This is a genomic window from Spirosoma harenae (assembly GCF_054776975.1).
The window spans coordinates 239,600-354,942 of record NZ_BAAHBD010000031.1; the positions used below are offsets into that span (position 1 = coordinate 239,600).

At 47.3% G+C, this 115,343-nt stretch carries 90 protein-coding genes, 1 tRNA gene and 1 pseudogene (1 of these 92 cut by a window edge); 31 read left to right on the plus strand and 61 right to left on the minus strand.

The window, feature by feature from the left end:
- Positions 1 to 55: 55 nt before the first annotated feature.
- Positions 56 to 1,225: an alginate lyase family protein gene (locus tag ACYVE4_RS28705; RefSeq protein WP_461043853.1), complete on the minus strand. Its 1,170-nt coding sequence runs from the start codon at positions 1,223 to 1,225 to the stop codon at positions 56 to 58.
- 353 nt (positions 1,226 to 1,578) lie between these two features.
- Here ACYVE4_RS28705 and ACYVE4_RS28710 point away from each other — a divergent pair, with 353 nt between their 5' ends.
- The 6 genes from ACYVE4_RS28710 to ACYVE4_RS28735 all read left to right on the plus strand — a co-directional run bounded on the left by ACYVE4_RS28710 (position 1,579) and on the right by ACYVE4_RS28735 (position 11,211).
- Entirely contained in the window at positions 1,579 to 4,734 is a 3,156-nt protein-coding gene (locus tag ACYVE4_RS28710; RefSeq protein WP_461043854.1) for a SusC/RagA family TonB-linked outer membrane protein, read from the plus strand.
- 7 nt (positions 4,735 to 4,741) lie between these two features.
- The gene (locus tag ACYVE4_RS28715; protein ID WP_461043855.1) at positions 4,742 to 6,487 is read left to right on the plus strand and encodes a RagB/SusD family nutrient uptake outer membrane protein; all 1,746 of its coding nucleotides are present in this window, start codon (positions 4,742 to 4,744) and stop codon (positions 6,485 to 6,487) included.
- 18 nt (positions 6,488 to 6,505) lie between these two features.
- Positions 6,506 to 6,901: a hypothetical protein gene (locus tag ACYVE4_RS28720; protein ID WP_461043856.1), complete on the plus strand. Its 396-nt coding sequence runs from the start codon at positions 6,506 to 6,508 to the stop codon at positions 6,899 to 6,901.
- A gap of 21 nt (positions 6,902 to 6,922) precedes the next feature.
- Positions 6,923 to 7,918, plus strand: coding sequence for a DUF4466 family protein (locus ACYVE4_RS28725; RefSeq protein WP_461043857.1), 996 nt, complete (start codon positions 6,923 to 6,925; stop codon positions 7,916 to 7,918).
- Positions 7,919 to 8,002: 84 nt separating this feature from the next.
- The gene (locus ACYVE4_RS28730; protein ID WP_461043858.1) at positions 8,003 to 9,211 is read left to right on the plus strand and encodes an alginate lyase family protein; all 1,209 of its coding nucleotides are present in this window, start codon (positions 8,003 to 8,005) and stop codon (positions 9,209 to 9,211) included.
- Between the two features lie 56 nt (positions 9,212 to 9,267).
- Positions 9,268 to 11,211: a heparinase II/III domain-containing protein gene (locus ACYVE4_RS28735; RefSeq protein WP_461043859.1), complete on the plus strand. Its 1,944-nt coding sequence runs from the start codon at positions 9,268 to 9,270 to the stop codon at positions 11,209 to 11,211.
- A 122-nt stretch (positions 11,212 to 11,333) separates the two neighbouring features.
- Here ACYVE4_RS28735 and ACYVE4_RS28740 read toward each other — a convergent pair whose 3' ends face one another.
- Positions 11,334 to 12,071: an SDR family oxidoreductase gene (locus tag ACYVE4_RS28740; RefSeq protein ID WP_461043860.1), complete on the minus strand. Its 738-nt coding sequence runs from the start codon at positions 12,069 to 12,071 to the stop codon at positions 11,334 to 11,336.
- 61 nt (positions 12,072 to 12,132) lie between these two features.
- Positions 12,133 to 12,735 carry a TetR/AcrR family transcriptional regulator gene (locus ACYVE4_RS28745; protein ID WP_461043861.1) on the minus strand — a complete coding sequence of 201 codons (603 nt, stop codon included), beginning with the start codon at positions 12,733 to 12,735 and terminating at the stop codon, positions 12,133 to 12,135.
- A 62-nt stretch (positions 12,736 to 12,797) separates the two neighbouring features.
- On the opposite strand from ACYVE4_RS28745, the gene fabF reads away from it, so the two are divergent.
- Complete coding sequence (gene fabF / locus ACYVE4_RS28750) at positions 12,798 to 14,042, plus strand: beta-ketoacyl-ACP synthase II (protein ID WP_461043862.1); 1,245 nt, start codon at positions 12,798 to 12,800, stop codon at positions 14,040 to 14,042.
- 113 nt (positions 14,043 to 14,155) lie between these two features.
- Positions 14,156 to 14,719, plus strand: a complete 564-nt coding sequence (locus ACYVE4_RS28755) for a dihydrofolate reductase family protein (RefSeq protein ID WP_461043863.1) — start codon at positions 14,156 to 14,158, stop codon at positions 14,717 to 14,719.
- 127 nt (positions 14,720 to 14,846) lie between these two features.
- Here the strand turns inward: ACYVE4_RS28755 and ACYVE4_RS28760 are convergent, their stop codons facing one another.
- Both ACYVE4_RS28760 and ACYVE4_RS28765 read right to left on the minus strand, forming a co-directional pair.
- Positions 14,847 to 15,593 (minus strand): SDR family NAD(P)-dependent oxidoreductase, encoded by a 747-nt coding sequence (locus ACYVE4_RS28760; protein WP_461043864.1) that lies wholly within the window; start codon positions 15,591 to 15,593, stop codon positions 14,847 to 14,849.
- A gap of 84 nt (positions 15,594 to 15,677) precedes the next feature.
- Entirely contained in the window at positions 15,678 to 16,619 is a 942-nt protein-coding gene (locus tag ACYVE4_RS28765) for a helix-turn-helix domain-containing protein (RefSeq protein ID WP_461043865.1), read from the minus strand.
- A gap of 128 nt (positions 16,620 to 16,747) precedes the next feature.
- On the opposite strand from ACYVE4_RS28765, the gene ACYVE4_RS28770 reads away from it, so the two are divergent.
- Positions 16,748 to 17,041 (plus strand): hypothetical protein, encoded by a 294-nt coding sequence (locus ACYVE4_RS28770; RefSeq protein WP_461043866.1) that lies wholly within the window; start codon positions 16,748 to 16,750, stop codon positions 17,039 to 17,041.
- 114 nt (positions 17,042 to 17,155) lie between these two features.
- Here the strand turns inward: ACYVE4_RS28770 and ACYVE4_RS28775 are convergent, their stop codons facing one another.
- Positions 17,156 to 18,163: an SDR family oxidoreductase gene (locus ACYVE4_RS28775; RefSeq protein WP_461043867.1), complete on the minus strand. Its 1,008-nt coding sequence runs from the start codon at positions 18,161 to 18,163 to the stop codon at positions 17,156 to 17,158.
- A 203-nt stretch (positions 18,164 to 18,366) separates the two neighbouring features.
- On the opposite strand from ACYVE4_RS28775, the gene ACYVE4_RS28780 reads away from it, so the two are divergent.
- The 3 genes from ACYVE4_RS28780 to ACYVE4_RS28790 all read left to right on the plus strand — a co-directional run bounded on the left by ACYVE4_RS28780 (position 18,367) and on the right by ACYVE4_RS28790 (position 22,374).
- Positions 18,367 to 19,149 carry a 2Fe-2S iron-sulfur cluster-binding protein gene (locus ACYVE4_RS28780; RefSeq protein ID WP_461043868.1) on the plus strand — a complete coding sequence of 261 codons (783 nt, stop codon included), beginning with the start codon at positions 18,367 to 18,369 and terminating at the stop codon, positions 19,147 to 19,149.
- 77 nt (positions 19,150 to 19,226) lie between these two features.
- Positions 19,227 to 20,234: an FAD binding domain-containing protein gene (locus ACYVE4_RS28785; RefSeq protein WP_461043869.1), complete on the plus strand. Its 1,008-nt coding sequence runs from the start codon at positions 19,227 to 19,229 to the stop codon at positions 20,232 to 20,234.
- Positions 20,235 to 20,247: 13 nt separating this feature from the next.
- A complete protein-coding gene (locus ACYVE4_RS28790) occupies positions 20,248 to 22,374 on the plus strand; it encodes a xanthine dehydrogenase family protein molybdopterin-binding subunit (RefSeq protein ID WP_461043870.1) in 2,127 nt (708 codons plus the stop codon).
- A gap of 23 nt (positions 22,375 to 22,397) precedes the next feature.
- Here ACYVE4_RS28790 and ACYVE4_RS28795 read toward each other — a convergent pair whose 3' ends face one another.
- The 4 genes from ACYVE4_RS28795 to ACYVE4_RS28810 all read right to left on the minus strand — a co-directional run bounded on the left by ACYVE4_RS28795 (position 22,398) and on the right by ACYVE4_RS28810 (position 24,146).
- Positions 22,398 to 22,679: a hypothetical protein gene (locus ACYVE4_RS28795; RefSeq protein WP_461043871.1), complete on the minus strand. Its 282-nt coding sequence runs from the start codon at positions 22,677 to 22,679 to the stop codon at positions 22,398 to 22,400.
- 75 nt (positions 22,680 to 22,754) lie between these two features.
- The gene (locus ACYVE4_RS28800) at positions 22,755 to 23,003 is read right to left on the minus strand and encodes a hypothetical protein (protein WP_461043872.1); all 249 of its coding nucleotides are present in this window, start codon (positions 23,001 to 23,003) and stop codon (positions 22,755 to 22,757) included.
- 20 nt (positions 23,004 to 23,023) lie between these two features.
- Positions 23,024 to 23,191, minus strand: coding sequence for a hypothetical protein (locus ACYVE4_RS28805; RefSeq protein ID WP_461043873.1), 168 nt, complete (start codon positions 23,189 to 23,191; stop codon positions 23,024 to 23,026).
- 172 nt (positions 23,192 to 23,363) lie between these two features.
- Positions 23,364 to 24,146, minus strand: coding sequence for a hypothetical protein (locus tag ACYVE4_RS28810; protein WP_461043874.1), 783 nt, complete (start codon positions 24,144 to 24,146; stop codon positions 23,364 to 23,366).
- Positions 24,147 to 24,376: 230 nt separating this feature from the next.
- Between ACYVE4_RS28810 and ACYVE4_RS28815 the strand changes: the two genes are divergently transcribed.
- Both ACYVE4_RS28815 and ACYVE4_RS28820 read left to right on the plus strand, forming a co-directional pair.
- Positions 24,377 to 24,694, plus strand: a complete 318-nt coding sequence (locus ACYVE4_RS28815; protein ID WP_461043875.1) for a hypothetical protein — start codon at positions 24,377 to 24,379, stop codon at positions 24,692 to 24,694.
- A 297-nt stretch (positions 24,695 to 24,991) separates the two neighbouring features.
- Entirely contained in the window at positions 24,992 to 26,944 is a 1,953-nt protein-coding gene (locus ACYVE4_RS28820; protein WP_461043876.1) for a KUP/HAK/KT family potassium transporter, read from the plus strand.
- A gap of 389 nt (positions 26,945 to 27,333) precedes the next feature.
- Here the strand turns inward: ACYVE4_RS28820 and ACYVE4_RS28825 are convergent, their stop codons facing one another.
- From ACYVE4_RS28825 to ACYVE4_RS28835, 3 genes are all read right to left on the minus strand, one after another.
- Positions 27,334 to 31,320: a hybrid sensor histidine kinase/response regulator transcription factor gene (locus tag ACYVE4_RS28825; protein WP_461043877.1), complete on the minus strand. Its 3,987-nt coding sequence runs from the start codon at positions 31,318 to 31,320 to the stop codon at positions 27,334 to 27,336.
- Between the two features lie 133 nt (positions 31,321 to 31,453).
- Positions 31,454 to 32,734, minus strand: coding sequence for a serine hydrolase domain-containing protein (locus ACYVE4_RS28830; protein WP_461043878.1), 1,281 nt, complete (start codon positions 32,732 to 32,734; stop codon positions 31,454 to 31,456).
- A gap of 7 nt (positions 32,735 to 32,741) precedes the next feature.
- Positions 32,742 to 33,608, minus strand: a complete 867-nt coding sequence (locus tag ACYVE4_RS28835; protein WP_461043879.1) for a LysR family transcriptional regulator — start codon at positions 33,606 to 33,608, stop codon at positions 32,742 to 32,744.
- A 124-nt stretch (positions 33,609 to 33,732) separates the two neighbouring features.
- Between ACYVE4_RS28835 and ACYVE4_RS28840 the strand changes: the two genes are divergently transcribed.
- Both ACYVE4_RS28840 and ACYVE4_RS28845 read left to right on the plus strand, forming a co-directional pair.
- A complete protein-coding gene (locus ACYVE4_RS28840) occupies positions 33,733 to 34,140 on the plus strand; it encodes an EthD family reductase (protein WP_461043880.1) in 408 nt (135 codons plus the stop codon).
- A gap of 182 nt (positions 34,141 to 34,322) precedes the next feature.
- Positions 34,323 to 34,877 carry an alpha/beta hydrolase gene (locus ACYVE4_RS28845; protein WP_461043881.1) on the plus strand — a complete coding sequence of 185 codons (555 nt, stop codon included), beginning with the start codon at positions 34,323 to 34,325 and terminating at the stop codon, positions 34,875 to 34,877.
- A 140-nt stretch (positions 34,878 to 35,017) separates the two neighbouring features.
- Here the strand turns inward: ACYVE4_RS28845 and ACYVE4_RS28850 are convergent, their stop codons facing one another.
- The gene (locus ACYVE4_RS28850) at positions 35,018 to 36,754 is read right to left on the minus strand and encodes a PQQ-dependent sugar dehydrogenase (RefSeq protein ID WP_461043882.1); all 1,737 of its coding nucleotides are present in this window, start codon (positions 36,752 to 36,754) and stop codon (positions 35,018 to 35,020) included.
- Positions 36,755 to 36,867: 113 nt separating this feature from the next.
- On the minus strand, positions 36,868 to 40,419 hold the full coding sequence (locus ACYVE4_RS28855) for a carboxypeptidase-like regulatory domain-containing protein (protein ID WP_461043883.1): 3,552 nt from the start codon (positions 40,417 to 40,419) through the stop codon (positions 36,868 to 36,870).
- Between the two features lie 246 nt (positions 40,420 to 40,665).
- Between ACYVE4_RS28855 and ACYVE4_RS28860 the strand changes: the two genes are divergently transcribed.
- Positions 40,666 to 41,559, plus strand: a complete 894-nt coding sequence (locus tag ACYVE4_RS28860) for a WG repeat-containing protein (RefSeq protein WP_461043884.1) — start codon at positions 40,666 to 40,668, stop codon at positions 41,557 to 41,559.
- Positions 41,560 to 41,708: 149 nt separating this feature from the next.
- Complete coding sequence (locus ACYVE4_RS28865) at positions 41,709 to 42,491, plus strand: hypothetical protein (RefSeq protein WP_461043885.1); 783 nt, start codon at positions 41,709 to 41,711, stop codon at positions 42,489 to 42,491.
- Between the two features lie 32 nt (positions 42,492 to 42,523).
- On the opposite strand, the gene ACYVE4_RS28870 is transcribed toward ACYVE4_RS28865, so the two are convergent.
- Both ACYVE4_RS28870 and ACYVE4_RS28875 read right to left on the minus strand, forming a co-directional pair.
- Positions 42,524 to 42,868, minus strand: coding sequence for a hypothetical protein (locus ACYVE4_RS28870; RefSeq protein ID WP_461043886.1), 345 nt, complete (start codon positions 42,866 to 42,868; stop codon positions 42,524 to 42,526).
- Positions 42,869 to 43,108: 240 nt separating this feature from the next.
- Positions 43,109 to 43,441 carry a hypothetical protein gene (locus ACYVE4_RS28875; protein ID WP_461043887.1) on the minus strand — a complete coding sequence of 111 codons (333 nt, stop codon included), beginning with the start codon at positions 43,439 to 43,441 and terminating at the stop codon, positions 43,109 to 43,111.
- Between the two features lie 222 nt (positions 43,442 to 43,663).
- Here ACYVE4_RS28875 and ACYVE4_RS28880 point away from each other — a divergent pair, with 222 nt between their 5' ends.
- On the plus strand, positions 43,664 to 45,022 hold the full coding sequence (locus ACYVE4_RS28880) for a PrsW family glutamic-type intramembrane protease (protein WP_461043888.1): 1,359 nt from the start codon (positions 43,664 to 43,666) through the stop codon (positions 45,020 to 45,022).
- Positions 45,023 to 45,035: 13 nt separating this feature from the next.
- Here the strand turns inward: ACYVE4_RS28880 and ACYVE4_RS28885 are convergent, their stop codons facing one another.
- The 9 genes from ACYVE4_RS28885 to ACYVE4_RS28925 form a co-directional block, all read right to left on the minus strand.
- A complete protein-coding gene (locus tag ACYVE4_RS28885) occupies positions 45,036 to 46,817 on the minus strand; it encodes a sensor histidine kinase (RefSeq protein ID WP_461043889.1) in 1,782 nt (593 codons plus the stop codon).
- Positions 46,818 to 46,819: 2 nt separating this feature from the next.
- Positions 46,820 to 47,947, minus strand: coding sequence for a sensor protein KdpD (locus tag ACYVE4_RS28890; RefSeq protein WP_461043890.1), 1,128 nt, complete (start codon positions 47,945 to 47,947; stop codon positions 46,820 to 46,822).
- A gap of 48 nt (positions 47,948 to 47,995) precedes the next feature.
- Complete coding sequence (locus tag ACYVE4_RS28895; RefSeq protein WP_461043891.1) at positions 47,996 to 49,144, minus strand: porin; 1,149 nt, start codon at positions 49,142 to 49,144, stop codon at positions 47,996 to 47,998.
- A gap of 76 nt (positions 49,145 to 49,220) precedes the next feature.
- Entirely contained in the window at positions 49,221 to 49,784 is a 564-nt protein-coding gene (locus ACYVE4_RS28900) for a K(+)-transporting ATPase subunit C (RefSeq protein WP_461043892.1), read from the minus strand.
- Positions 49,785 to 49,835: 51 nt separating this feature from the next.
- Positions 49,836 to 51,890 (minus strand): potassium-transporting ATPase subunit KdpB, encoded by a 2,055-nt coding sequence (gene kdpB / locus ACYVE4_RS28905; RefSeq protein WP_461043893.1) that lies wholly within the window; start codon positions 51,888 to 51,890, stop codon positions 49,836 to 49,838.
- Positions 51,891 to 51,938: 48 nt separating this feature from the next.
- Positions 51,939 to 53,654 (minus strand): potassium-transporting ATPase subunit KdpA, encoded by a 1,716-nt coding sequence (gene kdpA, locus ACYVE4_RS28910; RefSeq protein ID WP_461043894.1) that lies wholly within the window; start codon positions 53,652 to 53,654, stop codon positions 51,939 to 51,941.
- Between the two features lie 20 nt (positions 53,655 to 53,674).
- Positions 53,675 to 53,755: a potassium-transporting ATPase subunit F gene (locus ACYVE4_RS28915; protein WP_080054258.1), complete on the minus strand. Its 81-nt coding sequence runs from the start codon at positions 53,753 to 53,755 to the stop codon at positions 53,675 to 53,677.
- Positions 53,756 to 54,062: 307 nt separating this feature from the next.
- Positions 54,063 to 55,463 (minus strand): sigma-54-dependent transcriptional regulator, encoded by a 1,401-nt coding sequence (locus tag ACYVE4_RS28920; protein ID WP_461043895.1) that lies wholly within the window; start codon positions 55,461 to 55,463, stop codon positions 54,063 to 54,065.
- A 120-nt stretch (positions 55,464 to 55,583) separates the two neighbouring features.
- Positions 55,584 to 56,396, minus strand: coding sequence for a LytTR family transcriptional regulator DNA-binding domain-containing protein (locus ACYVE4_RS28925; protein WP_461043896.1), 813 nt, complete (start codon positions 56,394 to 56,396; stop codon positions 55,584 to 55,586).
- 178 nt (positions 56,397 to 56,574) lie between these two features.
- On the opposite strand from ACYVE4_RS28925, the gene ACYVE4_RS28930 reads away from it, so the two are divergent.
- Positions 56,575 to 57,021 carry a response regulator gene (locus ACYVE4_RS28930; RefSeq protein WP_461043897.1) on the plus strand — a complete coding sequence of 149 codons (447 nt, stop codon included), beginning with the start codon at positions 56,575 to 56,577 and terminating at the stop codon, positions 57,019 to 57,021.
- Positions 57,022 to 57,045: 24 nt separating this feature from the next.
- Here ACYVE4_RS28930 and ACYVE4_RS28935 read toward each other — a convergent pair whose 3' ends face one another.
- The 5 genes from ACYVE4_RS28935 to ACYVE4_RS28955 form a co-directional block, all read right to left on the minus strand.
- Positions 57,046 to 58,248 carry an efflux RND transporter periplasmic adaptor subunit gene (locus ACYVE4_RS28935; RefSeq protein WP_461043898.1) on the minus strand — a complete coding sequence of 401 codons (1,203 nt, stop codon included), beginning with the start codon at positions 58,246 to 58,248 and terminating at the stop codon, positions 57,046 to 57,048.
- On the minus strand, positions 58,196 to 61,459 hold the full coding sequence (locus ACYVE4_RS28940) for an efflux RND transporter permease subunit (RefSeq protein WP_461043899.1): 3,264 nt from the start codon (positions 61,457 to 61,459) through the stop codon (positions 58,196 to 58,198). Before ACYVE4_RS28940 ends, ACYVE4_RS28935 begins: the two co-directional genes overlap by 53 nt.
- Positions 61,460 to 61,469: 10 nt before the next feature.
- A complete protein-coding gene (locus ACYVE4_RS28945) occupies positions 61,470 to 62,888 on the minus strand; it encodes a TolC family protein (RefSeq protein ID WP_461043900.1) in 1,419 nt (472 codons plus the stop codon).
- An 84-nt stretch (positions 62,889 to 62,972) separates the two neighbouring features.
- Positions 62,973 to 64,361 (minus strand): HAMP domain-containing sensor histidine kinase, encoded by a 1,389-nt coding sequence (locus tag ACYVE4_RS28950; RefSeq protein WP_461043901.1) that lies wholly within the window; start codon positions 64,359 to 64,361, stop codon positions 62,973 to 62,975.
- A 2-nt stretch (positions 64,362 to 64,363) separates the two neighbouring features.
- Positions 64,364 to 65,038: a response regulator transcription factor gene (locus tag ACYVE4_RS28955; RefSeq protein WP_461043902.1), complete on the minus strand. Its 675-nt coding sequence runs from the start codon at positions 65,036 to 65,038 to the stop codon at positions 64,364 to 64,366.
- A 328-nt stretch (positions 65,039 to 65,366) separates the two neighbouring features.
- On the opposite strand from ACYVE4_RS28955, the gene ACYVE4_RS28960 reads away from it, so the two are divergent.
- Positions 65,367 to 66,044, plus strand: coding sequence for a DedA family protein (locus ACYVE4_RS28960; protein ID WP_461043903.1), 678 nt, complete (start codon positions 65,367 to 65,369; stop codon positions 66,042 to 66,044).
- Here ACYVE4_RS28960 and ACYVE4_RS28965 read toward each other — a convergent pair.
- The 6 genes from ACYVE4_RS28965 to ACYVE4_RS28990 all read right to left on the minus strand — a co-directional run bounded on the left by ACYVE4_RS28965 (position 66,024) and on the right by ACYVE4_RS28990 (position 76,839).
- Positions 66,024 to 68,018 (minus strand): FAD-dependent oxidoreductase, encoded by a 1,995-nt coding sequence (locus ACYVE4_RS28965; protein ID WP_461043904.1) that lies wholly within the window; start codon positions 68,016 to 68,018, stop codon positions 66,024 to 66,026. The two genes, ACYVE4_RS28960 and ACYVE4_RS28965, sit on opposite strands and share 21 nt — an antisense overlap.
- Before the next feature lie 23 nt (positions 68,019 to 68,041).
- Positions 68,042 to 69,802 carry an FAD-dependent oxidoreductase gene (locus ACYVE4_RS28970; RefSeq protein WP_461043905.1) on the minus strand — a complete coding sequence of 587 codons (1,761 nt, stop codon included), beginning with the start codon at positions 69,800 to 69,802 and terminating at the stop codon, positions 68,042 to 68,044.
- A 93-nt stretch (positions 69,803 to 69,895) separates the two neighbouring features.
- Complete coding sequence (locus tag ACYVE4_RS28975; protein ID WP_461043906.1) at positions 69,896 to 71,563, minus strand: RagB/SusD family nutrient uptake outer membrane protein; 1,668 nt, start codon at positions 71,561 to 71,563, stop codon at positions 69,896 to 69,898.
- 141 nt (positions 71,564 to 71,704) lie between these two features.
- A complete protein-coding gene (locus tag ACYVE4_RS28980; RefSeq protein WP_461043907.1) occupies positions 71,705 to 75,094 on the minus strand; it encodes a SusC/RagA family TonB-linked outer membrane protein in 3,390 nt (1,129 codons plus the stop codon).
- A 28-nt stretch (positions 75,095 to 75,122) separates the two neighbouring features.
- A complete protein-coding gene (locus ACYVE4_RS28985) occupies positions 75,123 to 76,121 on the minus strand; it encodes a FecR family protein (protein ID WP_461043908.1) in 999 nt (332 codons plus the stop codon).
- A gap of 52 nt (positions 76,122 to 76,173) precedes the next feature.
- Positions 76,174 to 76,839: an RNA polymerase sigma-70 factor gene (locus ACYVE4_RS28990; RefSeq protein ID WP_461043909.1), complete on the minus strand. Its 666-nt coding sequence runs from the start codon at positions 76,837 to 76,839 to the stop codon at positions 76,174 to 76,176.
- Between the two features lie 264 nt (positions 76,840 to 77,103).
- Between ACYVE4_RS28990 and ACYVE4_RS28995 the strand changes: the two genes are divergently transcribed.
- The 3 genes and pseudogenes from ACYVE4_RS28995 to ACYVE4_RS29005 all read left to right on the plus strand — a co-directional run bounded on the left by ACYVE4_RS28995 (position 77,104) and on the right by ACYVE4_RS29005 (position 80,787).
- Positions 77,104 to 78,087, plus strand: a complete 984-nt coding sequence (locus ACYVE4_RS28995; protein ID WP_461043910.1) for a glycoside hydrolase family 43 protein — start codon at positions 77,104 to 77,106, stop codon at positions 78,085 to 78,087.
- A gap of 292 nt (positions 78,088 to 78,379) precedes the next feature.
- A pseudogene (locus ACYVE4_RS29000) lies at positions 78,380 to 78,720 on the plus strand (transposase); the annotation flags it as partial.
- 540 nt (positions 78,721 to 79,260) lie between these two features.
- Entirely contained in the window at positions 79,261 to 80,787 is a 1,527-nt protein-coding gene (locus ACYVE4_RS29005; RefSeq protein ID WP_461043911.1) for a hypothetical protein, read from the plus strand.
- Positions 80,788 to 81,425: 638 nt separating this feature from the next.
- On the opposite strand, the gene ACYVE4_RS29010 is transcribed toward ACYVE4_RS29005, so the two are convergent.
- The 3 genes from ACYVE4_RS29010 to ACYVE4_RS29020 all read right to left on the minus strand — a co-directional run bounded on the left by ACYVE4_RS29010 (position 81,426) and on the right by ACYVE4_RS29020 (position 84,959).
- A complete protein-coding gene (locus ACYVE4_RS29010) occupies positions 81,426 to 83,153 on the minus strand; it encodes an autotransporter outer membrane beta-barrel domain-containing protein (RefSeq protein ID WP_461043912.1) in 1,728 nt (575 codons plus the stop codon).
- Positions 83,154 to 83,517: 364 nt separating this feature from the next.
- Positions 83,518 to 83,601, minus strand: a tRNA-Leu gene (locus ACYVE4_RS29015).
- 119 nt (positions 83,602 to 83,720) lie between these two features.
- On the minus strand, positions 83,721 to 84,959 hold the full coding sequence (locus ACYVE4_RS29020) for an ABC transporter permease (RefSeq protein ID WP_461043913.1): 1,239 nt from the start codon (positions 84,957 to 84,959) through the stop codon (positions 83,721 to 83,723).
- A gap of 148 nt (positions 84,960 to 85,107) precedes the next feature.
- Between ACYVE4_RS29020 and ACYVE4_RS29025 the strand changes: the two genes are divergently transcribed.
- Positions 85,108 to 86,370 (plus strand): asparagine synthetase B, encoded by a 1,263-nt coding sequence (locus ACYVE4_RS29025; RefSeq protein ID WP_461043914.1) that lies wholly within the window; start codon positions 85,108 to 85,110, stop codon positions 86,368 to 86,370.
- Position 86,371: 1 nt separating this feature from the next.
- Positions 86,372 to 86,827 (plus strand): hypothetical protein, encoded by a 456-nt coding sequence (locus ACYVE4_RS29030; protein WP_461043915.1) that lies wholly within the window; start codon positions 86,372 to 86,374, stop codon positions 86,825 to 86,827.
- Here ACYVE4_RS29030 and ACYVE4_RS29035 read toward each other — a convergent pair.
- Entirely contained in the window at positions 86,820 to 87,839 is a 1,020-nt protein-coding gene (locus ACYVE4_RS29035; RefSeq protein ID WP_461043916.1) for a DNA/RNA non-specific endonuclease, read from the minus strand. The genes ACYVE4_RS29030 and ACYVE4_RS29035 overlap by 8 nt on opposite strands.
- A 104-nt stretch (positions 87,840 to 87,943) precedes the next feature.
- Between ACYVE4_RS29035 and ACYVE4_RS29040 the strand changes: the two genes are divergently transcribed.
- A complete protein-coding gene (locus tag ACYVE4_RS29040; protein WP_461043917.1) occupies positions 87,944 to 89,182 on the plus strand; it encodes a BaiN/RdsA family NAD(P)/FAD-dependent oxidoreductase in 1,239 nt (412 codons plus the stop codon).
- 66 nt (positions 89,183 to 89,248) lie between these two features.
- Here ACYVE4_RS29040 and ACYVE4_RS29045 read toward each other — a convergent pair whose 3' ends face one another.
- From ACYVE4_RS29045 to corA, 10 genes are all read right to left on the minus strand, one after another.
- Positions 89,249 to 90,178 (minus strand): bifunctional riboflavin kinase/FAD synthetase, encoded by a 930-nt coding sequence (locus ACYVE4_RS29045; protein WP_461044013.1) that lies wholly within the window; start codon positions 90,176 to 90,178, stop codon positions 89,249 to 89,251.
- 69 nt (positions 90,179 to 90,247) lie between these two features.
- A complete protein-coding gene (gene truB, locus ACYVE4_RS29050) occupies positions 90,248 to 90,952 on the minus strand; it encodes a tRNA pseudouridine(55) synthase TruB (RefSeq protein WP_461044014.1) in 705 nt (234 codons plus the stop codon).
- A gap of 8 nt (positions 90,953 to 90,960) precedes the next feature.
- A complete protein-coding gene (locus tag ACYVE4_RS29055; RefSeq protein WP_461043918.1) occupies positions 90,961 to 91,806 on the minus strand; it encodes an undecaprenyl-diphosphate phosphatase in 846 nt (281 codons plus the stop codon).
- Positions 91,807 to 91,918: 112 nt separating this feature from the next.
- The gene (locus ACYVE4_RS29060) at positions 91,919 to 92,248 is read right to left on the minus strand and encodes a DUF3098 domain-containing protein (protein ID WP_461043919.1); all 330 of its coding nucleotides are present in this window, start codon (positions 92,246 to 92,248) and stop codon (positions 91,919 to 91,921) included.
- Between the two features lie 93 nt (positions 92,249 to 92,341).
- A complete protein-coding gene (locus ACYVE4_RS29065; protein WP_461043920.1) occupies positions 92,342 to 93,223 on the minus strand; it encodes a cell division protein FtsX in 882 nt (293 codons plus the stop codon).
- Between the two features lie 207 nt (positions 93,224 to 93,430).
- Positions 93,431 to 93,709 (minus strand): hypothetical protein, encoded by a 279-nt coding sequence (locus ACYVE4_RS29070; protein ID WP_461043921.1) that lies wholly within the window; start codon positions 93,707 to 93,709, stop codon positions 93,431 to 93,433.
- A gap of 158 nt (positions 93,710 to 93,867) precedes the next feature.
- Entirely contained in the window at positions 93,868 to 94,638 is a 771-nt protein-coding gene (gene truA / locus ACYVE4_RS29075; protein ID WP_461043922.1) for a tRNA pseudouridine(38-40) synthase TruA, read from the minus strand.
- A 118-nt stretch (positions 94,639 to 94,756) separates the two neighbouring features.
- Positions 94,757 to 96,121 carry a DUF6600 domain-containing protein gene (locus tag ACYVE4_RS29080; RefSeq protein ID WP_461043923.1) on the minus strand — a complete coding sequence of 455 codons (1,365 nt, stop codon included), beginning with the start codon at positions 96,119 to 96,121 and terminating at the stop codon, positions 94,757 to 94,759.
- Positions 96,122 to 96,281: 160 nt separating this feature from the next.
- Positions 96,282 to 97,106 carry a mechanosensitive ion channel family protein gene (locus ACYVE4_RS29085; RefSeq protein WP_461043924.1) on the minus strand — a complete coding sequence of 275 codons (825 nt, stop codon included), beginning with the start codon at positions 97,104 to 97,106 and terminating at the stop codon, positions 96,282 to 96,284.
- Positions 97,107 to 97,196: 90 nt separating this feature from the next.
- Entirely contained in the window at positions 97,197 to 98,147 is a 951-nt protein-coding gene (gene corA, locus ACYVE4_RS29090) for a magnesium/cobalt transporter CorA (RefSeq protein WP_461043925.1), read from the minus strand.
- A 237-nt stretch (positions 98,148 to 98,384) separates the two neighbouring features.
- Between corA and ACYVE4_RS29095 the strand changes: the two genes are divergently transcribed.
- On the plus strand, positions 98,385 to 99,683 hold the full coding sequence (locus tag ACYVE4_RS29095) for a hypothetical protein (RefSeq protein WP_461043926.1): 1,299 nt from the start codon (positions 98,385 to 98,387) through the stop codon (positions 99,681 to 99,683).
- A 120-nt stretch (positions 99,684 to 99,803) separates the two neighbouring features.
- Entirely contained in the window at positions 99,804 to 101,144 is a 1,341-nt protein-coding gene (locus ACYVE4_RS29100) for an isochorismate synthase (RefSeq protein WP_461043927.1), read from the plus strand.
- Positions 101,145 to 101,202: 58 nt separating this feature from the next.
- Here the strand turns inward: ACYVE4_RS29100 and ACYVE4_RS29105 are convergent, their stop codons facing one another.
- Complete coding sequence (locus ACYVE4_RS29105; protein WP_461043928.1) at positions 101,203 to 101,382, minus strand: hypothetical protein; 180 nt, start codon at positions 101,380 to 101,382, stop codon at positions 101,203 to 101,205.
- Between the two features lie 6 nt (positions 101,383 to 101,388).
- Positions 101,389 to 101,643, minus strand: coding sequence for an adhesin (locus ACYVE4_RS29110; protein ID WP_461043929.1), 255 nt, complete (start codon positions 101,641 to 101,643; stop codon positions 101,389 to 101,391).
- A 181-nt stretch (positions 101,644 to 101,824) separates the two neighbouring features.
- On the opposite strand from ACYVE4_RS29110, the gene ACYVE4_RS29115 reads away from it, so the two are divergent.
- On the plus strand, positions 101,825 to 102,910 hold the full coding sequence (locus ACYVE4_RS29115) for a glycoside hydrolase family 130 protein (protein ID WP_461043930.1): 1,086 nt from the start codon (positions 101,825 to 101,827) through the stop codon (positions 102,908 to 102,910).
- 148 nt (positions 102,911 to 103,058) lie between these two features.
- On the opposite strand, the gene ACYVE4_RS29120 is transcribed toward ACYVE4_RS29115, so the two are convergent.
- The 8 genes from ACYVE4_RS29120 to ACYVE4_RS29155 form a co-directional block, all read right to left on the minus strand.
- Positions 103,059 to 104,756, minus strand: coding sequence for an IPT/TIG domain-containing protein (locus ACYVE4_RS29120; RefSeq protein ID WP_461043931.1), 1,698 nt, complete (start codon positions 104,754 to 104,756; stop codon positions 103,059 to 103,061).
- Between the two features lie 61 nt (positions 104,757 to 104,817).
- Complete coding sequence (locus tag ACYVE4_RS29125; protein WP_461043932.1) at positions 104,818 to 107,718, minus strand: TonB-dependent receptor; 2,901 nt, start codon at positions 107,716 to 107,718, stop codon at positions 104,818 to 104,820.
- 273 nt (positions 107,719 to 107,991) lie between these two features.
- Positions 107,992 to 109,944 (minus strand): peptidoglycan DD-metalloendopeptidase family protein, encoded by a 1,953-nt coding sequence (locus ACYVE4_RS29130; protein WP_461043933.1) that lies wholly within the window; start codon positions 109,942 to 109,944, stop codon positions 107,992 to 107,994.
- A gap of 72 nt (positions 109,945 to 110,016) precedes the next feature.
- Entirely contained in the window at positions 110,017 to 110,760 is a 744-nt protein-coding gene (locus ACYVE4_RS29135; protein WP_461043934.1) for a T9SS type A sorting domain-containing protein, read from the minus strand.
- Between the two features lie 320 nt (positions 110,761 to 111,080).
- Entirely contained in the window at positions 111,081 to 112,577 is a 1,497-nt protein-coding gene (locus tag ACYVE4_RS29140) for a tetratricopeptide repeat protein (RefSeq protein WP_461043935.1), read from the minus strand.
- Between the two features lie 15 nt (positions 112,578 to 112,592).
- Positions 112,593 to 113,348: a zinc ribbon domain-containing protein gene (locus tag ACYVE4_RS29145; protein WP_461043936.1), complete on the minus strand. Its 756-nt coding sequence runs from the start codon at positions 113,346 to 113,348 to the stop codon at positions 112,593 to 112,595.
- A gap of 130 nt (positions 113,349 to 113,478) precedes the next feature.
- Positions 113,479 to 114,579 (minus strand): Nif3-like dinuclear metal center hexameric protein, encoded by a 1,101-nt coding sequence (locus tag ACYVE4_RS29150; protein WP_461043937.1) that lies wholly within the window; start codon positions 114,577 to 114,579, stop codon positions 113,479 to 113,481.
- 68 nt (positions 114,580 to 114,647) lie between these two features.
- Entirely contained in the window at positions 114,648 to 115,052 is a 405-nt protein-coding gene (locus ACYVE4_RS29155; RefSeq protein ID WP_461043938.1) for a sugar 3,4-ketoisomerase, read from the minus strand.
- A 133-nt stretch (positions 115,053 to 115,185) separates the two neighbouring features.
- On the opposite strand from ACYVE4_RS29155, the gene ACYVE4_RS29160 reads away from it, so the two are divergent.
- A protein-coding gene (locus ACYVE4_RS29160; protein WP_461044015.1) for an AAA domain-containing protein crosses the window boundary here: on the plus strand, positions 115,186 to 115,343 show its start. It continues 1,744 nt past the right edge of the window; only the first 158 of its 1,902 coding nucleotides appear in the window; its start codon is at positions 115,186 to 115,188; its stop codon lies beyond the right edge, outside the window.

The following is a 115,343-nucleotide window of genomic DNA, read 5'->3' on the forward strand; positions in this document are numbered from 1 at the left end:
CGAAAACTGTCCTCCAAGAGCTTTTTATCTATTCTGAAAATCAGTCAAATAATAATTACTTAGTCAGCCAGATTAGTGGATTGCGAATGGGCAAATTGCGGAGTACTTCTTCTACCTGTGGGTCATGGTCCAGGCGTTTCCAGGTTTCAAGCCAGGCTTCTTGCCCGAATGCAACCGCACCAAATATCAGAAACGGCTGAGCAACGGGCCAGTCGTCCCAATACATAACATCTGGCTTCAGCGGCCACTTTGTTTTATCCTGCACATACGGATACAAATACGCAATACCCCGTTGAATGCTACGTCCATCAGCGGTCTGATACGTCCAGAGATTGTCGGTAGGTGTTGTTAAAATCTGGCAAATCATGGTCATGGCATCGAGATTAAATAAAGAATAGCCATACGGTTTTGTCCGACGTAATTCCTGCGGGAAACTACCATCAGCCGCCATCTGATCGAGAAGCAAAATGGTTTTATAGCGATTTCGGCAGACGTTCATCAATGAATCATTATTAGTCAATCGGGAAAAAGCAGCTACCTGCATCACCCAACAAGTGCCGTGATTATTCTTCGCATTCATTTCATCTTTCCCGTACGGGTGATTCGTCAGCCAAATGAGGTAATCGGCAAACCAGCGACGAATAGCCATAACGGATTGCGGATTCGCGCTCTTCGACTTTTCCATGATCCGTAGCGCCTGGGCCACTTCCATCAAATGAATGGTATCAATAATTCCAATACCGCGACCCGTCGCCCGGCCTTTAATAGCCTGTGCATATAAGAGTGAGGGATTCATACGCGTAGACGAATCGACAAACCAGGCGTTAAGATGTCGGAATGCCTGCCGAACATAGGTTTCATCACGGCTAATTATATAGGCAGACGATAAGGCACCAACGATCCGGCTGAATCGAATCATGGCCTGCCGATGCGCCACAAAATTGTCGGGGTTAGTCATACCGTCGCGTTGGATGTACGGTCCATCCTTATTTGTCGTATCGGGCCACCAGTAATCCCCTTCGGAGAAAAAATCATGCTTTCCTCCTGCACTTCGGGGTGAGGTTTGTGCCGTTACCGTAATAGGCTCTTGACGCATTGCCCAGCGCGCTTCGGCTAGAATATGCGGCTTTAGCGCAATCAGGATACCAGTTCGCTCTACCGACTGCGCCTGTGCCAGTAAACTTCGACAGATTAACAAGGCGAAAATGAATAGGCGGAAGTCCATACAGGTCGAGCAGATAAATGTAGATGGGCGAACGATTGAGCTTATAACATGATCGACAGTAAATATACGAGCAGCGAGACGAGCAGCATGATTGACCCGACTTCCGCTACGATCACTTTAAGCCTATCTTTTTGCACCTTTTTGATCGGATGATTTTATAGATGCAAGTTTAGCATCGCCGATTTTCTTCTGGATTATGGAAATTGATCAAAAAGGAGGACAAATCGTTCGATAGGGTTAACCATCGTTCAAAGAGGTGGACAGAGCGTTCGATTTAGATTATTCCCACATTTTTTGTTCATATGGCAATTAATATTGCTTCATCAAGCAATTATTAAGCACGCTCTATTGCTATGTGTACAACTTTATCTTCCCATTTTTTACGAGTGGTAATGTACGGCTGGCTGCCCTTGCTCCTGCTCGGTGGCGAGGTGTCTGGTCAGGCAACACCACCGCCCGCTCAGGCTCCGCCCGGTGGTCAACAGAGCCGCCAAACCTACCGATTCAATGGCCGGGTTCTCGATGAAAAAGGTACTGGGTTGCCCGGTGCAACAGTCGTCCTGAAAGGCGATGCCAAGTCTGGAACTACGTCGGATGCCGATGGTAAATTCACGATCAATGTCCCAACAGGCGGTGGCACGCTGGTTGTATCAGCGATTGGTTATCTAGGTCAGGAAGTCGCTATTACCAGCCAGACATCCCTCGATGTTACGATGGCTCCCGATGTAAAAACCCTGAATGAAGTGGTTGTCGTTGGGTACGGTACACAGAAAAAAGAGAACCTGACGGGGGCTGTTGCGGCTATCACCATCGACGATAAAATTTCGAGTCGGGCCATTTCGAACGTATCGTCAGGATTATCGGGTTTGATTCCGGGATTATCAGTTCAGCAATCGACGGGCCAGGCGGGTCGTAGTGGGGCTGCGCTGATTATTCGGGGGCTGGGAACGGTTAATAATGCCGGGCCGCTGATTGTTGTGGATGGGATGCCGGACGTGGATATCAATCGGATCGACATGAACGACGTGGCTAGTATTTCGGTCCTGAAAGATGCGGCTTCGGCATCGGTATATGGATCGCGGGCATCTAACGGCGTTGTGCTAATTACCACCAAAAACGGATCGCAGAATAAGAAAGCCCAGATCAATTACACGGGCACGTTCGGGCTTTCGCAACCGACTAATTTCTACAATTACTTTGCCGATTACCCTCGCTCGCTAACCATGCACCTACGTGCATCAGGCGCAGGTGCTTCGTCAACGACCTATCGCTACGGAACAGTCGAAGATTGGCTTTCGAAAGGGCTCATCGATCCTATTAATTACCCGAATACTGATTGGTGGAAAACGATTTTGCGCGATCACGGTCGCGTTCAAACGCATAATTTATCAGCGTCGGGCGGTACGGATAAAATGAATTTCTACCTCTCAGCCGGTATCTATGATGAGTTAGGGGTTTTGATTAATCACGATTACAAACGCTTCAACACGCGCTTCAATCTGGACTATAAAATCCGCGATAACATCAAGGTCGGCGTTCGGATGGATGGTCAATGGTCGAAACAGAAATACGCCAATTCAGAAGGGTTCATTACCTATAACGGAACGGCAGGTTATGACATTCGCTATGCCATTGCGGGTATTCTCCCCTACAATCCGGCAACAGGTCAGTATGGCGGAATTATGGCTTACGGCGAAGATGCGTTTGCCCGTAACATGCTTTCGCAGATGGAAGTCAACCATAACTTCCTGGATCGTCAAGAGCTAAACGGAAATTTGTATGGTGAATGGACACCTATTTCGGGACTAACTATTCGGGGTGACTATGGCCTTCGGTATTATAACCAGTTTATCAAAAGCTATTCTGACCCAACAGACGAGTGGAATTTCCAGACCAATTCGTTAGCACGTACGCTGGTTGCGGCCAGTGCGGGCATTAGTAACAGTACAAATCAGGGTTATAAAACGCTCCTTCAAGGCCGAGTTACCTACAATAAGACGTTGTTTGGCAACCATCAGTTGAGTTTGTTGGCTGCCATCACGGAAGAATATTGGTTCAACCGCAACCTTTCAGCCAGCCGCCAGGATCGAATCAATCCATTATTAAGCGAAATCGACGCGGCCCTGACCACCACACAAGCGGCTGGCGGCAATTCCGATGCGGAAGGACTTCGGTCGGGAATTGGACGGATCAATTACGTAATTAATGACAAGTATTTGTTCGAAGTAAATGCTCGCTACGATGGCTCCAGCAAGTTTTTGCCCGGTTTCCAGTACGGCTTTTTCCCTTCGGCATCGGCTGGCTGGCGCTTCTCTGAAGAATCTTTTTTCAAACGCTTCTCGTCAGCTATTTCGTCAGGTAAACTTCGGGCTTCGATTGGTAAACTGGGAAATAACTCAGGCGTAGGACGCTACGAACAACGCGACATCTTCAACCTGACTAACTACATCTTAAATGGCAAGATTGTCAAAGGATTTAGTTCGGCGAAGATCATCAACGAAGACTTTTCCTGGGAAGAAACAAATGTGACCAATATCGGTCTGGATTTGGGTTTCTTCGGTGGACGACTGACTTCGGAACTTGATTTTTATCAGAAACTTACGACAGGCATGATCCGGCCATCGTCGCTGTCGACGTTCTTATCGGGCTACAATGCCCCTCGTGTCAACATCGGGAAACTACAGAATCGCGGAGTTGAATTAAACGTAACGTATCGGGCTAAAGTCCGGGATGCGAACGTCGGAGCTACGTTGAATTTTGCCTATAACAACAACAAACTATTAGAATGGAACGAGTTCCTGAGCAAGGGTTACACGTACCTAAATCTGCCGTATCACTTTGCTTATAGTCGGGTTTCGACGGGCATTGCGCAGACGTGGGAAGATATTGCCAATGCACCGTTTCAGGGCCAGTATTTTTCCCCCGGCGACATTCTCTACAAAGACCTGAATGGGGATGGACAAATTACGGATGAAGATCGGAAAGCGGAACCTCAATTCAACCGCGATCAACCGCTGGGTACATACGGCTTGAATTTGTTTGCGAACTGGCGCGGCTTCGACGTGAGTATTTTGTGGCAGGCGGCTAGCGGTCGTAAAGATTATTGGCTGGAACCGTTCAACCAGGTTAACGTACCGTCTACACGCAATGCCTTCCAGGATTATCACTGGAATGATACCTGGAATTTAGACAATCGGGGCGCTTCTCTCCCACGACTCGTTACGGGTTCTGGCGGTAATAATCAGGCCGAATCGACTTTCTGGCTCGACGATTTCAGCTACTTGCGTCTCAAAAATATTCAGGCCGGGTACAACATTCCCAGCAAATACACGAGCCGTATCGGCATGAGTCGGGCGCGGATTTATGTCACGGCTGAAAACCTGCTCACATTCACCCAATATCGCGGGGTCGACCCAGAAAAAAGTACAAGTGTAGCTGGCGTTGACAACAACGACGATCCATTCCCACTGCTGAAATCGTACTCGTTCGGCCTTAACCTCAGCTTCTGATCGATTTATGAAACGACTGACTATATCATCTCTTCTGCTGGGTGTACTTTTCTTCGCGGCAGCCTGCACCGAAGACCTGCTCGATCAGGTACCCACAACCCAGCTTTCGTCGGACTTATTCTGGAAAACAACCGACGATGCCATATTCGCTGTTAACGGCGTTTATGATGCCAATCGAACCACGTTCGACCGCGATTATTACTTCGACGGAGCCGGTGAATTTGTGCACACCCGTGGCACCAGCAATAACCAGGGTTCATTCAGCCCCGGCGCTATTGGCTCGGCAACAAATGGCACTACCGGTGGCAATTTCGGATTTCTATGGGGCGATTGCTACCGAGCCATCAACCGCGCCAATTACGTATTGGGCAACATCAATACATTACGGACCAATCTCAAATCGCCAACCGATCTGGCGTTGATGAATCGGCTAGTTGGCGAAGTTCGGTTCATTCGTGCGCTCAATTATTTCCGGCTGATCGATCTATGGGGTGATGTCCCCTATTTTACCAATAAGCTGGACGGAAACACAGAAGCTTATGGATTGACTCGTACGCCTAAAGCGGTTGTGAAAGATTCGATTCTGGCCGATCTGAGTTTTGCAGCTAACGTCCTGCCTGAAAGTTACACGGGCGATAATCTGGGCCGAGCTACGAAACTGGCAGCCTGGGCATTTAGTGGTAAGGTCAATTTGTTCTGGGCCTGCTGGATGAAAACGGCCGGAAACGGAGCCGATGCCCTAAAACACTACACAGCCGCAGCTGCCGATTTCAAGAAGGTAATCGATAAAAATATTCCGCTTTTTCGCGGTGGAGAACCCGGCCCGATCGATAATCCGAACTACTGGCACCTATTCCAGTATTTCAACGAATATGATCCGGAAATTCTTTTCTCGGTACAGTTTGGCGGACCTCTGCTAAGTCAGGGGGAAGAGCTAATGCGCGATTTTGGTACGCGAAATACAGGCAACGCCCAATGTTGGGTAGCCCCTACCTATAGGCTGGCCAATCGATACCAACTCGTCAGCACCGGCGATTTTGCTCCCCCATTAGTGCTTTCGAGAACCACCACACTGCTCAACAGTGCAACGAATCCAAGATCATACCTTGGGCGCGACTATCGGATGCGGGCGACGATGCTGTGGGACGAACAAAAAATGCTCCGACTCTCGACCGATGGCCTGACCGTACAGGATAGTATTCCATTCCGGTTCGGTAGCCGCGATGGGGTCACCTACATTAATTACGATGGTGCTCCGGCTGGTTATATTTTTCGCAAATGGGTACGTCAAACAGGGGGAATTGGTCGCAGTGATGGCCCACAGGACATTTACCTGATGCGTTTGCCCGACGTTTGGCTGATGTATGCCGAAGCGGTCAACGAAGTAAATGGTGGTCCTACGTCCGAGTTGTTTACACTGCTGAATCGTATCCGTCGTCGGGGAAATCTACCTGCTCTTGTAGAAGCTAAGTTTTCGACGAAAGCTGATTTCTTCAAAGCCATCGAGCAGGAACGCATTGTGGAACTGGTGGGCGAAGGGCATCGATTTTTTGATATTCGACGCTGGCACAAAGCCGAAGAAATCTGGCCTGCTCCCGGCGGACAAGTCCTCTACGATTCCCAAGGAACACGGATTCGCGACGAGTTTGTAAATGCGCCGGATCGGAATTACCAGCGCTATTACATCTTCCAGATCCCAACCAGCGAGATCGAAGTAAACTCCAAGATCACCCAAAATGAGCCTTGGTTATAAACCGAATCCATTACGACTATGCAATTAACAACACTATATAAATTTTTCGGGATACTGGCTCTGGTTGGGCTGCTTTCCTGTGGCAAAGAACCTATTGACGAATCAGGATTGCTCATTACGAACCGTACGCAATGCTATATGACGTTTTTTGATCTGCTGGGCACTGACCACCGAACGGTATTGGTAAGCGGTCAAACAGTGATTGATACGACTGCTCTCACGGTTACAGCTGTTGCCAAATTTGGCACGAATATGCAACGGGTAAAACCTTATTGCAGCGTCGTGACAGACGCGATTGTTGAGCCTACAATGGGCATCTGGACCGATTATTCTCAAGCCCAGAAATATACGGTCGTATCGGGCAATCGGCAGGTACGCAAAACCTACACCGTTACGGTCACTCTTCAGAAATAACCTCTATCGAACGCATTGATTATGAAAAAGACAATCTATTCAGTCCTATCGGTTTGGGGAGTTATATTATTGGTAATGAGCTGCCAGACAAAAGATGTAGCGCCGGAATCGCTTCGGAACGATTTGCTCAAAAAGACAACTGGCCCAGCTGTTGTCGGTGACCGGATCGAGTTTGCGTACGCCATCGGCACGACAGAAGGTGAGCTGCAAAATGTGCGCGCTGAAGCTACGATTGCTGGTACCACAGGTACTGGTTTCAGTAGATTTTCCTGGTACACCAATCGCAACACGGGCGTCGATCAGCCGGTTCAAACGGCAACGGATACCGTAACAAATGGAGCGATTTCCAGCGCGAAAATCATTGATGTGGCTACCAACAAAGCCGTAACACTGCGTTACTATTATTATCCGGGTGAAGATGCCAAAGGCAAAGATGTTTCGTTCCGGTTTAGTGGTACGTCTTCGGCGGGAAAAGAGGTTACTTTTCAATCGCCTGCTTACCGCATTAGTCGGATGGATATGAAGCGCTCGCTGGCACTGGTCGATGGCGCAAAAGCGTATGTATCGATTGCCGATATGGCGGTGTACACAAAAGCGGAAGTAGAACAGAATAATCTGGCGAATAAAATCGACTTTGTTTACATCTATCGGGCCACGCTCGGCACGGGCAATTATGCCTTCGGTCACGCCTTGGTAGCTCCCTCAAATGCTGATTACTTGAAAGATATAACACTCCCAACCGGACTGGCAAAACCCCGAACAGCCATCGACAAACGCATTGACGTGAAAGATGCGCAACTGCGCGGTACATCTGGATTCGATGTATACATTGATGATATCGATCTGCAACAAACCACGTTTCCCAATGCAGCCGATTACGCGTACGGCTTTGCCGCCGATCAGGGTGCATTTGTCAAAACCGCTGATGGCGCGTACGCTGCTTATGTCTACGTAAACTCCGTGAACAATACAGGTAAGTCAATGACAATCAGTATCAAGCGCCTGAAATTAAATTAATTGTAGGTAGGTTACGGCAACTTCCTGAGAGGTATATCTTTCAGGAAGTTCTACTTTTTATCCTTTGAACATACGAGCCACGTTATGAAGACGCTTTACCTCTTCGGATGCCTACTGCTTATGCTTGCAGGAACTGTGATAAACGCACAACCCATCGCGGAACCATCTACCTTTCTTAAAAGTCCTGCGTTTCTAAAATCCAATAAAGAGAAAATCAGGAAGGGCGATCCGGAACTAGTAAATGCGCAAAAAAAACTACTCGCTCTGGCCGATCAGGCCCTTACTAGAGAAGCGCATTCAGTGGTTTTGAAAAGTAAAACCCCTCCCAGTGGCGACAAACACGACTACATGAGCGTAGGCCCATACTGGTGGCCCGATTCGACCAAACCAAACGGATTACCGTACATTCGGAAAGATGGACAGGTCAACCCCGAACGGTTCACGATTCAGGACGCTGAGTATTTAAAATCGCTCTGTAATGATGTAGAACTGCTTTCCATCGCTTATTACTATTCCGATGATGAGAAATACGCCCGTCGAGCAGCGGATTTAGTACGGATCTGGTTCCTGAATCCAGATACGAAAATGAATCCCAATCTGAATTATGGGCAAGCCATTCCGGGCATTACCGACGGCCGGGGTATTGGGCTGATTGACACGCGGGATCTGGCAAAATTGACCGATGCCGTTCAATTACTTCAACACTCAAAAGCCTGGCCTTCAGCAGACCATACGGCATTACAAAACTGGTTTCGACAGTTTTTAGACTGGATGCTGCACAGCCCGATCGGTAAAGATGAGGAAGACGAACACAATAATCACGGCACCTATTACGACGTTCAGACCATTGCCTTTGCCCTCTTTCTCGATGATAAAAATCTGGCCAGACAAATCATTGAACAAAAGACAAAAAAACGCATTCAGAGCCAGTTGAAAGAGGATGGTAGTCAACCACATGAATTGGCGCGTACGCTTTCCTGGGGGTATTCGGTTATGAACCTGAAAGGATTTTTCATCCTCGCCCAATTAGCCCAATCTGCGCAGATTGACTTATGGCGTTACGAAACGGCGGATGGCAAAAGTATCAAAAAAGCGTTTCTCTGGATGTTACCGTATGCTGAGGGCAAGAAAACCTGGGAACACAAGCAAATTAAAGCCATCCATACCGAAGAATTCTGGCCTCTCGCAACCGTCGCAACCGCTAGCTACAAACCAACTGAATTACCTGTATCCGCGAAACAGTATTCCCATACAGGCAATAGCCTTTTCCTATTGACTCATTCGCTATTTTAGCCTGTTTCTGTCATCCTTCTTTTGTCAGGATGACAGAAAATTACCCTTTTGCTATCATGAAAATCTTCCTCTCTCTACTATTCGTCTGCATAAGCAACGTTTTTGCGCAAAGCCAAAATTTGCTGAGTGGAAAATTCTCCGAAACTCAACTTAAAAGCGCCTTGATTCCGCAAGCGCAGTGGGCACCTTTCCCAAAACGCGACGATCGTGCTGGTTGGGCAAAAGCCGATCAGGCCATAATGCAGGGGTACCTGAAAAAAGCGGAATCGTATTTGACGTATCAATGGCCGGGTGTACCTGCAACGAAATCGCTGCTGATCGAACGAACTGGTGATCGAGATCAATATCAGGCGATTAGCTTCCAGAAACGGGAAGTATTAGGCACGTTGCTCCTGGCGGAAATCTACGAAAACAAGGGGCGATTTATTGATCAGATCATCGACGGCGTTTGGTCTATTTGTGAAGAATCGTTCTGGGGTGCTTCCGCACATTTACCAAAAGGGAAAGCTTACATGGGTCTGATGGATGTGTCGCAACCATTTGTGGATTTATTCGCAGCCGAAACGGCGACTTATCTGGCCTGGGTAGATTATTATGTAGGGGACAAGCTGGATGCGGTTTCGCCACAGATTCGGAAGCGGATTTATAACGAAACCAGTTACCGGGTTTTTCAGCCACTGATGACCAAACCACATGGTTGGATGACCAAAACCTCCGCTGGTCGGCCACCGAACAACTGGAACCCCTGGATTTGCTCCAATTGGCTGAATGCGGTTTTACTGCTCGAAAAAGACGACGATAAGCGAACGGCATCGGTGGCTAAACTCCTACACGTACTAGACGAATTTCTGAACCCCTACCCCCAGGATGGCGGTTGCGACGAAGGACCAAGCTATTGGGGTGCCGCTGCCGCGTCGCTTTACGACAATATTGCCATGCTAAACACGGCCAGCAATAATGCCTTTCAGTACGTATATGCCGACGAGAAATTCCGTAACATGGGTCGGTTCATTTACCGCGCTCAAATCAGCGAGAAATATTTCCTGAATTTCGCCGATGCCGATCCACAACCCGGTATGGCCGCAACGATGATCTATCGCTATGGAAAAGCCATCAACGATCCCGATATGATGAAATTTGGAGCGTTTTATCGTAAACCAGAAGACGGCACTATCGGTCATTTTCATTATTTCCGAAACTTCTATTCACTGTTTATGCAGGATGAATTTCAGAAAGCTGAACAGGGACTACCCTTGCCCAAAAATGTCTGGCTCCCTGATCTACAAGTGTTTGCCGCCCGCGATCAGGCTGGAACGACCAAAGGATTTTACGTAGCTGCCAAAGGAGGTCATAACGACGAAAGTCATAACCACAACGACATAGGCAATTACGTTGTATACTACGATGGACAACCTCTATTAATTGACGTGGGTCGCGGAACTTATACAGCTAAAACGTTCAGCAACAAGCGATACGAAATCTGGTATAACTGCTCGGATTACCACAATTTGCCCACCATCAATGGCAACAATCAGCCGCCGGGCATGTCGTTCAAAGCGACAAACGTATCCTATAAAACCGACGATGCTATAACCACATTTGGCGTCGATATTTCGCAAGCTTACCCAAAAGAAACGGGCGTAAAAAGTTGGCAACGCACCATCCGGCTCAATCGTGGAAAAAACGTTCAAATAGATGATGCGTTTGCACTTCAGCAAGCCACAGAACTGACGCAGCACCTGATGACCTGTTATCCTGCTGAAATCGGAAAGCCCGGCGAACTGATCATTCACTATAACCCAAAAGGCGGAACAGCGCAGGATTTCGTTGTTACCTACAATCCCAAACAAATACAGCCTTCAGTTGAGAAAGTGGAATTAAAAACTCCGGAAGATCAGGGTATTAAGACAAAATGGGGTGATACAATTTACCGAATCAATTTCAAGGTACTAACCCCTAAAACGTCGGATAAGCAAACGTTTGTGATTGCGCAGAAGTAAAAAGCTCAATAACATTCCCCGTGTCTGTGTCCTCACAGACACCTATGCGTCAGCAAAGATTGACCTACCAGAAAGGTGTCTGTGAGGACACAGACACGGGAGAAATTTCTTCAAGTTAAGAATCACCCATTCATAGCCGCCAAAGCTTCGGCAGGTGACGAAAGTGACAAGGCATATAATTGAGCGGTACGACCGACGTGAATTTCGTACTCGTTGTTTTCGAGGGCGTTGATCAAATCGGTGGCTACAACAGAAGGAGCAATACCATTTTGCCCACCTATTTCCTGCGAGAAATCCGTATTAACCAGCGGGGGCATTAATTCAAAAACCTTTGTATTCGAACTGCGTTCCAGCGCAATGCGCAGCGATTGTGTGTAGGAATGTAAAGCAGCTTTACTGGCTCCGTAAGTCGCTAGACGGTGGTTTGGGGCAAAGGCCACAATCGATGAAACGTTTACAATAGCAGCTTCTGGCTGCGTATTCAATAGAGGAATCAGTTTTTCAGTCAGGCGAATTATAGAGAGGTAATTGGTGAGCATTTCTTCACCTGCTTTTTCATACCCATTTTCCTGCCCCGTCAGGCTATAGTAAAAGGCCTTTCCGGCGTTGTTGACCACAATAGTTAGTTCCGGGAAATCAGTATACACCCTTTCTATCAATTGATTAACTTCGGTTTCGTTCGTTACGTCGCATTGAATTGGCGTTACATTGTGAAGCTGGGCAGCTGCTTTCTGCAACCGATTTTCATCCCGGCCAGTAATAATTACGTGATTGCCTTTCTGATCAAATAATTTGGCGATTTCCAGGCCAATGCCAGCACTTCCACCTGTGATCAATACTGTATTCTGAGTCGTTTTCATCGTTATTCAATTGATTATTTCCATTTTAAATACCGATTGGTATTTTTTAGTTCAAAATTTTTCAACTTTTCAATTGCGAGATGAGCATTTCGACCGTTTTCAGAATTTTCGTCAAACTGGCTGGATTGTTGGTTGCTTTGGCAATCATGATTCCTCCTTCAATTAATGCGATTATCGACAGCGCCGTTTGCTCAGGCAAAGCATCGGCTTTAAATTCGCCAGCGTCAATACCACCCCGGATCAACTCGATCAATCGCTTTTTCCAGGTTTGAATCGCTTTAGCCGCTCGATCTTTTAATAAATTATTTGTGTCATCAGCATCAATCGCTGTATTCAAAATAGGGCAACCACCTTCAGGAAAGGGTATCCCGCTAAAACTATGGTAAATTTTTGCATACACCATAAGCTTTTGCTCAAACGTCGTTTCCTGAGCAAGTCGTTGGTGAACAGCCTGGTTAATTTTCGAAAGATTGTAATCAAAGCATGCCAGCGCAACTTCTTCCTTGCTTCCAAAATTCCCATAGATACTCCCTTTTGTTAAGCCAGTTGCTTCTGTCAAATCAGACAACGACGTTCCAGAATAACCCTTTTTATTGAATATCCCCGCCGTTGATTCGATAATGAACTGGCGTGTCCGTTCCGCTTTTGACAAATTATTTTCCATATTACAAATATACCAATTGGTATTTATTTTCCTAGCTTTGCAAAAAAATTCTTACACATACCATGTTACACCGAGTTGTGATTACCGGTATTGGCGCATTAACCCCGATTGGCAACAACATTCCTACATTCTGGCAGAGTGTAGTGTCAGGTCGCAGTGGAGCCGCCATCATTACGCATTTCGACGCATCGCTATTTCGTACGCAATTTGCGGCTGAACTGAAAAAGTACGACGCATCGGCTTATTTAAGTCATGCCGATATCAAACGAACCGATTTATTTACACAATATGCGCTGATTGCGGCTGATCAGGCCATCAAGGATTCGGGATTCGATCTAACCCGGATGGACCCGTTCGATGTCGGCGTTATCTGGGGGTCGGGGCAGGGTGGTATGGATACCTTTGAACAACAGGTGACTGAGTACGTACAGGGACACGGTCAGCCCCGATTCAGCCCTTTTTTCGTACCTAAGCTCATCGCCAATATGGCGTCGGGGATGATTTCGATCCGGCATGGCTACATGGGCATCAACTACACCACCGTTTCAGCCTGCGCCACCTCGAACACGGCCATTATGGATGCGTTTACGTACATCCGATTAGGGAAAGCTAAAATCATTGTAACGGGCGGTTCCGAAGCGCCCATTACTCCCGCTTCATTCGGCGGTTTCAGTGCGTTGAAAGCCATGTCAACTCGTAACAATGATCCGACGGCTGCTTCACGACCGTTTGATACGCAACGGGATGGATTTGTCATGGGCGAAGGTGCTGGTGCGCTGATACTTGAAGAATACGATCACGCCGTTCAACGAGGAGCAACCATTTACGGCGAAATCACCGGCGCAGCCATGACTGCCGATGCGTATCACATGACCGCTACGCATCCCGACGGCATCGGTGCGGCCAAAGCTATGCAACTGGCCCTGAATGAAGCCCAGCTAAACCTTGACGATCTGGACTACCTGAATCCGCACGCAACCTCTACCCCGGTCGGCGATTTATCCGAAATCAACGCCATATCCCGGCTTGCTGGCGCCGATAATGTACGTCTGCGCATCAGTGCAACTAAGTCAATTACGGGTCATTTGATGGGTGCCGCTGGTGCTATTGAAGCAATTATCTGCCTACTCGCTATGCGCGACAATGTCATTCCGCCTACAATCAATACGACCGAACTAGATCCGGCAATCCCCAAAAACGTTGATATTGTATTGGGTGAAGCAATCTCTGCCAACGTTCGAACCGCTATGAGCAATACCTTTGGTTTTGGTGGTCATAACGGAATTGTCATTTTTCAGAAAGTGTAACCATTTGGGATTAACCCAAATGGTACTGTAAAAGAGAATATAGCCGTTTTGTGCGGCATTCTGCAACATTCTTTTTTACTTTCTGCTTCTAAACAGCAACCCAATCAACTAGCATGAGAAAATTAAAATTGCAGGTACAGATTTCACTGGATGGATTTATTGGTGGCCCAAACGGCGAAATGGATTGGCTTACTATGAACTGGAGCGAAGATGTGATGAATTATGTGGGTAGTATTACTGAACCCGTTGATACGATTCTGCTGGGTCGGAAACTGGCGCAAGGCTTTATTCCAGCCTGGCAATCGCGGGCTGAAGATTCAGCAACAGCCGAACCCGGTGCCGAAAAAATGAATGATACACCCAAAGTCGTTTTTTCGAAGACACTTGAGAGTATTGAAGGTAAAAATGCTTCGGTGAACAATGGCAATCTGGTCGAAGAAGTTAATACCCTTAAACACCTCGACGGTGGCGATATCATTGCCTATGGTGGTGCTGAATTTGTTTCGTCGCTGATCAAAAGCAATCTGATTGATGACTATTATCTTTTCGTCAACCCAGTGGCTTTAGGAAACGGGTTAGCCATTTTTGGCAATGTCGACAGTAAAATGAACTTGAAACTGGTCGAAGCGAAGCCATTTGATTGTGGTATCGTCCTTATGCATTACCAACCCGTTTAAAATAGAAAACAAGTAAATTAGTCCTTTTCCTGACGCCAGGAAGGATCTCAACCTACCCTTACTTGAGCGTCGGAGAACCTTGAGATCCTTCCTGGCGTCAGGATGAATTATACAGATCAAAAATTGCTTACAGATTCATGCCCCCCGTCAGTTCAATACGCTGACCATTAATCCATTTCGCTTCGTCGGTACATAAAAACGCAACGACTCCGCCAATGTCATCCGGCAAGCCGACGCGTCCTAGAGCTGTTATCTGCGCAACAAAAGTTCGCATTTCTGGTGTGTCGGTCATAGCTCCTCCTCCAAAAACAGCGCCGGGTGCAACCACATTGGCCGTAATCCCGCGCGAGCCTAACTCCAGTGCCAGATAGCGCGTAAATATTTCCACAGCACCCTTCATCATAGCATAAGCCGAAACACCCGAGAACGAATAACGCGTTACGGCCGACGAAATATTGATAATTCGACCACCATCAGCCAGTAGGGGTAATAACTTCTGAGTCAGAAAATAAACACCTTTCAAATGGATGTTCAGCATCTGATCAAACTGTGCTTCGGTCGTTTGGCTAATTGGCTCATTAAGACCCGTTCCGGCATTGTTAATCAGGAAATCGAAGCGGTCAGTGCCAAAGGTTTGTGCTAATGTTTTTGTTATAGTCTCAAAAAAATCGTCAAAGGTGGTAAGGTCAGCGGTATTCAGTTGAAGCGCTACAGCTTTCTGACCCAACGCTTCGATCTCAGCGACAGTAGTTTGTGCTTCCTGTTGCTGACTATGGTAGGTTAGCAAAACATCGATTCCTTTCTGGGCCAGGCTCAGCGCCATATTCTTACCTATTCCGCGACTTCCTCCGGTAACTAAAGCTATTTTAGCCATTTTCTTCTGGTTTAATTGACGTGGCAAAGGTCCGTCAACTAACCAGTTTGGTAGTTGTAGAAGTCAATCCGGTTTTTGTAGCAATCAAACCAATAACTTGCTCCGGTAAGCGCCGGGAGCAAAGGCTGTTTGCTGCTTGAAGGATTTGGAGAAATGGGCTACATCGGTAAAGCCAAGGCTATCCGCAATCTCTGTCAGGGTCCAGCTGGGCTGTCTGAGCAATACTTCTGCTTCCTGAATGATCCGACTGCCGATCAGCTCGGTTGTAGTACGCCCGGTTGTTTCTTTCAATACTTTGTTGAGGTGGTTTACATGCACTGCCAGTTGGTCGGCATATTCCTTGGCCGTGCGCAGGCTCAGTTGCTGAGCTGGTTTTTCAATAGGAAATTGCCGCTCCAATAATTCAATAAATAAGGACGACACTCGCGCCGAAGCTCCATGGATTGGATGAAGTGCTTTTGCGGGTTGCAGTTTCTGCCCGAAATGAATCAGTTCCAGTACGTAGGTACGTAACAGATCATACTTGTACACGTACTCTGAAGCCAGCTCTTCCTGCATCTTCAGAAATAGAGCTTGCACTCGAGTCGCTTCGTTGTCAGATAGTTGAAAAATCGGGTAACCTCCTGCTCTGAAGATTGGCAACTCATCGAGAACAACTCCGCTTTTGGCTGGCACGAGAAAATCGGCTGTAAAAGCACAGAAAGCACCGGCCTGATTCAAATCTTTCGGTAACCAGTGATACGGTATTTTAGGCGTAGAGAAAATCAGGGCGTTCGGTTCGATATCAATCACTTTGTCAGCATATTCAACCCGACTCCGACCGTATAACAAACTTATCTTGTAATTCACCCGACACGGAAAAGCCGTTAGCGGTTGCGAACCAACGAACTTCTGAATGCCCTCCGAATGGTAAACTCTAAACTGGTTGATTTCCGGCTGATTGACGTTCAGTGATAATGCATTACGTTCAGTATCCATGTCAATTAGCTCCTGAAGCTGGCAATCGTCCAGCAAACTATGGCTCATAAGTTTCTTTCGTTTCAGGTATTAAAAGCCTGACCGAGCAGACCTTGTGAGAGTAACAAGGTAGCCATACATTTAGTGTCAATCCTGATGGCAGGGCAACAACATGATGCCATACGGGTTAGAAGCGTATGGAGGAAGAACAGAAAAATCGGCACTGGCAGACCATCGAAATACCGGCAAAGGACTTCAATAGCCGACTTATATTATTTAGTGAAAATCAGGAACAAACAGGCGCCCTATTCTCCCGATTAGCGTTGATTCATCAGGTAGCCAAATCCTTTGCAACAGAGAGCATTATCGAATCGGGCAATACCTCCGCTAATCTGGACATAGAAGAGCTTACGAACCCGCCTTTGTATGGCTATACCCTGGACGACGACCCGGTCGTTATTCAGTTTAGTTATTTCCCCACACTCCCCTAGAGTGGACTTAGTTTGTAAACGCACAAAGCCCCTTTCAGGACTGTTCTGAAAGGGGCTTTACCTCCCCTCTCCCGTTTTGGGAGAGGGGCCGGGGGTGAGGGTAACGCCAAATCCTTAAGGTTGTCCTTTCCCGCCAGACGATCCGTACACTTGGCCTGTTGCGAAACTACCATCGTTGGCAGCCAACTGCACGTAAATAGACGCTAATTCAGCAGGTTGTCCAGGACGGCCCAGTGCAGTATCTCCCCCAAACGTTTTTAGCTTTTCTGCCGTAGCTCCACCACTAGGCTGCAAGGGTGTCCAGATAGGGCCGGGCGCTACACCATTCACCCGTATACCTTTGGGGCCAAGCTGTTTAGCCAGCGACTTCACGAAATTCATCGTTGCTGCTTTCGTTTGTGCATAATCGTACAGATTAGGCGACGGATCATAGGCCTGTTCCGATGTAGTGCCAATAATGGCTGAACCGGGTGGCATATGAGGCAAAGCGGCTTTAATAATCCAGAATGGCGCGTAAATATTCGTCTTCATCGTTGCGTCGAAGTCTTCCGAGGTGACATCCAGAATCGAATCGCGCGTTTGCTGACGGGCGGCATTACTCACCAGAATATCTAACCCACCTAAACCTTTTACCGCTTCATCGACTAACCGCTTACAGAACGCTTCGTCCCGAATATCGCCGGGAATGGCAATTGCTTTTCGACCTTCTTTTTTAATCAGGTCGATAACCTCTTTAGCATCAGGCTCTTCAGCCGGCAAATAGTTGATTGCTACGTCGGCTCCCTCACGCGCGTACGCAATAGCCGCAGCACGACCCATTCCAGAATCTCCCCCGGTAATTAATGCTTTACGTCCCTGCAAACGCCCTGAACCTTTGTAACTAGTTTCGCCATGATCCGGTCGGGGATTCATTTTACTGGCCAGACCAGGAAATGGCTGCATGGGTGTGTTAAAAGGCGGCTTGGGGTATTTCGTCGTCGGGTCGACAAGAACGGCAGGGGCAGCTGTACCTGAGTTCTCGGGGTTCGAAGCAGCAAACGTAGGGGTTGTTACGATCGAAGCGGCCAAACCGCTTCCTATTCCGCCAATTACCTGGCGTCGACTTACTGGAATCTCGTTCATGATAATGTATTCTAACGTTGAGTATAGTTTAACGAAATCTACAGTTCACCTGTAGACTATTTCCGTTAACTGAGAGTTCAATTAGTAGGTTAGATTTTTAGAGAATTTAAATGCCTTAGTTAGGTAATAACTTTTACCCAACATTAAACCTGATTCACTAGTTAATCAGCAGATTACAGCCCAGTGACTAAACCAGTCTAATCATGGACGAAAACGAATCACCAGAACTGACGGAGGACGAAAAGCGGCTATTCGCCGATCTGATGCCTGAAGACATTAGTGAGATTATGGATACAGGTGTCAATCGACGCCATTTTCTGAAACTGATGACGCTGGCAGGAGGTGGAATTCTAGCGGCACAATCAGCAGTGGCGGAGCAGTTGCTTACCCGACCATTTAGCGAAACAATTCCTGCGGAAGCCATTCCAGCCAGCCTCGACAATGCTGTTACTGTCGCCTTTAAGGTGAACGGTGCCGCCCGCAAACTTACTGTTGATTCGCGCATGACATTACTGGATGCCTTACGCGAACGGCTTGATCTGACTGGTTCAAAAAAAGGCTGCGACCACGGCCAATGTGGAGCTTGCACAGTGATTGTCAATGGGCATCGGGTGCTATCATGTCTGACATTAGCTGCGAGTTGCGAAAGCAAAACGGTACAGACAATTGAAGGCATCGCACAGGGAAATCAACTACACCCTCTACAGGAAGCTTTTCTGAAACACGACGGATTCCAGTGCGGTTTCTGCACACCTGGACAAATATGCTCGGCGGTGGCCCTACTCGATGAAGCAAAGAAAGGACACGCGAGTTATGTTACCGAAAACGTTCGTCAGCCAGCAGGTCCATCGAAGCTTTCGGCCGAAGAAATCCGGGAGCGAATGTCGGGAAATATCTGTCGTTGTGGGGCATATCCCAATATTGTAGCCGCTATTCAGGAAGTACAAGGTGGCAAACCCATTGAACAGGTTTTCCGCTCAGTTTAATAGTTGACCTCACCCCTAGCCCCTCTCCTGTTTTAGGAGAGGGGCTAGGGGTGAGGTCAACCAACTATGTCATACGAATGAGACCGTTTACCTACACCCGAGCCAAAGACGCGACGTCAGCCATCAAATTGCTGACGGAGAACGTTAATGCCAAATTCCTTGCTGGCGGCACCAATCTCCTCGATCTGATGAAGGAAGACGTAGAACGCCCGAACACCCTGATCGATATTTCGGAGCTTGGCCTGACCGAGATCAAATCCATTTCAAACGGCGCCAGCCAGGGCGGCATTTCGATTGGCGGACTCGGCAAGAATACCGATGCGGCTAACCACCCACTGATACGTCAGAATTATCCATTACTGACTCAGGCGATTCTGGCAGGCGCGTCGGGGCAAATTCGGAACATGGCCACGAATGGCGGTAACCTGTTACAACGTACGCGCTGCCCGTACTTTTATGAAGTAGCTATGCCGTGTAACAAACGCGCACCAGGAACAGGTTGTGGAGCCAGGGAAGGTATTAACCGAATGCACGCCATCTTTGGCTGGTCGGAACAATGCGTAGCCGTCTATCCATCTGATATGGCAGTTGCATTGTCGGCTCTGGATGCCATTATAAAGGTTCGAAGTTCAAATGGGCAGGAACGCAGTATTCCGATTGCTGATTTTCACCGACTACCGGGCGATCAACCTGAAAAAGATACCAATCTGAATCACGGCGAACTCATTACGGCCATTGAACTGCCGAAGAATCGATTTGCTGATAAGTCGTATTACCTGAAGGTTCGCGACCGGGCTTCGTATGCCTTCGCGCTAGTGTCGGTTGCAGCCGCGCTGGAAACCGAAGGATCCAAAATCAAACAGGCTCGCATTGCGCTGGGAGGAGTGGCACACAAGCCCTGGCGAGCAGTAAAAGCCGAGCAATGGCTGGTCGGTAAAGAAGCAACGGATGCCAATTTCAAACTGGCAGCAAACGCCGAAATGGCCGATGCAAAACCATTGGCTCACAATGCATTTAAAGTAGAATTAGGTAATCGAAGCATCGTTTTGGCTCTGCAGATGGCGATGAACGGCGGCAAAGCATAACGTAATAAATCCCATGAAGGATACCAATAAATTAATCGGTACCCCCATCACGCGCATCGACGGCATTGCTAAAGTGACGGGCAAAGCACCTTATTCGATGGACCATCCGGTTAAGAATCCGGCGTATGCGATTCTTTTCAAAAGCACGATAGCGGCCGGAACAATTCGCGATATTGACAGCGCAGCAGCCGAAAAAGCCCCTGGGATACTGGCCGTTATCACCCATAAGAATGCACCGAAGCTGAACGTAAAAGGCGGATTGCGCGGAGGTGCGTTATTACAAAGTCCGGAAATTGAGTTTTTCGGACAGAATATTGGTATTGTGGTAGCGGAAACGTTTGAACAGGCTCGGTATGCCGCGCGGCTGATCAACGTTACGTACGACAAAAAAGAAAGCAAAGTCGATTTCAATAAGATTGCCGATCAGGCTCGGTTGCCGAAGGATAAAGAAAAAGCCGACGCTAAACGAGGTGATGTTCAAACTGCGCTCAGTCAGGCTACGTACAAAGTTGAAGAAGTGTATGAAACGCCCATTGAGCATCACCACCCCATGGAGCCACACGCGGCCATTGCCGAATGGGATGGCGATAAGGTAACCCTCTACAGCAGTGCGCAGATCGTTAATGGTGCCCAAAGCGCTGCGGCCGCCACGTTAAATTTAAAACCCGAACAGGTCCATATCGTTTCGCCATATGTAGGGGGCGGTTTTGGTTCGAAAGGTGGGCAATGGGCCAATCTGGCGCTGACGGCTGTAGCGGCCAAGCACGTGAACCGCCCGGTTAAGCTCGCCCTGACTCGTCAGCAGATGGTCAACTCGGTGGGTATGCGGCAGCATAATCGGCAAAAAGTAAGTCTGGCGGCAACGGCAGATGGAAAACTAACAGCGCTGGCACACGAGATTACGACTCATTGTGCTATCAATGATGAATTCGTTGAACCTTGTGGCGACTGCTCGAAAATCATGTACGACACGCCCAATTCGCTCATTACCTACCGGGTAGTGCCCATGAACCTGATTCTGCCGACCTACACACGCGGCCCCGGAAAATCGACCGGTAGCTTTGCCCTCGAATCGGCCATGGATGAGCTAGCCTATAAGCTAAAAATGGACCCGATTGAGTTTCGGATCAAAAACGAACCCGAACGAGATCCATCTAATGGCAAACCCTGGTCGTCGCGGACAACGGTGCAGTGTCTCCGGGAAGGGGCCAAAGCGTTTGGCTGGGAAAACCGAAAAATTGAACCTCGCCAAATTGAACGAGGTAATTATTGGATAGGCTATGGCGTTTCGGCTGGTACCTATCCTGCACACCAACGCCCAACCTCAGCCTCAGTGAAGCTAAAACGAACTGGCGACGCCGTTACGGCCACAGTCGAACTGGCGGCTGCAGATCTGGGCACGGGTACATACACTATTCTGACACAAACTGCTGCAGAGGCCCTGGGGCTATCGGTCCAAAACGTGAAGGTAAAAATTGGCGATTCAGATCTGCCACCGGCGGCTGGTGCAGTAGGTTCGGTAGGAGCCGCCAGTTATGCCAATGCCGTGCACGATGCCTGTGAGAAAATCACGCAGGAATTACTAACCAAATCAGGTAAACAATTTTTTGTGCGTCCAACGGCTGCACAACTCATGCGAACTGAGAAACTGACTGATTACCAAACCCGAGTTGATAGTAAGCCACCGCAAAACGCAGAGGAATATTCAGCGCATAGCTTCAACGCAAACTTTGCGGAAGTTGCGGTGAACAAATCGACGGGAATGATCCGTGTCAACCGATTTTTGGCCGTGACGGGTGCGGGACAGATTCTAAACCCCAAAACCGCTCGTTCGCAAATTATCGGTGGCAATGTCTGGGGTATTGGTATGGCCTTAACTGAAGAATCCGTAGTGGATACTCGTTATGGCAATTTCATTACTCGCTCCTTCGCCGATTATCACGTACCAGCCAATCTAGACATTGGTAATCTGGACGCTATTTTTATTACTGAGAAGGATGAACACGTCAACACGTTAGGCGTTAAAGGCATCGGCGAAGTGGGTATTGTGGCCGTAGCAGCCGCGGTGGCCAACGCTGTCTTCAACGCTACTGGCAAGCGAGTTCGCGACTTACCGATTACGCCGGATAAAGTTTTGTAACATCCGAATCAACAGCTAAACACTTACTCCGCTATCTCTTTTCGGATGATACGCAACTTGGTAGCGGACTTTGCCGATGCCGATAATCGCATAAATCGCTTGGCACACTGTCGGCAACGGTACGCCTGAATGCCCGCAACCCGTTTCTGCCAGCCTCGACGGGCAGTACGGCGAACTTCAACGGATTTACAATGAGGGCACTGGTGCACGAACGTCACATTGTAATAGAGTTCATAGCCTGTAAAGAGAATCAGTAGGGTAGCCGGAACCAGTAATGGTGAATAATTAACAAGCCAATAGAACATAAAGCGATCGAAATAGTCACGGTCAATATTTACCAAAATTCATTCCAAACTGATAACGTAACAACTCCCCTGCTTTCAAACACTATCTGCCAGATTCTCTTCAGAAACCTGGCTTTGAACGGCAGTCAATTGATGAGTCAAATCGTCGCGCATCATAAATTGATTAAAGACGATGATCAGCAAATTGGTAAACATCAGCAATAGAAAGGCAATAAAGGCCCAGAAGTATTGGTCCAGCATTAATAGACACAGCAAAGCTACCAGCAAAACGATGGCTTTTATACATAGAAACGGGAAAAGATAATACGTGAGTTTCTGATACATGCCTATCGTGGTAAAATACCTCAGCTGCAAAGCCAGATCAGAAAGGTGTAGCCAACTTTACAGACCTGAACAAACAGAAAAAACGAGAAGGCCAGAACTATTGTCCAGGGACCAGGAATGAGAGCACGAAAAAACGATAAGGCAAATGGTCGGCTGTTCGCCGAGACGAGAGAGAGAATGCGGGTCATGATTATAAAGTTCAAGTGAATACACAAACGTAATCTACGTAAAATTACCTAGCAAACACAGTAAGTAATTACGACCATGTTTTAATTACAATTTAACTAGATCGACCTTTTAAAAAACTTTTCTATACGAATGAAGCAACCAGTTAATGCTTAGATTACGAGTTTACCTTAACTACCAATAAATAACTCTGTAATTCGGAGCCCTTATAACAAACGGTCGTCTGTTTTTTCGTTTACAGGCGTGGATGAGATCCTTACAAGCTCTTCGTGGCATATCGGTTGGGTCTATTTCTCCAGCTTGGTCCATAGACTCCTCCAGCAAACGCAGGATGGCCAGCGATCCCTGAAAATCACCTAAACTGCGTAGGGCATCGGCTTTCGACAAACGCTCATTCACGGTAACTCCCGGATTCAATTCAACAATTCGCTCCAGATTTTCCCGCCAGAAAGCATTGCCTATTTCACATCGTTTCGGCAAACGAATCCGTCTTGTAACGTACTTCCGGCTCCTCAACCGATAGGTAATACCTCCCTCTTTATCATATTCCCGAAAAAACCTGTTGCTCCACCAGCGTATTCGATTTCGGATAAAAAGTTCTTCTTCTGCTGTCAGCGGAAAAGGCCGTGTGCGTATCAGTTGACAGTACTCCTCGAAGCCAAGTCCATACACATCACGGGGATTTCTACGACCCAGATCATCTTGTTCTTCTTCAGGAAAATCGGGATATTCAGATCGATAGTCATAGCTGGATTTGTTGAGCGGAATTAAATCCTCACTCCGCTGAAAGCATTCACATAGCGGACACTGAACGAATCGCAAGGAGCCCATACTCCGTGTATAACCGTCTGAATAAATATCGACAACTCCTCCGCGATGATAAAACGACGTTACTGATAGATGAAAAACAATTTCCCCGCAATGAGAACACCTATAAGCATCGATTGAATAGGTCATAAACTAATGATGAATCTATACGCTAATTTTGACTAATACTGACCTAAGGCTTTCTGTTAGGGTGTAAAAATGGCAATTTCAAGATATAATTGGTTCTTTCGAACAAATTGACCATCTGATTCGCAAAGCAACGGATTAGTAAAATGAACGTTTACGAATAAGGCTAAGACTACTTAAAAGAATAAAGGCGACACCAGTACGGAAATCCCCCAAATGTCTATCTTTGCGCCATGAACTCTCGCTGGCGCTTATGGCTTTTGCACGTGCTGACACTGTGCATTTTCATTTCAGCCACTGAAGTGAATACCCGGGAAATCGTCAATGCTTGTGGCGATTATTGCGAGGCTTATTTACCCATCAAGTTTGTTGCCAACTCCGTTCAATCGGCAACGGTATCGGCAGAGCGATCGATAGAACAGAGCCGTCAGGCTAAACCGCTTATCAAGCAGGTCTGCTACCGAGCCCTCCTACTTTACAAAGCCAGTAACCGAGCTATTTTCGGCCGTAGCAGGCGAATTTATCTCCGCTGTTGTCAGTGGCTTAATTAGACACATCCCCGTGCTTTTCCAGGCGCACCTTACAGGCGGTTCCGGACCTTCCTGCTGGCTACATCCATAGCCCGAAACAGCTATATGCTCATCTTTCGGGTCATGTAACTCGGCTTTTACTTCTTGGGTGAAAAGCCAGGACTGAGGTGTATGCGGTTCTCCAATTGCTTCTTAAGTACCAACGCGCTTTGAGCGTTCAAATCCCCAAAATCGTTACCTACCACATTATCAAGTTCACCGGAGCCAAAGAATATAGTCTATACTACTGGCATCCGTCTGGCTTAATTAATCTCGATTATGAATAATAAGCACCATCTCGATACTGTATCAGCTGCCGGATTATTAGTAGCCATGGGTATTATCTATGGCGATATTGGCACCTCACCTCTATACACCTTACGAGCTATTATTGGACCCGTGAATCAGATCAGGGCAGAGGTTGTTCGGGGAGCAATTTCCTGCGTATTCTGGACACTCACTCTTCAAACCTCGGTTAAATATGTCCTTTTGATCTTACGGGCTGATAACCGGGGCGAAGGAGGCATTTTCGCGCTGTACGCCTTGATTCGTCGTCACGCCCGCTGGCTTACCTTGCCTGCAATTATTGGTGGAGCTGCACTACTGGCTGATGGAATCATTACGCCACCGATCTCGGTATCCTCCGCTGTGGAAGGCTTACGGCTGCTTAACCCCTCAATTACGCATGAGCTAATTATTCAGATTGTCATTGGTATTCTGACGGTCCTGTTTCTGATTCAAAGTTTTGGAACCAGCGTAGTAGGTACCGCTTTTGGCCCTATCATGCTGGTCTGGTTCATCATGCTGGGTGTACTAGGCGGGTTGCAAATTGCGAAGGCTCCGGCTATTCTGGCGGCTCTAAATCCCTATCATGCCTGGTGGCTATTGGCTAAGTATCCCGGTGGATTCTGGCTGCTGGGGTCGGTTTTTCTCTGTACTACTGGAGCAGAAGCGTTGTATTCCGACATGGGGCACTGCGGCCGGGCGAACATTCGGGTGAGCTGGGTGTTTGTAAAAACCTGTTTGTTGCTGAATTATTTTGGCCAGGGAGCCTGGTTATTGAGTCAGGAAGGTCAAACCTTACAAGAGCGGATTCCATTCTATGAACTGATGCCACCCTGGTTTCTGACAATAGGCATTAGCATTGCGACCGCAGCCACCGTTATTGCCAGTCAGGCGTTGATCACTGGCTCCTTTACGCTTATCAGTGAAGCGATCCGGCTAAACTTCTGGCCTAAGGTGCAACTTCGCTATCCCAGTGCTCAAAAGGGACAACTTTACGTGCCGAGCATAAATCTGTTGCTTTGGGCCGGCTGCGTTGGCGTGGTGCTTTACTTTCGAGAATCGGCCAATATGGAGGCTGCCTATGGACTGGCCATTACCTTAACGATGCTCATGACAACCCTGTTGATGTCTTATTACCTGTATACCCACAAGTATCAGGCCTGGGGCATTGTCTTGTTTCTGACGGTTTATCTGGGCCTGGAAGGTAGTTTTCTAGTAGCGAATCTGGTCAAGTTTCCTCATGGTGGTTGGGTGTCGGTCCTGATCGGGTCCACGATTGCGGGCGTTATGTACATTTGGTTACAAGCCTTTCGCATTAAACTTAGGCTGACCGAATACGTTCGGATCGACAATTACATTCACGCCATCAAAGAACTCAGCCGGGATATTAGTATTCCCAAGTACGCTACCCACCTGGTGTTCATGAGCAATGCGGCTCGTCAGTCGGAAATTGAATCGAAGATTATTTACTCGATCTTTCAAAAGCGCCCAAAACGAGCCGATATCTATTGGTTTGTACACGTCGATATCACTGACGATCCCTACACGATGGAGTACAAAGTCAACACCATCGCTCCTGATGATGCGTATAAGGTGACCTTCCGGCTAGGTTTCCGCGTGGAGCAACGGATTAATCTGTTCTTCCGCAAAGTAATTGAAGATATGGTTCGTAACAAGGAGGTAGACATCACGAGTCGGTATGAATCGCTCAATCGTCAGAATGTGATCGGTGATTTTCGGTTCGTTGTTCTGGAGAAGTTTCTTTCGTTTGAGAATGAACTGCCTCAGCTTGAGCGACTCATTATGAACATTTACTTCACCATCAAGTCGTTTACCACACCCGAAGCGCGCTGGTTTGGCCTTGACAGCAGCTCCGTCAAAATTGAAAAAGTACCGTTAGTGATTCGTCCTGTGGAAAACGTTCAGTTAAAACGGGTAACTAGCTAACGATGGATAAATAAACGGTGATAGCCCATTCGTTGAGACAGGATTGATAGCATTTGAGACGGAATTGACAGCCCGCTTCGTGACGAGTTCTGATCTTTGGTGGGCTGAACGCACTAGGTTGTCAATGGATTTGATGGCTACACACCCATGGTTCGCTTTTTTACCCAGTGAAAAACAAACCAAATTCAATGTTATGACTGACAAGACTACATCAATGAATACACTTTTGGAAAATTACGTCTTCATGGTTGCCTCTCACTACATTGATCAGGTGGATACCGAGTTGCAAACAAGGTTGATCAATCTATTGCTCGAGGTAGGTCGGGAACCTCGCCAGGACGACCTTGCCAGTCCGGAGGTTATCCTTGGATGCAAGTAAAGCTTGTATTCTAATTTGTTTGTTGGTACTGGGTAACGAACTCGGACGGGCTGAGCTGGTAAAGTTTACGAAAACACTGGGCGAAATAGGATGGAGTTGAAAAACCGACCAAATAAGCTGTTTCGGTTATGGTTTGGCCCTGTCGTAAGTACTCCGTTGACCGTTTCAATCGGTAGTTTTGAATCAATTCATTCACCGGCAAACCCGATATCGCTTCCAGTTTACGATACAGACTCGCCCGACTCATACCGATTGCCCGAGACAGTTGGTTGATCCCAAAGTCAGAATCCTCCAGGTGTTCACTGAGAAGGCTATAAAACTGGGTTAGAAAGGGATCTGACTGGGACAACTCGTGATCCGATATAACCTTATTTGGCTGGGCTAAACTTTGCCGTACCCATTCGCGCAATCGTCGTCGACTATCCAGCAAATTCCGAATTCGAAGCTGAAGCTCGGCCAGATGGAAGGGCTTTGTAATGTAATCATCGGCTCCAAGTCTCAACCCGTTCACCCGACTATCCAACGTACTTTTTGCTGTCAACAAAATAACAGGTATATGGCTGGTGTGTGGATCGGCCTTCAGCTTTCCACAGAGTGTATAACCATCCATAACAGGCATCAGAACGTCGCTAAGAACCAGATCGGGCATGCGCTCAATAGCGATTTGGAGCCCTTGCGCACCGTCGAATGCCCGAACAACCTGATACCAGGCCGGTAAACTTTGGCTAATAAACTCAGCCAAGTCGTTATTATCTTCCACCAATAAAATGAGTGCTGATTCGCCATTTGCTGGAAACGTATCAGGTAGTTGGCTCACCTGTTTGTTATCAATGACCTCCGAGGCAACTTGCTCGCGGAAGGCGGGTTGATACGGAAGCCGTACAGTAAAGGTCGTACCTAAACCAGGCGTGCTACTGACCGAAACGGTACCAGCCTGTATTTCAACGAGTTCTTTAACCAGGGCCAACCCAATGCCGGTTCCTTCCTGCGAACGGGTTGGCGAATCGTCTGCCTGATAGAAGCGATTAAAAATGAATGATAATTGCTCAGGGGCAATGCCTATTCCGCTATCTGCGACAATAATCTCGATGAAACCGTCAGCCGTTTGCTGTACCATAACACTCACCCGATCATTAGGTCGACTAAACTTTAGGGCATTGGACACCAGATTATAAATGATACGTTCCAGCTTAGCCCGGTCGAATAGAAAATCGCCGGTGAGCCCCGGTTGATAGCTTAGCGCAATACGCAGCTGATCAGCTTCCTCCCCAAACGACTGGACAATCTCGCCCACAAATTCGCTTAAATCACCAATCGACTGCTGAACAGGCATGGCGTTCGCTTCCAGCTTCGACAGATCGAGCAGTTGATTAATGAGTTCTAAAAGCTGATACGCATTCCGTTCAATAACGCCTAGCCGTCGCTGGTCATCGGGTTCTGCGTATTTGTGTTTTAACTGCTGAGCAGGCGTTAAAATCAGCGTCAATGGGGTCCTGAATTCGTGCGTTACGTTCGAGAAAAAACGTGTTTTCATTTCATCAACTATCCGTAGCTGCTGCGTCTCACGTTCCTGAAAAGCCAGATTTTGTTGCTGGAGCGTAAGTTCCTGTTGTAAGTGTAATCGGTTGGTGTACGAACGTAGTAATACATAGGCTATGCCAAAAACGAGGAATCCGTATATAGTATATGCCCACCAGGTTGCCCAGTAAGGCGGGGATATATGTACCGACAAGGTACGTATGTGTGGGCTCCATTGGCCTGACGTATTAGAGGCATTGAGCTCAAGGACGTAATAACCCGGACTTAGATTCGTGTAAATGGCTTGCGGCTGATTTGTCTCAACCCATTGGTCAGTAAGTCCCTCTAAACGATACCGAAATCGATTTTTCTCAGGTTTATTATACTGGGCAACAGCAAATTGAACCGTTAAGAAATTCTGGTTATAAGGCAGCTTTAACTCTTGTAATACCTGCACCGGCAGATAAGGCACAGCAGCTGTATCGGCCGGGCTGTTCAGCGATAATGGCTTATTATTGATCTGAATCTGCGTGATTTCAACGGAAGGTAAGAATGTATCATCCTGAATCTGGCCTGGTGAAAAAGCCGAGATGCCTTCCAGCCCTCCCATATAAATTTGCTCGTCAGCAGTGTCAATTCTGGGAAGGTATAAAAAATGAAAGCGGTTAAACTCGTCGGCCAGCAACCCGTCTTCGTGAGTGTAGGTGCGCATCTGAAAGGTTTTTCGATGCATACGTACCAGCCCCTTGTTGGTTCCTATCCAGAGATACCCCCGTTGATCAGGAATAGCTGAGTAAATCACATTGTTGGGAAGCCCATCGGTTTCGGTAATACGCCGACTTTGGCCGGTGCGTTTGTCAAATGCACAGAGTCCTCCACCAAACGTACCTATCCATAATCGATTGGAATCGGCCGGATCGGCTGACAAACAAAATAACGTATTACTACTAATCGAAGCCGGATCGGTGGCCAGATGAGTAAACCGCCGATGCTCGCCCGTCTGTCGGTCAATCCGAATCAAGCCATTGCCTAAACTAGCTACCCAGAGTGCCTGGCCATCAACGACCAAGTGTAATTGAACACCTGAACCTGGAATGCGCAACTTATGCGCAAATGGAATCCATTTCCTCGTCTCTGGCTGATAATGCCAGGCTAACGAGTCATGAGATACCCATACCTGCCCGGCTGGATCGGTAGCCATTGGATAGGGGCTTGATCCTTTAGCGGGTGCTGGAATAGTTGTTACCTGACCACTTACTACGTTTAACTGTAGAAAGGGTTCACGAGCTACGTTAAACCAAAGTGTATGCTGTTGATCGATGGTGTACCTGAAGTCATAACTAGTGAGATTAGCATCAAAGGAAGCAGGTATTGGTTGCTGAACATGTAACCAACGCCGAAGCAAATCGACATGGAAGGAAGCCTGATAAGGAGCTGTCTGAAAAGGGTTTGCTTTTAAATCATACGTTCGGATACCGCCCCCATTCGTCCCTACCCAAAGTACATCCGACCGATCCACCCACAAACTTCGTCCCTGCTCTGTATGAGCGCTCATGGCAGGAGCGTTAAGTAGCTGAAGTCCTTCCTTAGTGGTATATTGATACAATCGGCCTTCCCGCAGAAAATAGATTACGCCTTTGCTATCGGTCGTGAACTGCATTTGATTCCATATGTACTGCAAGGGAGGAAGCGGATACCGTTGCGTTTGGCCGGTGAGCGGATTGAGCCGAACCAAATGCTGGCGGGTTCCAATCAGAAACTGCCCATCCGGAGTTCGGTAGAGTCCGTTTAAATCATCGTGAGGCACCGGAAAGGTAGGTGCCACAAAGCGATGCTGGCTTTCGTTGAAATACGTAAGCCCTAGTCGGGTAGCGACCCAACTGCGGCCCTGGTTATCTTCGGCAATACCAATTCCCTCATCATCAGGCAACGAATTGGGTTGATCTTTCTGATGGCGAAAAAGCTGACATCGGCCAGTGCGTATATCATACAAACCTACTCCCTGATTAACAAAAGCAAGCCATAGTCGATCCTGCCGGTCTAGCCAGACAGTCCCAGGTTGTTGGAATAGTTTCTTGTAAGCAGGTAATTGGGAGACATTGGTAAATGTTTCGGTGCGTGGGTCGAATCGATCCAGATCCCCTCGTTCACTCACAATCCAGATCATACCTTGATGGTCCAATACCAACCTGATCAATCCGGGGTAGGAAAGTGATGGCTTTCCATTAGGGGCCGGCCTGAAAATCCGGAATGTCCGTCCATCATAGCGGCAAAGCCCATCTCGGGAAGCGATCCACATAAACCCCTGGCGATCCTGAACGATGCCCGTTATATAAGCCTGGGGCAACCCTTGCCGATCATTAATGATCCTGGGTGTGGGTAAAACTGAAGGCTGGGCTAGTGAAAAATTATCAATCAGGTTGATAGACCAACTTACTAGTATTAGAAGAAAATACCGTGTCAGGTTATACAGGCCCATACCAGGTCTGATTATGTTGAGTAAAAGAAGAGAAAAGTTAACGGGCTTTAGCCAGTCATTTAGCTAACGTATGGAAATACACTGCAAAAGTTGTGCTAGAAAAGAAATGATTTATATTGCCACTGCTCTTAGCTCACCGGCTCCATAGCACTTCATATTTGTGAACAATATCCCTGATTTTCCCAAAGTCGCTGTGGGGAAGATTACAAAAAGCTAAGGCGCCCATGCCGGTTTTGGGATTGAAATAAACAAAGGAATAGACCCCAATTGAGCCACCATTGTGCATCCGGTAACCGGGGGCCGATATCGCCCAAAACACTCCTACATTGTATTGATCATTGAATATATAGTCGTTGCGACTTTCGAAGCAGGAATCAGCCAGTTGGGGGGTCAACAAGATTTGATACGATTGAGCACGCAACAAAGTCCCTTTTCCAGCATAACCCGCCGTCAGTTCCAGTAAATACTTGGTCAAATCGTCAACATTCGTTTTTAAGCCGCCCACCGGATAATCTGTCATTTCATAGCGAGGATGTTCCAGCACTTTTGTAGGCTTCTTTTTATCATCAACCGTGTAAAGCGTGGTAGCATGCCTAGGGTTCACCTCTTTGTAATGCCAGGCTGTATTACTCATTTTCAACGGCTTAAGGATATGCCGCCTGGTATATTCATCAAACGGAAGGCCAGATTTTAGTTCAACAATGCGGGCGGCCACCAGAGACCCTAAGTTGCTGTAGTGAAACCGGCTACCTGGCGGATACTTGGCGAAGTTATCTTTTGAGTACCAGTTTTCGGTGGGTTGGGTAAACTTGCGGATGTGTTGATCAATAGAAATGGGTTTCCCTAGCTGATAGTAAGCGATCTCCTTTTTCAGGAAGGCGGGCGTCGATTCGTTGACCCGAAAGCTATCAGTCAACACAATGGTTGACTCGCCTACATCTTCAGGGTCGAATTCCTGGGTCAGGGTGGAGGTATGCGTTACCAGGTGTCGGACCGTAATGGCCTTATCGGGATAGAAGGGATTAATTATTTTATAGGGTAAAATAGTATTGATTGGCTCGTCCAGGTCTAGTTTTCCTTCCTCAACCAATTTCATAATTGAAAGCCCGATCAGTGTTTTTGAGATGGAAGCAACCGGGTTGATGGTTTGTGGTGTAAAGGGTACTTTATTTTTCAGATCAGCATAGCCAAAACCCTGACTAAATAAGACAGTTTGATGTTGCAAAATCGTTACGGCGAATCCAGGAATTAGCGTCTGACCGAGGAGTGTTTGTAGTTCCTGCTTTAGTGAATCTGCGTAGACACTATGGTTGGTAGTCGATTGGTATCGTAATGACTTTTGGCTGGTCTTGCACGAAATCATACTTACCAACAACAAACAACCATACGCTAATAGGCGGACTACACTATTCATAAAAACGTTAAATTTTAGTCAGCAATTCATAGAACTTTTTCACTGCTTTCTTTTCGTAAGCTTCTTTGAGAGAAATAATCATAATCGTTCGTCTCATATTTTTTCCGTCAATAGGAATACCTACTACATCAGGATCGTTTATACTGGTATCGCTCAATATAGTATGCCAATGTCCTGTTTTTACAATTTCAAATAAAGTAGGTATATCATTTATTTCCATACAAATATTCGGGTCCAGATTTTTTTGGCTGAACGCTTCTTCAAAAAACTGGATAGTACTATATCCACTGAACGGTAAAGCCAAAGGCAGATCGGCCACTTCAGTAAGTGATATAGTGTGTTTATGAGCCAACGATGACTTTTTAGCCGTTACCAATACCATGCTTGAGCTTAACAGGGTTTGATATTTCAGATGTGGTTCGTTGGCTTTTTCGTGGAATGTCAACACAAAGTCAAAATGATGCAGATTAAGTTTTTCGAGCAGGTCTTTTGTGGTACCAAATACAACCTGGATTTTGATATTCGGATATTGCGCTGCAAACTGTATCAATGTTTTGACAAAAAGAATTCGCATGGAGTAAATTACACCGATGGTAATTTTTCCCGTATTCAGATTTTTTAAATCCTGCAAAAGCAATAATCCTTCATTGGCCCTATTTATACTCTGTAAAGCATATTCACTAAACAGTTTTCCAGCTTCAGTCAGTATAATTCGTTTTCCAATACGGTTGAATAAAGGCACATTTAATTCATCTTCCAATTGCTTGATTTGCTGCGATAGCGTACTCTGACTAATATGCAAAACCCTGGCCGCTTCCGTAAAATTTAATAACTCTTTGGCCTTCAAAAAATAATTAAGCTGTCTTAATTCCATCTTTCTAAATCGATTTTTTCGATTGTTTTCATCGAAAAATAGCGTTTTGCAAATAAAAACCCTGTTGAGATATTTGTGAAATAAGGTTTCTTATTAATCCTTTTATCTCTTAAATAAATTAATCATGAAAGTTAAACTGATTCTACCGCTTTTTCTTTTTATCGCTTGTTCCGCTACGTTTGGTCAAGGAAAGTCCAACATGGCTGTTATTGAAAAAGGCTTAATTAAAGTATCCATTATGTATCCGTATGCCGAAGGTAAAACCTTTAATATGGAATACTATGAAACGAAACACATGCCTATGGTAGCCGGGTATTTAGGGTCAAATTTGGTTAAATACACCATCGAAAAAGGACTTGCCAGTGGGATTCCTAACCAACCATTGCCGTTTATGGCTATCGGCATATTTTACGTAAAAAATTTAAACGAATACCAGGCGGCTATTGCACCCAATAGAGACGCCATTCGTGCAGATTTTGCCAATTATACCAATATCACCCCTGTCATTTTGGTGAGTGAGGTAGTCAAATAAATACGTTCTACTATCTCAGGAAGTACAAATCGATTGTAGGATAGACTCGTAGCACAACCATTCATTTCGTTACGCGATAGGCAGCAAGTCGCAAACCACCTGTTTTATTGGCGCGAATGCCCATGAGCTTCTAAATAAGGCCGCTTTATCTTTGTTCAACACAACTTGACTAACCAAATACGATGAGTGATATCAAGAAACAGGTGTTATTTATTCAGGGAGGAGGCAGCAGTGAAGATTATGAGGCCGATCAACTCCTGGTTACTTCGTTGCATAAAAGCTTAGGTGAAGCGTATCGTATGCATTATCCACGCTTGTCAACCGAGTCCACTCCGGATTTAGGCAGGCTGAAACAGATTGGCCATGAACTGTCGCGGATCAAAGGAGCATTTATTCTGGTCGGGCACTCGTTAGGCGCTTCCATGCTGTTGAAATACCTTTCTGAAAACGCAATCAGGAAAAAGCCTACCGCCCTTTTCCTGATTGCGACACCGTTTTGGAGCGGTGATGAAGATTGGAAAGAAGGATTTAAGCTGTCAGAGAACTTTGCGGATAAATTACCTAAGGAGGTACCCATTTTTTTCTATCACAGTCAGGATGATCAGGAGGTGCCGTTTGCCCACCTCGCCATGTATAGACAACAACTTCCCTGGGCAACCTTCCGCGAACTGACCAGCGGAGGCCATCAACTGAATAATGACCTCACGATTGTCGCCAATGATATTACATCCGTATGAATAGCCTAAGCCAATAAACCGATGGCCCAAAATGGCCATAGCTTGCGGATTGTTGAGAAGATAATCAATGCCAGCTCAACACCCTAATGCAGGGCAAAACCCGAAGTAAATCAGGGTTACTATTTATTCGCCAACCCGATCTAGTGAACACTTTTTATTGGACCATCTACTGCCGTTTTGATCCGCCTGATCTTACCATCGCTTTTGGTCATGATGTACATATTCCTGGTAAACCAATTGTACGTGATGCGAAGATCAACGCGCTTTGAGCCAGACAATTCCACCAGATCTGTGGCTTTCCCATTCTGTACGATGGTCAGTTCATGGACGGAATGATCGGTCAGATTTTTATCGATATTGGCAAAGAAAACGCGACCTCTGGCAATGTCTCCGAAAACGTATTTGTGCTTCAGTGCCTCAATTGGGCCCTCATACACATAGCCTCCGCTGATCGCATTGCCGTCGATATGATCGTATTGTAGAAACGGTCGGATAAACTTGTCGGATTTCGTGTCGGGCGCGGGATACACATTCTTTAAATCCGTCGACGAGATACCATAATTTCCCTCCCGTACATTCCAGCCATAATCGCCACCCGTCTGGATCACGTTCACTTCCTCGAAATTAGATTCGCCTACATCGGTACAGAACAACCGGCCACTGTGCCAGGCCAATCGGTGCGGATTGCGGAAACCATACGCATAAATTTCCCTATACACCGACGCGTCGTTCGTGGCCACAAATGGGTTGTCAGCTGGAATTCCATACTGCCCATTTTTGCTATTACGGCCCAAAGGATCAATTCGGATAAGGGTACCCAGCAGAGAGGTAAGCTTGTGGCAGAGTTCGGGATGCTTATTGATCGTCGATCCACCGTCGCCGATACCGATATATAGCTTGTCATAATCAGCCTCGCCTTTTACAGCCTCTGGATTAAATCCAATATCCTGCACACCGTGCGCCGAACTCGGCATATTCACGCGCAGTAGTTCTCTTCGTTTACCGCTAAATACTTTATTGCTCACATCATCCATATGCCATTCCGAAACCACCCATTGCAAAGCCACATTCACCGAATCGCTGTAGGCATAATCCGCACGTTTGCCCTTGAATGACTCGGTATGGGTACTGTAAATAAGCCCGTTAGCCAGATAGTCGGGGTGAAACGCAAAACTGCCCAAACCGGTACCTAAACCCGGCTCGTTAATGAAGTTCTCAATCAAGGGCCGAACGTCCAGAAAAAGTTTAACATCTGTATTCACGATGCGGTAGATCAGTCCACGTTGGTCACTCACATACTGCGACCCATCGTTTGAAGGATGAGGGCGCATGGTAGCGATCCGGGTTCGGGGCATCTTATCACTGGAGGGTGGGATGGTCACAAAATCGTCCAGTTCGATGTTGAGGGTTGATTTTGCCACCGGCTTTGTTAATCGCGCGATGTCTCCACCCGCATTGGCTCTGACTTCCAGCGGTTGACTATTATGTTTTTGGGTTTCGTCGGCGATGTAGGCCACAATAGATTTAAGCTCACCCTCCTTCAGAAAATCGAAAGGCGGCATAATCATCTTGTACCGTTTCGACAGGCTTACCGTCCGTACATTTCCCGACTCAATCGCTTTGAGCGGATTCTTTACAAACGCGATTAGCTCTTTCTCAGACAGCAAACGGGTGATTCCGCCAAGTCTCGGTCCAATGCCATCCTGCTCCAGGGCGTGACAGGATACACAGTGCGTCTTAAAAAGCGATTTGCCCAGAGAATCGGCAGTTGTTGGCTGTATTCGGGTAGAAATCGACAAGCTATGTTTTGTGGAGGTATTGAACCACAGGAATGCTAAGAGAGGAATGCCGCAGAGATAGCGCAACGAATAGGCCATACAGAAAGAGTCAAGGCTTTAAAAAGCGTAGAGAAACCAGCAACTACCATCCTGAATCGACATCCACACGTTTCAGCAGGCAATTCTGTTTTCCGGGAGAATAAACCATTCCATTATTGAACCCGAATCAACTGAACGCCCAGCACCGGACGACCATCCGCCGTAATGCCTTGTACCACCACGCGAACTGTCCGCACTACGTCCGACAGTGGAAAACGGAGCTGGCTGTGCCCCTGACTATCCGTCTGCATCAGTGGTTTCCAGTACAATACATCCCGTTGATCGACGGGGCCTGAAATGGTGTTGGTAGTTGCCTCACCATCGTAGCGGGGCACATAAAATTCGCGCTGAACAGATGGATAACCAATAAATTGAATCGGGGTCATACCCTCCTTAGTTCTCGGATCTCCCTGCATAGAACGGTTCCGTTTGGTGTAAAAAGCAATAACGCCATTTCCTCCCCGAACCCCATATATACCAGTCGTACCCCCATTTTTCAGCAATTCGATTCGTTCGATATCGCTTGAATTAAATTGCATCAAAGCATTCCCATCCGGGTCCTGAACGGGAACGCCATCCATCAAATACAGTGGCTGCATACCACTTTTAAAACTACTTACCCCCCGTACAAATACCTTATAGCTACGCGCTTGCATAGCCCCTTCTCGTGTAATCGTCACGCCCGCTAATCGCCCTTGCATCATTTCGTATAGATTCGGGTACACTGGCGATTTGTTATCGAAGACAAGAACAGCATCAGCCTCATTGTGCAGACTACGCTGTTTTATATCGTCGGGTCTATCTTCATATTTACGCGCCTGAACCGTCACTTCGTTCAGCACTTTCGCCGTTTTGTCGCGGTAAAAATCGGCGCTGGCTTCCTGCCGAGTTCGGGCTGCTTCCAGCTGAGACCGCAACATCGACCAATCTGGAACAGCAGGTTGTTGACCAGATTCCCACAACTTGCCCGGCCCTTCCTGAACCATGTGAGCTTCTTTACCGGGAATATCTTTTAACTTATGATCAGTGAGTTTTGTCATTAACTGAATGGTATCGGAAATAGCCAGTCCTGCCAGCCGAAAGCGCCCCTGTTCGTCAGCCCCGGCCGATTTGACGAACGATTGTCCAGCAGCTGTCGACGCCACCACGATCTGCGCGCCAGGGATTGGTTCATTTTTCGCAGTCAAAATACGGCCCCTCAACGATACGCCCCCGAGCGAATCCGTTACAGGTGTGCCACTCACGCGTCGCCAGCCCTGCGTCATCAGCAGGTCGTCCAGGGCTTTGCGGGTTTCGGCCGAGTGATTCAGGACGTACTGGTTAGGATTTTCGATACGCCCTCGAAGCTCTCCTGTTAGCAACAAGTGTGCTTGTAGCGTAGCGTCGGCGGTATCAGCAGGCACTTTGTCAGCATCAGTAATCGACGTCGATAAAGCCGCTAACGCTGGCGATCCTTTATCAATCAGGTTGAGGCTCAAAATAGCCCGCTCGCGAGGCTGATAGCGGGGTTTGTTGAATGCCATTAACACGCGTACTGGCGCAATGAAATCGGATACAAAAACCAATCGCTCGGCTTGAGGCTTGGCGCTGGCATCGTACAGCGTGATTTGCGCCAGCCCCGGCAACCAGTTCATCATGGGCAAGCTTATTTTCGCTACCCCATTTTGCAGGAGAATTTTCCGACCATCCACCACACGGCCGTGTTGTTGAATCAGCATATACACGGAGTCGATAGCGGCCCGGTTAGAACTCAGTATGGTTAATGCCAGACGGGTTGTATCGCTGACCGCATCGGCTGAAAGGGTCAGCCCCTCCGTTTCGGGTTTGGGTAGAGGAACCCGTTGCGGCTGGGATTTATACGGTACCTCGGCGTAATACGTCCGCTGCGCCTTCGGCTCCATCGATACGCTGGTCATCCCCTGCTGATTAGTCTTGAAACGGCCAATTTCAGCGCCCAGGTCATCAACAATACGTCCTGCAATAGACAAACCACGACCATTGGGTTGGACAATTTTTACGCCCAGACGCGCTGGTAATCCCGAAATCCAGCGCCCACCTTCCGGCAAAATCTGAACGTCCAGTTGCTGTGAGGCAGAATCACTACGCATGGCTATATCGTTTCGAAACAAATTATAGATCGTCACCGATCGCTCGAAAGCAGGACGTCGCTGCGCGTCATCTTCATCGGTATAGGCGCGTAGGCGATACGTGCCCGTCAGGAGCGTATCCGACAGGCGAAAATTCCCTTCGCCCCGTCCGTCAACAATCCGTACCCATTGGTGCTGCACCAGTTTCCCCGCTGATGTAAGCAAGTCGACATGCATGGCCGTTTCTCCACGGGCCCGCAGGTAACTAGCTGCGTCGAGTAAATATGTACTCATCCAGAGCCGATCGCCAGTGGCGTAAAAGGGTTTATCGATATGCACAAACAAGCTGGGCGACAGCACGTTGAACCGTTCAGTAAAAGCCTTATTGATGCGTTCCATACGGGCGTCAGATGGTGCCAGTTTCCCCTGGAGAGCCAATGGGCCGTTCGAAATCACCTCTTTCTCAGACCCTTCGGGTTTCCAGTCGGCGGGCAGCATGGTCGATAGCCGGTCATTCCCCATTGAGCCTTTCACTTGCATCCCTTCAGGCATCGTAATCACCCCGTCGACGGTCATTTGCATCTGACCCCTAGGCAGTTTCATTTCTGTATAGGCATACCGGGCATCGGGATAGGGTGAGAAATTCGAGCTTGCATGTATATAGAATATGATCAGGTTCATGGGCGAAACCAATCGGCGCTCGGTCGATAATCGACCGGGTTGTATGGCCGTAGCCACCTTAATGGGAATCAGGCGCTTGTAATCATGAATCGCAGCGGTAAGCGTAGTTGACCGACGATCGACAGGGAGCGTTTTTGTGACATCTTCCTGATACACCTGAAAGCCAGCCTGCTCAAACGTATTGTCAATCAGGCTAGCCATCAAATGCCGGATTGAGCCTCTGTAAGCTATCAGCTGGTTTCGTCTGAATCGATTAGCCTGCCGTTCGTTCTCAGGTTTTAACTCTTCAAAACGGGCCGTACCCGCCGAGTACACTTCTTCTGACGCAGTTGCATCGAAATGCTTCAAATCATAAACTAACCGATACCCTATCGCCTGATTATCAATAATCAATGGCTCATTCGCCGTTGCATATAGATGGTCTTTTTCTTCTTTAAAGTTGAGCACTTCGCTGTTCACCAGTACACACTGTCCACCAAACGGCTCACCGAAGAATTGCTTTTTAAACTGTCGTAAATTCCGTTCCCAGCTCTTGGGATTCCCCCGGACGGTTACAGCATCCAGCATTTGTTCAACCGCTTTCAGCTGAAAATTGGCTTTTTGCGGAGACGGACTATCAAATCGGATTTTTTGCGAAGCAGGCTGATAGCCAACAAATGAAGCGGCTATTTCGACCGTACCCAGTGGAATTCCCGCCAGAGTATACGCTCCTTTTTCGTCGGTGACGGCTCCTTTGGTGCTGCCATTCACGTAGACATTGGCAAACGGCATGGGTTTTCCTGTTGAGGCATCTGTCACATAGCCGGTCAATACGGCAGTTGTTTGTCCATGAGCCAGTAAGGATGATCCAAGAAGTAGAACGGCAGCTAACCAGCCGACAAAGAACGAACAACGCATAGCGATTACAGTATCTTCTTGAAAGAACGCTGCTGTGTAATTATACCGATTTCTATGACAGGCAACTGTCTATCAATAAATGCATTGGAATGACTATACCAGAAAGCCAGAAGTATTATTATGTTTGCCTTAATTGCCAAACAGAGAAACATAAATGCCCTTTACGTATATCTCCGATGCTGATCGAAATCCGTTTAGTTAATCTCCCTTCGGCAAAGCGTAACAGTACTTTTAAAAACACAATGCATGGACAGTAATGAAACTCTTGACGGCGAGGTAGTCTCTTTAAGCAAACACCTGATGGCTGTTCGGACAAAGGACGTATGGGGCTTTGCGCGGCCTAACGGAGATATGGTGCTTCCGCCCATGTTCGATGCCTACATGCTCTTTTTTTACGGCTTGATTGCGGTTCAGTTCGACGGACTGTGGGGATTTCTCGACGAGCAAGGCCGGGAGATTGTCCCCCCTCACTATGAGGAAATTAATTTTGATTCCGACCATTCGTTGATTCATGTCGTACGGGAAGGCTGTCATGGCTTCATTAATCGTCGGGCTGAAGAGATTATCGCCTGTCGCTATGCTTATTGTAGTGAATTTTCCGAACAGGGATTTGCCTTCTACGTCCTGGAAGATAAAGCCGGACTCCTTTGTGCCGACGGCCGAGAACTAACACCAGCCATTTACAGTCGGGTAGACCATTCTCCCAGTGAGCAGACCAGGGGTTTATTCCCCGTAGAACGCGATGACTTAAACGGCTTCGTCAATCAGTCTGGCGAAGAAGTCATTCCCTGTCTGTATGACTATTACAACTGTTTCGATAACACCGAGCACCTACTGGTACAACGCGACGAGCTTTGGGCAATAATCGACCATCAGCATCGGTTTTACACTGATTTTGTTTTTACTGACTGGATGTATACACACGTCGACCGCGCCCTAATTCTCCAAAAAGAAGGCAAATGGGGGCTGTTGAGCGATACAGGTGATGAGATCATACCGATTCGGTACGAAGCCATTCACGAGTTAAAGGCGAGTGTGTTTGCCGGGCTCGACGACGATGGTCGAGTGCAGGGCATTTATGTCAACGGCCACTCGGTGACATACTCAGACACCAACTCATCTCAACGTATCGGTCAGTGAATAAGCCTGTAATAAAGCGACTTTACGATCTGGCAAGATTGAGCGAGTTGACCATTGACGAGTTGACAGTCTATACAAGTCAATTGTAGAAAGAGATCGAGGAACTGAACCGAAAAGCAGCTACGAAATAATCCTCTAAACCACCAATCATGAAACTACTCTTAACCACTCTTCTTTTGCTGGTACCCGGTTTATCCTGCAAGTCTCCTATCTATTCAGAAAAGGATTTTGAAGGAAAAACGTTTTCAGTTACCCTGCTGAAATCCGACCCCAATCGAGTGCAACACCAAGACCTGATGGGCCTGGATCATAAACAACTTATGTTTCTACCGGATAAAAAAGGGGTGATTAGTGACCCTAGCGGCCATGAACCGGATCGCCCGTTTAGCTGGTCGGTACCAGCGGATGAAGATAGTGCGTTGACGATCACTCCTGAACATGCTCACTCTTTGCGGATAACGATCTATCCCGCAGCAAACGGCTATACCTTACTCGATCGGATGCGTCACGAGAGCGATACAGCCAATCGGTATGAGTTACTCCTATCGCCTGTTCAAGTAATGCCAAAGGCTTATCCTGAAAAAAAATTTGAAGGTAAAACGTTTCAGGTGACCGTGTTGTCTTCAAATCCCGATCGGGAGTACCACCAGGCGGTCATGGACATCAATGGAATGCATCTGGTCTTTAAGGATAAGGAAGAAGGCGAAATTCATGATCCGACTGGCAAGAAAAAAGATCATGATTTTAATTGGACATTTACGGGCCAAGAGCCGTCAACGTCATTGATCTTAGGTTTAAACCAACGGTATTCTTCGACTTTACTGTGTAAAATCTATTTGACAAAAACAGGCTACAAGTTAATCGATTCCAAACCATCCCTAGATGATACAACTGCCCGTTTTGCCATAGAGTTGAAGTCTGTCATCAAATAAATCCCCCAGCTACTATATAAAACAGACCGGGTTTATTTATTTCTCATACTCTTAAATCTATCTTCCGCTCTGATAATCAGATAGGTAAATAGAAAAACCAATAGCGCAAAACCCAGAGCGGGCAGCCATATCGAGCCCTTGTAATATACCCGATAAAAGCCACCGTGTATAATCTCCATATTCGGTACGTCTGCTGGAGATAGTTTTTCTGCTGACTGTTTTTTTGCGACAAGCAGGGTAGTTCCCGAACGCTCAAAAAGTATCGGGTCGCGCGTGTTGATGTCCTGAAATTTAAAATAGAGCGTAAAGGCAAGCGAAATGGCCAGTACGATAGCCAGCCCCGAGAATCGACCGATATATCCTAAACTCTTCTTCATCACGTAACGAGAGGCTTCCTTACTCAACATCCATCCTTCCACAATCCTACGTCAATTTCCGGGCATTGCCAAACCATAATCGGTTGACTTTGTAAAGACATTTACCCGTGTAGGTGTAGGACGAAGAAGAGGAATCTGAAATAGGCTAGGGCTGCGACTTTCCGTTACCTGCCCTATCCGCGATCGTTTGTCACTTCTGCGACTTGACAATAAGAACCTGGTGAAAGGGAGATAGTTAGTTCACTGGCGAAAGCCAAAAAAAGCGAAAAGCTTATGCCAAAGTTTATACTCGGACGTAGTAGTTTCCAACGTATTGCTTGTATCAGCGTCCTGTGAGAGGCTATCAGCCAGTTGGCTTTTAATCGATTTAATGACGGCAGCACTCGGTTTTTGGAATTGAATCTGTTGGACCGCCACTACGGGAATGGTGATGTGTTTGTTACCCGCTTTCGTTTTGACCCAAACGGAGTAGGTTTCCGGATCCTTAAGGGTATGCGCTAAATACTGCACTGCACCGGCCAATCCTAGTAACAACTCAATAGGTTCCTTATCCGTTTTGTGACGTAGATTCATGGTAGTCGCACTGCTAGTCGGTTATCTTGTCTGGAAACTATTAAATGACGTTTGCGAATACGGAAAAGCTGCATGCTACTCGTTTACTTTTCTCGCCTAAGTTGATTGCCATTTTTAAGAAAAATGTATTTTGGGGAATTCCTATTTTGTAGGCCTGCTCAACTCCATATCGTTAAAGACTAATAGACAATGAGGTTCGGATGCAACGAGCCTTTATACCCCATGACCTCAGCGCTTACTCAGCAACCCATCTTTGAATGTATTAGTGGACCCGACCTGGGCCGCACGGTCATCCTACGACCCCAGGAGCGACTGGTCGCTGGGCGTGACCCACAAGCCAACATCCCTTTGGTGGATCCGCTGGCAGCTACCCAACAGTTGTCAATTTTGTTTGACGGTCAGCACGTTTATTTCCAGACAGTCGGCGAAGAACAGGTCGAAGTAAATGGTCGATTAGTGACCAGTGGCGAATTGACGCCAGCCACCGATTTGCGCATTGGTTCGTCGCACTGGCGGCTGCGAATGAGACCTCTGACTGGACCGACAGCCGTCAATCCCTTCTCCGGAATTGATTTTTCGCACTCCGTCCACCGCATTTCAACTTTAACAGGCGTGGATACCCTCGACAGTGATTTTAGCCTGAAAACCATTTTTGCTAAAGTGGGCGAAAAGCGTTCGGACGAGGATATTGAAAGTGCCTTTACCGTTGGAACCCGGCTTACAACCCCTTTAGTCGGCACGATTGTTTCCAATTGGCCTCAACCCTGGTTATTTGTTCGTTTTGGTGGCAGTGCTTTACTGGTGTTTATTGCGCTGTATCTGGCTGTAAACCAGTTTCAGAATGGGTTACTAATTCCAGGGTTGTTATTTGTAGGGTCTTTCGCGGTTCCGTTTGCGAGTCTGATTTTCTTTTGGGAAATGAATGCTCCTCAGAATGTATCGTTATACCAAACGATCAAGCTGTTGTTTTCGGGAGGCATGGTTTCGCTGTTGATCTCGCTTTTTTTCTTCAGCAATTTGGCTTTTCTGGATACCTTTCTGGGCGCTTCCAGCGCAGGGATTGTCGAAGAGTCCGGGAAGTTATTAGCTGTGTTGCTGTTGATGCGCACCAAAAAGCAGTACCACTGGATTCTGAACGGTTTGTTGTTTGGAGCGGCTGTGGGAACCGGTTTTGCGGCATTCGAGTCGTCTGGCTATGCGTTTGTGGTGCTGTTGCGGGGCGGTTTTAGCCAGGCGATCAGTACTATTTTTCTCCGGGGAGTTTTAGCTCCATTCGGCCATGTGGTCTGGACGGCCATTACGGCAGCAGCCGTCTGGCGGGTTAAAGGAGAGCGACCCTTTGCGTGGGAAATGCTTAAGGACAAAGGGTTTCAACGAACATTTCTGGCCGTAGTGATCCTGCATATGCTGTGGAATGCTCCCTTTGATATTCCAATTCTGCCTGTAATCTGGTTTATACCCACCAAGCAACTTATTCTGGGCACAGTGGCCTGGATTATGGCTTTGGGGATTATGCAGAGTGGGCTAAAACAGATCAAAAAGGCACAGGAAGCCGTATTGCAAGCGGCTGCCACGGTCTGACACAGGCAAAAGGCTAGGCGATTGCCAGTCGAAAATAGAACGAAGCGCCAGGAGAAATACCAGCGTGTAATCCGATCTGTCCACCCATTGACTGAATAAACTCACGGGAAATCGCCAGGCCTAGCCCCGTTCCACTAAAGGGACCATTGAGACCAGGCGCTTTGAAATAGCGGTCAAAGACTCGATCCCGGTGTTCTTCCCGAAGGCCAGGCCCATAGTCTCGAACGGTAAATTCCACCTGATCCTGCACTTGTTGGACGGAGATATCAATCGACGACTGATCCGGGCTGTGCCGGACGGCATTGGATAGGAAATTAATAAGTACCCAGGAGGCTTTGTCAGGATCAGCTTTCACAGCGGGCAAATTCGGGAATACATTCAGCTTAAACTGAATGTGCTTCTGCTCTGCTTGCGTTTTCAGCGCATTGGTGGCAACCTGTACTAAATCGGTCGGGTTAGCTGCCTGAATTTGAAGCTGAATCTGGCCCGATTCGACCTGAGCCATATTCAGCAACTCTCCAGTTAAGCGTAGTAGCCGATCTGTGTTCTCCTCAACATGCGTAACCATCTCCTGTTGTTCACTGTTCAAACTGCCCAGGCGCTTATCCGACAACAGCTTCAGGCTCATTTTGATGGCCGAAATAGGCGTTTTTAATTCATGGGATACCGTAGCAATAAAATTCGTTTTGGCAAGATCCAGTTCTTTGTAAGAAGTAATGTTAAAAAGAACAATCACGTAACCGGCATGAACCGGCTCCGTTTCGCCCGTTGGGGTTACTTCAACGGCATGAATTTCTTTGCTGTAATAACTTTCTTTTCCTTTCCCGTTAAGTCCTGGATCGTAGATTTTTAACAGCCCAGCCCCATTCTCCGGTTGGCGGAGTTCGGTAGCTGGCTGCACGCTATGCTCTGCGTGATCGACCATAATATCCTGAATCAGCGAGCGAAGCAGATCATTAGTAGTTGCTACATCAGGCGCGTAATGACCGATTAACTTTTGCCGTTCCACACCTAATAAGCGTTCGGCAACGGGATTAATGAACAAAATCTGACGGCGCTCATCCAGGCCGATGATGCCTTCACTCATAATCTCTACCAGGGTATCGACTCGTTTTTTTTCAAAGAGCAGCCTGGCCAGATTAGAGTGTTCAAATTCATATAACTTTTGCGCCATAGAATTAAAGGAGCGGGCTAGTTCGCCAAATTCATCGCTGGAGCGAACATGCAACCGTTCTTCAAAGTTGCGGCTGGTAATTTGTTTGATACCTCGGGTTAACTCCTTTATTGGACCTGCAATGTAGCTGGGAATGTTGACCACAAACGAGAAAACAACCAGAATGCAGAGGGTACCAATCGAACTCAACCAGAGCAGCGCATCGTTGGCAGTTTGCTCGGCCGTTTTACTTTTACGCACAATAGCCTGCCGATTCACATCATCAAGGGTAAACAGATGTTGGCGTATACGGTTGATCGTTGGTGTATCGGTCGCTCCTGCCCGTAACCGGTTAAATTCCCGGCGAACTGCATGGGTTGGTTGCCCTTCTCCAACTTCTGTCAGGTTGCTCTCCTGCTTTTTTAGATTTGTTTCAAAATCAGTTAGTGCATCCGGATCGTCAAGCGTTGTCAGGGCTTTCTGCATGTTGCTGACAAACTCCAGCGAAATGTAGTTGTCTTTCAGGATCGCTTTCGAATCGTTCGCCAGCAGGTTCAGATAGTATGCGCCCAAGCCTCCCAGCACCAGAATAATGCCAAACAGAAAAGCAAACGAGAGCGATACTTTGGTTTTAAGTGTCATAATCAGGAAAGAATAATCAGGTCCGTATCTGACTCGGAAAGTCTGTTAAGCAGTTGGTTAAAGGCAAATGTTCGCAGAATGATCTGCAGCAGGTTCACGTGTGGCTTGCCAATGCAGACAGTGGTGACGTTTCGTTTTTGCACTTCTTCAACAATGCAGTTTACGACATTTACCCCTTTCGTCTGGATCACTTCGGCCCCCAATTCAGTCGCCAGCTTGAAATTGTTGATCAGGTGGCGTTGAAGATCCAGCCGGATACGATCCGGATTTTCAGCTGGCGTTTGTACGTACAGAACATACCAACGGGAATTATAATAAGCGGCCAGACGGGCTGTTTTGCGAATGACACGCCGGGCCACATCCGGGTTTGAACTAATACTAGCCATAAACCGCTCCGATTTAGCCTGTAAATTAATCGGTAAACTCGTCTCAATCTTACGTTCGACTGCTGTAGCGACCTCCCGAAGAGCCAGTTCACGGAGATGCAGAATTTTTTCGGGCTGAAAAAAGTTAGTCAGCGCCGTAGCAACTTTGGACTGATCATAGATCTTACCTTCCTTGAGTCGGCTAATCAGCTCATCAGCCGTCAAGTCGATGTTCACTACTTCATCGGCCATATGCAGCACCCGATCCGGTACGCGCTCCGTCACGTCAATAGTTGTAATCTCGTGTACCTCGTCGTAGAGACTTTCGATATGCTGGATATTAACTGCCGAAATGACGTTGATACCAGCGTCCAGTATTTCCAGCACGTCCTGCCAGCGTTTTTCATTTTTTGAACCGGGAATGTTCGTATGGGCCAATTCATCGACGATGGCCAATTCGGGATGCTGGTTAATAATGGCCTGAACATCCATTTCTTCCAGTTCACGTCCTTTATAAAATAATTTTCGTCTCGGAATGATCGGCAGGCCATCAATCAGCGCATGGGTCTCGGCCCGGTTATGGGTTTCAATAAAACCAATTTTGACGTCGATGCCGCTTCGCAGGAGCACATGCGCTTCCTGAAGCATACGGAAAGATTTACCCACCCCGGCGCTCATGCCGATATAGATCTTGAACTTACCCCGGCGCGACTCCTGAATAAGTCGAAGAAACTGTTCAGCGGATTGATCACGTTCGTCAGCCATCAGTTCAATAAAGAGTTATCGTTTAAGGGTTTAGGTACTTTCTATGCATTAAAATGATATAGCCAAACTGGTTGTCAGAGATGCATTGGTTCGGCCTACGCCACTGGTCGTTTCAAAAATAGCGTCTTTACTACTATACAATTTTCCTTCTAGCCGGAAGAGTGCACTCGATAGAATAGCGTAGTCATAATTAATCGAATACCCCCATGTCTGAAATCCATTCGGGTGGTTCGCCGATGGGGTACTGGTGACAATAATGACTCCATTTTTGTCATCGTAATATTCAATGCGACCCGCTAGATAGCTTTTGGTGCTCATTGCGAGTCGGGCAATGATTACTGGCGAATACCACACATACGAACCGCTACCTACCCGGTGATTGCCGCTAGCGATGGGTTTCCGGTCCGAGCCAATATCGAAGCCCAGGATTACGCCAAATTTGCTCGTTGGATTAATGATGGCGTAGAAGTTGTTGAAGAATCGCCCTTGCTTCAGCGAATCAGGCCGGTCTGATCCAATAAATGTACTCCAGTTCAGTGTTACTTTCGAAGAAGGACGATACTGTACCTGGGTACCAACCGATGGCCCGCTGTAGCCCGGTAACTTAGCCACCCGCTGCCAGCCGTTTAGCACCGAGCCTAACAACGTCCATTTGCCGTTCGATGTGTTATAAGTCACTTTGGCGCCCGCTAGATAATAGGGTGAGTTTTCGGCCAGAATACTCCGGGTCAACGTCCAGCAATCTTTCGAGATCGCACTTTCAAAACCAATGTGCGAGGAGAAGATACCGGCATCCAGCCAAAGATCTTTCTTGCTGCTGAGTTTGACACCCGCATTGGCCTCAAAGATATTTTTCACCAAATCCTGCTCGGCGGCATAGTTGTATTGGGCATACGTACCGACCTGAATGGCCAGATTTGCCCGAACCCGCTCGCCCACATAAGCGCCTTTGATGAACGCCAGATTAACGTTTACTTCCCGATTTCGTTTGTGATTATAAAGGAAGCCGGGGCGCTCCTGCGTCGTTTTGGGCGCGGTAAAATCATGCGTATAGTAGGCTTCAATATAACCGGATAGGGTTAGTCCCGGACCAGGTGTTATGGTTGAGACAGGAACCGTTGTCGTGTCCGTAGTTTGGGCCAGTGAAGTGGTCAATACACCAGCTATGAAAGCTGATGTGGTAAAAACTGTTTTCATGTTCTTGTTTTGTTGTACTCAAGGTATTCATCATGCCTGGCGCACCTGGTAGTGCGTTCAGACCACTGGCAACAGCTTATTTAACTCGATCAAGTGCTATGTTCAGCGCTAATACGTTTACTTTGGCCGGGCCAAATACCCTCAACAGCGGTCCTTCCGTATGCTCATCCACCAACTGAGTAAGTTTCTCCGCTGATATACCCCGTACTTTAGCAATGCGAGCCACTTGTATTTTGGCTCCGGCAGGCGACAAATCCGGGTCTAATCCAGATGCCGAGGCCGTTACTAGTTCGGCAGGTATATCCGCTTTGGCCACACCTGGGTTATGAACCAGAAACGTATCGATACGCGCCTGAACGGTTTTCAAATAATCCGGGTTCGATGGGCCTTTATTTGACCCTGCTGACCCAGCTGCATTATAGTCTACAGCGGAGGGACGGCTAGTAAAATACCGATCTTCCGTGAATTTCTGGCCGATTAATTTATAGCCTACTACTTTACCATTGACGGTAACGGTTTCACCTTTCCCACCACCGGGCGCCAATTTGGCAATGCCAGTCACAACTAAAGGATAAATGACCACTAACAACACCAGCATCACAAGCGTAAGCCGAATGGCTGGTCCAATATGCGTTTTCATGAGTTTATTATTAATAACGGAGTCTTATATACGTAAGACTCAAATTTGATGTTAAACGAATAATCCGACGACTAAATCAATCAATTTGATACCAATAAACGGCGCAATGATGCCTCCCAAACCGTAGATGAATAAATTCCGACGCAACAGCGCCGAAGCACCAATAGGTTTGTATTCTACACCCCGTAGCGCCAGCGGAATCAGCATCGGAATAATGATCGCGTTAAAAATTACAGCCGACAGAATCGCTGATTCAGGCGAATGCAATCCCATAATATTGAGCGCTTGCAGTGCAGGAATCGAGAGGGTGAACAGAGCCGGTACAATGGCAAAGTACTTGGCTACGTCGTTGGCAATGGAAAAAGTTGTCAACGTACCACGTGTGATGAGCAGTTGTTTACCAATTTCAACGACTTCAATTAGTTTGGTTGGGTCGTTGTCCAGGTCTACCATGTTACCCGCTTCTTTAGCGGCCTGCGTACCTGAGTTCATGGCTACGCCCACGTCGGCCTGAGCCAGGGCAGGCGCATCGTTGGTACCGTCGCCCATCATCGCTACTAGCTTACCACCTGTCTGCTCCTTGCGGATGTATTGCATTTTATCTTCTGGTTTGGCTTCGGCAATGAAGTCATCCACGCCCGCTTTTCCGGCAATAAACTTAGCTGTCAAGGGGTTATCACCCGTAACCATAACCGTTTTTACGCCCATTTTTCTAAGGCGGTCGAAGCGTTCGGCGATACCCGGTTTGATAATATCCTGCAATTCCACAACGCCCTTAACCTCTTCGTTTTGGGTGACAACCAAAGGCGTTCCTCCATTGGCAGCAATCTCCTTGGCTTTCTTTTCCGTTTCGTCAGGGAAATTATTGCCCGCCCGTTCGACAATGGCCCGGATTGAGTCCGTTGCCCCTTTGCGAATGCGCTCACCCGTAGGTAGATCAATGCCTGACGAGCGGGTTTCGGCTGTAAACTTAATCAGCTTTGCCCCATTAGTATTCAGATTTCGGGTAACGTCAGTACCGGCTAGTTCAACAATTGATTTACCTTCCGGGGTGTCATCGGCCAATGAGCTGAGCGCTGAAATACGAACCATTTCGGGCTGCTTAATGCCCGGAGCAGGATAAAAGTTTGTGGCTTTCCGATTACCGATGGTGATTGTCCCCGTTTTATCGAGCAACAATGTATCGACGTCACCAGCCGTTTCCACAGCCCGGCCTGATTTGGCAATGACATTGGCCCGCAGAGCCCGGTCCATCCCGGCAATCCCAATAGCCGATAACAGTCCACCAATGGTAGTGGGAATCAGACAAACGAACAACGAGATCAGTGCTGCGATGGTTATGGGCGTATTGGCATAGTCGGCAAAAGGTTTGAGTGCTACGCAGACGATGATAAAAATCAGCGTAAAACCGGCTAACAGAATCGTCAGGGCAATTTCGTTCGGCGTTTTCTGACGGGTAGCTCCTTCGACCAACGCAATCATTTTATCCAGAAACGACTCACCAGGCTGGGTCGTTACCATCACTTTGATCTTGTCGGAAAGAACTTTGGTTCCACCCGTCACCGACGATTTATCGCCACCTGCTTCGCGGATCACCGGAGCCGATTCACCTGTAATTGCTGATTCGTCGATGGTAGCTAAGCCTTCAATGATTTCCCCATCGGAGGGGATGATATCGCCGGGTTCGCAGATGAATATGTCACCTTTTTTGAGCTGGGCGGATGAGATAGTCTGTAGTTCATCCAGCTTCATATTTCCGACGGGCCGAATAACTTTAGCAGGCGTTTCCTGACGCGTTTTGCGAAGCGATTCCGCCTGTGCTTTGCCACGGGCTTCGGCAATCGCTTCTGCGAAATTGGCGAATAAGACCGTAATGAGCAGAATCAGCGTAATAACGATATTGTAGGTCAATGACCCCTGTGTCGTATCGCCAGAGAAGGCGATGTAAGCCGTTACCAGCACCATGATCAAGGTGCCGATTTCGACGGTAAACATGACCGGATTTTTAATTAATACAGTCGGATTCAGTTTAATAAATGACTCCCGAATGGCTGTTCCAACGAGTTCACGTTGAAACAAACTGGGAGAAGATGATTGCTTTGCCATTTTGGTAATCGGTATGTGTGTTACACCGGGAAATCGGCATAACTACTTTTAGTTAAGTGAGAAATATTCGGCCAGCGGTCCTAGGGCTAGGGCGGGGAAGAAGGACAAGGCCGTGATAATAAAAATGACGGCAAAAATCATCAGCCCAAATGTTGCCGTATCGACAGGTAATGTTCCTGACGACTCAGGAACGTATTTCTTCCGAGCTAATAAACCTGCAATCGCCACTGGCCCAATGATGGGAATGAACCGGCCTATGATTAGTATGATGCCCGTTGAGAAGTTCCAGAAAAAGTTGTTATCGCCAAGCCCTTCAAATCCTGAACCGTTGTTGGCATTGGCCGATGTCATCTCGTAAAGCATTTCGGAGAAGCCGTGAAAACCAGGGTTATTCAGCCAAGCCGAGGGTTTTACAGCCCAAGTGGCATCACCGTACTGCATAAAAATCCAGGCTGCCAGCGCCGTACCACCCTTTACCAGGAAAGCACTTAACAGCGCCACAATCGAGGCAATCTTAATTTCGCGGGCTTCCACTTTCCGGCCGAAAAGTTCAGGCGTTCGCCCAACCATCAGGCCTGAAATGAAGACGGCAATGACCAGAAAGAAATAGAAATTGAGAAGGCCAGCCCCGACACCCCCGTAAAATGCATTGACCATCATGCCTAGTAGTTCCAGGGCACCCGACATAGCCATGGAGGAATCGTGCATCGAATTGACAGAACCGGTCGAGATAATCGTTGTGGCAATGCTCCAGTAAGCCGAAGCCAGCGGACCAAACCGAACCTCTTTGCCTTCCATGGCCCCCATTGGCTGTCCTACGCCTAACTTAGCGATCGCTGGGCTACCTCCTAATTCCGTCAACATAGCTGGAACGACCAGCAGGAGAAATCCGATGGTCATCACCCCATAAATCATCCAGGCAAACCGCTTCCGGTTGATGAAGAAACCTAGCGCGAAAATCATGGCAATCGGAATAATCATTTGAGCAATCATTTCCACCATATTGGTTAAATAATTGGGACTTTCCAGCGGATGCGCTGAGTTCGCACCAAACCAGCCACCGCCGTTGGTACCCAGGTGCTTAATGGCAATCATTCCGGCCGCTGGTCCCCGTGATACGCTTACAGTATCGCCCTGCATCGATATGATCGTATCCTTACCATCGAAACTAGCGGGAACCCCATTGACGGTCAGGATTATAGCAACCACGAGCGATCCAGGAAGCAGAAGCCGGGTAATGGATTTGATAAACAGGACATAAAAGTTTCCGACTGTCTCGGTCATCTGTGGAAGAAATGACCGAAACAGAAGCACTGCTGCCGCTATACCAGTAGCGGCCGAGACGAACATGAGAAACATCATGACGGCCAATTGGGTCAGATAGGTAGCGCCTAATTCGCCCGAGTAGTGTTGCAGGTCACAGTTGACCATGAAACTAATCGCCGTGTTAAAGGCCAGATCGGGGGTTTGCGAGGGGTTACCATCCGGATTGAGCGGTAAACTCCCCTGGAAAAGCAGTAGCAAAAACGCCAGTACGAACCAAACCATGTTGATTGTCAGCAGGGCCACGAGATTCTGTTTCCAGGTGAGGTCAGTCGTTTCATCAACGCCCCCCAGTCGGTAAATGAGTCGTTCCAGCGGCTTCATGAAGTCGAACGCATTGGGTTCGCCTTTAACTATTTTAGCAAGATACTTGCCTAGCGGAATCGCCAGCAGGACCGTCAGTCCATACATGACCAGTACGCCAATCCATTCAGTTGTCATTGTTTGAATTAAAAAATAGGTTAGAATTTTTCTGGTTTAATCAGTACGTAGAGCATGTAGGCGAAAACCAGCAAAGCGATAATGAAAACGAGTGTAATCATGGTCAGTCGTGTTTAATCAGATGTGTTCGAACCATTCAATCGCTTTGTAAAAAATGAAAAAGCAGCCAAGTGCCGAACCAATCAGAAGCAGAAGCGTACCCATAGTTTGCGAGTAATACTGTTTTAGTTTACTACACTATGCCAAAAAGTTGTCCATATTTTTCAATAGTCACCGTTTTGCCGCACAAAGTACTGACTATCAAATATTTAACATTTAGTCAAGTTGATCTTCGAAATGAGCAAAAAGAAAAAACCTTACCAAAATGGTAAGGTTTTTTCTCATTTTGATAAGGTTATCCAGTAGAAACTAGGATGAAAAAACAATAAATAAATTGGGGATGGTACAGGCCGAAATGAGAATGGTTGTTATCGTTATTAGTTGATATTGCTCGATTTTTCGATATAAAGTACTCAATCCTATACCCAGTAAACGGGCCGTTTCTGCTTTGTTGCCATTTGTAAAATTCAGGATGTGGGCAATATGCTTTTTCTCGACAGTTTCCAGATCAAATGCTGAGCTACCTAGGTTATTCGTCGATGTTTGCAGATCCAGCGGTAAGGATTCGGGTGTCAGCGTAGATCCGTCGTTTAAAATGACAGCTCGTTCGATGACGTTTCTTAGCTCCCGAATATTTCCTTTCCAACTATAACGCATCAGCACGTCTAGAAAGGCAGGACTCAAAGTCATCGGTTTTTTCCCCAGTTTAGCCGCACTAATTCGGGCAAACTGTTCGGCTAGCAAAGGAATATCTTCCCGGCGTGCCTGCAGACTGGGCAGTTCAATGGCAAAAACAGAAAGACGGTAGTACAAATCGAGCCGAAAGTGACCCTGGCTGGCTTCTTGCTCCAGATTACGGTTCGTGGCTGCCAGGATGCGTACATCAACCTGAGTAGGTTTTGTATCGCCCACGCGGGTAAACTCGTGAGTTTCCAGAACGCGCAGTAACTTCGCCTGAAGATCGAGCGGCATCTCCCCGATTTCATCTAAAAAGAGCGTTCCCTTATGCGCTTCGGCAAATAATCCCTTTTGGTCACGGTTAGCCCCTGTAAAAGCGCCGGCGCGGTGGCCAAAGAGTTCACTTTCCAATATTTCTTTACTGAGTGCCCCGCAGTTTATCGCGACAAAAGGGTTCAGTCGACGTGGGCTGCTCTGGTGAATGGCCTGCGCAAATACTTCTTTTCCCGAACCCGTTTCACCAGTCAATAGTACCGTGGTATCTGTTGCTGCAACCTTGCGAGCCAGTTCAATAGCTTGTCGGATTGCACGCGACTGACCAATTATGTTATCAAAGCTGTAGCGTTGTTGTACCTGATCTTCCAGATGCTTGATTCGCCACTGCAACTGCGCCTTTTCCATAGCCCGGTTTACCAGCGGAATCAGTTTGTCATTGTCGTCTCCTTTCGTGATGTAATCAAACGCGCCGTTTTTCATGGCCGTAACCCCATCCGCAATAGTCCCATAGGCCGTCAGAACAATGATCTCGATGGCTGGATACATTTGTTTGATCTGAGCAGTTAGCTCGATCCCATTCGCGTCGGGAAGCTTGACGTCGCAAACTACCACATGGACTTCGGCTTGCTGAAGTACGCGTAATCCGCTTCGAGCCGTGTCGGCTTCCAGGACTTTAAACTCTTCTAAACTCAGGATACGAGCCATGAGCTGCCGCAGCTTCGGTTCGTCGTCAATCAGCAAAAGGGTACCGAGCATCGATTTGAGGGAACAACTGACCGCAAATTTACGCTGAAATTAAGTCAGTAAATAAGTACCTTCGCGAACGAAGTTGTCTCTCATTCCATCCATTTCCTCCACTAAAATAGGCTCAGGGTATTATCGAACAACTTTTGGCAATGCCGCTAAATGTAGCCAGAAACGGCCAATTCGCTCAATGGTTTGCCCAAATAGTTGATCGCCAGGTGGTATCGTAATCACGGAGTTAACCTGATGCTGATACCCTTCTATAACGGATGTTTCGGTAGGCGAAACCAGCAAAATAACGGGTATCTGTTTCAGTCGTGGGTCTTGTTTCAGATGATGTAGGGTAGCCAATCGCTCCCGTATAGCGGTCCGGGCATCTACTAAAATGAATGTCGGCTGTTCAGCTTTCGGTAATGGTCGTAGCACATCCAGTAAAGGAGCGCTTAAGGAAGTTGTATAGAGTTGATAGGCTGGCCATTTGCTCCGAAAAACCTGTTCGGTTTGCTGCTTCGTTGCCTGGTCGTTTGTGATAAGAACAATCACATTAGGCGAAGGTGGTCGTACCTCCGTTACTACAGACTGTATGGCCGCTACAGCATCTGGTTGTACTCCCTGACAATCGGTTTGATTCAGATAAGGCAGTAAGGATTCGACGACCAATGACCAACGACGCCGACTTACGGGGAAACACTCACCACTGGTTAAGCGGACTTCGCCGGCCATTTTTTTACGGGGCGGCTGATGCAGACTCGTCACCGAAGTTGGGTTCACCAGAACCGTCTTATGCACCCGAACAAAATCAGGTAATTGTTCTTCCAGGTAACTGATGGGCTTAGCTAACAGTTTTTTTTCTCCATTTCGGAAATGCAGCCAGCAATAATTGTTAGCTCCTGTAAAGTAAGCAATTTGTTCAGGGTACTGGATCGCTGGTTTTATAACGCTCATTTATGGATAAAAATGGGGAAAGCTTATCTGAAGAACAATTGAGGGAATAGACTAGACTGACCAATGCGAAATTGTGAGGGAATGGCCCTCTGACCGATAAACGCATTGAAAATAGATAGGGCGAAAAACAGTCCTTGGAATCAACTAGTTAGCCTATATACTCTAACAACCCAGATCGATGAATTCTCCCTTTACCTCAAAAATAAAACTCCTGATCATTGAAGATAACGCTGATCAATGGTACGTAATTCGCTGGGCATTAAATAGCCAATTCCCTGAAGCAGAACCGGTTTGGAAAGCGAATGCAGGAGACGCTCTCGCCTATCTGGAAACTTGTCTGGAAGGTCGACAGCCTATTCCTCAGCTCATTTTACTGGATCTTTACCTGCCTGGCCGTGCGGAAGGCTATCATTTATTGGAAACGCTTAAGGATCACTATTTATACAAAGAAATCCCCATTGTTGTGATCAGTTTTTCGCATGATAGTGAGGATATTCGGGATGCATATCAGCGCTCAACTAATTCTTATGTTGTAAAACCGATTACCTATCAGGAATGGCTCGCCTTTTGTGGTTCGCTTCGGCAATACTGGGGGCAAACAACAACGTTACCCAGATTGCTCTAACTTGTAAGATTCGCTGAATTACGGCTATTGATTCACCAACTGCGTTTTAACGGTGGCTTGATCAGCTAAATCTTCGCTGGCTGTTTTCAGAACGATATCACCTGGTTTTAAATCGCCGAAAACCTGCGTTTGCCCAGCGGCATCATCTCCTTTCTGTACAGTTGTTCGTACGGCTTTTCCAGAGACTACCTTCTGGACAAATGTTCGATCTATCGTACTGATTACCGCTGATTTGGGTACGTATAAACTACCTTCTCCTGATGAATTGACAGGTAGCCGAACCGAGGCAAACATACCCGGCTTCAGTTTGCCGCCATTGTTCTGAAAATCAATTTCAACCATTTCGGAGCGGGTTTCGGGGCGTACGCTATTAGATATCCGATTGATTCGTCCTGTAAAGGTTTGAGCCGGAAAACTACGGACAGAAAACTGAACGGGTGCCCCCCGGCGAATATCACCCAAATAAGCTTCCGGAACAGCGATTCTTAAACGAAGTCGGTCAAGCTGTTTAATTTTCAGTATAGGTATGTTGTTCTGACCACCCGGCCCAACGAACGCCCCCGGCGACAGGCGACGATCGGTAATGACACCGTTAAAAGGAGCCGTTATTTTCAGGTAACTGACCAGTTGCTGTACAGAATTGTAATGTGCGTTGGCAGCCACGACGCCCAGACTGTCGGAAATAGCTTTCGTGCGAGATGTCTCCAGATCGACGGGAGAAATGGCTCCGGCAGTCCGGCTCGTTCGTAGTACGCGCAGGAAGGTGCCTTTGCTAGATCCATAAACAGCTTCGGCGGCTTTCACTTTTGAATAGGCTTCGGTCAGATTCGCGGTTAGCTCAGGGGCCTCCAGCTCGGCCAGTATCTGCCCTTTACGCACCTGATCACCAATATCGGCGTGTAGAGCTTTAACGTAGCTACTGACGCGGGGATAAAGGTCTGTTTCGTAATAACTTTCCAGTTCGCCCGGCAGATTCAGCTCAGAGGTTGGGCGGGATGCCGTTACGCGGATGGCCTCGTACTGAATTTCTTCATCAACTGGCGTTTTGGCCATCTCACTTTTTTCAGCCGATGAGTTGCCACACTGACTTAGCAGAAAACTCATACCTACTAAGAAAGTTACCTGAATACTGGATCGGAAAGCAGAATAGAGATGCATGATCTTGAGTGTCTGATTAATAGGTAAGTGTGGTTTCGGATGATTCGGCAAGCGCAGCAGAATGGCCATCGTAAACCGTACTGGTCGGATCGTCTGGATCGAGTGAGGGCGAATCGAATGTTGTTTTGCGTTGCACAGCCGAAAAGACGACGGGTAAAATCAGCAGAGCAGCTACCGTAGAAAAAAATAATCCGCCAATCACGGCCCGGCCCAGTGGAGCGGTTTGCTCTCCCGATTCGCCAAGGCCACTCGCCATGGGAATCATCCCGGCAATCATCGCAAGTGCCGTCATTAAAATGGGGCGCAGTCGAGCCGCACCCGCCACCCGTGCAGCCGCTCGGGCATCCCGATAACGGAGCCGCAGGGTTTCAGCATTCGTCACCAGCAACAACGCGTTGGCTACCGAAACCCCCACCGACATAATAATGCCCATGTAGGATTGCAGATTCAGCGTTTGCCCCGTAATTAATAAGAGCGTGAGCGCACCTGCCAGTACAGCCGGTATGCTGACCAACACCACACTCGCCACTTTAAACGATTGATAATTAGCCGCCAGTAGCAAAAAGATGACCACGATGGCTAGTCCTAATCCAACCTGTAAACTACTAAGTGTTTCCTGAAGCAGTTGAGCCAGCCCTCGTAGTTCAACCACGGAACCTTTGGGCGGATCGCCAGCAGCTTTGATAGCCGCTTGTACATCGCGTGTAGCGGCACCCAGGTCCCGATTATTGATGTTGGCTGACACCGTAATGATTCGCCGGGGGCCGATGCGATCATACTGACCCGGAACGGTGGTTGGCGTAATGGTTGCTACATCGCCGAGGGTTGGGCGTAGCTGTCCTTTTATTAGCGGGATCGCCTGAATGTCTGCAACCGACTTCATTTGATCCTGTTCCAGCTGAATCTGCACCTGATACGCGAACCCTTTCGACTGATCAAGCCATAGGTTTTTGGCAGTAAATCGACTCGACGAGGTAGCAGCCACCAGCGATTTGGAAATTTCATCCGTACTTAATCCCAGTTGAGCCGCCCGTTCACGATCTACCTGGATCGTCACCGTCGGATAGCTAAGTGGCTGATTTATACGCATGTCGCGTAAGTAAGGAATTTCGCGCAGCCGCGTTAGCAACCGGTTAGCATAATGTTGTCCCTCTATGAGATCTTTACCGCCCACTAAAATTTCAATGGGTGTTTGCGCGCCCTGGCTCATGATCTTGTCAGTCAGATCGATTGGCTCGAACGAAAGTCGGACGTTGGGCATTTTCCGGCGAACCCGCTGGCGAATCTGTTCCTTCAGCGCATCCAGCGACTCGACTTTGTATTCGTTGGAAAGATTGATCTGAAGAACGGCTTCGTGGGGGCCAGCATTGAATACATACAATGCGCTGGTGCCATAACTGGAAGGCGTCATGCCCACAAAGGCCGATGAGATCGCTATATTCTGAGGGCCAACAATATCGTTAATCTGTTTGATTACTCGTTTGGTGAGTTCTTCCGTTCGCTCAATACGCAGGCCCTGCGGTCCAACGATCCGTACCTGAAACTGGTGCGCGTGGTTTTGTCGGGGCATCATATCCTGACCGATCTGCGTGAAGCCTATCCCAATTAGAAGGGCGCAAAGCAGGGCATACACACTAATCACCAGAACGCGCCGAGCCATGAGGCCGTCGAGTAGCCGAAGGTAACCCAGCTTGAATCGTTCGAAATAGGTTACTTTTTCGGGATGACCTTCTTCATAATTTTCCTGCCGAACTTCCTGCTGATCGGCTAAATCGGGCAGAATACTCAAGTCATGCGGGCGGGCATGCTCATGATTTTTCAGCCACCAGTTCGCTACTACGGGCACAAACGTCTGAGACAGTATGTAGGAAACTATAATCGAAAAACCAACGGATAGCGATAGGGGCAAAAACATTCCACGCGGTACGCCATTCATGAGAAAAGCAGGCGCAAAAACGGCCAGAATACAGAGCGTAATCAGCAGGAGCGGAAACGACATTTCCTGACAGGCATCCAGAATAGCCCGGGCTTTGGGTTTGCCCATTTCCAGATGCTGGTGGATGTTTTCAATGACCACTGTCGCCTGGTCGACCAGAATTCCAATGGCTAAGGCAAGTCCTGACAGCGTCATAATATTAACCGTCTGACCCATTAGGTTAAGCAGTAAAATAGCACTCAGGATTGATACCGGAATGGTGAGAATGACGATCAGGGAACTGCGCCAGTCGCCCAGAAAGAGCAGTACCATCAAGCCTGTCAGAATGGCCCCTAAGCCACCCTCTACCGCCAGGCTATGTACTGCCTGCGTGACGTAGACGGACTGGTCAAATTCATAAGAAAGCTGAACATCGTCGGGCAACAAGGCTTTCATTTCGGGGAGTTTGGCTTTCAACGCATTTACCACACTCATCGTAGACGCATCAGCACTCTTGGTAACGGGAATATACACCGACCGTTTCCCATTGACCAGCGCGTAGCCCACTGTGATGTCAGTGGCGTCTTCCACCGTAGCCACATCGTGCAGAAACACAGTCGGCCCCACGCCCTTCCTCAGGGGAATGTTCATAAATTCGTCTACCTTGTTGAGCACCGTATTGCTGGGCGTCATAACGGTATAATCGCCCATTTGCACACTACCAGCGGGCGAAATCTGGTTGTTTTTCACGACCGCCTGTACAATCTCGTCGGGTGTCAGCTCGTAGCTGCGCATTCGTTCGGGATTAACTTTCACGACAACAGTACGCTCGTTTCCGCCAAATGGAGGTGGAGCTGAAGCACCCGGTATCTGGGAAAACAACGGGCGAATTCGGGTAGACGCCAAATCCTGCATTTCGCCCAGCGACGCCCGGCGACTACTAAATACTAATTGCCCCACAGGTAAGCTCGATGCATCGAACCGGACGACAGTGGGCGGTACCGTTCCCGGCGGCAGGTAGTTCATGACCCGGCTAACCTGATTGGCCACTTCGCCCGACACCTGCGCCATGTTGACATCTTCATAGAACGTACACTTGACCAGACATAGCCCTTGTATGTTTTTTACTTCCACGTTCTTAATGCCCGATACGTACAGCAACTGGTTCTGGTAACGGGTTGCAATAAAGCCCTCCATCTGGGCGGGCGTCATGCCGCCGTAGGGCTGAGCAATGTAAATTGTGGGTAGATTCAGTCGGGGGAAAATATCCACCGGAATCTGGAGCAGCGCCAGCACCGCAAACAGAACGATGCCTGCGAGTGCGACGATGACGGTAATCGGTTTGGCTAAAGCAGCTTTAATCATGACGGTTGAGTTAGCGGGGAAGTTGTTGGAGAAACGAGTCTAAATCGCCAGCGGTAGCCGCCCGTAATAGTAAGGCACGCCATACGCTATTGGTCACCAGCGCCTGATCGACCTCAGCGCGGTTGAGTAGGGCACTCGTTTGCGTTAGGGCCTGAATATTGTCCAGACCCGATTCATACCGAGCCTGCGATTGACCGTAGGCCTGTTTAGCAGCTTCCAGCTGAAGCGGAGCTTGCTGAGCGCGCGCCTGAGCCAGTTGCAACTGCAAAACCGCATTTTGGCTCGCAGCCTGAATACCCAATGCCTGTTGATCATAAGCCTGTTGACTGGCATTGATGCGTTCCCGCTGGGCAGATACGGCATATTTGGCTCGCCATAAATCGGTTGGTCGCCAGATAGCCGTTACCCCTAAAATGTAATTAAATGATCGCAGCGGCAGGCCAGCCCCTACTGACGGATCGATGCGGAAAGTACCATCGGATTGAGCTTGCTCACTAATGCCCGAACCACGTCCCTGCAAGGAACCAAGCAGCGAGATAGAGGGTAAAGCCGCTGATTTCAATAGCGTTCCGCTTGCTCTTCCTAAATCAATATTCTTCTGATAGACACGCAATTGCGGATGAAGTGCCGGATTGCTTCCTGGAGTTAGTGGTAATTGGGGAAGACGATTATAAAAAATCATCGAGTCCAGTTGGGCAGTTGGATTCGGCTGACCAATCAATTCCGTGAGTCGAAGTACTTGTTGCTGGGCTAACTGTTGGCTTTCCAGCACTTGCAACTGCGCCCGAGCGACTTCTGTGTTCGCTACAGCACTGTCGATACCGGGTCTAAGCCCACCTTCTGTACTGGCTCGAATAATTCGCTGGAGTTCTTGTGTTCGCTGAAGATTCGCCGTTTGTAAGGCTACTGATTTTTGAGCGTTCAGGGCTAGTAGATATGCATCGCAAACCCGAACCTGATGCGTGAATAATTCTCCTTCATAATCGGCCTGCGCCTGCTCAACAGCCAGCCGAGCTTGGTCGCGCCGGGCCTGTCGGCGTCCGAACGTAACGGCTTCCCAGTCGATAACCATTGAGGCTGCACTGGTCCAGGCAGCGTTGCCATTGAATCCATCGGTTCGTACGCCAGAAATTGGGAGAAGTAATCCACCATTAGAGACGTAAGCGCCACGCACCTGATTGGACGTAGCGTTTAAGGTCTGCGCCTGAACGCCTGCCTGGGGTAACATCGCCATATTTAGTGCCTGTGCGTCGGCTTCGGCGGCCCGGATATTGGCCAGTTTCCCCCGTAAGCCAGGGTAATTGGTTCGGGCCAATTCCAGGGCTTTCGATAACGTAAGCGAATTAGCGGACTGGGCTAAACTGTTACTTAACCAGAAACTGGTTAGTAGGATAAAAAGGCACCTATATCGTTTTCTCCGGCTTGGCATGGGCGTAGTTGAGTAGGTCGACTCAAAGCTACGGGCCGGAGATTAGAGCGAAATTAGAACCAAATTAGTTCTTATTAGAACAGATTAAGCAAGTTGCAAGGGTAAGGTAATTTCTGTAATCGTTCCTCCACCAGGTCGAGGATGTAGCTGAAGCCCACCCTGATGCAGCGTGATGATCCGATGGGCTAAGGTTAACCCAATCCCAAATCCACTGATTGACTGCACGTTGGAGCCTCGAACCAGAGGCAGCAAAATCCGCTCTTCTTCACCGGGTGTCAGACCAATACCCCGATCTTCAATACGAATACGAGCCCGCTCTTCCGTATCCATTTCCAGGCATAAACTAATGGGTTGCCCGCTAGAATATTTGGCCGCATTGTCCAGCAAATTCAATAAGGCCGTTTTTAGTAAATACGCATTTCCCCAAACCATAACGGGTGTAGGTTGCTCGAGAACCCCATCACTGAGTTGTACGGATAACGATTGACCAACACGCTGTTGGCCGAGTGTATCGGCAGCATCAAGTACAATTTCGACCAGTTCAAGAGATTGTCGATCAATCTGCGCGTCAACTCCGTCGATACGGGCCAGTTGCAACAGCCCATTCGATAAAGCTGTCAGTTTATCCAGTTCGGTAACCGCCTGAGCCATACCTCGTTTGAGGCTATCGGCATCCGTATCATAAATCAGAGACGTTTCCAGCCATCCTTTGATCGTTGTTAGGGGCGTTCGCAGTTCATGGGAAGCCTGGGCAATAAACGAGCGTTGATTCTCAACCAGTTGTTCCTGACGGGTGAGTAAGTCATTGAAAGCCTGCGCCAGTACACCTACTTCATCTCGGGGATTGTCGGCTCGTAACCGGAAAGGCGACGTACTAACTGGAGGTGTATTGATCTGATCAATTAAGTTAGTAAGGGGTTTGAGTGCCTGCCGGGAGAAAAAATATCCCAGCAAAAGGACCAGTCCAATGGCTACAAAATTACCAACAATAAATAGATCACGTAAATCCTTTTGCCGTTGGTACCCATCCTGATCGTAAGCGGTAGCAATGGCGACGTATTCTTGCCCATCGGGCGATGGAGAGACACCCGCATAGGTCAACGCAACGCCATCTTTAGGGTATGTATGACCGGGACTTTCGTATTGAAACCGCACCAGTCGTTCCCGCCGAACCCGATTGCGAAAGGCTAAATCAGATACAAAATCATTGGTTCGCTGGCTGGTGTAAATCAGACTGTCAGCTGGAGAATAGACAAACTCAACCTGTTCGGGCATAGACGTAATGACGCTACCCGCTACGGCTCCTCTTAGCGTTAATAGTTGTTCGGTCACGCGTGCTTTTCGCTCCAATCGGTCTTCAATGGATCGCTGCCGAAAGCTGGCATACGTGCTATACACATAGACCGAAAAAATAAGCAGAATGCTCGCAACCAGCAACGAAAACCATAGAATCAGCTTGTGTTTGATCTGCATAATCAGCCTCGTAAGACGTATCCCATTCCAACAACCGTATGCAAGAGTTTCGGACTGAAATCCTTATCTATTTTCTTGCGTAGGTAATTGACGTAAACATCAATTACATTGGTATTGGTGTCAAAATGCAAATCCCACACTTTCTCAGCAATATCGACCCGGCTAACGGTTCGCCCCTGATTAATCATCAGATACTCCAGTAAGGCGTATTCGCGGGCAGTCAGATCGATCCGCTGACCAGCCCGTGCGACGGAGTGCGCTTCGGTATCAAGTTCCAGATCGGCAACGTGCAATACAGTCTTTAGGCCTGTATAGTTGCTATTTCGTCGGGCCAGAGCTTTGATTCGCAGCATCAGTTCACGAAACTCAAACGGTTTGACCAGATAATCGTCGGCACCGGCCCCAAATCCACTCTCTTTATCGGACAAACTGTCCAAAGCCGTTAACAACAACACTGGCTGCCGAGGTGATTCTTGCTTAATGCGTCTGCATAATTCAAATCCGTTGATGTAGGGCAAATTGACATCCAGCACAATAACGTCATAGGTGTTGTTATCCGCCAACCGCTGACCCACCTGCCCATCGTAGGCGACATCAATTTCATACCCTTCGCTCTCGATACCTTTGCGAATAAACGATGCCAGACTGACTTCATCTTCAACCAGCAATACTTTCATACCTGAGTAAAGGGGCTAGTTACAGTAGGTATACTCAATCCGAAACTGGTTTACGACAACGATTTAATGAATGAGCCCGACGTTCGTGGAATGTTCTGGCGGAGAATCAGGAGCACAATAGCAATCGGCACACTGACTCGAAACTGATCCTCTTTAGTGTCCAATTCACCCAACGTTTTTCACTACTGAATAGTAACCAATCCCGTTTTGCTCTGAAATATAATATACATCTGCGGGCATGAGATTAATCAGATAGTGGCTGAGTAATAACCATTTGACCTTTACTGGGTTTTATAAAGACTCAACGTTATCTAAATTCTAATGAATCATGGACTTTCAGGAACTCATGCTCACGTACGGCTATCCGATGCTGTTTCTTGGCGTACTGCTGGAGAGTGAAGCGTTTTTATTGATCGGGATTTATCTAGCCCACCAAGGCTATTTTTCTTTACCAGCCGTTATTGGTCTGGCCGCGCTTTCGTCGTTTTGTGTCACACAGCTTTGTTTCATGCTGGGCAATCGCTTCGGCCCAACCTTTATTCGCACGCGTCCCCGGTGGCAGCTTCGTTATCAGCGAATTGAGAAATTGATGAATCGCTATGGCACGGGGCTGGTAATCGGCTTTCGAGCGCTGTATGGTTTACGGGGAGCTATACCCGCGGCTGTTGGTCTGGCTGGGTTTTCCTCGGCCAGGTTTACGATCTACAACGCACTGGGAGCGCTCATCTGGGCAGTTACAGTAACATTTTTAGGTAGCAACCTGGCTCAAGGAATCAAACAGGTCTACGACAGCCTTCAGCCTTCTGAAACGATGGCTCTTACGGCAGTAGCAGGATTGGGTGGATTATATCTTATTTATCAGCTGGTCAGACGATCTCGCTTGAAAAAACAGCCGATTTATCAGCCATTGGTTGGTTATCAATCAATACCATTCAACCAGCGCAGTAAAGTACCTACTCAATCTCCTGATTTCAGTATCAGTCACTTAGAAAGCCGGAACGAATAAAACAGCATCGGCCACAACGGGACCGTCCGGTTGTTTGGCAACGATTTCGACGGATGAGGTTTTCCCTTTCGATAAATCATATTCGCCCAACGACACCCACTCGCCGGAGGTTTGGCCGACAACCACAATATCAGCTGGTTTGATCGGTATTGTTTTGTTGGCCTTCCCGTTTGATACGATAATGCTTAACTCCGTAGCGTTCTTCGCCAGACGAGGGAAGTAGGTGTAAATGTGGTATTTGCCCGCCTTGACAACATCTGGCGTAAACTTCACAGAGCCACCCGTCGATTCTTCATTGACCAGATACGAGGGTCCGTATCCGCCTTTGAGTTTTGTTTCCAACCGCCACGTACCTGTGGCTGCTACGGCTGTTTTGTTGTCGTTATCGATCAGAATTTCGGCCGTACTGCCATCCGACAATGGGTCGGATTTTAGTTTCTGCTGAAGTTTGGCAACGTCGATTTTCTGAACGCTGGTTTTTCCATCGATGGCCATTGCAGCCGCCAGCGCCGTCGATTGACCCAGCACCATAAATACAGGCTCCATCCGAATCGAACCGTAAGCGATATGCGAGGCCGACAGACAAACCGGAACCAGCAGATTCTGGCATTCGCTCTCCTTCGGAATTAGTGCACGATATGAAATAGGATATGGGCTTAAACCGCCAACCTCTACATTACCTTCGTTTTTCGCTATTTTCTTACCATCTTTTTCGATGACAATGCGCTGGATATTATGCGAATCCATCTGATAAGCGGCCATACCAACGCCATCAGTCACCACTTCCTTTTCCTGGCAGTTAGCCTGCGTCATGACGTAGCTACCCACCATCCGACGGGCCTCACGAACGTAGAGTTGTGGCGACCAGTTTCCGTTGTCGGTGTATTCATCCTTGGGGTATCCCCATTTTAGCATTGATTGCCGCAGCTCTTCCGGAACCCGCGAATCGTGGCCGAAGAAATAAAGCAGGCTTTTGGTATATAGCTCGTGATCGCGGATAATTTGCGCCCGTTTTTCGTAACTGCCGTCGGCATAGTCGTGATTCATCCCAATCATATCGGTCGAGAAGCCATTCCGGTTGTTGATGTCGGTTTTTTTGTTGGGCATGCCGCTCCAGATAAAATAATCGTTGAGCGTTTTCCGATTGGGCTGGGCTGCAATCAACCGAGCCAGCAATTCAAATTTCGTCGAATCGTAACCCGCCGGGCGCGTAATGGGTACCTGATTGGCCGGGTCTGATGATAAGCAGATGCGGTAATTATAGGCCTGCACTTTTTTATCGCCCGTGCCGTTGGGTTCGAGCTTGGCTGGACTAACCCCCCAAACCAACCCCGATTCAGGATTGCCAGGTGTTTTATACGGATCGATACCGTCGGGAAGCTGGTGGCCGTGCATGAGCTGAACGCCACTGTACGTTTCGTTGTATTTCGAGTTGTCTTCGCGCCCAACCGTATACGATACCCCCGCTTTCGCCATCAAATCGCCTTCGTACGTAGCATCGATAAACATCTTAGCCCGAACGCTACGTTTCGCGGATGGATTGTCAGAATTTTCGAGAACGATTTCCTGAATTTGACTACTGTTTTTCTTTACGCTCGTCAGCCGATGCGAATACACTACGGTTACCTGACCACGTTTGACGTATTCGTTGAATAAATCTTCCGCTACATGTGGTTCGAAAATCCATTGTTCAAACTTGCCATAATGCTTGCCGATACGTCGGTAATAATCGCGGGCGATGCCGGTGATGGCATATTTGTTGCCAATATCGGTCAGGCCAAGGCCACCGGAGGTCATACCGCCCAGGTGTTTACCGGGCTCGATCAGCAGAACGGTTTTACCCGCTTTTCGGGCTGTGTAGGCCGCTATAACGCCACCGGATGTACCACCGTAGATGCAGATATCGACCTGCTGCTGGGCAATGGCTGAAAACGTTAAAAGAAAAGTAAGACAGATGATTGATACGTATCGCATGAGTTCAATAAATGATGATCGCTTTATTTCGCTTGTAGAGCGGCTAACTGATTCGCTTCAAAATTGGCATCGGCGGTGTTGATGCCTTTGCTATAGATTAGAATTGCTTTTTGCTGAAGCAATGATTTCTGCAAGTCAGTAATCGACAAATTGTGTACTGACTGACTTTTCTGAACGCATAAGGCGGCAGCTGTTCCGGCAGCCTGTCCGAGGGCCATCCAGCAGGGTTCCATACGTAGCGTTGAGAAACCGATATGCGTGGCCGACGCCGGAACGGGGGCCAGCAGATTCTCAAGCGGAGAATCTGGAATGATTACCCGAAATGGTACGGTGTAAACAGCTGATGGATAGCTGATAAATCCGTCTAGATGAATACGGCCTGGCTCGCGTTTACGAACAGCATGAGAGTCAAGCGCGTAGTGGCTGGCGGTAATGCTGTCGGCATGCAGAGGAGGACGCTCACCGGGTTTTACGGGAATGGCATCCTGCGCTTTAAAAATGTATTTCCCCTTCATCCGACGACCTTCGCGAACGTAGAGCTGCCGGGGAAAATGGCCGTTGTCGGTGTATTCATCTTTGGCCCAGCCCCATTCCGAGCACTCTTTGCGAAACCACTCGGGCAGTTCGGAATCGTTCTGAGCGAAGTAAAAAAGCCCTTCGGTATATTCTCGCAATCGTTGCGCAAAGCGGTCGCGCCATTCCCAGCTCGACGTTGGATAGGGCCAGTTTTCCTCGGGTAAATCGGTCGAAATGAACGCGTGGTGCTGATTGTTGCCGTCATTTTTGCCATTAGGCAGCTTTACCATGTTCGTCAGCCACGCAATCCCTTTCGGCATACCGGGAACATCAGGCCGAACGCCCGATTTGGCTTTACGCTCGTTTTCTGCCAGTTGCGCATCGGTGAGTTTCGACATCGCTACGCCCGTGTAATGGCCAGTTTTGACGTCGTTGATCATCGATACGTATTCCGCCCGATTGTAATTAGCCGGTTTCTGAATCTTAACCCGAATTTTCGGATCATTGGTGACGCAAAGACGGTAGTTGTACGATTGCACGGCATTGTCACCTGCGAACGTCGAACCCGGACCTTCTGGCCCTGCCCAGTATTTGTAAACCCGCCCCGCTCCTACTTCACCATATTCAGATTTGCCTTCACGTCCTAAAAAAAACGGCACACCCGCAGCTGCTATCAGGTCGCCCTCATACGTAGCATCGAGAAAAAACCGGCCCTGATACGTTTCTGGCTTTTTTGTCGTTCGGTTCAGTACCCGAATGCCCTGAATCCGATTGTTTTGGATAGTCAGATTTTCGGCCTCAAAATCGAATTGCCGCATGGTCAGTACGGTAACATTAGAGCTTTCTTTCAGGAAATCATTGAAGATGTTGGCCGCTGCCGATGGTTCGAAATGATAGCCATCCGAGCAATCTTTCGCTTGCTGCGAATCGGCACCGTATTTCGCTACGTAGTGCGCTTTGATCCGGTTTACAAATTCGACGAACAGGCCGCCTGTTGCACCCCGCGTAGCAATGTCGGTGGCGCCAAGGCCATTGGCGGGTAAGCCGCCGATATGGGCAGTACGTTCCAGAAGCAGCGATTTTTTCCCCATTCGGGAAGCCGCTACAGCCGCCATGATACCACCGGGCGTACCACCGACAATGATTAAATCATAATCATTGTCGGCCAGAAGCGCCGATGGGCCAGCGTGCAATTCGGAAAGACCAGCAGTAAGGGCAAGACTGCTCAGGCCAGAAACTTTTAAAAAATGACGTCGGGTTGTGGGCATAGTAGGGAGTAATTGGCAATGAAAAATTGATCGTGCAGAATGAAAAGAGAAGAATAGCGATTTTTTAATTTTCATTCTGCACGATCAATTGAATCAGTAACCAGCATTTTGGGTGAGTGCCTTATTGGTTACGGTTTCAATGTAAGGAATTGGCCACAGATAATCCCGGTCGGCTTTGAAAATCCGAACTTCGACTACGCGCATGTCGGCTCGGTTGGGTACCGCGCTATAATCGGGCGTACCGTTGGCGTCGATAACGGGGGCAGTAGCCAGCAAACCTTTTGGAATACGGCCCAGAAAGTTCCCTGCCAACAGCTTATCGGCCAGTTTCCAGCGACGAATATCGATCAGTCGAAATCCTTCGTTCGTTAATTCGTATTTGCGCTCTTTCCGAATAATAGAGCGCATTTCAGCCTGCGTTTTGCCGGTTTTGATGGCGGGCATATTTACCGAAGGCCGCTGACGTACGGCGTTGATAGCGTCGTATACGGACTGGTCGATCTGGTTGGCTTCAATTTTTGCTTCGGCGTAGATGAGCAGTACTTCGGCGTAGCGTATCAGACTGATGTTCAGCTCAGAATTGTTCCGGTCAGTGGCATCGGTCAGGTCGGTGAATTTACGCCAGCAATAGCCCGTATACGTAGCAAATGCGTGAATCGCATCCTGATTATCAACACGGGCACCGGTAGCGTAGTTGATCGTTTTAACGCTGTCTTTGTGCGTTTCGAACTTAAAATTGAAGTAGTTAGAGCCCGGAACGGCCACCGTGAAATCGAGCCGGGGATCGCGATTTTTGAACGGATCTTTCGGATTGTATAAGGGCGATTTATCAATCGTTAACCCATCCGTACACTCGTAGGCATCGACCAGCACCTGACCAGGCACTTTGTTCGATGCTCCCTGCGCATTCCGCGAGAGGAAATTCTGCGGTGTACTGTGAACAACCGTACTGGTTTTCAGGTACTGAAGCGCGAAAATGATTTCGGTCGATGTCTGACCTGCATACGAAAACAGTTGACCATAATTCGTATGCAGTTTATGGTAATTCAGGTCCATCACGGCTTTGGCGGCTGCGGCTGCGTCGGTCCATTTTTCGTTGTAGAGTGCCGTACGGGCTTTCGTTGCTAAAGCGGCTCCTTTCGTAGCCCGACCTACGTTTATACCCGAATAACTAATGGGTAAATCTTTGGCGGCAGCGTCCAGCTCGCTCATAATAAAGGTTACGCATTCTTCTTTCGTACTTTTCGGCACCTGCGATTCCGCCAGACCTATTGTTTTGGTAATCAGGGGTACACCACCAAACAATTCGATCAGGTAGTGATACGTATAGGCGCGAACAAAGCGGGTTTCGGCGCGGTAGCGAGCCTGCAACGTAGCATCCATCTTGCCGTCGAGCTTACCCATGTTGTCGAGGATGAAATTGCAGCGGCCGATAATCTTGTACGAGTTATCCCATACCGATTTCGAAAAGCCGTTGTTGCTGTCGTGGCTGCCTTTCCCGATTTGTTGCAACGTACTGTTGTTACGATCCCAACCCAGGTCAGAACCGTCGTCGAGCAATAATTGCATTGGCATGTTGTCGAGAGGGTGGAAATTCATGCCTTTGTACGTACCGTTTACGGCCAGTTCCAGTTCGCTGGCGTTGGCAAAATAGGACTGGTCGGCGGGGCCTTCCAGTGGATACCGTTCGAGGTAATCTTCACAGGACGTAGTGCTTAATGTCAACGCGACTGCCAGAAACCAGTAGTGTATTTTTTTCATTTGTAAAGTCTTTAGGAATTGAATAAATGTTGCAATTGACCTCACCCCCAGCCCCTCTCCTAAAACAGGAGAGGGGAGCGAAATCGTCTTTTTGTTCCCTCTCCTAAAACAGGAGAGGGCTAGGGTGAGGTCAATTGCTGCTTAAAAATTGACGTCGATACCAAAGCTGTACATTTTGACCTGCGGATAACTACGTCCTGTTCCCACGGGCGATTCTACGTCGTAGCCATTCCAGAATTTATCAAACGTGAGGATGTTCTGACCGTTGGCAAATACGCGGATGTTGTTAATACCAATCCGTTGTGTCAGCGACGTTGGAATGGTGTAGCCGAGCTGAATATTTTTCAGCCGCAGATAAGCCGCGTTACGGAGCCAGAAGCTGGAAATCTTTTCATTGTTTGCCTCGCTGAAGGCCAGCCGGGGGAACGTAGCGTTTGGCGTTTCGGGCGTCCAGTGGTCTTTGTGCTGTTCCTGAACGGTACCCCCCAGAAAGAACGGCATAATGCCCTGCTCATACAACATACCATCGGCCTTGCCCACGCCCTGCAAAATGATGTTCAGACTGAACCCTTTGTAATAGGCGTTCAACGTGGTGCCATACGTGAACCGCGGAATCGTGCTGCCCAATACTACGTTATCGTCGCCGTTGATAATGCCATCGCCGTTCTGATCCTTGTATTTAATGTCGCCGGGCTTGATAACACCGAATTGCTGGGCGTGAGCAGCCACTTCATCCACCGTCTGAAATAAGCCTTCAGCCTGTAGTCCGTACAGCGACTGGATTGGATAGCCTTCGCGGTTAGCTTGTGTACCGACCTGATTTACACCCCGCAAATCGACCACTTTGTTTTTGACATCCGAAATATTGAAACCAATGTCGTACCGGAAATTCCGGATGGCGCCTTTGTAATTTAGGCCAAGTTCCCAGCCTTTATTTTCAACGACGCCCGCATTCTGATACGGTTTCCCCAGACCAATAATGGCCGGTATGTCCAGATCGAGCAGAATATCCCGCGTTTGTTTGTAGTAATAATCGGCAGTAATCGACAGGTTCGAGAAGATCGTAGCGTCGATACCAATGTCGGTCATTTCGGTTGTTTCCCAGGAAATTTCGGAGTTTGCCAACGTATTCAGCGCCACTACGTTGACAATCTGTTTGCCGAACGTATAAGGCCCAAACTGGAGCGACGACATAAACGGATAATTACCGCCCTGAATATTCTGGTTGCCCAACTGCCCCCACGATGCTCTAAACTTCAACTCATTGATCGTACCCAAAAGTGGCTGCATAAACGATTCCTGCGAGATCCGCCAACCGGCCGAAACCGACGGGAAGAAGCCGTATTTGTGCCCTTTGGAAAACCGCGACGAACCATCGTAACGCGCGTTGGCTTCAAAGAGATATTTCTGTTTGAAATCGTAGTTGATACGTCCGAAAACCGACTGGAGCGCCCATTCCGAAGCGCCACCCGACGACCGCTGAAGATCCGATGCACCTGCGTTCAACACCTGATAATCAGGCAATAGAAATCCTTCTCGGTAGCCTGTTACGTTGTCGTTGCGAAAATCCTCGCGCGAGAAACCGCCCAGAATTTTCAGCCCGTGATCGCCGTATACTTTGTCGTAGGTTAGTGTGGCCCGGAGCGTGTTGTACATCGACCGGTTCGTCGTTTCGGTCAGGCTGCTTCGGGCCGGGGCCAGAAAACTGGCCGTACCATCGGGCTTGTACGCCTGTACCGATTTGTTAAAGTTTTTATCGATCGAAAGCGCATATTTTGGCGAATAGACAAGTTCGGCGGTTAAACTTTCAATGGGTTTATACACCAGAGCCGCGTTGAGCATTACGTAGGGGCTATTATTTTTCCGGGTGCCGCCATCGCGCGACATGGCGATTGGGTTGTCGCCGTTCCAGCCGTCGCCCCAGGTGCCATTTGAGTTGACGCCAATCTGGTTGGCCGGAATCCGGTTCATCCAGTGAAATACCTCTTCCGATCCTCGCCCTGGTTCGAGTGTAGTGGCGGCAACTAGCTGCAAATCAGCACGGGCACTGAATTTTTTGGAAATCTGAATGTCCATATTGTTTCGGAGGGTATACCGCCGGAAACTGGAATTTTCAATAACGCCTTTCTGATCGAGATATCCGGCAGAAGTCAGAAATCGAATTTTATCGCTCCCCCCGTTGATGCTAAAAAAATGGCTTTGCTGCAAACCGGAGCCCGTCAGTACTTCGCGTTGCCAGTCGGTATCGGGATATAAATCACGGTTGGTAGCACCTTCAGTTCGGTATTTATTGATCAGATCGTCGGAATACAACGGCGCGCGACCTACGTTTACATAGGCTTCGTTGGTTAATAGCATATGGTCGATGGCGTTGGCCATTTTCGGCAGATTTGTAGGCGTTTGCCAGCCGATGTAGTTGTTGTAACTCATCGAAATCCGGTTTGCTTTCGCCCGTTTGGTCGTCACCAAAATCACCCCATTGGCCGCCCGTGATCCGTAAATAGACGCCGAAGCGGCATCTTTCAGCACCGTAATGGATTCGATCAGGTTCGGGTCGATGCTGTTCATCGAGCCTTCGATATTGTCGATAAGCACCAATGGGTCAGGATTCCCCAATGTACCAACGCCCCGAATCCGAATGGTCCCCGCATCACCACCGGGACGGCCTGACCGCTGCGTTACGGTAACACCGGGCATCATACCTTGTAAGGCCGATGACGTTTGGCCAACCGGTCGGCGAACGATGTCTTCGCTCGAAATGGAGGCTACAGCCCCCGTTACATTCACTTTCTTTTGCGTGCCATAGCCCACAACGACCACTTCCGACAGGGATTTCGTATCATTTTCGAGCTTGATGCCGATAGTTGTGCGATTGCCGACGGTTGTTTCCTGCGGCAGATAGCCCACAAAACTGAACACTAGAATGGCCTGTTCGTTGGGTACATTCAGTTGGTAAAAGCCTTTACTATCAGTAGTCGTTCCGCGCGTTGTGCCCTTAACCACCACACTAACCCCTGGCAAACCTCCGCCCGTTTCGTCGATAACCGTACCGCTGATGCTGATATCCGCTACGTCGGTCTGGCGCGTAGTCGATGCTTCGGCTACCGGCAAAACCGTTAGTTCGCTGGACGTTGCAGGGGCCGGAGTCGCTTCAGAAACGTCAGCTTTTCGGTTCGATACGTCCGATTTTTCACGGGGAATTTCGGTGATTACGTACGTATCTTTCCGGATTTTCCGAACGCGTAAACCTGTGTTTTTGAGCAGGTGATTCAGGTTTTTTTCCAGCGATGCATTCAGGTTCAATAGGTCGGAGGACACATTTTTCCCAGCCATAATCCGATCTTCAAAGACAATTTCGACCCGATAATGGCGCTGTAAATCAAGCAATACGTTTTTGAGCTGAGTCTGTACGGTTCGATTTGCCTGACGTTGCACAACCTGCGCTGAGGCAAACGTCTGACTAAAACCGATAAGGGGAATTCCTGTAAATGAAACCGTAACCAGACCTAATTGGAGTAAGGTTTTCTTCATGTTTAAAAAAGAAAAAGAGAGGGAATAATCAGTTGTCTTTAAGAATGGGCGTCGTTCCGGTTGAATCGACATGGAGAGTGTACGTAGCGGTCAGCAAATCAAGGAGTTCGCTGGCAGTGCGGGCGTGGAAATTGCCGGAAATGGTACGTTGCGCGAGCGAATCGTCGGCCACGTCTACTTTCATGCCGAAGTGCTCGTCGATCAGATAGCAGGCTTCCCATAGCGACGTATCGCGGAACTGGAAAAGATGTCCTTTTTCAGCGTCGATGGCTTTTACGGGAGCCAACGGACGGAGGTGAATCTTACCCTGCTTTGTCAGCATCACCATGTCGCCGGGTTTCATCACCAGTTGCTGTTTTTGCGTATCGGTTTTATAATCGACCCGAATTTTCCCCCGATCCAGCACCACGTTGGTCCCCTGTTTGCGCGCATAAACCGTAAATTCCGTACCGAGTACTTCAACCTGAAACTGGTCGGACGTTTTAACCACAAACCGCTGATTATCTTGTTTGTGGGTTACAGAGAAACGAGCTTCGCCAGTGAGAGAAACCTGTCGAATATCGTCGGCAAACCCAAAACGTGGCACCTGGATGGACGAATTGGGTTTCAACGTAACGTCGGTACCGTCTTCGAGCCGTAAGCTTTGCGTCTGACCGACAGTTGTCTGATACGTCTGATACAGAATTTTGCTACGGAGCGGACTGATGGCTACGCCGAGGATGAGCAGCAGGGTGGCTGCCACCAGATACGGTCGCCAGCCCCAAATCCGAAACGGCGATTTGGCAACGGGTTCGTCGCGGATTTCCGGCGCTTCGACCTGATCCAGCCGTTGCGATAAGTTGGCAAACGCAACGTCCTGATCGGGCTGAAACTGAAGCGAACGCATTTCCCACTCAAGCAGCCAGGCATGAAAGGTTTCGGTATTGGCCGGATTCTTCAGCCATTCTTCCACCAGCTGGCGTTCGAGTGGATTAGCCTGACCTGCCAGATAGGCAAACAGGTTCTGTTTCGATAACGAATGAGTCATAGTTGTGGAATTTGAATGGGAGACTTCAAAAGTCGTTTTTCCCCTTACCGACCTAAGAAAAAAGATTGAGAAGAAGCAGGATCAGAGTCCATTCTTCGCGCAGTGTCTGGCGCAGATGCTTCAGTGCGCGGGAGATATGTACTTCCACGGTTCGGGGTGAAATCTGCAATTCGGCGGCTATTTCGTCGTATTTTTTATTCTCAAACCGACTTAGCAGAAACACCCGGCGACATTGGGCTGGCAACTGACCAATCGCTTCATTGACAGCTAGAAAGAGGTTGTTGAAATGGACCTCGGAGTCGGGTTGAGGCTGATTGCCCGACAAATGATTTTCGGTGGTCGATTCAATGGAATCCGTTTTGCCGAATTCTTTGCGAAGATGCGTATAAGCTTCGTTGCGTACCGCCGTAAATAAATAGCTGATGTACGATGAATGGATTTTCCGATAAGCCTCCGACCGATAGAACTGGTAAAAGACTTCGCTCACCAGATCTTCCGCCAATTGCCGTGAGTATACAAACCGCACGGCATGACTGCACAAGGGTGTGTAATACTGTCGGAACAGCAACTCGAAACCTTTGCGAGGGTCTTGCTCAAAGGTTTTCCGCAAAAAAAGTTCTGAATCGTATACCGTCGACATTGGCTTTTGCTCGTTTACGGATGGCGAGGGCCAGGGGTCGGGGGTGGCGTTAGGGGACAATACTGTAAAGGTAGCCATTGACTCGATATTGCTTAAACGAATCGAAGACTTAATTGCACAATTTTACCCTTACAGGTTTTTAAAATTTATTTCACAATCCCCTTTAGCTGTTCGTAAAGGCTTATTTTCCTATGGCTAAAGTTTATTACTGTTTTTATGATTTCAGTACCTTTACTTCGATCATGATCTGTATAAACCAGTAAGTTGATCCGATTTAGTCTGGACTATACAACTTAGTTCAACAGCAAAACAATCCATAAACTTTTAATCATAATCCGAAGAATGAAATCAATTCTTCTATATCCTATTCTTTTTTTTACTGTACTGCAGGCATCCGCACAGGCAAAACGAGAGATTTTTTTCGCCGATGTAACCATTTATGTTGAGGGAGGCAAGTATTACCTGACCGGGTCAAAAGGTGGAAGGGGCGGGCCGCAGGGATTTGCTTTTTTAGAATCAAACGACTTGAAAACATGGGCCGTGCCAGCTAAGTCAAACGATTCGCTGGGTATGATCCTTACCGAAGGCGACCATACCTTCGGCACTAAGGGATTCTGGGCACCACAAATTTTTAAGGAAAAAGGCACTTATTATATTACTTATACGGCCGATGAACAAACCGTATTGGCCCAGTCAACATCGTTATTAGGCCCCTACAGGCAAAAAGAAGTTGGCCCTATCGATGGGTCTGAGAAAAATATCGATTCCTATATCTTCAAGGATACCGATGGCAAATATTACCTCTACTGTGTACGGTTTAATAAAGGCAATTACCTGCATGTAGCTGAGTTTGACCTGAAAACCGGAAAAATAAAGCCCGAAACCCTGAAACGATGCTTCGACCAAACAGAACCCTGGGAGGCAACGCCTGCTTATAAATCAGCACCCATTATGGAGGGTCCGACTGTTATAAAATTGAAAAATAAATATTACCTGTTTTACTCGGCCAACCATTTCCAGAACATCGATTATGCGATTGGCTATGCCGTGGCTGATTCGCCGTACGGTCCTTGGGTCAAATACAAAAACAACCCGATCATTCATCGTTCCATCGTTGGCGAGAACGGCTCAGGGCATGGTGACCTATTTGAAGGAATAGACAAGCAATTGTATTATGTCTACCACATTCACAACTCATCCGAGAAAGTAGGCCCCCGCCGGACACGCATTGTGCCGGTAGTAAAACAATGGGATGAAAAAGCTGGTGTTTATACGTTCGGTGTAAAAGAGAAAGAGGTAATTGTACCTGTGATGGCCGAAAAATAAGGAGCATTTTATGAGACTAATTTATGAGTGATTACGAACTCATTTTTCAGAGGAGCAGAGAACACATTTTTAATCGTTCAATTTTAGGCCGCATAAATTTCAGATAGGGAGTTTAACGACCAATTGGGTACCTATCCCTTAGACTTGCTACATTTGACTGGAGAGTTTTTTAGGCAGATTTGAGGGCTAACTTCAATTTGACGATGGTTAAACGACGCGTGTATGACGAAGCCTTCAAGGGAATGCGAAAAACAGGGTCCGTAGCATTGTCTACAAAAAGTATCGGGTGCAGACCACCGACTCGAATCATGATTATCCTGTAGCTAAGAATTGGCTATACCTAACAGCGATTTTGGATTTAGCTGATCGGCAAGTGATTGGCTGGGCCTTGAGTAATAATATAAAAGCAACTGATACGAGTATAGCGGCTTAGCGTATGGCTCTCAAAAATAGAGCTATAGACAGTAAACTTATTTGTCATCGCTCCGGCGACCCGGTCAGACTGTGGGATTCAGTAAGCCTGCACCGACTTTCGGGAGGAGTTGAAGAGCTTGCCCGTTGAACAAAGTATGACGGGGCCGCCCGTGCGGCCGAAAGGGTAATTGTTGGGACAACCCAGTTGCCGAAAGTTTTCGCTTCGGCGATCCGATTCAAGACGCTCAAGAGTGAGTTGGTCAACCACGCTCGTTTTGAAACCCGAGCAATAGCACGGCTAGCCACGTTCGACAGGGCCGTCTGAGCAGTATATTGAAGGTTGCCGGGCCGCCGGAGCGGTACAATCTCCGACGGAAACATTCGGTACCAGGCTAACGTACCCCTTGTGAACAAGAAGCTTATTTTTTCGCTTCCTCGATGGCAGCTTAGAAAAAATCTCCACTATACTATTGCAAGTCCAGACTTTTTCTGGCCCAATAAAATCAGGCTGTTAGCCGAACGCATTGCTGAGTACAAGATTGCTTTCTCGGCTGAGCATTACAACCATGTCAGGAGGTTAAATTAGAAAGTTCGAACAGGTTATAGCCCCGGCAAGTGTCGGGGCTTTTTTGCGCCTTCGGGCTATTAACTGACTCAGCCGCTTACTACTAGTCAACTCATATGTTTATTCGATTGTAAACCATTCTTTTGTTGCCTAGTATTGCCGAGCGTCAAGGGTTTAACAAGGGCGCATACTCTATGAAATCATTTTACCGGTTGACTAGCTTATTATTGCTTGTAACACCGCTTTGGGCCCAAACCAATTACATTCAGCGAGCGGGCAATTCAGCCTCGCCCACCACCAATAATACGTTTGTGGGCTATGAGTCAGGTAACACAGCCATGACCGGGTTCAATAACTCCTTCTACGGAGCACAAACCGGAAACATAATTTCCTCAGCCGCCAACAATACATTCATGGGGGCTAGTGCCGGTAGGTTCACCACTACCGGTGGTCTGAATACCTTCATTGGCAGCACTGCAGGTCTATTTACGGATGTAGGCCATGATAACAGTTTTGTTGGGGCGGTCGCTGGTCAGCAAAACACGAGTGCTTCCGCCAATACTTTTCTAGGGAGTTATGCAGGTGGTAAAAACAGAACAGGGCCGTCGAACTCTTTTGTCGGCGCTTATTCAGGCTTTTCAAACGATGTGGGATATAGTAATACAATTCAGGGTGCTTACGCGGGTTACAAAAATGCAAGAGGAGCGCACAATGTGATGGTTGGCGACTCAGCGGGTTATACGACCACGGTGGGTGAGCAGGTCATGATTGGCTCAAAGGCTGGCTTGAGTACCACCACCGGTAGTCAGAACACGTTTGTAGGCACGCAATCGGGTTATTCGAACACGACGGGTGGCGTCAATACATTCACAGGTTATCTGACAGGTATTAGTAATAGAACCGGCTCTAGCAATACATTTATTGGGGGGCTGACAGGCTATAGTAATGATAATGGCAGCGCCAATACATTTTTGGGCAACAGCGCGGGTTATAGTAATAACTCAGGCAACAACAATGTGTTTATTGGCTCCTCATCAGGCGGTAATAACACCACCGGCTCCAATAATATCCTCATCGGCCCTAGCTCCGGCACGGCCATTACTAACAGCAACGATAACGTATTGATGGGCTATAATAGCCAGGCAGAAGACGGTTTGCAGAACGCCATAGCCATCGGCTCTAATAGCCGTGTTGAGATGAGTAACGCCCTGATCTTGGGGCATCAGGCTAACGTAGGCATCGGCACGTCAGCACCAAAAAGCAAACTAGAAGTAGTCGCTGATGAGGACGATCATAGTGGCTTGCGTTTGACCCAACTCACTAGCCAAAGCAAACCTACCCAAGCAACCAATCAGTTTCTGACCGTTAATGAGAACGGGGATGTGATCAAAGCCCGTTATCAATTGCGGATTAACAATGCCTCAGAGTGGAGTGATAAGGTGTTTGCGCCAAGTTATGCATTACGACCGCTAGGTGAGGTTGCAAGCTATGTGCAGACATACCAACATTTGCCAGGCGTTCCCTCTGCTGAGCAGGTCGTTAAAGAAGGCGTTGATCTGGCGATGATAAACGCGACATTGTTGGAAAAAGTAGAGGAACTAACTCTGTACAGCATTCAATTGGAGAAAGCCGACCAACAGAAACAGCAGAAGATTCAGGCACTTGAACAAAAGCAGGCAGAATTAGAACGATTGGTTAATCAGCTCCTGAAACAGAAGTAAGCGTGTAGGAAGTGTAGAACGTGCAGGCTGAAAAACAATCTTTTTTCTTGCCTATCTTCGGGGATGGAAATCACGTCTGCACTTCTGATTTACTTAGGATTTACAGCGATACCGGATCGGCTAGATACCTACGATTACAAAGCCATTACAGGGAGCTTAGTAGCTGACCTGAGGCAGTTGCCATCCTGTCACTAAGGAAGTGGATTTACGCTTCCTGCTGATTGATTACCATCCGGGTGAATCGCTGCCTTCTTTTGATGTGTCGTTGAATTAGTTTTGCCTCTATGCTTATAATGATAAACCCCACCGGGTAAGAATGATGTTGGAAATGCCCTTTACGATAGCCACAAACGTGTTGCAGGGACCGCATGAATACAACAGACCATTCCATTACCTCACCACAAAAAGCTATTAAGCTCAAGGATGAGTTTAAAAATGGTAGCACATAAACGTAAGGTTTTTGAAACGCCAGTTCTGTTAGGGTTGGCGTTTTTTGACAATTACTTAAATTGTAGTAGCCACTACTTGATCTGACAGTGAAGGGGTAAATTAACTGTCAGATCAAGTAGTGGCTACTACAATTTAAGTATGGATTTTCAACTTCTTCCCTACACGCTTATTTACAGGATTACCCTGAACTACCTCTGTTTCAGAAGTTGATTAAGCAATCGTCCTAACTCAGCCTGTTTTTGCTTCATAGACTGCAACTCCTGTTGTTGCTGCTGGATCACTCTATCTTGTTGAATGCTGTATAAAGTCAGTTCCTCAACCTTTTCTAGCAGGATCGCATTCATCTTGACTAGGTCAATTCCTTCTTTCAAAACTTGTTCCGCAGAGGGAACACCCGGTAAATGGCCATTCTGACTAATATAAGTAGCTACCGAGGACAATGTGCGCAGCTGATCAGTCGTAGTGAACACTCTATCGCTCCACTCACTAGGAGTATTAATCCGTAATTGATAACGAGCCTTCACTACTTCTCCCTTTTCTGTTACGGTTAGAAATTGATCCGTAGTTTGAGTGGTTGGGCTAGCAGTCGTTAGATTGCTTAAGGTTAATCCGCTAGTATTGGGGGATTGACTGACTATCTCCAGACGGTTAGCAGGTGCCGATGTTCCAATGCCTACATTGACTTTGTTGCCTAATATCATAGCGTTACTGACGGCTACCCGGCTGTTGGCACCGATAGCAATTGCGTTTTGTAGGCCATCTTCGGCTTGGCTATTGTAGCCCATCAGGACATTATCATCGCTAGTCGTGATGGCGGTTCCCGATCTTGGGCCAATAATGATGTTATTGCTACCTGTGGTGTTTTTAGCGCCTGCCATATAACCTACGAACGTATTTTGATTACCAACCGTGTTCAATTCTCCAGTCCTGTTTCCGACAAAGGTGTTATTGTAAGAGCTTGTATTACTAAATCCTGCAGAATTACCGATAAATGTATTGTAATATCCCATGTCATTGGTGTAACCAGCACCAGAGCCTACAAAGGTGTTTGAAAACCCAGCTAAGTTAAAGCGACCAGCGGAAGAACCTAGAAATACGTTATTGTCAGCAGTTGTGTTTTGATACCCTGCAAAGGCGCCTAGAAATGTATTGTTATATCCTTCCGTATTATTTTCTCCTGCGCTAGTTCCCAGAAAGCTATTTAAATCTGCCCCTTGATTATTGCGTCCAGCTTGATAACCAAGAAAGAGATTAAATCGACCTGCGGTATTATTAAGACCAGCATTATAGCCCACGAATGTGTTGAACGTACCAATGGTATTGGCGTAACCCGCTTTAGATCCGACGAATACGCTATTTGACAAAACATAATTAGCACCGGCTGAATCCCCAATCATCACATTGTTATTGCCCATTTGATTACTAAAGCCTGCTCGAACACCCAGGTAGGTATTACTGTAACCGGATGAATTCTGATTTCCAGCACTAGTCCCTATAAAAGCGTTATCATTCCCTGTCGAATTGATAACACCAGCGTTATACCCCAAGAAAGTGTTATTCGAGCCTGATGTATTATACTCTCCAGTATATGAACCTATAAACAAGTTGTTGTTACCGCTTATACTACCATGGCCAGAATAAAAGCCAAGAAAAGTATTTCCGGTACCGCCTTGATTATAATAGCCTGTCTTAAAGCCAACAAATGTATTGGTGCCACCTATAGTATTAGAAAATCCTGAATAGGCTCCTAAAAAGGTATTGAAATTACTAGAGGCAATCGATCGCCCAGCCTCATACCCCACTAATGTATTAAAAGTGCCAGGTGTTAAGGAGTTAGGAGTATTGACTATGTAGTTGGTTTGCGCTAGCAGAGGGATGCTCACCAGAAACAAGAATAAGTAAACAATCCTTTTCATAAGATCTAGAACGGTTAAACAGATTTGGAGATGAGTATACTCTAGCAGAAATTATACCATGTCCATAGCTAAGGCTTTATCATAGTCAAATCAGCCTTTGTCTAATCTTCGCCGAACCAGTTTAGGCTAATCTGGATAGGATTTCTATATTCCAATCTATATAGCCCATTTCATAAGCTCTCATCTAGCTATTGTTTTTATAATGCTTATATCTGAATTAACTCCTATTGCATCGGATGACGGAAGTTTATACGATTCTATAACTATACCCTAGATGCCCCAAGGGAAATAAGCAAAATGTTTCAGCAAAAAAAGGAAAATCCCTCACAAAACACTGATTAACAGATATTTGTGAGGGAAGCCGTACCGGGAGCCGGACTCGAACCGGCATGTCCTTGCAGACAATGGTGTTTGAGACCATCGCGTCTACCGATTCCGCCATCCCGGCGACAGAATCGTCTCTGCTTCCAGAGTGCGTTTGTCAAACGTGGGTGCAAAAGTAGGGAGAAGGAAGGAAACGAGAAAGAGAGAAGACAAAAAAAATCCGTTTTCCTCTTCGCCACCTTTCTACTCATACCGAAGTGCCTCAATCGGATCGAGTTTAGAAGCCCGTATAGCGGGGTAAATTCCCGCAAATAGACCAACTGTTACGCACACAACGATGCCAAGACCCATCCAGGCCCAAGGCACTACGAAACCGCCTTCCCCCTGACTCACGACATTGGCAATGACATTACCAATACCTAATCCCAGCAATATTCCACCAATGCCTCCCAGAATGCAAATCACAATAGCCTCAATCAAAAATTGCTCACGAATACGTTGAGGAGTTGCACCCAACGATTTGCGGATACCAATTTCCCGAGTTCGTTCTGTAACGGAAACGAGCATGATGTTCAGCAGAGCAATCGACGCGCCTAAGAGTGTGATGAAGCCAATACCGAAACCACCTATGCGCAGGTATCCTGTAATCTCTCCCGTTTCTCTTGCCAGATCGTCCGCACGTTCGATCTCAAACGAATCAGGCTGTCCTAATGGATCATGTCGAACTAAACGCATGGTTCCCCGTGCTTCGCCGACAGCTTCGTCTTGATCAGCAACGGTGGGTACGGAAGCTGTTATATCAAACGTCAGTTGCTGGCCCCCAGCCAGCGCACGAGCATTATCCAGCGGAATCAAAATCATTCGATCGTCGCCCCCGCCCGAAAAGCCCCCTTTTTTATTTAACACCCCCACAACTTTGTATTGCGCTCCAGCTACACGAATAACCTGATTCAGGGGATTTATTTTTTTCTCAAATAAGGTATTGGCGACTTCGCTACCAATTACAGCGACATTCATAGAATATTTTAAATCAGAAGGAGTCAGGTTGCGGCCGCTTTGGAGTGTAAAACCTTTTACGGATAGATACGTGTCCTCTCCTCCTGTGAGCATCACATTAGGGTTCGTTTTTTTAGAACCAAATTTGGCTTGTGCCGCTCCTGCAACAACTGACGAAACCGAAATAGTAGCCCCATACGGAAACCGACGCTTAAACTGTATTGCGTCGAAATAATCGATGGGTGCATCCTGCCGCTGAATACGACCTCCCCGCCGGAATGCATCCTGGCGAGCAACAATGCTAAACGTATTCGCGCCCAATCCGGCAAAACTGCTGTTTACAGAGTTTTGAATCCCATCAATAGCGGTCAGAATACCAACCAATGATGTAATACCGATGGCAATGATCAGCGACGTCAGGATGGTTCGCAGCTGATTGCCCGCAATTGAACGCAGCCCCTCGCGTATGTTCTCGATTAGGTTCATGAGCAGCGGGCAGAGGGTGATGGGTAGAAGGTGCAGAGTTTTTTATTTCCCGCTGCCCTTTACCCGCTGCCCCCTACATTTTTTGCACAATATTTGTGTATATTTCGTTATAGCAAAACTACCAAGAGCATTTTTAACAGGGAAACCAATGACAAGGCTGCTGTTACCGCTTATCCTAATTTTGAGCCTGACGGGTCATGTCTGGGCTTCGAAAATCCTGATTCCCATGGACGATGCCCAGAAGAATCATCTCAAAGCCTACGGTATAGCCTATTGGGTACTAAAGGTTCATGATACCGAAATCGACTGGTTGCTCAACTACCGGGGCGGTTCGTTTCTATTACCCCAAACACAGGCATTTGTCAACGAAATGGTGATCCGGGGGGTCAGCTACGAAGTAATTTCAGACGCGCAATCGGCCCAGATTCTGTCTGAAGTTGCGGCTGCAGATGCTAATATGGACGCTGTAAAGCTGCAAAAACCACCCAAAGTAGCCGTATATTCTCCAAAAACAAAACAGCCCTGGGATGACGCTGTAACCATGGTTATGACGTATGCCGAGATTCCTTATGACGTCGTTTTCGACGAAGAAGTGATGAATGGCAAACTACCTGAATATGACTGGCTTCACCTCCATCATGAGGATTTTACGGGACAATATGGCAAGTTTTTCCATTTTAAAGATCAGCCCTGGTACATCGCCCAGAAACGCGAAGCTGAAACGATTGCCCGGAAATATGGCTTCAACAAAGTTCCTCAACTGAAACTGGCGGTTTCTCAGAAAATTCGGGAATTTGTTTTAGGTGGTGGTTATCTATTCGCGATGTGTAATGCAACCGATACATACGATATCGCGCTGGCCGCTCATAATACGGATATTGTCGATTCATTTTATGATGGCGATCCTGCTGATCCTAGTGCCAATAGCAAACTGGATTATAGTCAGACATTTGCCTTCCGGAATTTTCAGGTATATACGAATCCTTACCTGATCGAGTTTTCTAACGTGGATAACCAACCCGAAGAACGGGGCCTGAGCGAGCACAACGACTATTTTACGTTATTTCAATTCTCAGCTAAATACGATCCCATTCCAACCATGCTGACACAGAATCACCAGAATGTGATTAAGGGTTTTATGGGTCAAACAACCGCTTTTAAGAAAAACTTTATCAAGCCTGAGGTTGTGATTATGGCTGAAAATCGGTCGGTTGGTGAAGCACGTTACATTCATTCACCCTACGGACGGGGCTTCTTTACGTTTTATGGTGGCCATGATCCGGAAGATTACCGACACGAAATCGGTGAGGAGCCAACGGATCTAAACCTGCATCCTAATTCGGCTGGTTATCGTCTCATTCTGAACAATATCCTGTTTCCAGCGGCTAAGAAAAAGAAGCAAAAAACCTAGGATGAATACTTTCACCGAGAGCCAGCGATTTCGTCAATGGTGGATCTGGGCGATCCTTGGCTTTGTTGTGCTGTCAACAACGTCCGCTCTGCTAACTAATGCCGCCAGGAAAATTCCGACGGCCTGGGGTGGCATTATCGTAGCTTTGCTGGTCGTTCTACTGATTTATGTATGGCAATTAGATACCCGTCTGGACAGCGAAGGTATTCATTATCGTGTGTTTCCTATTCTACCCTGGCGAACAATTCCCTGGACCGATGTTCAGTCGGTTTCGGTGATTGAATATGGTTTTGTAGGCTATGGAATTCGTTTGGGCCTTAAAGGATGGGTTTACAATGTCGCGGGGACGAAGGGCCTGCTCATTAAACGGCAAAATAACAGCTACCTTACAATTGGTACGCAACGTCCTGATGACGTTCAGACGTTTTTAGACTCCCATAAAATTATCCTTAATTAAACCATTCATCGACCATTTCTTCCCGATTCTTACTTTCCAGTTTTCGCTCCAGATCATCCGGAATTTTCGGAAAGAAATCGATACCTGTTAATTGCTCGATGAGATCGACTGGTACCACAAATTCTCTAATCGACTTCGTAGAGCCTTCATTGTCGAGCAGGAAGCCAATCATCCGAATGTCAGGTTTATTGCAATAGAGGATTACCTTATAAAACTTTTCAGGTACGCTTATTTCGGCCTTTTTTCCGATTGTTGGTAACCCTGGTTTTAAAACGGGGCCAGTTATTACATACAGTCCTTTATCGCGTCGAGCCCATGACCGTACCTGACTTTCAAGATCGCTCCAGATACCACGGTTAAAATCGGGAGCTTGTGGGGTAATATTGCTCATAAAGAACGTTTCCCGCATCATTCGTTGCGAAAATTTAAAGTCGGCAGCTGGTGCTAAATGCCCCCGATCATAGCCAGAACGGGTATAATCCGACGATAAAGCGGTTCCTTCTGACACTTCAGGATCGGGCTTAAATTGTTCGTTCTTGCGATCGGCATCACCTGTAGTTTCGTAGGCTAACAACGGATACGCTACCCATTCCGCATCTTTATGTTGATTGCTATACCTGAGTGTATAGCCTTCATGGCGGATAAGTTCACTATTTGCTTTCGATACGGGCAGCAAAAAATCGGCTAATTTCTCAAAATCAAACCGCTGATTACCTGACGATTCTGCGGAGGGCCTGTTGCTTTTACTGTCGCTCGCTTCGCTTTCGTCTGATCTCTCCTCTGGTTCAGGAGCTTTATAGGGGTTATCTTTATCCGTTTCGGAATGGGATCGGCCCAGGCCAATAATTTCCCGCACGTCATTCCAGAAGGCAACTACGGGTTGTGTTTTGCCACCGTAATGCAGAAATAAGCCGATCAAAAAAAAGATGAATAGTAATACGAGCGTATTACCCCGTAGCCGGAATCCGTTACGGACGTAGTTTTTAGTAGAAAATCGAGGCTTAAAGAACATGGGTCAAAGTTAGTTTTTTGTTTCATGTTTCAAGCTTTCGTTTTTTGCGAATGAATGCCCTGTCACACTTGGAACATGGAACCGGAAATAGCTGTTAAAACCGCATGTCATCGTTAAATATTATTGTCGTTGGTGGTGGAGCGGCAGGTTTTTTTGGAGCGATTACGGCTGCTGAAACATTTCCCGATGCCACCATTACGATTCTTGAAAAGAATCGCACCGTGCTCAATAAAGTCCGCATTTCGGGCGGGGGCCGCTGCAATGTTACCCATGCTTGTTTCGATAATCGCCAATTGGTCAAACACTATCCTCGCGGGGAGAAACCACTACGATCTTTATTGGCTCAGTTTGATGTTAGACATACGGTAGACTGGTTTGAATGCCGAGGAGTTAACCTGAAAATAGAGGCCGATGGTCGGATGTTTCCGTCTACAAATACCTCCGACACCATTGTTGATTGTTTGTTAACAACGGCTCGCCAACTAGGCATTCGTGTCCGAACGTCCTGTGGCGTGTCGAGTCTCTCCTATCAACCAAAGAGCGATAATAAGTCCGTCTGGAATGTAGACCTCCTGGACGATACGACTATTCAGGCGGATCGTATATTGATCGCTACTGGCGGATATCCTCAGCAGGCTTCTTATCATTGGCTTCCTGAGCAGAGTGAGCCATTGCTGTCGCCGGTTCCCTCGTTATTTACGTTTAATGTTCCTGATAACTATTTATTTCCTTTAGCGGGCGTTTCGGTAACCGATGCAAGCGTATCCATTCGGGAAACGAAACAGGAACAACGTGGGCCCGTTTTGATCACCCACTGGGGATTTAGTGGACCAGCGATTTTGCGTTTATCGGCCTGGGCCGCCCGTGAGTTAGCGCAGAGCGATTATACATTTACGTTGCGCATCAACTGGACACCTATGCTGAACGAGAATGCGTTGCGTAGTACTTTGCAGGATTTTCGTCAACAGAATGGTCGCAAACAGGTTTCTTCGCAAAATCCATTCAGCTTACCTAATCGACTGTGGGATGCGCTTACGCTTGAGTCTGGAATTGAGGAACAGCAGCGTTGGGCTGATCTACCTGCCAAACCTCTGAATCGTCTGATCGAACGGTTAACCAATAGCCAGTTTCAGGTAAGTGGCAAAACGACGTTTAAAGAAGAATTTGTGACCTGCGGAGGCATTTCCCTCGATAGTGTACATCCACAAACGTTAGAAAGTAAAGCACAACCTGGTCTCTTTTTTGCTGGTGAAGTGCTAAATATCGACGGAATCACAGGCGGTTTTAACTTCCAAAGCGCCTGGACAACCGGTTATATCACTGGAAAACACATTGGATTGTAATCGGGTTTACCTCACCCCTAGCCCCTCTCCTGTTTTAGGAGAGGGGCTAGGGGTGAGGTAAATTCTCTATTTTGAAAGTACTTTCCGGGCGGTTTCTTCGTCGTTTTTGAGCTGAGCCACAAGCGCGGGCAATCCATCAAATTTTTGCTCGGGACGCAAGAACTCTTTGAATTTCAAGGTCATGTGTTCGCCATAAATATCCTTATCGAAGTCGAAAATGTAGGTTTCGATGGTTTGGTTTGTTCCGGCAACAGTAGGGCGGAAACCAATATTGAGCATCCCTGTAAGGGTTTGTCCGGCGTATTCCACTTCAACGGCATAAACGCCATTCGCCGGAATCAGTTTAACCGGATCGTCGACCTGCATATTGGCCGTTGGAAACCCAATGGTTCGGCCCAATTGCCGACCTTTTACAATGGTTCCTGTTAGTGTATAGGAACGCCCTAACAATCGATTGGCGGTGAAAATATTCCCTTCATTAAGAGCTGTCCGGATACGCGAGGAACTTACGCCAACGGTCTCGACATCCTGCCGGGGAATTTCCTCAATCTCAAAACCATACTCGCGCTGGTGCGCTTTAATATAATCGAACCCCCCTTCGCGATCTTTGCCAAAGCGGTGATCATAGCCAATAACAAGCTTTTTCGTCCCTATTTTATCAATCAAAATTTGCCGAATATATTCCTCAGACGTTAGCTCGGAAAACGATCGGGTAAAGGGAATAACGATTAAGTTCTCTACACCAGCCTGATCTAATAGTTCAATTTTCTCGTCCAGGGTTGTCAGTAACTTCAAGTTCTGACTGTCGTTGGATACAACTGTACGCGGATGCGGCCAATAGGTGATCAATACAGACTCTCCCTCACTGGCTTTGGCAACCTCGGTCAGTCTGGCCAGAATTGTTTGATGACCCAGGTGAACTCCATCGAATGTACCGCTGGTTACTACAGCATTCGTTAATGGCTGTATATCGTTGAGCCCTCTATAAATAATCATCTCTAGTCGATAGTCGATAGTCACGGCCCGCCGGAGCGGTTAGTCAATAGTCGTCAGTAGTGAATTGGGCTAGTGACTGTCAACTATCGACTCGCGACATATTTCAATAAATTTCTCAATCGTATGGGCGTCTTCGACCCGAAAATCACCGATACGCGTCCGACGAAGACTACTCATGTAAGCACCGTTATTGAGCAATAGTCCTATATCACGAACGAGACTGCGAATATAGGTGCCTTTCGAACACACAATCCGAAAATCTACCTCGGGAAAACGACTCGCATCTACTTCAAATACAGAAACCGTAACTTGCCTTGCTTTAATTCCACCTTCTACCCGGTCGGCCGTTTCGCCCCGGCGGGCTTTTTCATATAATCGCTCGCCATTGACCCGAACGGCTGAATAAATGGGAGGAACCTGCAGAATATCGCCCGTTAATTGCTGAGCGGCAGCCTGTATCTGCTCGACCGAAATACCCGTTGTATCGAACTCCGCATCGAACGTGGTTTCAAGATCAACAGAGGGTGTTGTTTTCCCCAGCACGAGCGTTCCTGTATATTCTTTTTCCTGCGCCTGATACTGATCGATCTGTTTGGTCATTTTACCTGTACAAAGAATCAGCAAACCCGTTGCCAACGGATCGAGCGTTCCCGCATGACCAATTTTTTTGAATTTACAGGCATATTTCAGCTTGTTGGCTACATCGAACGAGGTCCAGGTAAGCGGCTTGTCGATTAAAATAACCTGACCGGGATCGGGGGTTTGTTCCACAATAAACTAAATTAAAGCACATCCAATTTTACTCCGGCGGCTACTAATCCCAGCAGAACCAATCCAAGGATAATCCGGTAATAACCAAACAGTTTGAATCCGTAGCGATTCAGAAAACTGACAAAGCCGCGAATGGCCAGCATCCCTACGACAAACGCAATAGCATTTCCGATCAGGAGTGTTTGGTAATCGGCGGGCTGAAGAAGTTTGTAGGTTTTCAGGAGTTTATACCCTGAAGCGGCAGCCATCGTGGGCACCGCCAGGAAAAACGAAAATTCGGCGGCCTGAGCGCGGGTCAATCCCTGAAACATACCGCCAATGATGGTTGCTGCCGACCGCGATACACCCGGAATCATGGCGATACACTGAAAGAATCCAATCCGAATGGCATCGGGTACGGTTACATCTCCGTCTTTTGGCTGACGATTAATAATCCGATCAATAAATACTAGTATAATGCCACCTACCAACAGGGTAATTGCAACGACAACGACGTTTTCAAGCAGCGAATCAATAAAATCATTCAGCAGAAAGCCAATAACAGCGGCTGGTAAAAAGGCAATCAGAATCTTGCTGTAAAAATCCAGCATGGGTTGCCAGCGAGCCGGAAATGATTTCAAATAAGAAGGAGCAGTAAAACTTCCGCTGCGAGGGTCAGTCAGGAAACGTCGATGGTAAAGAACCAGTACTGACAGAATACAACCGAACTGAATATCGACGGTGTAGAGTTTGGTGAACTCGTCGCTGGCAATACCAGCGAGGGAGGAGTAGATAATCATGTGGCCGGTTGAGGAAACCGGCAGGAACTCAGTTAGTCCCTCAATAATGGCCAACACAATGGCGTGAATAAGTTCCATTAAAAAAGTTATAAAGTTATACAGTTGTAAAGTTGACGGATTACCGGGTTAGCCAATTGTACGGCAAAACTACTTCACAACTATATGACTTTATAACTCTATTAACTTTCTTTTACGCCTTTGGTCGGGTAAGAACGGCGAAAAATTCGAGAACAAAGCCGCTCATCACGACAATCGGGCCAAGGGTCAGGCCTAAAAAGCCAAAGCCAAACTCTTCTTTGTCGAGACTCATGATAAAAAATCCAAGCAAAATAACCCCAATACCGACTAACATATAAATGTAATTCTGTCGACCAAACGGTAAAGCGGCAGCCGCACCGGGCGACTCATTTCTCGTCGAACGGACGGTTTCGGTTTTCGCAGTAACCGGAGTCACTGGTGTTTTTTTGGCTGGTTCATCACGGGTTAGCGTGGCCGAGCTATATTGTTTATCTTTTGCCATGGTCTTTTTGCGTTTATCACTATACTGAACAATCTAAAATGAAGAATGGCTTCAGTAGCCAAATCATCTTATGTGTTCAGTGTATTTTATTCCTTAATAAAGATCATCCACTGTCAGGCCAAGATACCGTTTGACGGCCTGAAACGTACTCAGAAAACCAATCAGAATGCCTAATCCAACAATACCAGCCATCAGAATAGCAATCTTTTCCGGGTCCTGAAACATAGCTAATTCGGGCAAACTTTGAATAGCAATCTGCGTACCAAGTAGCAACAAGCCCACTGCGATTATGCCAGCCACAAAACCCTGCCAGATGCCCCGTCCTAAAAATGGGCGAGTAATAAACCCATTTGTGGCCCCGACTAACTGCATACTTCGAATTAACATTCGCTGAGAATGCAGCGCCAGTCGGATACTGTTATTCATCAGCACAACAATAATAACCAGCAGAATAATCGCAAAAGCGGACATTAGGGCGTAAATCTTGGTAATGTTCCGGTTGATATTATCGACCAGATTTTCCTGATAAACGACTTCAAACACGCCACTCATTTGTTCCAGATCCTGCTTTACTTCCTGCAATTTAGCTTCCTCAAAGTAGCCCTCATTGAGCTTAATTCGGTAGCTATCATGCAGTGGATTCTCACCTAAAAACTTCGAGAAATCTTCCTTTGTTTCGGCGATAAACTCTTTGGCGGCTTCCTCTTTTGTTACCATCGTAATCTGCGCTTTCCCGTCGGTTTTCAGGACGTAGGGCCGCTCTGCGATGGTTTTATATAGCGTTTCCGTTTTCTGTTCGCCGAGATTTTTATTTAAAAATGCCCGAATTTCATAATTCTCGCGGATATAGGTTACCAATCGTTTTGACTGGATAGCCAGCAGTCCGCAAAAACCAATTAAAAACAACGCCAGCGTCAGACTAAACATAATCATGCCACTGGGATATGCACCAACTTTCTTCTTTGTACGAGCCATTCAGGGGTTCGCGTTAGCAAAACAAAAATAATGGATTAGCCTACTAGGTGGCCGAATTTAAGAAATTTTAGCTTTTCAGCCTATTATACTCCAACGCCATCGGTTGGGCCGACTGTATAATTGGACGCGAATATATGTATGCCGTCCTTTTCAGGAAAGCACAGTGAATTGTATTCAGTACTGATATGATCTTCTGATTTCGGCTTATTAAGGATTTGTACAGCTTACGGCCTGCGTAATCTTCGAAGTAAACCCACCGGGTCCGTAGTCAGATGTGCCGTTGCGTTTCAGGAGTGTGTCTTTTTCGGCAGTACTACAAATCTGTCGTGTAATCGTTACAGGAGGAGGTATATAGGCGTCTGTTCCAGAGTACGTGTACTTGATCTCGCAGGTATAACATTGTTGACTATCTACGTCCGTATTTTCTTTGTTACAGGACGCAAAAAAGACAGTTAACCCCAAAAAAGTCAGTATAATTTTATTCATGAGATAGTGAACGAACAGACGTTAGCCAAAAAATGCACATTTCATGCCAATTAACACTCTGGTTTTCATCGCATTTCGTAAATATAGGTTCCTGCAATCGTCTTTATCAACATTTTCAACTCAGTGGTAAAGTTCATCGCTACTTTAGACAGTCATCTTCAGATTATGTCACCTGTAACTGCTCCTGTAACGTCCGTAGGGTAACCGACTTCAACCAAATACAATCCGTTCGCTGGCACTGCTCGGCCAGCGGCATTTCGGTCGCGGAGTTGAATAATCTGTTCAAATTCCTGAAGGTTCATTCGTTCCTGCCCAATCTCAATCATCGTGCCGACAATCGTACGAACCATTCCCCAGAGAAATCGATCGGCTCGAATATGAAATACTAAGTGATCGTCGTTTAAGCGTTCCCAATAGGCAAAATCGAGTCGGCAATGAAAATGATTTACGTTAGCCCGCGCTTTGCTAAAACTCTGAAAATTTGTGTATTGCAGCATGATCCGGCACGCTTCGTTCATACGCGCTTCATAGAGCAAAGGTCGAAAATGATAGGTCAGACCCGATTGAAATACGTCTTTCTGTCGAGTGATATGATATTGATAGTATCGAAATGTCGCCGAAAAGCGGGCGTGATCCGTTAGGCGAACAGGAAAAATAGAATGGATAGCGATGTCTTCTGGTAGAATACAATTAATCGAATAAATAATCGCTTCAGAAAGCTCCAGCGGCTCAGCTATATCGAAATGGGCAAACTGCTGTTTTGCATGAACACCCGCATCCGTACGACCACTGCCGACGATGTAGATTGGTTGTCCAAATCGTCGGGTTAGAGCCGCTTCCAGCGTCGATTGAACACTCGTCTCACTGGCCTGCGTCTGCCAACCTCGATAAGCCGTTCCTCGATACGACAATTCAATAAAATAGCGCATATCGGGCAAAAATAGTCAGGAAGCTGTCAGGTGCCGTTAGAATTTTCCAGCCAAAGCAAACGCCCTACAACCAGATTGGTTATAGGGCGTTTTTACACAAACTATATCAAGCAATCAACTAACGAGGTCCACGCGATTGACGATCGCCAAATCCGCCACCAGGTATGTCACCTGATCGTTGGATTTGTCCCATTCCATGTTGTTGAGATGGCTGCGACTGGCTTTCCTGAATACGCTGGAACGCTCCACCATTTTGACCTCCACGCTGCATTTGCGGGTTATTCATTTGCGGCTGACGCTCCATTCGTTCAACTGAGCGATCAGGCTGTTGCTGAAAACCTCCCCCACCCCGTTGCGGGAAACTCCGTTGCCCTTCGTCACTCATTTGGCGACCACCACGTTGCCAGCCGTCTCCCTGTGGTGAGTTTCCGGGTGAATAGCCGCCACGACTTGGTGAAGGCATGTTAGGTGCGGAAGGTGTACCTATATTACCTGGATTGGCATTTGGAGCATTATTAAAGCCCCCGTTTCGATCTGTCGGGAACGAGTTTCGGTCCCATCGATTCGTATTTCCATTATCCCCCCGACCGGGCATATTACTGTTGCCATCGTAATTCGGGCGTGAATTATTGAAATCGCCATTGTATCGGCCCCCTCGATCCCGATTATAGGCGGTGTTGTTTCCGTCGTAATTCGGGCGTGGATTATTATATCGATTATCATACCCTCTGTTTGGGCCATACTCGCGCGATGAGCCCGGACGATAAAAACCTACAGAGCCATTGCTAGCAATCGAACGTCCTGGACGATCCATATGATCAACACGGTATATCGGAACGTTTTGTCGGGTAATCCGCTCAATATCCCCCCGTTGCGGACCATATCCGTATGACCGACCGCTACCAGTTCGATAGTAGTTATTGATGATGGTCGTCTGATTATAGATATTGATTACCCGTGGTCGGGGCACGCAGTAGCTGTAGATATTGGGACTGGTGATATAGACCTGTGGCACAAACGTCCAGTAAGGAGCCGGAATATTGATGTTAATGTTGATATCCCAGCCGGGAGCCAGCGGAGCCCAACCATAGTATCCGCCACCCGATCGCCATGTAACCCAGGCGGGTGCCCAATCACTGCCTGGCACCCAAATCCAGCCACCATAGGCCGGATCGTAAATCCAGCGACCATAGTGGAAAGGAGCCCATCCCCAGGCATAATCCGATACCCAGGTATTCCCATATTCGGTCATTACCCAATGGCCACCACTTGCATACGGCTGAAAATCAGGGCCTGCGTTTGGAATCCATACGTTTCCATAATTCGGATATTGCGTCCATTGTCCGTAAGGAGCCAGCTCGTCATAAAATGACTCGACAGGCACCGAGACGCCCGGCTGCGCTACTACTTTTGGGGACGTAGAGGGCCCCAAAACCAGTAAGGCCATCAGACCCAGGAATTTTATTGCGTTTGGAATTTTCATGGCGATTCGTGCGTAAAAGCTGAGTGTTCACTCTATTCAGTAATTAGACTAATGGTACAGCTAAACGTTTAACGAACTAGTTAAGAATCTTTATCTATGGTCAAAAAAATACCACCCAATTAGCCGGGTGGTAGTGTTGCCATTCGATGTTTATCAATAGTTATACTTCGTTGGTAATAAACATTTTTGGCCTGGGAGCCTCAATACCATCGCTTGCAAATTGTCTGGCTATGTTTTCGAGCATATAATAATGCGTTTCCCAATAGGTATTGCTTTGTGTCCAGACCCGCACATCGTAATCACGCGAATTGGCATTTAGTTTGGCGATTAACACATCATGCCCACGCTCTTTAATCGCATACGGACAGGCATCGACTACTTTTTGAATCGACGATCTGGTAGCATCCAGATCATTCTGACTACCAACCGTATACACCTGATCAACACGGATTACGCCCTTGGTACTGATATTCGTAATAGCTGCAGTCGATAATCCGCCATTGGGCAGAATAATCGTTTTGTTATCCAGCGTTACGAGTGTCGTATCGAAAATTCGGATGGCTTCAACGTTGCCCGTAAAACCTTGTGCAGAAATCAGATCACCAACGCGGAATGGTTTGAAAATCAGAATCAATACTCCACCCGCAAAATTGGCTAAGCTTCCCTGAAGCGCCAGTCCAACAGCTAGCCCAGCCGCCCCGATGATCGCAACAAATGACGTTGTCTGAACACCCAATGTACTCGCGATACTAAGCAGCAAAAGCACTCGTAGCAATCCATTGACCAACGAAAGCAGAAAAGGCTGAACATCGCGATCAACATGCCGTTTGGCCATAGTGGACGAGAGTAGCCGGGTGATCCAGCCAATTACCCATAACCCAACGATAAGCGTCAGAATTGCCAGTAATACACGACCGCCGTAGAGCGTAACGAAGGTGACTACCTGTGTGTAGAAGAGTTCCAATCGGGTTTGCGCCTGCTCCATAACAGTATATAAATGGGAGATATGTTGGCAATCAGACGCGAATACCTGGAAAAGTAACTTCTTATACGATAATCCTATAGGCGCTACAGTTTACAGCCAGTTTTTACGCCGGAATATCCAAACGGTTAATGCTGAAGAAAGCACCATCATGCCTATAGCAAATACATATCCATATTTCCAGTGTACTTCGGGCATTTCATCGAAGTTCATACCCCAAATGCTGGCTAATAAGGTGGGCGGTAGAAAAACCAGCGAGACAACCGTAAAGATTTTCACGACTCGGTTTTGCTCCAGATCAATCAGACCGAGGTAGGTATTTTGCAGAAACTCCAGTCGCTCAAAAATAAAATTAGTATGATCGATCAACGAATTAATGTCTTTGATCAACGTCCGAAGTCGTTGTTGTTCCAGTTCGTTGAACCAGCCATCCGAGCGAATCATAGCCGATATAACCCGCTGTTTATCAACAACATTCTCTCGAATCGACATTGTCAATTCCTGATAGTCGTTAATGTTCAGCAGCATTTCTCGATCCAGATTAGCATCCAGATCAAGCATCCGGTTGATCGCCTTGATTTCACCCGACACCATCTCGACTAAATCTGCATCGTAATCAATCCGTGACTCAAAAATAGAAATGAGAATCTGTGCTCCATCACTAAATACAGCCCGTCGTGATTTGATCCGTTTTACGGTATCCGCGAAGGATTTTAAATCGGCATTGCGATAGGTAAATAGGGTATCGTCTTTCAGAATAAAACTTACGGGAACTGTCACATAGCGATGTTCAGGATCGGGAATCAGAAAGTTGGAGTTGGCAATCAGGTAATCGTCCTCTTCGATATAGCGCGACGAACTTTCAATCTCCAATTGTTCCTGCTGACTCAGAAAATCGACATCGAATTTTTCCTCAACACTTTTGATTTCGTTGGCCGTCGCATTTTGCAGATCGACCCACAAGGTACGCTCGGTATCGGAGAAATTGTTAATATCCCGGATTTTACGGACGGCGGTTTCGTCTTGTTGAAAGATACGGATCATATTCGTTGCGCGGAGTAATTATCCGGCCGCAAAGTTGGCAGAAAAGGCCCGTAATGCCGTGTCCTTTTAATCATTTCCTTTTAGTTCATCCTGTTTTAGAAGGAGTCTTCTTAGCTCCCTTTTTATGGCCTTGTTTACCGTTGGCTCAAAACTAAAGCGGGCGAAACCCCTTTTGTCATTTCTGTAAATCAGCCAATTATCTTTGATCTATTTGAACGCTTTCCAACTAGTAGAACTATGAAATTAAGCGATACACATCATTCTGGTTTAGTAGCCCTACTGCTGATAGTACACAGTTTATCAGCCCAGGGTCAGAGCAACTATGTAGCAACCAGCCCAGCTTCTGCCACTCCATCTTCCGGGAACGTTCTGGTCGGAATCGGAGCAGGCAATACGAGCATAGCAGGGGGGTATAATGCATATATAGGCTATGAAGCAGGCAAATCAAGCACGACAGGTTATAGCAACGCATTTGTGGGCGCATCGGCAGGCCGAACTAATACAAGGGGGACATATAATACATTTATAGGCTTTTCAGCAGGGTATAGCACCAGCACAGGTTCTTACAATACGTTTGTAGGAAACCAAGCTGGGATTACCAATACAATAGGTCAAGAAAATACGGCTGTAGGTCAGTTTGCCAGTTCAGCCAACCAAAGTGGCTCTGGCAATGTAGCCGTAGGCTCGTCAGCCAATTTTCTTAATGCCGTAGGCAGTTTCAACGTGATGGTAGGCGACTCGGCGGGGTTTAACAACATCACCTCTGGTAATACGTTTGTTGGCTCTAAGTCTGGCTATAACAACTCAACCGCCAGGTACAATACCTTCTTAGGTTATCATGCAGGTTATAACGTCACTATCGGCAGCAACAACATCATAATTGGTCCTACATCAGGTACTGCTATCACCGACGGTAGTAATAACGTATTAATGGGGTACAATAGCCAGGCTGATGAAGGTATTTTCAATGGCATTGCCATTGGTTCGAACAGCAAAGTGGCCAGTAGTAATTCGCTCATTCTGGGTAATGGAGTCAATGTGGGCATTGGTACTTCTGCGCCAAAAAACAAACTGGAGGTAGTAGCCGCTGAAGCCGATGCGAGTGGCCTACGACTCACTAAGCTAACCAGTCAGGGTAAACCTACCCTATCGACCGATCAATTTCTGACCGTCAACCAGCAAGGCGATGTAGTCAAAGCACGCTATCTGTTACGTATCAATAATCCATCGGAGTGGAGTGATAAGGTATTTACCCCAAGTTATACCCTACGACCGCTGGACGAGGTAGCTAACTATGTGAAAGCTCATCAACATTTACCGGGGATTCCATCGGCTGAACAGGTAGCCAAGGAAGGTGTGGACTTAGTTAAGATGAATACCATCCTATTAGAAAAGGTGGAGGAATTGACCTTGTATTTGATACAGCAACAAAAGCATTCGTTACGTCAGCAAAACAAAGTAGCTCATCTTCAACAGCAAATTAATGCATTACGGGCTGAAAACGTACAGATCAAACAGCGACTGGCCAAGCACTGATTGGGTATGCATTGCAGGTAAAACCGTCCATAATTGGAAGGATTTTTGTAGGCGTTTTGCACAAATTTCATCCTTAATCTGTTGTTAACATAGCTGGCCCCAGTCTGGCTGGTTTTTGCTATGCAATCTGATTCCGTAAGTAAAGTAATTTCGAGTATTCCAGCAACCGTACGTCGTCCGTACGTAACGGCTCCTGATGCCATTGATTACTGGGAAGCCGCATTATCGCTAGGTTTTCCAGCAGCTCTCTGGCGACTACCCAATCAGCAGGATAAACACCTGATTGTATCTTTTGATGAGCAACTACCCCGTGTATCAGCCGATTTGGATGAACTACCCGCTGGTTTTGTCATCAGTCCGTTCGATAATCTTGCTAAAAATGCTCCTGTCGAAGCCATACTTTCTGAGCATTTAGACAAAACCGACGAGATTCCTCAGACTCTATTTCTACGGGCGGATATTCAGGCTGTTTTTTCAGAAAATCCAGCGGTTGTTTCCAGGAATCATACGACTGAGAGTAGTTCGAACGAGAATGTCGATCAATTCTGGCGGGCAATCCGAAAACAGACTAAATCGATGGGTTCGGCGCATCCGCAAAGCGTTGTTCCGATTGAGCATCCTCAGGCACAGGCAAACTACGTCCATATGGTAACGGATGCCATTGAAGCCATTAAGCGGGGTGAAATGCGGAAAGTCGTACTCTCCAGGACGAAGCAAGTGCAGTTTTCTGATGCGCCAAATGCGATAGCGTTATTCGATAAACTCTGCCAAAAACACCCTAATGCCTTTGTATCAGCGGTTTCGATTCCGGAGAGAGGGCAAATTTGGATGAGTGCTACACCCGAACGGTTAGTCAGTCAGAATGCAGATGGTATCTTCCGAACAGCCGCACTGGCGGGAACGCAATCAGCCTTTAATGCGGATGGGACAGCTAAACGACCATCTGAGGCTATGTGGTCGCAGAAAGAGATTGAAGAGCAGGCTATTGTCTGCCGCTATATTATTGAATGCTTCAAGAAAATCCGGCTGCGCGAATACATTGAAGAAGGACCTAAAAGCGTTATTGCTGGCAATTTGATGCACTTAGGTACATCATTTACGGTCGATACACAGGCTGTTCGGTATCCGCAGCTTGGTACCGTGATGCTTCGTCTACTCCATCCAACGTCAGCCGTTTGTGGCACTCCTCGCGATGCCGCTTTTTCATTCATTCGCCAACACGAAAGCCACAACCGTGAATGCTATAGCGGTTTTCTGGGCCCTGTCAATATTGATACCGTTCAGGAAGGAGTATCGAGCCACATTTTTGTGCATATCCGCTGCATGAAACTCGAAGGAAAACAGGCCACACTCTACGCTGGTGCCGGAATAACAGAAGACTCTGATCCCGAACGCGAGTGGCAGGAAACCGAAATGAAATGCCAGACATTGCTTAATGTAATGATGAGTGATGAACGATGAGCTATAAGTGTTTTTTAAGGCGCACTTATAACTCATCGTTCTTCAATCGTCACTAAAACTACGCTCCTTCGGCAGGATCGTTGGGTGCTCGAGAGCCTTCTTCGGCTGTTCGATCACCCGCTTCGCTGGCGGCCGACGATTGCGTGTCGGCATCAGGAGCTGTGCCTTCTGTCTCCGCGTTTTCAGTGGTTACATAAAGCTCTTCGGCCGGATCGGGGGTATTCTCTGTGTATGCCATAATTTTCTATTCCATACTGTCATCGTCCAGATCGTCTTCGATGTCGTCATCATCCAGATCTTCCAGATCGTCTTCATCAAAGTCTTCCAGATCATCTGCCCCAAACTCAGCATCCGCATCAGCGCCGGGGTCTATTTCATCGAAATCTACATCGTCTTCTTCGTCGAACTCATCTTCGTCCTCATCGAAGGCGGCAAACTCGGGATCAGGGTTCAGCATCAGCACGTCTTCATCCTGATCAAACGTTGGCTGGTAAATCATGGTCAATAAAAAGATAAAAGTTGGTTCAATCCTCTTAACGCGGCTTACTCCTGTAAGGTTTTAGCCAGCCTTCAAACTTATTGAATAAATGTTTGAAAACTATACAGTGATCGTAAAGTTTATTTTATAATACTCTCAGAGTGCTAAATCCGTTTACTAAAATCCTATCTAATTCAGTGGAATGAAGAATTACCGGTTCCGGCGATTATCCGACCAGCCTATTTTGCAGACTCAGGATGTCAAACCAAGCGTTGACGGTTTTGAGGTTTTAGGTGCCTTTAATCCGGCGGCTTGTCTTTTCAACGATGAAGTTATCCTCCTATTACGTGTTGCCGAAGCGCCAAAAGCCAAAGAAGGCACAATCCTTGTCCCGCTTATTGAAGAGCGGGATGGGGTACCAACGCTCGTCGTTAACGAATTTCCCGAACCCCAGGAACCGTACGATCCACGCGTTGTTTCGTTAAATGGCAAAACCTATCTTACCTCTCTAAGCCATTTACGACTAGCACGAAGTAAAGACGGTATACATTTTACCATCGACGATCAGCCGTTTCTATTCCCCGCCCGTAAGGACGAAGCCTTTGGCGTTGAAGATGCTCGCATTACCTTTCTGGAAGGGAGATATTGGATTACCTACACGGCCGTATCAGAAAACGGAGTTGGTGTAGGACTAGCTATTACGTCCGATTTCGTCAATATTGAGCGCAAGGGTATGATTCTGGCCCCACCCAACAAAGATGTTGCACTGTTCCCCCAGAAAGTGGGCGGTAAATATATGCTACTACACCGGCCGATGCTGACAGACATCGGCAAATCGGCAATCTGGCTGGCGGAATCAGAGGATGGTATTCATTGGGGAAATCACCGCTTTTTGTTCGGTGGACGCGGGAATAGTATTCTCTCCCCACTTACCCCTTCCTTAGCTGATACCTTCAATTGGGAAGGCGCAAAAATTGGTGGTGGTCCCGAGCCCATTCTAACAGAAGAAGGCTGGTTGATCTGTTATCACGGAGCTGATCCTACTCACTCCTACTCACTAGCGCTGGCGTTGTTAGACAAAGAAGATCCAACGAAAATCCTGGATCGCTCAAGTGGCCCGCTGCTAACACCTGAATTGTTGTGGGAAAAAGAAGGTTTTTTCCCAAACGTCGTATTCGCCAATGGCTGGGTCCAGTGGCCAGCTACGAACAATGAACCGGGTAAAATTTGGGTCTATTACGGCGCGGCTGATTCGGGGATTGGACTGGCAGAATTGGTGCAAGAATAGAGGTTCACCTCACCCCCGGCCCCTCTCCTAAAACAGGAGAGGGGAGAATTCAGACCTAAGCTCTTCTCTTTTCAAGGGAAAAGAACTAACAAAAAAAAGCCCCTCTCCTGTTTAGGAGAGGGGTTGGGGTGAGGTCAACTATTACGTCCTATTTATCGTAATCAGCATTCTGGGGGTTCCAGTTAGCCCAACCTTTGGTCCAGTCGGCTGTCCCAAATGCACCCAGGAACGTTTCTTTGGTAAAGAATGCATCGGCACCTTTGCCATCCCAGATAGCCCCTGTAAACAATGGCGAACCCGTCTGTGGCAAGAAATTTGGAGCTGTCAGATTGAAGGTAGCGGAGTTCAACAACAGAGCGGCTACGCCTGAACTTGGGATAATCTGATTTTTGTAAGCAGCCGTATTGAAGAACGTCGTTGCCTGATCGTTCGTAATTACGTTAGCGCCCCGAACCGGCGTATTCATGTTTGCCAAGACAACTCCACGTAATTGCAGTGTTCCTTTGGTCACATTAGCGTAGGTATCCGTGGCTGATAAACCATCTAAGCGAAGTCCTTCTGGGTAACCCGCCAGCACTGTATTGAAAATGCTCAGTGAAGTATTCCGACGCAGGTGCATAGCTGACTGATACGACCCACTTCCTTTTGAGGTAGCTGCACTGGAAGGCGTTCCGCTGGCAGCAAAAATACTCATGTTCGCAAATACACCACCCGTTAATGGTAAGCCATCGTTCGGGCCATTCGCAGGCTCGCCATTAGCAAAATTGTCTGATTCGAAGCCATTAGAAGCCGATTGGTCAGCTACGTCTGGATCGCGCAGCGATACGCCATACTGCACTTTACCCGACCAGCCCCAGTCGGTATCGAAGTCATCATCCCAACCACGGAAAGCAATGATATTTTTCAGGTTTACCGTTCCGCCAAACCATTCGTACGAATCATCACCGCTATACGATACCTGAATGTGATCAAGTGTCGTTCCAGCACCGACACCATACATCGTCAGGCCGTTGATTTCACTGTTGGTTACGTTGGTTAGTGCAATACCACCAAATTCGATACGCACGTACTGCATTGTTCCAGAGTTATCATTTACGTCCGAAAATGTACCGATCGTTCCTGAAATACCCCCTTCAAAGGCTGTCGAGCCAGGACGGTTGGTTGGTGCTTTACCGATCAATACGACGCCACCCCAGTCGCCATAGTTACGCGAACCGGCAGCTTTGCTGGAGGTAAATACGATCGGCGCATCTGCCGTACCGACGGCCATGATTTTAGCACCTGCCTGGATAATTAATGTTCCGCCTTTTGCCTGACCGCTTGGGTCCTGATCTTTGGTACCACCTTTAATAATCGTTCCTTTATCGATGGTCAGAACAGCCGGAGATTTTACGTTCACAAAACCTTTGATCAGGTAAATTTTGTCAGCGGTCCATTTGGTGTCAGCCGAAATATCACCCGTTACTTCAACAACAGGCTTAGCACCCAGCGCAAACGCCGTTGTACTGGTTACGGTAGCACCACCCGACGTAACGGTAATTGGCGTACCGGCATTAGCGGGTACAACAACGGTTAACGAGGTTGTTGTAGCGCCCGATACGGTAGCCGGAACAGTTCCAAACGTTACCGTATTACTGGTTGGCGTAGCATTAAATGCAGTACCCGTAATCACAACTGTTGAGCCTACAGGCGCCGACGTTGGCGAGATCGACGTGATGCTCAATACAGGAGCTGGCGTCTCTTCGTTCTTACAGGCCGATACAATGGCAAACAGACCTAGTACGATAAGGGACATACTCAGCCAGGCAGCCATACGCTGGCGCATTTGATTCACTTGCATAAACATTGGTTTTTAGTTAAAACGGGGTTGTATACGAACAGGAATTTTTATTGTATACAGTTAATTATTAGGGGATTATTGTTCGGCGACCGAATGTATAAACAGCACTTACAGTGTAGTAACTACCTCGCTTGAACTTGCGAATAATCTGATCAGCGTCAGCCGTTTGAGACGACAAATCACTACCAATTTTGCCATCGCGATTGAAGTCCTGTACGTAACGAACATACTGGTTCAGAATATCCTGAATACCCAAACGGAGTTCAAGTTTCTTGTTGAATTGTTTCGTCAAATTCAGGTCGACAACATGGCGGGGCATTTCGTAAATGGTTGGGTTGTCGCGGTTACCGACGGCAAAAATGCGCTGACCAAAGACGTTATATAGAATGTTAGCCTGCCAGCCAGAACTTGGAGCCGTGTAGTAAACACCTCCGTTAATCAGGTAAGGCGACTGGCCGGCCAATGCTCGTTTGGTATCCGTTACTCCCCGAATATCGTATTGCTGTACAGCACCACTCAAATCGGGGGCTGTTACGACATCGCCAATATTTACCGTACTCTTAATGAGCGACACATTACCGACAACCGACAGATTTTTCAGGAAAATGCTACCTGAGTTTTCAAATCCTTTCCGTACCTCGACTTCAACACCGTAGTTCTGCGCTGAATTGGCGTTGATAAACGTATACGCCAGTCCATTTGCCTGAAGCAGCAGGAACGATTCGATCGGTTTCGAGAAGTGTTTATAGAAACCCGTAACCGAAATCACTTCGTTTTGCGTCGGGTAAAACTCCCATTTCAAATCGGCGTTCTGAATATTGGCCGTTTTCAGATCGGTATTTCCCCGAATATCAGCCAGCAGGTTGAAATCGAAATAGCTGAACGGAGCCAACTCGCGGAATTCTGGCCGATTCACCGATGAAGAATACGCTACGCGCAGATTCGTCCGGTCAGTGAGCTTATACATGAAATTGAGCGATGGCAGCGGACTGAATACTTTATTGGATACCAATTGTTTCTCGGTATTGACCACCGTTGCCCGCAATCCCTGATCGTTGTATTCTCCACGGAAACCAACCGTTAAGTTAGCCTTCGGTCCGAAGTATACATCGCCACTTACATATCCAGACAGGTAAGTGTTTTGTCCTTTATAGGAGTCCAAATCTTTAGTACCATCCAGCAGCGAAAAACCGTTCTGTCCATTCACGTTCGCTGTGCTAAAGGCTGTACCAATATCACTCGCTTTGGCCGCTGTTGCATCGCCAACCGACTGATAACCATAGAATCGGGCGCCGTAATCACGATTTTTACGTTCGGCATACGCGCCAAATTTGATTCGGTTCGGTTCGCGATCGGTTGGGTTTCCGAAAGCGTGTTCGCCATTGACAATTGCCGATACGACGTATTCGTGCAGTTTGGAATAGAAACGGCCTACATCAATTGGGTTTGGATCGTTTGGTGCGGCAATCGAGAACGGCTGAAGTTGCCCATCGGCCCCCATCGCTCCGGTTACGCGCTGAAATCGCACCCGTTTCCAATCCGGTTCCCAACGGCCCGTATAGCCGAAGCTTCCGATCCAGTTTATTTTGGTTTGTTCATTAATTGTGTGTTCGCCAGATAGTTGCGATGTCAGAATGCTCCGGTTTTCAAATCGCTCCGAATAACTGCGAACGTCGAGTCCGTCCGTAACCCGCTGGCCATTCCGGACAACCGTTTCGGTTGTACTCAGCTGATTAAATAACGTTTTCCACTCCAGAGTAAACGCTGGCGAGAAACGCGCCGACCAGTTATGAAGAATACCTAAACGAGACTGACGAGAGTAATTCGCATCGGCATATTGTTCTGCCGTCGAGTTTGCAACATTACCATTATTGAAGAGCCGGAAATCAATGTTCGAGAATTGATTGGTCGACGAATAGTTTACACTTGTCAGGTTACTAATCCGTACATCGCCCACATCGAACCGACGACCGAAATTCAACGCAAATCGAATATCAGGATTGACCGTCATTGGAGTAACAGCCCAGGAATTAGGCAGCAACCGAGCGTACGATGCGCGTTGCAACGGATTCAAGGCATTAAACTCGCCCGATTTTGCGGGGAAGCTGGTCGAAATTTGCTGATCTTTTCCCCAAAGCCCCAACCAGTTCAGACCACTACGCTCGTGCGATTGTACCGTCTGAAAAGTTGTATTGGCCCGATAGCCTAGCGTTAATCCTGCATCTAAAAAATTCTGATCGGGTTTACGTTTCGTGTATATCTTAATGATACCACCGGCAAAATCACCGGGCAGATCGGCCGAACTCGATTTGAAGACAATCATTCGGTCGATGATATTGCTCGGAACCAGATCGAACGAGAACGATCGCGTATCCACTTCGGTTGAAGGCGTAATTACGTCGTTGATTAATACCGAGTTATAGCGAGCAGCCAATCCCCGAATCAGCACAAAACGGTTATCAACAATACTCACGCCCGGCACCCGACGAATGGCGGCTGCCGCATCCCGGTCCTGCGATTTTACGATCTGCTGGGCCGAAATACCGACTGCCATCGGCTTCAGCTGCTTAATTTCGGTGATTACAGCAATCTCGGTATTGGTAGCCTTATTAGCTCTAACAACAACTTCCTGTAATGATTTACCTTCACCAACTAGTTCGGTTTCGATTACCGTCGTATTTCCTGATTCAACCCGAACGTTTGGAATTTCTTTCGTTTGATAGGATACGTAAGAGATAACGAGCTTCTGGGTTCCGGCGGGTACGTTTGAGATCGTAAAATTTCCCTCGATGTCGGTTGTCACCCCTAATTGGGTCCCATCAATCCGGATGGTACATCCGATTAGTGCTTCTTTGGTTTGACCATCCCGTATGTTGCCCCGGATTGTTCCTGATGGTCCCTCAGGCCTTGCTAGTAAAGTAGTGTAAATGAAGGAGAGGAGAAAAATGAAGACTGATTTGCAGTTCATAAAGATAGTTTGGGTGTCGCTTTCGCACCGCAAAACTACCAGCCCAATATTACCTCAAGATTAAGCCAATGTTATCATTGTTTAACTTGTCAGTAATACAAAATCGCTTGTTGTTAATCTACCAAATCAGTCAGTTCCTATTACTCCATCTACAATATAATCCTTTATGAATCTGCGATTTACCCACAGGATGTGCTACCATGTAAGTACATCCCCAAATTTCATCCAATCGTATAACTTCGACGCTCGGAAACCATCGTCTGAAAGGCTTATTTATAGTTTAATAACTCGTTTGGAAGCCGTTCTTTCTCCGACGCGAACGCGCACTATATAGGTTCCTGAATGTTGCGATGAGACGGGGAAAGAAGAAACCGTTTGCTGGGTTTCGGAACGTTGTAGTAAACGCCCCTGCATATCCATCAATTCCAGAACGGCTTTTTGACCCGTCAGTAATCCGTTGATGCGAATCGTTAGCAGACTTGTTGCCGGAATCGGATAGATTTCCACCGCAGCCGCGAGCGATGGATCGTCTGCAGCCAGCAAAGACGAGACCGTCACCAGCACTTTCCGATTGATTAAACTTCCCGTACCGCACGAATTACTAACGTTTGTCAATAGATAAGCCGTCGTTTTGAGCGGCTTAACATCAATCAAATACGGAGTTGTGGCGGTCGTTAATGAAACTGGGGTTCCCAGACCAGCTGCTGTGCTATCCCGATACGTAAAACTCCAGGGACTATCGTTCGTAAACGCGACAGACAACTTCGCCGATTGTCCCTCATAAATCATCAGATTGTCTGCCAGCGATGCCGTTGCCAACTTTGCTGGTTGTACGGTTACGGTAATGGTATTTGAAACCGCTCCATTCAATTCAGCCGTATAGTTACCAGATTCCCGTACAACGATTTTTTTGTCTGGAAGCCGATTCAGAACAATGCCATCTTTTTTCCAGATGTATTGATCGGTTTCAATGTTGGTGGTTAGGATAACACTATCGCCCGTACAAAACGACGTTTTGCCGGATGGCGAAAGTTGCACAACCGACTTTAGATCTTTAGCTACGATAAATGTTTTTTCGTACGTTTTCCCGTTAAATGTCGAACGAAATTTCCATTCCCCCTCGGGCGCGTCTGCAGGAATTGTTGTATACAGATACCAGTAAAAGTTTATGGCTGTTTGGTCAGTATAGTTACCCGTATACTCAGTAAAGAGTTGTCCATCCGGTTTTAGAATGGTAAACTTGATAGCGTCGCCGGGTTCCAGTTCGCGGCCAAATGTGTAGAAATAAAACACCTGGCCGGGTTGAGCAACTTGTATTTCGTTTGTGGCATTGGCCGAAGCGGGGCACTGTCCCATTACGGGTTGTTTCAGATGAACGCTCAACCGATTAAGGGTTTTGTCTTTATAAATCGGCTGGTCTTTCCACCAGGCATCGGTAATGGTTTTATTACACGCGCCCTGAAACGGGTCGATCAGCTTTCCTTCAGCATTGTACACTTCAAAATGCAGGTGCGGTGCCGACGATCGGCCCGAACTCCCAATATAGCCCAGAAATTCGCCTTCCTGAACACGCTGACCGACAAGCTTCGTCGTGAGCGATTGTTTTTTCAGATGCCCGTACCAAGCTACAGAGCCATCGTCATGCCGTACATACACGGCATTCCAATCGCTGGTGGCACTGGCAAACGAGCCACAATTCTGATCATCATTTCCATCGCTTTTCGACAAAATCGTACCGGGTGCAGCCGCCACAACTTTAACATACTGCCCCGCCATTACCGACCAGTTGAACGGCCAAAGTGCGAAATCAGTGCCTTGATGCTGGTAACCCGATCGCTGATCGTACGTTCGATTTCCGCAGTTGTAATCCTGATTAAAGGTTGAATACTGGTTAACCTCATTCGGGCCAAGAGCCGGATTTAGATCTACGTAATTTGAAATCGTCCAGAAACCATAGGGCGGCCGCTCTTTGGCCCATTGTAAAGGAAAGGAAAACGTTGGATGAGCAGCTGTTTGTCGAGCCCCAGCGCCGTTTAGCTTTAGCAACGCCAGTTTGGTTTGGAGCATTTGCTGAATTTCGGCATGCTCAGCAGACGATAAGCAGGGTTGTTGTTCAGAATAAACGCCAACGACTCGTGCGCCAACGGAAGCCTGCTGCGCCTGTAAACCAAAACCAAAAAGGAAAAGTATGGATACAAATAAACTGGTCCGTAAAAAGTAGGGCATACGCGAATGACTAGTATTCACTACAAGTTACCGTTTTTTTAACCTACTGTACCAACTTTATCTAGGTTACGGTTATAACTTAACAATTCGTTTTGTAACGCTTCGAGTCCCAATTTGAATGTGCAGTAGATAGGTTCCGGTGGAATATTGGTCGAGTGAAAGAGCAGATACACCTCTGTGCATTTCCTGATGATAAATAATCTTTCCCATTAAATCAGTAACCTTTATCTGGGCCGTTTCCTTTGTTTCAATTTTATGGATATAAACGTTTAGTCTAGTGGTTGCGGGTACAGGATATACATCTATGGTCTCAAGCAGTGAGGAGTCATCCGTGCCCAACAGGGAATTAACCTCAACAACGATTTTTCGATTATATAAAGTACCGCTCCCGCAACCATTGCTTACGGACGTTAAGATATAAGCACTTGTTTTTCTGGGACTTATTCCGAATACATACGGATTTGTATTGGCAGCTACTGACAGAATTGTTCCCAATCCAGTTGCCGAGCTGTCCCGATAGGCAAACATCCAGGGTCCATCGCCCGTAAAGGTCACGGACAAATTAGCCGTATAGCCTTCGTTAATTTGTTGATTCCCTGAAAGACTAGCGGTAGCAAATGAAAGTATAGTCAACGCCGTTGAACTTGGTGTGCCAACAACGGCCGGATTCTTCGATACAACACGGATACGATAATTAATGCCAGGGGAAGTAGTAACTGGAATTGTAGCTCGATAGGTGACTTCATAACGCCCGGATGCCATCAGAAACGAGGCTGGTATTTCTGAATAGCTGATCCCATCTGCAGAGAGTTCCACTGTAAAATCGTTACTACCAACTGTGCGAAATCCAGTAACATCAAGTTGAGATCCTGGGCAAACCGAGGTAACTGTTAAAGGCTGAGTACTAAGTGTTTGCTGGGCTGAAGCGTCAATTATCCGTACAAATTGGCTTAGAAAGATCAGGCATGTCAGTAAAAAATGTCGATGTTTTATAAACACAGTATCCTGATCGAAATACCTGGTCATTGTATGGATAGATGAATGGGTTAGGGAAAGGTTAACAAATATATGGCTCCCCAGCAGGAACACAATAAATGATTAAACAGTCATTTTATCAAAGCTGTTCAAAAGCGTTTCTATAGCTGATTCAAAGCAGCCCTCGCTTTATTATCCACACTGTTTTTATACTCGTGATGCTTGAATCGTAAAGCTTTCTCGAAGAACGACCGGGCGCGAACACGATCATTTTTTTGCTGATAGATATAGCCCAGTTGCAGGGCAGCAGTAGCGCCGAAAGAAAGTTGCTCAGGTTCACTTAGTGTCAGAGCACGATTGAGATAAGGGATTGCTGCATCTGGAGCATTTTGATGCTGATGAATACGACCCATTCGATAATTGTATTCGGCTTTTTCCGTCGTTAACGAAAAAGAGGCTTCGGTATACGGACGAAGATAACCCAACGCGCTATCAATAAATCCCCCATCAGACGCTAGTCGGGCACGCATCAGTACGCGCTGGTTCGATGAAGCGCCTTTTTTCAGGTACATTTCAGCAAATTTCTGAGCTGCTTTATCCGATTCTACCGTCGTCCGACCAACAGCTAACACTTTTTGTAGGAAAGGCCTGCCCTCTTCTTCTGGATCATTGGTCAGCCAGTGACAGAGAAATAATTTGTAATACGAATCCTTCAGGAAATTGCGCCCTTTATAACTGCTTAGAAAAGCCTGAAAATGCGTGATCGCCGTACTGTATTCTCCTTTTTGGAGATAAATATCCCCCAGAATATTTTCGATAATCGGCAACGCCTGATAAGCCGGACCTTTGGGGCGTTTCATCAGATAGGTGAGTGCCTGGCCACTATGACCTGCTTTTTGTTCGATAGTGGCACCGAAAAAATGAAGTAACAGATTATCTGGATTATTAGCCACCAATCGTTCTAAAACCTGCTCATCTGCACTTCTGAATTTTAGCACATAAGCCTGCACCATCAGCTCAATCAGTTGCGCTTCAAGCCGAAACGTCGAGTCTTGTTGCGCCCGTTTTACTTCTAATTGTCCTTGTTTAATATTCCCGTGCAACCCGAGCAAATTAGCCACCCAAACATAATTGTCGGGCACTGAGCCAATCATTATATGCAGTGTACCCAACGATTTATAGGTAGGCAGAAAATCGGGATATCGTTTCTGATTTTCTGCCAGCAGTTTATACGCTCGAATAACGTCCCAACTGGCGCTGATTTCTTTACCAAATTTGAGCTTGACAAAGGCCCAATGTAGCCGAACTTCTGCAAGCAAAACACGTTGCCAGGGTGACGTATCGTCTAATTTCTTCAGCGCATCGAGCCGCTCGTCTTCGCGATCACTTAGTTTATCAAAAACCTGATCATCATCCGACGTAACGAGGGTCATCATATCCGCATAATCATCCAGAAAAATACGGATTCCGTTTGCCGATGATTCGCGAGCGAGTAGCTGTTGAGCGGGTTGTATTTGTAGTTTTTGGAGGTCTATGTATGCCCGTTGCAGACCTGGCGTCCAGGAAAATGCCTGTGCCTTTGCCAATACGGGTGTTAATAGGATTAAAAACAAAAACACCGGATAAAAACCCGGCGTTTTTGTTGAGAGCAATTTCATAATCAAGACTTTACCTTATCGACCACGACCAACCGGAGCTGGCTCGGGGACACCTTCTACATCGGCGAAAATGCGGCCGCAGTGTTCGCAAACAATAATTTTCTTTTTATCCTTGATATCAGCCTGACGCTGAGGAGGAACAACGTTAAAGCAACCACCGCAAGCTCCGCGTTTCACCATTACAACAGCTAAACCGTTAAGAGCATTACCGCGAATTTTGTTATAGGAATTCAGCAAACGTGGCTCAATCGTTGCTGCCTGCAATTCGCGTTGTTTAATGATTTCTTTCTCTTCTTCCTGACTTTCCGAAGTGATCTGATCCAACTCTTGCTTTTTGGCTTTCAAATCCTCCTTCCGTTCGTCAAGAGCCGCCTGCGTTGTTTTAATTTCGTCTTCTTTGCCCCGAACGCGAAACTGAGCTTCATTAGCACGCTTTTCAACCAATTCGATTTCGAGCGATTGTAACTCAATTTCTTTCGAGATAGCATCGAACTCCCGGTTGTTCCGGACGTTCATTTGCTGATCTTTATACTTGGTAATCAGCTTTTCGGCGTCTTTTTTGGCAATGCGATTACGCTCAATGTCATCTTCCAATGATTTGATTTCCGTCTGGAACTTGCCGATTCGGGTTTCAAATCCAGCAATGTCATCTTCCAGATCACGAACTTCTTCGGGCAGACCTCCACGAATTTTAATCAGTTCATCTAATTGAGAGTCAAAGGATTGTAATTTAAGGAGAGCGTCTAATTTTTGCGCAATCGTCAGTTCCATTCGGATTTTGATGTTTTTAATGTATGATGAATCACCTGAGCGATTCAGACTAAATAGTGTGTAATAGACTCTATAACAATTAACTGAAAATCAATAGTTTCAGTACGTACACCAGGCTATTAAATACTATTTATGAATAATATCGAACCGGATTCGTATCCGTTTCGGATAAAATTACCGCAAAAGTAGTGAATTTTTTTGCCAAATGCCCTTTAATCAACTCTTTCGTAAAGACTTCACTTTCATAATGGCCAATATCGCAGATACCGATTCGTCCATCAGCATCAAAAAACTCGTGGTATTTGTAATCAGCCGTAACAAAAATATCCGCTCCGGCCCGCATAGCATCGGGCAATAAAAAACTACCAGCCCCTCCGCAAACTGCAATTCGGCCAATCGGGCGGTCTGGCATTTGAGTGTAGCGAATCATCGACAGGCTCATGCATTCTTTCAGATACGAAAGCCATTGTTCAGGAGCTATTGGTTCGGGCAATTCACCCACAGCCCCTGAGCCAACTTCCTGATTTTGATTGTCTAGCGAAGTCAGATAATATGCTACTTCTTCGTATGGATGCGCTTTTCGAAGGGCTGATATTAATTGATTTTGCTGATGCGTCGGAACGATTACTTCAATCCGATTTTCGGCTTCTTCATGATACTCTCCCACTTCACCAATGGTAGGATTCGCGTTTTGATTGGGCTGAAATGTGCCCGTACCAGGTACACGAAAACTGCAATTTTTATAGTTCCCGATTTGCCCGGCTCCGGCGGCATAAAGAGCATCCAAAACACGCTGCGTATCGGCCACAGGAACGAACGTAACCAACTTACTCAACACCTGACTTTTCGGAACCAGTATCCGAACGTTTTGTAGGCCTAATTTTTCGGCAATTTTAAAATTAACTCCACCCGCTACATTATCCAGATTGGTATGCGTCGCATAAATAGCGATATCGTGCTTAATAGCTTTGATAACCGTTCGTTCAACGTACGTTTTGCCATTCAGCTTTTTCAGTCCCTTAAATACAATCGGATGATGGGCGACAATCACGTTACAACCTTTGGCAATAGCCTCATCAACAACGGCTTCGGTAGCATCCAGCGAGACTAAAACGCCTGTGATTTCGGTAGTAGGATCGCCAACGAGTAAGCCTGCATTATCGTAAGATTCCTGATAGGCAAGTGGAGCGAATGCTTCCAGATACGTAGTTAATTGTCGAATTTGGGCCATACCAATGGAAAAGAAATTCAGCTAAACCAATCTGCAAATCGACGGCAAGTTACGCACGTCATAGAATTTTAGGCCGTTTGTTCGGCGGCTGCTTGCCATTTCCCAACCCAATCCCGGTAAGATTCATCTATGTACGTGGTTTCAGAGAAAGCCCGATCAGCTACAATCATCAGAATAGCATTCGAAGAGAAATTGTGCATGATTCGCCAATCTGTCGGCTCCAGAATCAGCAGTTGATCAGGTGAATCCAGCCGAAAATATTGATCTTCTTCAGGTGTTTGACTATAAATATCGACGGACCCATTCAGGCATATCAACCCCATAGTGCAGAGGGTATGACGATGATAGCCGCGAGATGTATGTTCGGGAACATCGTAGATGTAAAAGATTCGCTTCACAGACCGCTTCCAATGCTTGTTTAACCAGTCGTTATTTTCCGTGACTGCTCCAATTTTTGCAATTAGCTGAGCCATCTGTTTGATCAAATGTATGGACAATACGTCAAATCTATCATTTTTTACGCTTTCAACTGGCTTCGCCGAATCAAACTTTTACCGCTTCGGTCTACAAAGACAAAATCCATACCGGCGAATCGTATTTTTGTGGATGGATTATTTCAAAAAGCTTCTACAATTACTCCAGATTGAACGGAGAGAAGATCAGCTTCAATACCAAAAACTTACTGAAACAACCTCTATTGCCGACCGTCGGGCAGCAGGCCTGACCTGGTATCCAATTGCCATCCGGGGCTCCGAAATGAGTCG

Coding starts and splice junctions, on each gene's coding strand:
- ACYVE4_RS29130 (WP_461043933.1), bottom strand. CDS start 109,944: ATGCCCTACTTTTTACGGACCAGTTTATTTGTATCCATACTTTTCCTT.
- ACYVE4_RS29030 (WP_461043915.1), top strand. CDS start 86,372: ATGAATACTTTCACCGAGAGCCAGCGATTTCGTCAATGGTGGATCTGG.
- ACYVE4_RS29080 (WP_461043923.1), bottom strand. CDS start 96,121: ATGAAAATTCCAAACGCAATAAAATTCCTGGGTCTGATGGCCTTACTG.
- ACYVE4_RS28895 (WP_461043891.1), bottom strand. CDS start 49,144: ATGAAAACAGTTTTTACCACATCAGCTTTCATAGCTGGTGTATTGACC.
- ACYVE4_RS28810 (WP_461043874.1), bottom strand. CDS start 24,146: ATGACCTATTCAATCGATGCTTATAGGTGTTCTCATTGCGGGGAAATT.
- ACYVE4_RS28855 (WP_461043883.1), bottom strand. CDS start 40,419: ATGCGTTGTTCGTTCTTTGTCGGCTGGTTAGCTGCCGTTCTACTTCTT.
- ACYVE4_RS28770 (WP_461043866.1), top strand. CDS start 16,748: ATGGAGGAAGAACAGAAAAATCGGCACTGGCAGACCATCGAAATACCG.
- ACYVE4_RS29115 (WP_461043930.1), top strand. CDS start 101,825: ATGAAGAATTACCGGTTCCGGCGATTATCCGACCAGCCTATTTTGCAG.
- ACYVE4_RS29025 (WP_461043914.1), top strand. CDS start 85,108: ATGACAAGGCTGCTGTTACCGCTTATCCTAATTTTGAGCCTGACGGGT.
- ACYVE4_RS28740 (WP_461043860.1), bottom strand. CDS start 12,071: ATGAAAACGACTCAGAATACAGTATTGATCACAGGTGGAAGTGCTGGC.
- ACYVE4_RS28785 (WP_461043869.1), top strand. CDS start 19,227: ATGAGACCGTTTACCTACACCCGAGCCAAAGACGCGACGTCAGCCATC.
- ACYVE4_RS29070 (WP_461043921.1), bottom strand. CDS start 93,709: ATGAATAAAATTATACTGACTTTTTTGGGGTTAACTGTCTTTTTTGCG.
- ACYVE4_RS28925 (WP_461043896.1), bottom strand. CDS start 56,396: ATGAGCGTTATAAAACCAGCGATCCAGTACCCTGAACAAATTGCTTAC.
- ACYVE4_RS29010 (WP_461043912.1), bottom strand. CDS start 83,153: ATGAAAAGGATTGTTTACTTATTCTTGTTTCTGGTGAGCATCCCTCTG.
- ACYVE4_RS28730 (WP_461043858.1), top strand. CDS start 8,003: ATGAAGACGCTTTACCTCTTCGGATGCCTACTGCTTATGCTTGCAGGA.
- ACYVE4_RS28890 (WP_461043890.1), bottom strand. CDS start 47,947: ATGGCTGACGAACGTGATCAATCCGCTGAACAGTTTCTTCGACTTATT.
- ACYVE4_RS28955 (WP_461043902.1), bottom strand. CDS start 65,038: ATGAAAGTATTGCTGGTTGAAGATGAAGTCAGTCTGGCATCGTTTATT.
- ACYVE4_RS28735 (WP_461043859.1), top strand. CDS start 9,268: ATGAAAATCTTCCTCTCTCTACTATTCGTCTGCATAAGCAACGTTTTT.
- ACYVE4_RS29035 (WP_461043916.1), bottom strand. CDS start 87,839: ATGTTCTTTAAGCCTCGATTTTCTACTAAAAACTACGTCCGTAACGGA.
- ACYVE4_RS29145 (WP_461043936.1), bottom strand. CDS start 113,348: ATGGAACTGACGATTGCGCAAAAATTAGACGCTCTCCTTAAATTACAA.
- ACYVE4_RS28815 (WP_461043875.1), top strand. CDS start 24,377: ATGAACTCTCGCTGGCGCTTATGGCTTTTGCACGTGCTGACACTGTGC.
- ACYVE4_RS28980 (WP_461043907.1), bottom strand. CDS start 75,094: ATGAAGAAAACCTTACTCCAATTAGGTCTGGTTACGGTTTCATTTACA.
- corA (WP_461043925.1), bottom strand. CDS start 98,147: ATGATCCGTATCTTTCAACAAGACGAAACCGCCGTCCGTAAAATCCGG.
- ACYVE4_RS28965 (WP_461043904.1), bottom strand. CDS start 68,018: ATGCGATACGTATCAATCATCTGTCTTACTTTTCTTTTAACGTTTTCA.
- ACYVE4_RS28995 (WP_461043910.1), top strand. CDS start 77,104: ATGAAATCAATTCTTCTATATCCTATTCTTTTTTTTACTGTACTGCAG.
- fabF (WP_461043862.1), top strand. CDS start 12,798: ATGTTACACCGAGTTGTGATTACCGGTATTGGCGCATTAACCCCGATT.
- ACYVE4_RS28755 (WP_461043863.1), top strand. CDS start 14,156: ATGAGAAAATTAAAATTGCAGGTACAGATTTCACTGGATGGATTTATT.
- ACYVE4_RS28870 (WP_461043886.1), bottom strand. CDS start 42,868: ATGAAGAAGAGTTTAGGATATATCGGTCGATTCTCGGGGCTGGCTATC.
- ACYVE4_RS29020 (WP_461043913.1), bottom strand. CDS start 84,959: ATGAACCTAATCGAGAACATACGCGAGGGGCTGCGTTCAATTGCGGGC.
- ACYVE4_RS29150 (WP_461043937.1), bottom strand. CDS start 114,579: ATGGCCCAAATTCGACAATTAACTACGTATCTGGAAGCATTCGCTCCA.
- ACYVE4_RS28805 (WP_461043873.1), bottom strand. CDS start 23,191: ATGACCCGCATTCTCTCTCTCGTCTCGGCGAACAGCCGACCATTTGCC.
- ACYVE4_RS28960 (WP_461043903.1), top strand. CDS start 65,367: ATGGACTTTCAGGAACTCATGCTCACGTACGGCTATCCGATGCTGTTT.
- ACYVE4_RS28840 (WP_461043880.1), top strand. CDS start 33,733: ATGAAAGTTAAACTGATTCTACCGCTTTTTCTTTTTATCGCTTGTTCC.
- ACYVE4_RS28845 (WP_461043881.1), top strand. CDS start 34,323: ATGAGTGATATCAAGAAACAGGTGTTATTTATTCAGGGAGGAGGCAGC.
- ACYVE4_RS28715 (WP_461043855.1), top strand. CDS start 4,742: ATGAAACGACTGACTATATCATCTCTTCTGCTGGGTGTACTTTTCTTC.
- ACYVE4_RS29060 (WP_461043919.1), bottom strand. CDS start 92,248: ATGGCAAAAGATAAACAATATAGCTCGGCCACGCTAACCCGTGATGAA.
- ACYVE4_RS28850 (WP_461043882.1), bottom strand. CDS start 36,754: ATGGCCTATTCGTTGCGCTATCTCTGCGGCATTCCTCTCTTAGCATTC.
- ACYVE4_RS28765 (WP_461043865.1), bottom strand. CDS start 16,619: ATGAGCCATAGTTTGCTGGACGATTGCCAGCTTCAGGAGCTAATTGAC.
- ACYVE4_RS29095 (WP_461043926.1), top strand. CDS start 98,385: ATGAAATTAAGCGATACACATCATTCTGGTTTAGTAGCCCTACTGCTG.
- ACYVE4_RS29125 (WP_461043932.1), bottom strand. CDS start 107,718: ATGAACTGCAAATCAGTCTTCATTTTTCTCCTCTCCTTCATTTACACT.
- ACYVE4_RS28885 (WP_461043889.1), bottom strand. CDS start 46,817: ATGACACTTAAAACCAAAGTATCGCTCTCGTTTGCTTTTCTGTTTGGC.
- ACYVE4_RS29100 (WP_461043927.1), top strand. CDS start 99,804: ATGCAATCTGATTCCGTAAGTAAAGTAATTTCGAGTATTCCAGCAACC.
- ACYVE4_RS28940 (WP_461043899.1), bottom strand. CDS start 61,459: ATGATTAAAGCTGCTTTAGCCAAACCGATTACCGTCATCGTCGCACTC.
- ACYVE4_RS28795 (WP_461043871.1), bottom strand. CDS start 22,679: ATGTTCTATTGGCTTGTTAATTATTCACCATTACTGGTTCCGGCTACC.
- ACYVE4_RS28725 (WP_461043857.1), top strand. CDS start 6,923: ATGAAAAAGACAATCTATTCAGTCCTATCGGTTTGGGGAGTTATATTA.
- truA (WP_461043922.1), bottom strand. CDS start 94,638: ATGCGCTATTTTATTGAATTGTCGTATCGAGGAACGGCTTATCGAGGT.
- ACYVE4_RS29085 (WP_461043924.1), bottom strand. CDS start 97,106: ATGGAGCAGGCGCAAACCCGATTGGAACTCTTCTACACACAGGTAGTC.
- ACYVE4_RS28915 (WP_080054258.1), bottom strand. CDS start 53,755: ATGATTACACTCGTTTTCATTATCGCTTTGCTGGTTTTCGCCTACATG.
- ACYVE4_RS28720 (WP_461043856.1), top strand. CDS start 6,506: ATGCAATTAACAACACTATATAAATTTTTCGGGATACTGGCTCTGGTT.
- ACYVE4_RS29005 (WP_461043911.1), top strand. CDS start 79,261: ATGAAATCATTTTACCGGTTGACTAGCTTATTATTGCTTGTAACACCG.
- ACYVE4_RS28830 (WP_461043878.1), bottom strand. CDS start 32,734: ATGAATAGTGTAGTCCGCCTATTAGCGTATGGTTGTTTGTTGTTGGTA.
- ACYVE4_RS28930 (WP_461043897.1), top strand. CDS start 56,575: ATGAATTCTCCCTTTACCTCAAAAATAAAACTCCTGATCATTGAAGAT.
- ACYVE4_RS28710 (WP_461043854.1), top strand. CDS start 1,579: ATGTGTACAACTTTATCTTCCCATTTTTTACGAGTGGTAATGTACGGC.
- ACYVE4_RS28820 (WP_461043876.1), top strand. CDS start 24,992: ATGAATAATAAGCACCATCTCGATACTGTATCAGCTGCCGGATTATTA.
- ACYVE4_RS28745 (WP_461043861.1), bottom strand. CDS start 12,735: ATGGAAAATAATTTGTCAAAAGCGGAACGGACACGCCAGTTCATTATC.
- ACYVE4_RS28985 (WP_461043908.1), bottom strand. CDS start 76,121: ATGACTCATTCGTTATCGAAACAGAACCTGTTTGCCTATCTGGCAGGT.
- ACYVE4_RS28920 (WP_461043895.1), bottom strand. CDS start 55,463: ATGCTCGGTACCCTTTTGCTGATTGACGACGAACCGAAGCTGCGGCAG.
- ACYVE4_RS28900 (WP_461043892.1), bottom strand. CDS start 49,784: ATGAAAACGCATATTGGACCAGCCATTCGGCTTACGCTTGTGATGCTG.
- ACYVE4_RS28970 (WP_461043905.1), bottom strand. CDS start 69,802: ATGCCCACAACCCGACGTCATTTTTTAAAAGTTTCTGGCCTGAGCAGT.
- ACYVE4_RS28950 (WP_461043901.1), bottom strand. CDS start 64,361: ATGCAGATCAAACACAAGCTGATTCTATGGTTTTCGTTGCTGGTTGCG.
- ACYVE4_RS28835 (WP_461043879.1), bottom strand. CDS start 33,608: ATGGAATTAAGACAGCTTAATTATTTTTTGAAGGCCAAAGAGTTATTA.
- ACYVE4_RS29045 (WP_461044013.1), bottom strand. CDS start 90,178: ATGATTATTTATAGAGGGCTCAACGATATACAGCCATTAACGAATGCT.
- ACYVE4_RS28760 (WP_461043864.1), bottom strand. CDS start 15,593: ATGGCTAAAATAGCTTTAGTTACCGGAGGAAGTCGCGGAATAGGTAAG.
- ACYVE4_RS28975 (WP_461043906.1), bottom strand. CDS start 71,563: ATGAAAAAAATACACTACTGGTTTCTGGCAGTCGCGTTGACATTAAGC.
- ACYVE4_RS28865 (WP_461043885.1), top strand. CDS start 41,709: ATGAAACTACTCTTAACCACTCTTCTTTTGCTGGTACCCGGTTTATCC.
- ACYVE4_RS28800 (WP_461043872.1), bottom strand. CDS start 23,003: ATGTATCAGAAACTCACGTATTATCTTTTCCCGTTTCTATGTATAAAA.
- ACYVE4_RS29155 (WP_461043938.1), bottom strand. CDS start 115,052: ATGGCTCAGCTAATTGCAAAAATTGGAGCAGTCACGGAAAATAACGAC.
- kdpB (WP_461043893.1), bottom strand. CDS start 51,890: ATGGCAAAGCAATCATCTTCTCCCAGTTTGTTTCAACGTGAACTCGTT.
- ACYVE4_RS28880 (WP_461043888.1), top strand. CDS start 43,664: ATGACCTCAGCGCTTACTCAGCAACCCATCTTTGAATGTATTAGTGGA.
- ACYVE4_RS28775 (WP_461043867.1), bottom strand. CDS start 18,163: ATGAACGAGATTCCAGTAAGTCGACGCCAGGTAATTGGCGGAATAGGA.
- ACYVE4_RS28860 (WP_461043884.1), top strand. CDS start 40,666: ATGGACAGTAATGAAACTCTTGACGGCGAGGTAGTCTCTTTAAGCAAA.
- ACYVE4_RS29120 (WP_461043931.1), bottom strand. CDS start 104,756: ATGTTTATGCAAGTGAATCAAATGCGCCAGCGTATGGCTGCCTGGCTG.
- ACYVE4_RS28990 (WP_461043909.1), bottom strand. CDS start 76,839: ATGGCTACCTTTACAGTATTGTCCCCTAACGCCACCCCCGACCCCTGG.
- ACYVE4_RS29055 (WP_461043918.1), bottom strand. CDS start 91,806: ATGGAACTTATTCACGCCATTGTGTTGGCCATTATTGAGGGACTAACT.
- ACYVE4_RS28705 (WP_461043853.1), bottom strand. CDS start 1,225: ATGGACTTCCGCCTATTCATTTTCGCCTTGTTAATCTGTCGAAGTTTA.
- ACYVE4_RS29140 (WP_461043935.1), bottom strand. CDS start 112,577: ATGAAATTGCTCTCAACAAAAACGCCGGGTTTTTATCCGGTGTTTTTG.
- ACYVE4_RS28875 (WP_461043887.1), bottom strand. CDS start 43,441: ATGAATCTACGTCACAAAACGGATAAGGAACCTATTGAGTTGTTACTA.
- ACYVE4_RS29040 (WP_461043917.1), top strand. CDS start 87,944: ATGTCATCGTTAAATATTATTGTCGTTGGTGGTGGAGCGGCAGGTTTT.
- ACYVE4_RS28780 (WP_461043868.1), top strand. CDS start 18,367: ATGGACGAAAACGAATCACCAGAACTGACGGAGGACGAAAAGCGGCTA.
- kdpA (WP_461043894.1), bottom strand. CDS start 53,654: ATGACAACTGAATGGATTGGCGTACTGGTCATGTATGGACTGACGGTC.
- ACYVE4_RS29065 (WP_461043920.1), bottom strand. CDS start 93,223: ATGGCTCGTACAAAGAAGAAAGTTGGTGCATATCCCAGTGGCATGATT.
- ACYVE4_RS29105 (WP_461043928.1), bottom strand. CDS start 101,382: ATGGCATACACAGAGAATACCCCCGATCCGGCCGAAGAGCTTTATGTA.
- ACYVE4_RS28790 (WP_461043870.1), top strand. CDS start 20,248: ATGAAGGATACCAATAAATTAATCGGTACCCCCATCACGCGCATCGAC.
- ACYVE4_RS28945 (WP_461043900.1), bottom strand. CDS start 62,888: ATGCCAAGCCGGAGAAAACGATATAGGTGCCTTTTTATCCTACTAACC.
- ACYVE4_RS29110 (WP_461043929.1), bottom strand. CDS start 101,643: ATGATTTACCAGCCAACGTTTGATCAGGATGAAGACGTGCTGATGCTG.
- ACYVE4_RS28825 (WP_461043877.1), bottom strand. CDS start 31,320: ATGGGCCTGTATAACCTGACACGGTATTTTCTTCTAATACTAGTAAGT.
- ACYVE4_RS28935 (WP_461043898.1), bottom strand. CDS start 58,248: ATGGCCATTCTGCTGCGCTTGCCGAATCATCCGAAACCACACTTACCT.